The sequence below is a fragment of the Shinella sp. JR1-6 genome (genome assembly GCF_004284735.1).
Taxonomy (GTDB): Bacteria; Pseudomonadota; Alphaproteobacteria; order Rhizobiales; family Rhizobiaceae; genus Shinella.
This window is the reverse complement of the sequence record NZ_SHMI01000001.1, coordinates 339813-450630: the sequence shown is the minus strand read 5'-3', so window position 1 is coordinate 450630 and position 110818 is coordinate 339813. Positions and strand designations below refer to the sequence as shown.

The following is a 110818-nucleotide window of genomic DNA, read 5'->3' as shown; positions in this document are numbered from 1 at the left end:
CACGAGATGTGGCGCTGCGCCGGCCTTTCCGGACGTCCCGCCTTTCGCCACCAGCGTGACGTCCCCCTCGTTGAGGATTTCGCGCAAGCGAAGCTTCGCATCCCCCCCACGCAGGCGCTCCGCATCGCAGCGCGCGCCAGCGATCGCCGGCGTATCGACATCGGCGAGCCGCACCTTGCGGCCGGCATAGAGGATCGTGTTACCATCGAGCACGCAGTAATCCGTCTGCGTCGTGCAGATGAACCATTTGCCCGAAAAGGCCGGCAGTTTCTCCGGCATCGGCAGGGCCTGCTCCACGGCCTTTTCGACCGGCCGCTGCTTCGGGCGCGCCAGCACAGCCTCGCGCTCGACCACCTTTTGCTTGCGCTCGACAGAGGCTGTCTTGATCCCTGTCGCCAGCGTTTCGGGGCCCGGCAGGCGGTTGTCCATATAGAGAATGCCGCCGACCACCGCCGCGCCCAGCAGGTACCAATGCGCCATGCCGCCGCCGCGCCGCGCCGGTGCCGCCCGCTTGGTTCCCGCCCGTTTCTTCCGCCTGCCAGCCGTCTTCGCCATCACCTGTCTCCTGCGCGAGACAGTGCGACGATCTCTTGAAGATATGGTTACCAGACTGCACCGGCCAACGCCTTTCGGCTCGCTGGAGCTTACCGGGTCGTATTGGACGCGGGGGTCGGGAATAGCGGCTGGCAACGAGACGCCGGCATCAGGGAATGGCAAAGATGCTGATCTCGCTGGCAATGCCCCGCAGGGTGACGTTGTGTGCGACGGGGCTCACGCCGCGATCCGACAGCAGGCTGGAGGCGCGGGCGTCCCGCAGCACCGAGCCGGTGGCGAAGATTTCCAGCGAGGTGGCAAGATGCTGGACACGCGAGGCGATGTTGACCGTCTGGCCGAAATAGTCCTGCCGCTCGTTGAGATTGACCGCAATGCATGGCCCTTCGTGAATGCCGATCTTCAGCAGCAGGTCCTCGCTGCCGCGCGCATCGTTCAGGGCACGCATGGCATCGCGGATGCGCATGGCCGCCGCCACCGCCCGGTCCGGCGTCGGAAAGGTCGCCATGACGGCATCGCCGATGGTCTTGACGACCGCACCGGCCTCGGCAGCGACGATCTCGCTGAGAACCTTGAAATGCGTCCTCACGAGATCAAAGGCCGCGAGATCGCCGACCCGCTCATACAGTTCCGTCGAGCCGCGCAGGTCGGTGAACAGAAAGGTGAGACTGGTGATCTTCAGCCGCTGGTCGATGTCCAGCGTATCGGTGCGGTAGAGGTCGCGAAACGTCTGGTTGGAGAGCAGGCGCTTGGCCGTGAGGAAGGGACGGCGCTGGCCGAGCAAGGTATGCAGCGCCTCATTGGCGACGCAGACAGACGGCAGTGTGCGCACATCGACATGGTTCTCCATCTGGATGCGCAAGGGCCCCGGTTGCAGCACCAGTGTCTCGTTGTGGCGATGTGTGCGATCGAAGACCAGGGTCAGGTTGCGCCGCTCCCGCGTCGGCTCCCCGCGGACGTCGAGGAATTGCGCCGCATGCGTCACGGGCTCGAAGACGATGACGAACTCCGCCGGCAGCTGCAGCGAGATGACCGCCTTCTCGCCGGGCGGCAATTCCAACGCCTCAAGTACGAATTCATCGACCTTCTCGTCGTAGCCCTCGTCCGGCAGGTCGAGCCCCGAGCCCCAATAGACCTGCCGAAAATATTCCCCCGGTGGCAGTTCATGCGGATTGTGGGCGGCGATATGGCGCACGCGAGGACTGATCGTGAACGTCACCTCGACCATCTCGTCGAGCGTCGGTTCGTAGCCGGCGGCGCAGAGCGCACAGGTGTATTCCGTGCTCTGCACGCTCTTCAGCGACGTACCGGCATCGAGTACCCCGCCGCATCCCGGGCACAGGACATTCCAGAAAAGATCGAAGATACCGAGCCGGGTGGCCTGCATGAAACCCGCAATCACATCTTCCTCGCCAAGCCCCTCGGCTGAGGCAAAGGCGAGTGCATTGACACGGCAAAGCTTGCGATCCGGCGCATCCCGAACGAGCCGTTCGAGTGCATCGACAACCCCAGGCGTCACCGACTGGCGCAGAACCTCGAATAAAGTCCGGGCTTCACTCATGCCCTATTCTACACCCATATCGTCACGAGAGACAGGTGTCGCAAAGCAAAGGCCATGGCGTTTGTCGCCATGTGGACTACAGGAAGTTTTTCTGGAAAACCGGCTGGTAGCGGAGGAGGGATTCGAACCCCCGACACAAGGATTATGATTCCTCTGCTCTAACCTACTGAGCTACTCCGCCGCCCGAAAAGAGGAACAGAACGATGTCTGTTTCCGTCCGGTGCGCGGCTTATAAGGCGCTGTTCCCGCGGGTGTCAAGCGACGTTCGCACAAAAATCACTTTGTTCACGAAGGCCTTGGCAAATGCGGGGGTTCAGGCCGCGGCCGGGGTGGACAGAATGCGCCGGAGTGCGTCTTCGGCCGCCGGCTCCCGCTCGGAGCGCAGGATGAAACCGCCGCCGTGGATACGGGCATCCTCGCCTTCGCCGGAATAGAGCGCGCAGGCCTGGCCGGGCGCCACGCCCGGTTCCCCTTCGGCAAGCTCCACATAAAGGCCACCGGGGCCAGACAGAAGGCGGGCAGGACGCGGCGGGCGCGTCGAGCGCACCTTGGCATAACAATCGAAGCCGGCAGCCGCCACGGCTTCCACGTCGCTGTCGCCGATCCAGTTGATGTCGCGCAGATAAAGCCGGCGCGTTTCCAGCGCTTCCTTGGGCCCCACGATGACACGGCGCGAGCGCGCGTCGAGATAGACGACATAGAGCGGCTCGCCCGTCGCAATGCCGATGCCGCGCCGCTGGCCGATCGTATAGTGCAGGATGCCGTCGTGACGGCCGAGCACGCGGCCGTCGATATGCACGATGTCGCCGGCAAGCGCCGCATTGGGCTTCAGCTTGTTGACGATGTCCGAATACTTGCCCTGCGGCACGAAACAGATGTCCTGACTGTCGGCCTTCTTGGCGACGACGAGGCCCATCTCCTCGGCAAGCGCCCGCGTTTCGGCCTTCGAGAGATGGCCAAGCGGAAAGCGCAGATAGTCGATCTGCTCCTGAGTCGTGGCAAACAGGAAGTAGCTCTGGTCGCGCTCGGCGTCGACCGGGCGATAGAGCGCACGGCGCTGCGGCGCGTCAGGCGTCGGGTTCGGCCGGGAGCGGATGTAATGGCCGGTCGCGAGCGCATCCGCGCCAAGCTCCTTGGCGGTGATGAGGAGATCGGCGAACTTGACGGTCTGGTTGCAGGCGACGCAGGGGATCGGCGTTTCACCGGCAATATAGCTTTCAGCGAACGGATTGATCACCGTCTCGCGGAAGCGCTTTTCATAATCGAGCACATAGTGCGGAATGCCGAGCGTTTCGCAGACACGGCGCGCATCGTCGATGTCCTGACCCGCGCAGCAGGAGCCCGCGCGGTGCACGGCGGCACCGTGATCGTAGAGCTGCAGCGTGATGCCGAGCACGTCATAGCCTTCACGTTTCAGGATGCCGGCCACGACGGAGCTGTCCACGCCGCCCGACATGGCGACGACGACACGGGTATCTTCCGGCTTGCGATCGAAATCGAGACTGTTCACGCGAGGTCCGTTCCGGTACTGCAGCGCCAGGAGGCTTGCCGCAGGTCACCTTTCACTGGGGTTTGCTTGACGCAAGGGCGACGCCCCGCGACCGGCGCGGCGTCTTTCGGGCGACATATAGAAACTTGCCGCACCGAGGGCAAGAGAAGGCCGGAAACCTCGTCGTCCCGGCCGCACACCGGCCCTGCCTTTCCGGCCCGCCGGCAGACGCGTGTGCGCAGGATATCAGATGAGGCGCAGGCGCAGGGCGATGGCGATCGCCTGCATGCGGTTGACCGCCTTGAGCTTGCGCGTCGCGCTCTTGAAGTAGCTGCTCACCGTATAGGCCGAGATGCCGAGGATGATCGCAATCTCGTCGCTGCTCTTGCCGGCGGCCGCCCAGCGCAGGCACTCGACCTCGCGGCTCGACAGCTTCTCCCGACTCGCCGTTGCCGCCACGAAGGTCTTTTCAAGGCACTCGAAAAGCTGGAGGGCGGCGAAATGCAGGTCCGTCAGCGCCCGGCGGGCGAGCGGGACCTGCGTGCCCGAAAAGGCCATCAGATAGGGGTCGGATGTCGTGGAATGCAGGAGAAAGGCTGTCGAGGCGGCAAGACCGTGGCTTTCGGCCAGCGCGATCGCCTCACCCACCTGGCCGTTCTCCCAGTCCGATGGGGCGAGCAGCGAGCTGTCGCCCTGCACGGGCAACTTCGTCATGCCCGTCTCGATCGCCAGCCGGCTCAGATGGAAGAGGTTCATCGCATCGTATTTGCGCACGAGATCGGCCGGCCAGTTGCTGACAAGCAGCCGTTCGGCAAAGCGCTGCTGCTCGTTGGCAGGAAAGCGCGACACCAGGAAATGACTGAAGCCGAAATGGTTGGCGCACTGGCGCATGAGGTGCAGCACCTCATATTCGGTCTGCACGGATTCGAGATTGGCCGTGGACAAGAATTCAGGCGACCAGCCCTGCTGCAGGAGCATGTTGTCTGGGTCTTTCATTTTCCGTTTCCAACAGCCGGCGCGAACGCCGGGAGCGTGTGCATTCTCGGTTCGGAAAACTTCAGGCGCACCCCTTCAGAAAAGCGGCGACGAAAAACGCCGCGGAAGCCATATCCCGGGGGGAACAGCTTGCGGAGGGAATTCATGATGATGCAGCCTAGGGCTTCCGGTGGCATCCATCGACGCCGCCCTTAAATTTGGGGGCGTATTAGCAGTGTTTGAATAAAAGGGAAATGAAATATTTGCATGGCTCCCATGCGGATGCCGCGCAGGCCCGGCTCGGTGAACGTAAGGGAAGTCAGTACTTACGGCCCGGAATACAACAGGCGAAGCCGCTCAAAAGATTAGAAAATTGTTAGCATGCGCTTAGGCAAATCTTAAATGTGGCGGGCTACAGTCCCGGCATATGGTCTTGAGTTTATGTAGAGAGTCCAATGACCGATCTGATACGACCCCGCGTTAAATACGTCATCGGCCCCGATGGCAGCCCCCTGACGATCGCCGATCTGCCGCCGGCCAATACGCGGCGCTGGGTGATTCGCCGGAAGGCAGAAGTCGTCGCCGCCGTACGTGGCGGGCTTTTGAGCCTCGAAGAAGCCTGTGAGCGCTATACGCTGACCGTCGAAGAATTCCTTTCCTGGCAGTCCTCCATCAACGATCACGGCCTGGCCGGCCTGCGCACCACGCGCATCCAGCAGTACCGCCACTAGACCGTTTCATTTTCGATCAAGACCCTCTACGGCTGCGCCCTGCGCGGCCGTAGTTTCGTTTCCGGTCAGGGCCGCGCTCCATGCGGCCGCAGCCTCATCTGCAGCAGGCCGGTCATGATCGCCGAGGCGGCGTAGAACCAGAGACCCGGCTGAGTGAAGGCCGAGGCCATGCCGCTCGTCTTCGCCGCGACGATGACCAGCGCGACCAGCATCACATCCATCATCGACCATTTGCCGAGGATCGGCAGCAGCCGGGCAAGCCAGCTCGCCTTGCCCGTGGCCGGCGCCGGCGCGGTCGCCTCCAGCGCGATCGCAAAAAGTTTGACCACCGGGAAAACAATGGAGAAAAGCGCGACGAGCACCGCAAGGCCTCCGCTCTCCTGCGCCCAGAGCGAGACGACGATATCGATCAGCGAGGGGGTCTCGTCAAAGAAGTAGAGTTTCTCAAAACGCACGAGCGGCAGGACGAGACCGAAGGCGAGGAACAGCGCAGAGAGCACGAGAAGGACGGGAACGACGAGGATCATGGCAGGCCAACGCTGGTTTCGATGCCCCTGCATAGCACCGCGGCGGCGCGGACGCAGCACGGTCTGTTCACATCCCGTGCGCTTGCGGGAGGGCGCCAGACAGGAAAGGATGGCACCAGACAACAAGAGCGAGGAGCACCATGGATATCAGGAACGCGGAAACCGGCTCGAAAGGCCGCTACTCGACCACCGTCGAGGGCCATGAGGCGGAGGTGACCTATTCACGCGCCTCGCCGCAGCTCGTCATCGTTGACCACACCGGCGTACCGGATGCGCTGCGCGGCAAGGGGGTCGGTCAGGCCCTGGCGGCCCATGCCGTGGAAGAGGCGCGCAAGGGCGGTTGGAAGATCATGCCGCTCTGCCCCTTCTTCCGCGCCCAGGCCATGCGCCACAAGGAATGGCACGACGTCGTCAATCTGTGACGGAACCTTAAACAACGCGAAGAGCCCTCGTGAGCGGTCTTGCGGCCGCTCGCGAGGGTTCTTCAAAACCGGACCGGGTCAGGCGCGCAGCCGGACCGCGTTGTCGCGCTCTTCGAGCGCCGAAGCCTTGGCGAACTCCGCCTCCGCCTCTTCCAGCGCCAGTTCGGCCGCATCCTGCTGCACCTTCAGTTCCCGGATCGAGACCTGGAGGTTGTCGGAACGCTGGCGCGCCGCCTTGGCGAAGGTGGGGTAAGCGAAGTGGTTGGGATCGTTGATCCCGGATTTCTTTTCTTCGATGGCGATCTGGCTTTCCAGTTCCTTCGACATCCGTTCGAATTCGGACATCATCAACTGAAGCTGGGCCAGTTGCCGTCTCTTCTCTTTCACCTGAAATTCCTTCAGGCGAACTAGGCTCTCACGCGACTTCATACGCAATACTCCCGTGGATAGCGAGACCCCGGCATTGGAGCGAACGGCCGCCAAAACGCGACACCCGTTCACCCGGCATTCCAAATCAGTGCCCGAAGCACGGCTTTTAACCGCACGCCGGAGACCGGCACTCCGCCCGAAACCCGGAAAAACGCACCGGGTCTTAAAAAAAATTCAGCGATATTAATAAAACCCTACCGCTGGTAACCTTTCGTTTACGGGCATCGTTAATCATAGGTCCGATGATTTAAGGCTCAGTAAATGCGGTTCGCTAAAAAACGGGTTCGCCACATTGATGAGTCGAAAGAGTCGGTTAACCGTGGTTCTTAAAGAGACAGTTTAAGAGACACATTTCTGATTCATCCATGAAATCAGGGAGCTGCCTAAAATAATTAACAGATCGATACACCTTGCCAAAGGGAATCAGGATTTGTTAACCAATTCGTGGCAGCCTCCAAATCAGGCAACGACTGGATCCGTATCGCGTAGGGGGCCAGGTACCTTGAGCGGCGGAAAAGGGGACAGATATGCGGGTTCTACTCATTGAGGACGACAGCGCGACGGCGCAGAGCATCGAGCTGATGCTGAAGTCCGAAAGTTTTAATGTGTATACCACCGACCTCGGCGAGGAAGGTGTCGATCTGGGCAAGTTGTATGATTACGACATCATCCTGCTCGATCTGAACCTGCCCGACATGTCGGGTTACGAGGTTCTGCGCACGCTGCGCCTGTCCAAGGTCAAGACGCCGATCCTCATCCTCTCCGGCATGGCCGGCATCGAGGACAAGGTCCGCGGCCTCGGCTTCGGCGCCGACGACTACATGACGAAGCCGTTCCACAAGGACGAACTCGTCGCCCGTATCCACGCCATCGTGCGTCGTTCCAAGGGCCATGCCCAGTCGGTCATCTCGACCGGCGAGCTTATCGTCAATCTCGACGCCAAGACAGTCGAGGTCGGTGGCCAGCGCGTCCACCTGACGGGCAAGGAATACCAGATGCTCGAGCTGCTCTCGCTGCGCAAGGGCACGACGCTCACCAAGGAAATGTTCCTGAACCACCTCTATGGCGGCATGGACGAGCCGGAGTTGAAGATCATCGACGTCTTCATCTGCAAGCTGCGCAAGAAGCTGGCCAACGCCGCCGGCGGCGCGAACTATATCGAGACGGTCTGGGGCCGCGGCTATGTGCTGCGCGAGCCCGATGGCGACTTCGCCGAAAGCGCCTGATCGGCTCTCCCCTCGCCGCTCGAGATTTCGACCCGCCGCTTGCCGGCGGGTTTTCCTTTTGTGCGAAAGTTTTTACCTTGCAAAGCTCAGACAAAAACGCGGCCGGCTCCTGGCGAGCGGCCGCGTCCACAAAAATCAACCAGATGGTGGGGCGTTTCAGGCGGCGGCCGACAGGCTGCCGAATACCTGCGTCAGGATCTTGCGGTCGAAAGGCTTGAGCAGGAAGTCGTCCGCACCGGCGCGCTTGCCCATCATCATCTTCTTGAGATCGGCCTCGACGACGCAGTAATAGATGCGCACCGACTTGCCCTGCGGCAGGTTGCGGATATTGCCGATGAGTTCGAGAGCCCCGTCCATTGTCGAATCGACAATAAGGATATTGGGCAGTTCCGCCTCGCAGCGCACGAGGGCTTCCAGCGAGCTCGATGCTTCCAGAACGAGGAAATCGAAGCCGGAGAGAATACGCTTGCCGACCTTCCGGACGACGTCGGAACCATCGGCGATCATCAACCGCTGCATTCGCTGCTCCTAGGTCTCCCGCCCGTTGGACGGGAACAATACAGGATGCAACTCTACCGGCGACTGGCAAACAAAGCGTTAGCGGCCATGGTTAACGAACCATGGCCGCCATCGATTATTCCGAGGCCGGAACGACCCGTGCCGAAAAGACGATCTCTTCGGGACTGGCGGCGACGTCGAGCTCCATACCCGCCTCGTCGGCAAGCAGCACCGTGTAATAAGGCTGGATGGAATGGGCATCGACGGCCTCTTCCGGCGTGCCGGAGAGGATTTCCATGAACTTCGGCGGCACGCGCAGCATGCGGCCCCGGGCCGCGAGCTTGAAGGTCGCGTCGAATTCCGGATTGTCGAGCGTCACGTCGATCGAGCCGCCGCGCGGAATGGCACCGTAGGCCACGAGGAACAGATTGAGCAGCAGCTTGACCCGGTTCTTCGCAACGATGGCGCGCGGTCCGGTCCAGGTGATCTCGGTCTTCTTTTCGGCGGCAGCGAAATCACGCGCGGCCTTTTCCGCCTCGCCCGTATCGATGGAGGCGCCGACCGAGCCGGAGGCGCCGAAAGCGAGCCGCGCGAACTTCAGCCGGACCGAGGCATTGAGCGCGCTGGTGCGGATGAGATCCATCGCATCGGCATCGGCGCCGCCCTCGTCGAGCAGTTCCAGCCCGTTGTTGATCGCGCCGACAGGCGAGATGACGTCATGGCAGACACGGCTGCACAGAAGCGCTGCCAGGTCGGGACCGGTCAGCGTAAGGTTCGGATTTTTCGCCATAAATTTCTCCCAGATCCACGCATCACTTCACGCGGACGGCCCTAGCATGGGCACATTCGCGGGCATCCTGCGCGACGCATAGCACGCCGGAATTGCGCGAGGCGTGCCCGATTTGAAGACAGCCATAATGACACCACATTTGGTAAACCGATTGTTAAGACGATCGGATCAAATTGCAGCATGGAACGGGGCCGGTACATGAAGAAAGGCGAACGGGACATGGGTGTTTCAAATCTGGTCAGGATGGCGTGCAGGATCGCAACAGCGACGATCCTGGCGCTTCTCACGGTGCTGCCGGCACAGGCGCAGCAGAACGGCCAATATTCCATGCAGGAAATCGTCGATGCCGGCCACGGCTTCTTCGGCTCGACCTCGGGCGGCCTTGCCAAGGTGGTCGAGCGCGCCTTCGAGGCTCACGGCCTGCCGAACGGCTATATCCTTGGGCAGGAAGGCTCCGGCGCCTTCGTCGCGGGCCTCACCTATGGAGAGGGCACGCTCAACACCAAGAATGCCGGCCAGCATCCGGTCTTCTGGCAGGGTCCCTCGCTCGGCCTCGACTGGGGCGGCCAGGGCAGCCGGACGATGATGCTCGTCTACAATCTGCCCGACGTTAACTCGCTCTACGAGCGCTACGGCGGCGTCTCTGGCTCGGCCTATGTGATCGCTGGCGTCGGCATGCAGGTCAATGTCAACCGAGACGTCGTGCTCGTGCCGATCCGCACCGGCGTCGGCGCCCGCCTCGGCATAAATGCCGGCTATCTCAAGCTGACCCGCGAGCCCACCTGGAATCCCTTCTGAGAATGAAACGGCCCCCTCACCCGTCAGGTTAACCGAGAGTTGATTTCTGAGGGAAAGCCCCTCCCGCAAGGTCGAGCGAGCCGCTATAGTGGGCTCGTTCGAACCCGTTTTGGGCCAGTTTTGAAACGAGTGGACCCGTGATCGAGTATGCCCTTCTCTTCGCGCTCGGCTTTCTCGCCGCCACGCTGACCGGCCTGCTCGTCGCGCCGGCCATCCAGAAGCGCATCGTCAAATTCACCGAGGACCGCATGCGCGCCACCATGCCGCTGAGCCCGCAGGAAGTGCGCGCACAGAAGGATATGGCCCGCGCCGCCTATGCCGCGGAAAACGCCCGTCTGTCGGAAGGGGTGCGCCGCGAGCGCGAAAAGCACACGCTGGAAATGGTGCGCAGCGAGAAGCTACTGGCCCAGGCCGCGGCGATCGGCACGGAAAATGCCGAGCTGCATGCCCAGATCGCCGACATGAACATCGAGGCCGGCGACATGCGCTCGGCGCTGCGGCGCGAGGAAATGAAGACCGAACAGCTGAAGTCGGCGCTCGCGACGGCCGACCGCGAAATCCGCGGCAAGGTCGCCGACATCGAGACGCTGCACAGCCGCATCAACCATCTCGAAGCCGATCTCGACACGATGAAGATCGATCTTGCGACCCGCGACACGACGATGGAGAACCTGAAAAGCCGTATCGGCAATCTCAAGGACGAGCGCGACAAGCTGCGCGAGGATATCAAGACGGCGAGCCAGAGTGCCAAGGCACTGGAAGTGCGCCTGTCGCGCGAGGAAGGCCGCGTGCGCCAGCTCGAAACACGGCTGACGCGCGAGCTTGCCGGCAGCGCCGACAAGGACAATGCGATCGAACGGCGCATCGCGGAAATCAGCCGCCTGCGTGACAAGGTGAAGACGTTGACAACGGAAAACAAGGAAGCCGTGAAGGCCGTGCGTTCCACCGGACTTGCCCGCACTATTGCCGCGAGCCGGCTCGCCCCGCGCCGCGGCGACAAGGTGGCCCCGCCACCAATCGACATAGCGGCACTGGAAGAGGACGTACGCAATCAGGGAACGGCTCTTTCCGAACGGCTGATGGCGGCGAAGACCGGCGAAAACGACGCGGCCCTGCGCGAGGAGATGGCCGACCTTGCCAGCAAGATGATCGTGCTGACGGCCACCCGGGAGGGGGTCGGCTCACCGGTGCACGATCTCATCGCCACGATCGACCCCGCTCTCGACGGCGACGAGCGCAGCCTCGCCCAGCGTGTGCGCGGGCAGATCAACCGCGACGAGGCATAGCACCACTGCGGCGCGGGAGTGTGGAATGAAGATTGCCATCTTGGCCCTGATCATTGGCGTGACCGGCGCGACAGCTCCCTCGCCCAAGCAAGCAGCCGGTATCGACGGACGCTATTGTGGCCGACTTTGGAGCAACGGTGTTCTCGTCGAGGCGGTCACGGTGCTGAAGCTTGCCGGCGACGGTCGGCTGAGCGGCACCTATGAATTCGCCGACGGCGACGGTCGAACCCCGGGAACGCTGGCCGAGAGCCCGCCCGGCAACGGCCTTGCCCGCACGCTCGACTGGCAGGACATGTACGGCAGCGGCACGCTTTCCATCACCTTCCAGCCGGATTTCAGCGGCTTCACCGGCACCTGGCAGGACCAGACCGGCACGCCGAACGAACTGTGGGATGGCGTGCGCTGCTGATAGGTATCGTGCGGAACAAGGGCCGGACCAGGAGCGTCTAGGCGACACGGTCCATGGCAAGGGCGATCTGGTAGAGCGCAATGCCGCTCGCCGTCGCGACATTGAGGCTGTCGAGCCCCGGCCGCTGCGGAATGCGCGCCGTCCGGAAGGAAGAGAGAATGCTGTCAGGCAGCCCCTCGCCTTCCGTGCCGAGTACGAGCGCGATGCGTCGCGCCGCCGGGATGTCCGCCACCGGCACCGCACCACGTGGTGAAAGCCCCCAGATCTCGAACCCTGCTTGCGCAAGGCCGTCAAGCAGGGCTTCGGCCCCGAGGCCACGGGAAAACGGCACGCTCAGCACCGAGCCGACGGAGACACGGATCGCCTTGCGGTAGAGCGGATCGCAGGACGTCTCATCAAGGAACACCGCATCCGCGCCGAAGGCCGCGGCATTGCGGAAGATCGAGCCGACATTGTCGTGGTTCGAGAGGCCGCATCCTGCGAGAACAAGGCTCGTTTCCGGCAGACGGCCCAGAAGCGTGCCCCCCTGTTCCACCGGCGGCTTGCTGCCCAGCGCCAGCACGCCGCGGTGCATGTTGAAGCCGGCGACCGCATCAAAGACCGCGGACGAGGCAATATAAACCGGCACCGTCTCCGGGAAGGAAGCCAGCACATCCGCAACACCCGCGAGGCGGTTTTCGAGCAGCAGGATAGCCTCGGCGGCAAAACCGTTCTCGCGGGCCGTGGGCGCTCCGAGCATGCGCAGCACCACCGTGCCTTCGGCGACGAACAGGCCGTCCCGGCCCGTCAGGTCACGCTCACGGATCGACACGAACCCCGCAATGCGCGGGTCTGCAGGATCGTCGATCTGAACCGGTTGCGCCGCCATGCCGGATCAGTTGCCAGCGACCGCGACCTCGGCGACGATGCGCCCGGCCGCGATGTCGAACAGGAACGCCTTGCGCGCGCCGTCGGCCATCACGCCATAGAACAGAATCTGCCCGCCGGAATTGGAGACTGCAGAGACGGCGAAACCATCGGGCAGCGTCGCGGTCGCCTTGAGCGGCGCATCACTCGGCACGGCGAGGGCCTCACCGGACGAGGCCACAGCTTCCGACTTGCCATCCCGCGTGTTGATCTTATAGACAATGGCCGCAAGCACCGCCATGAACATCAAGAGCATGATGCCGCCCGAGACCAGCTGCAGGCGCATCATCTTGCGACGAACGTTTTCCATGACAGGGTCGAGCGGCTTGTCTTCCTGATCGTTGTTTTCGATGTTGGACATGGCAGGCGCCCTTCCGGCAATGAGTGTAGTGAACGATGACCGACCCCTTTAAAGAAGCCGACGCCACAAGAAAAGTCCTGACGGTACCGGAAGAGGCCGAAGGGCGTATCGACGCCTGGCTCGCCGCAACGCTTGCCGGCGATTTCTCGCGCAGCCGCATCAAGGCGCTGATCGAGGAAGGCGCCGTGCTCGTCAACGGAGCGGCCATCGGGGAACCGAAGCGCAAGATCCATCCCGGCGATCGCGTCGAGATCGCTCTGCCGGAGCCGCGCGATCCCGAGCCGAAGGCCGAGGATATCCCGCTCGACGTGCTCTACGAGGACGACGACCTGATCGTCATCTGCAAACCGGCCGGCCTCGTCGTCCATCCTGGCGCCGGCAACGGGACCGGCACGCTGGTCAATGCGCTCATCCATCACTGTGGAGCGAGCCTTTCCGGCATCGGCGGCGTGCGGCGCCCAGGCATCGTGCACCGGCTCGACAAGGAGACCAGCGGGGTCATGGTCGCCGCCAAGAACGACGCCGCGCACCGCCACCTCTCCGACCAGTTCGCCGACCACGGCCGCACCGGTCCGCTGGAGCGCGCCTACCAGGCCGTCGTCTGGGGCCGCCCCCGCCAGCTCAAGGGCACGATCGACGCCCCGCTCGGCCGCGGCGCCGACCGCACGAAACGCGCGGTGAAGCGCGAGGACGCCGACGATGCCCGCGAGGCGATCACCCACTACGAAGTGGTGGAGCGTTACGGCGAGACTGAGGACGGCACCAGCCTTGCCTCTCTCGTCGAGTGCCATCTCGAAACCGGCCGTACGCACCAGATCCGCGTGCACATGGCCCATATCGGTCATCCCCTGATCGGCGACCCGGAATATGGCGGCGCGTTCAAGACCAAGGCCAATCGGCTGCCGGACGACGCGCGCCAGGTCGTGAACGCCTTCCACCGCCAGGCGCTGCATGCCTTCCTGCTGCGGTTCGAGCATCCCGCAACGGGCGAAACCATGCACTTCGAAGCCCCTCCGCCGGAAGACCTGGAGCTGCTGCTCGAAGCGCTGCGGGCGGTCTGAATGCCTGCCAGGCCTTGATTCTCAGGCGCGGGACCCCATTTTGAGGCTGTGTCGTACAATCTGTCCCGCCCCTCCGCCTTCACGCAGCCGTGAAGCCTGCGGCGCCTTGAACCATTGTTTTGCCATACCTATCTATAGGATCGTGGGATCGCCATGACCCACAGGGAGCATGGTTGCTGACGGGGATCCGGTTTTCAGGATCAAGCTCCATACCAAGGCTTGCCGGAATGGAAGCCGTCTCAGAAAGGGGTGCTGAATGGCCCGCAATACGCTGCCGTCGATCACGGCTGGAGAAGGTGGTCTCAACCGCTATCTCGATGAAATCCGCAAGTTTCCGATGCTTGAGCCGCAGCAGGAATATATGCTCGCCAAGCGTTACCAGGAGCACGGCGACCGTACTGCCGCCCATGAGCTCGTCACGAGCCATCTTCGTCTCGTGGCCAAGATCGCCATGGGTTATCGCGGCTACGGCCTGCCGATCGGCGAAGTCGTCTCGGAGGGCAATGTCGGCCTGATGCAGGCCGTCAAGAAATTCGACCCGGAGCGCGGCTTCCGCCTTGCGACCTATGCCATGTGGTGGATCAAGGCCTCGATTCAGGAGTACATCCTGCGCTCTTGGTCGCTGGTGAAGATGGGCACGACCGCCAACCAGAAGCGTCTCTTCTTCAACCTGCGCCGCATGAAGAGCAAGATCCAGGCGATCGACGACGGCGATCTGAAGCCCGACCAGGTGAAGGAAATCGCCACCAAGCTGAAGGTCTCGGAAGAGGAAGTCGTTTCGATGAACCGTCGCCTCACCGGCGATGCTTCGCTGAACGCGCCGATCAAGGCCGGCGAGGGCGAATCCGGCCAGTGGCAGGATTGGCTCGTCGACGACCACGACAGCCAGGAGCAGACGCTCATCGAGCAGGACGAACTGGATACCCGCCGCGCCATGCTGGCGCGCGCGATGGGCGTCCTCAACGAGCGCGAACGCCGCATCTTCGAGGCTCGCCGCCTCGCCGAGGATCCGGTGACGCTGGAAGAACTCTCCACCGAGTTCGACATTAGCCGCGAGCGCGTCCGCCAGATCGAGGTCCGCGCCTTCGAGAAGGTACAGGAAGCCGTGCAGAAGTATGCGGCCGAGCAGGCCCGCGCAGTCCGCGTAATCGAAGACGCCTGAAGGTAACGCATCCTGGATATTGGAGGGGGCCGGCATCGTTGCCGGCCCCTTTGTCTTTGCGCTATCGCCATCGCCTGCGCCCTCGCATCGGTGGCTACCGTGCCGCGACAACCGCCACCCCGGCCCCCACCATGACACCGCCCGCCGCGCGGTTCATGCGGCGGACAACGGCAGGCGTCCGGAGCAGCTTGCGGGCACGGCCGGCAAGGATCACATGTCCGCCGATCACCACGGCCTCGACCACAAGGATCACCGCCATCAGCACAAGGAGATGGCCGGGGGTCAGCGACGCCCCGACGACATTCGGCAGGAGTGCCACGTAGAACAACGGCATCTTCGGATTGCCCAGGTTGAGCGCAATGCCGGTCGCGAAGATCTTCAGCAGGCCACGCCGTTCGGCCACCGGTTGCAGCTCCGGCACAACGGGCATCGCCGTCCACAGTTTCACCCCCATCCAGACCAGATAGGCCGCTCCGGCGTAGCGCAGGATCGTCATGACGACACTCATCTCGGCAGCAATGACGGAAAGACCGAATGCGGCCAATGTCAGGAAGATGAGAATGCCGGCAACCGTACCGGCCCCATAGGCGATGCCCGAGGCCGCCCCGTGCGAGATCGTGCGGGCGACGATCGTCATGTTGTCAGGTCCCGGGCTCGCGGCGAACACGAAAAAGGCCGCAGCAAAGGCAAGCAAGGTCGAGAAATCCACGGAACCTCCGAAAGTCATGAGTCGCTTCCGGAGGTGTAGAATAGCCCAGTCCCGCCGATGGGAAAGTGGAAATCGTGGCAACGCGCAGGATCGGCAGCGGCGCCCGCCGCGCGGCGCTTTCGGAACGGGTCCCATAACGAAGAAAGGGCCGGCATTGCTGCCGGCCCTTTCTCGATCAGAGGTCCGCGCCCTTACTGGCTGCCCGGCGCACCCAGCGTCGCCCAGGCCTTCATCACCTTGTCAAAGGCTTCCGCGCCCGCAGTGCCCTTGTCGAGCGTAATCAGCGCGCGGCGGCCATTGCGATAGGTGATCGGAATGTCGATCCAGCTGCGGGTCCGCAGGAGGTCGATGTTCTTGGCGATCGCCTCAGGGAAGTCGTTGAGCGCGATCATGTGGAAGTCGTCGGTGATCTTTGCCGGCACGGCGATCAGCGCATCGCCGCGGTCCTGCTCCGTGCGCTTCATCGCCACGCGCTGCACGCTTTCGATGCCGCCGCCTTCGAAGTTCTCCGGCAGCGAAAAGACGAGTTCCACCAGATGGCTCGCCGGCAGCGAACGGTCGCCATTGCGGCGGAAGGTGATCAGTGCCGTCAAACCTTTCGAGGGCACATTGACCTGCGCGCGCACCACAGGTTCGGGCTTGGCATCGCCACCCGGCGACTCTTCCGCGCTCGACCATGCCACCGTGCCTTCGATCGCCGTCGGCGCCGTCTGGCCGAGGCGCTCCTCATAGAGGAACATCTTCTGCGTCACACCGAGCGCCGGCTGCTCACCGGTCGCAGCGGGCGTGCCGCCCTCGGTCGTCGTGGCGCCACCGGTACCGGCAGGGGTCCGCGCCGCGCCGTCGGTGGTGCCCGGGGTCGCTTCACCCGTCGTCGTGCCGCCGGCAGCGGCTGCGCCACCTTCCGTCGTCACGCCAGCCGTTTCCGGCGTCTGGGCGGCAACCGACTTGCCTTCCTCCGACGTCGCACCGTCAAGCGCGGCCGCCGGACCTTCATCTACCTCGGTGCCGTCCGTCAGGAGGCGTTGGGTGAACTTGCCGTTGGCGCTCGGGGTCGCCGCGGCGACCTCGGTGTTCGTCGTCGTGCCGCCGGCTCCGTCCGGCGTCTGGGCAGTCTCGCCCGACGTGGTGCTCGCCGGCAGATTGCGGCCGCCTTCGGCGGTTTCGTTCGTCTTCTGGGTTTCCGCCGGCGTCTCGGTGGAGGGAGCGGTGAACGCTGCAATGCGCTCGTTGACCCAGCCGTTCACCGTTTCGCGGTTGAACCAGTAGGCAGCACCCGCCCCGCCGACAATGGCGACCAGCGCCACCACGGCTGCAAGCGCCGCGACATTGATACGCGACTTGCGCGGCTCGGCGCGGAAGGAACGCTGCGGCGCCCGCGCCGTCTCCACGACGGGCGTGAACGGCGTCGCATCGGCAAACCCGGCCTCCGCCGCGACGGCCGCACCAGCTGCGGCCGCACCAGCCTTCGGGCTGTGGCCGAGAAGCTCGTCAAGATCGCCCCAATCACGGGAAGACGTTGCCTGTCCCTGAACTGCCGCCGGCTGGGCAGCCTTCTCCTCCGGCCAGTCCCAGGCGAGCGGGTCGACAGGGGTCTCGGCCGGCTGAGCACGGTTCTCGGCGCTCACATCGGCAGCGCTCGCCTCGTTCCAGTTCCACTGGGCTTCGGCCGCGGGCATGCGAGCATCCGCCACCGGTTCGGCTTCGGGCGCATGCTCGTCATGCACCGGATAGGTCTGCGCCTGCGGCTCGACGGCCACGGCCGTCTCCTCCGCATCGGTCTTGCGTGCAGATTCCTGCTCCGGCTCCTGCCAGGAGGGAACATAGTCATCAGCCGGTGCAGCCTCGACATGCCAGGACGGCTCGTTGTGCGCCTCGACGGCGGCCGGCTCCGCTTCCTCTTCGGCACGGTCTTCCGCAACGGGCTCGACAGGCTCGGATTCGGCATAGGCAGCCGGCATTTCTTCCGCCGGCGCCTCGGTGGCGGGCTCTTCCTCAGCGGTCTGCTCGTCCTCGTTGGGTTGCCCAACGGGCTCGGCAACAGGTTCTTCGTGATGCTCCGGCTCCCGCTCAGCCTCGGCAACGGCCTCCTCAGGCTCGGCAACGGCGGCGGTTTCTTCCGCCACCGACTCCGGTTGCAACACCTCTTCGACGGGTTCGGGCGCGGCGTCGTCAGCCGGCAACGCCTCGGCGTGGTCCAGCTCGACGCTATCGATCGCCGCCTCAAGCTTGTCGAGCTGGCGTTTCACAAGGTCATCGGAAGGGCGCGGGTTCATGGATTCGAGCTGCCGGCGGACGGCACCGCGAGCCTTCTCGTAAACCTTCTGCCGCATCTCGGCATTGTTGTCCGAGAGGCCATCCACGGCCCTTCGAATGACTGCTACAAAATCCGCCATCAGAACTTTCCGTCGTGTCCGCTCGCTATCTCATTGGAATACGTCACGGAACTGGTGTTGAGCTTGAGATTAGTCCTCAAACGGGTCGGTCACAAGTATGGTGTCATCCCGCTCCGGACTGGTCGAAAGCAGCGCGACCGGGGCGCCGATCAGCTCTTCGACCTGACGTACATATTTGATCGCCTGGGCCGGCAGATCCGCCCAGCTGCGCGCGCCGACCGTCGACTGCTTCCAGCCTTCGAGTGTGATATAGACCGGCTCGACACGGGCCTGTGCTGCCTGGTTGGCCGGCAGATAGTCGATCTCCTGGCCATCGAGCTTGTAGGCGACGCAGATTTTCAGCTCATCGAGGCCATCGAGAACGTCGAGCTTGGTGAGCGCGATGCCGGTGATACCCGAGGTCTTCACGGTCTGGCGGACAAGAACCGAATCGAACCAGCCGCAGCGGCGCGGACGTCCGGTATTGACGCCGACCTCGCGACCGACAGTCGAAAGATGCTTGCCGATCTCGTCATCGAGTTCGCAGGGGAACGGTCCTTCGCCGACACGGGTCGTGTAGGCCTTGGTGATGCCGAGCACGTAGCCGATCGCCGTCGGACCGAGACCGGAACCGGCGGCGGCCTGGCCCGCGACCGTGTTCGACGAGGTCACGAAGGGATAGGTGCCGTGGTCGTTGTCGAGCAGCGCGCCCTGCGCCCCTTCGAAAAGGATGCGGGAACCGGCCTTGCGGTGGTCGTCGAGAATGCGCCAGACCTGATCGACATAGGGCAGCACGCGGTCGGCGACGTCCGTGAGTTCCTTCTCGATCGATTCCACCGAGATTTCCGGCAGGCCGAGACCACGCCGCAGCGCATTGTGATGGGTCAGCAGCCGGTCGATCTTCGCCGGCAGCGCGTCCTTGTCGGCCAGATCAATGGCGCGGATGGCGCGGCGGCCGACCTTGTCCTCATAGGCGGGGCCGATGCCGCGGCGCGTCGTGCCGATCTTCGTGCCGCTGTTGGAGGCGGCATCTTCACGGAAGCCGTCCAGGTCACGGTGCAGGGACAGGATGAGCGGGGCGTTGTCGGCGATGCGCAGGATCTCCGGCGTGATGTTCACGCCCTGGCCGCGCAGCTTCTCGATTTCCGCCACGAAGTGGTGGGGATCGACGACGACGCCGTTGCCGATGACGCTGAGCTTGCCGCGCACGAGGCCGGACGGCAGCAACGCCAGCTTGTAGCTGACACCATCGATAACAAGCGTATGACCTGCATTGTGGCCGCCCTGATAGCGGACGATGACATCCGCGCGTTCGGAAAGCCAGTCGACAATCTTGCCCTTGCCTTCGTCACCCCATTGAGATCCGACCACCACGACGTTCGTCATTTCATCTTTCCCGTTTTCGCGCGCGAGCGCTTTACTGTTACGCACACATGCGCGCGCGCCTGACACAAACCCGCGCATCTATACTGTGTTGTCTTTGGGAATGCGACCCTGTTATGACGGCCACAATCCGCTTTTTGCATGACATCTCGTGCTTTTTCACCTTATGTGAGGCGCCAGCCGGCCCGCCCTGCATGCATCCTTCCACCCACCGGACCCAGTTGCCTTGAACAGCAGAGCCTATTTCTACCTGTGCATCACCTCGCTTTTCTGGGGCGCGAACTCGGTGGCCGGCAAGCTTGCCGTCGGCCATGTCAGTCCGATGGTGCTGACCACCTTCCGCTGGATCGTCGCACTGAGCATCATCCTGATCCTCATGCTGCCGCAGGTGAAACGTGACTGGCCGGCGATCCGCAGGCACTGGCTACAGCTGCTGCTCTACGGTGCCCTGGGCTTCACCGCCTTCAACGCTCTGCTCTATACGGCGCTCGGTTATACCAGCGCCATCAATGCCGTCATCGAGCAGGCCGGCATCCCCATGCTGATCTTCGTCTTCAACTTCGCGCTCTTCCGCATCCAGGCCTCGATCGCGCAGGTCCTCGGCTTCACCGTCACGCTGGTCGGCGTTCTGGTAACAGCCTCTCATGGCGATTTCTCGACTTTGGCGGAACTCGAATTCAACTTCGGCGATGCATTGATGCTCGGTGCCTGCATCGTCTACGCCGCCTATACGGTCTCGCTGCGCTGGAAACCGGAGATGCACTGGCAGAGCTTCATCGCCGCCCCGGCCTTCGGCGCGCTGCTCAGTGCCATTCCACTCTTCTTCTGGGAAGTATCGCGCGGCGCCGCCATCTTCCCGGATACGACCGGCTGGGCCATCGTGCTCTATGCCGGCATCTTTCCTTCCCTGCTCTCGCAGGTGCTCTATGTACGCGGCGTGGAGATGATCGGCGCCAACCGGGCCGGCCTCTTCATCAATGCCATCCCGGTCTTCGGCACGATTCTGTCCGTGGCCCTTGTCGGCGAAACCATGCACATGTTCCATGTCGTCGCACTTCTTCTCGTGCTCGGCGGAATCGCGATAGCCGAATGGGGGCGACCGAAAGAGAAGAAGACCTGACAGATGCTAGAAATGACCTGTAATAACCTGTAATCGCAGGACATTCATCCCTAAAACTGGGGCCGTCACTTAAATCTTGTTTAGATTTTTAATGTTGCACTCACCGTCAACATGGATCTATTCGAGTTTTAAGTCGTGAAAAACATCCGCATTTCCACCCGCATCTATCTGCTCACCGCCATGGCGCTGTTCTTCATGGCTACCGCCATGATCTACAAGACACAGGCCGCCAACGAGGAGGTGAACGACGAGCGCCGCCAGATGCTGCGCAACGTCACGGAATCCGCCATCTCCGTCATCGCCTCCTATGAGAAGCTGGCCAAGGACGGCGCGCTTTCCGAAGAGGAAGCCAAGACGCGCGCCATCGCCGATGTCATGGCCATGCGCTTCGGCGAAGGCGGCTATTTCTTCATCAACTCCTTCGACGGCATGATGGTGGCGCATCCGCTGAACGCCAAGCTGATCGGCACGGATGTGCGCGGGCTGAAGGACACGCAAGGCAAGGCCTTCAACATCGAGTTGATCCAGCTTGCCCAGAACCCCGGCAGCGGCTTCGTCGACTACTATTGGGACAAGCCGGGCCAGAGTGAACCGGTCGAGAAGTTCTCCTATATCCAGGGCTTCAAGCCCTGGGGCTGGGGTATCGGCACCGGCGTCTATGCCGACGACCTTGCCGCCAAGTATTCTGCGTCGCTGACGACGACGATCGCCATCACGTTGCTTGCCGGCGCTGCAACGCTTCTCGCCGCACTCGCCATCGGCCGCTCGATCAGCCGTCCAATCAACCGCCTGAAGGACGTGATGCTCGAAGTCTCGCGCAACCAAACGCACTCCACCGTGCCGGATACCGACCGCAAGGACGAGATCGGCAACATGGCCGATGCACTCGTGCTGCTGCGCAACTCCGTCATCGAGCGCAACGAGCTGGAAATCCGCCAGCGCGAGCAGCAGGGTCTGCTCGACGGTGAGCGCAGTGCCAACGAGGAGCGCCAGGCGGCCGTCGCCCGCAGCCAGTCGCGTGTCGTCGAAACCATCGGCTCCGCACTGGAACGCCTCGCCCAGGGTGATCTCACCGTCGATGTGCCGGACCTTGGCCGCGACTATGAAAAGCTCCGCCGTGACTTCAACGGTGCCACCGATGCCCTGAAATCGACCATCGCGGCCATCGCGGAATCCACAGCCGTGGTAAACGGCAGTGCGGGCGAGATCAGCCGCGCAGCCAACGACCTGTCACAGCGCACCGAACAGCAGGCCGCCTCGCTGGAGGAGACCGCCGCCGCACTCGACGAGATCACCGCCGCCGTGCAGAACTCCACCGCGCGCGCAGAGGAAGCCAAGCGCATGGTTTCCGAAGCCCGCGCCGGCGCCGCAAAGTCGAGCGAAGTCGTGCGCAACGCGATCAACGCGATGGGCCGCATCGAGCACTCCTCTTCCAAGATCGGCGAGATCATCGGGGTCATCGACGACATTGCCTTCCAGACGAACCTGCTCGCGCTCAACGCCGGCGTGGAAGCGGCCCGTGCGGGCGAAGCCGGCAAGGGCTTTGCCGTCGTCGCCCAGGAAGTGCGCGAGCTCGCCCAGCGTTCGGCCAATGCAGCCAAGGAGATCAAGACGCTGATCAACGCCTCCACGACGGAGGTCTCGGCCGGCGTCAACCTCGTCGAGGAAACCGGCAGTTCGCTCGCCGATATCGAACGCCGTGTCAACGATATCAACGAGCGCATCGTCGCCATCGCGACCGCCGCGCAGGAACAGGCCGTCGGCCTTCGGGAAATCAACACCGCCGTCAACCAGATGGATCAGATGACCCAGCAGAACGCTGCGATGGTTGAAGAAACCTCGGCCGCCAGCCAGACGCTGGCGCAGGAAAGCGGCCAGCTCGCCGGCCGCATCGCCCACTTCCAGCTGGCCGGCTCCGGCCGCGGCGAGATGCGCCGCGCTGCCTGACCGCCGCAGCAGCACACCTCAACGAAAAGGCCCGCCGGAGACATCCGGCGGGCCTTTCTGTTCGTCTTGGGAGGACGACGATCAGTCGACGTTGAAGACCAGCGACTTGACCTGGCGGATCGCCGGGTTGGCGCGAAGCTTGTTCATCACGTCTTCGGAAACGGCGGCATCGACATAGAGCAGCGCGATGGCGTCACCGCCCTGCTTGTCACGGCCGAGCTGGAAGTTGGCGATGTTGACCCCACCCTCGCCCAGCGTGGTGCCGATGAAGCCGATCATGCCGGGAACGTCGGTGTTGGTGATGTAGACCATGTGGTTGCCCACATCGGCGTCGAGGTTGATGCCCTTGATCTGAATGAAGCGCGGCTTGCCGTCGGAGAAGACCGTGCCGGCGATCGAGCGGGTCTGGTTGGCCGTCGTCACCGTCAGACGGATGTAACCGTCGAAAACGCCCGACTTGTCGCGCTTGACCTCGGAGAGGATGATGCCCTTTTCCTTGATCATGATCGGCGCGGAGACCATGTTGACGTCGGCGACCTGCGAGCGGATGAGACCGGCAAGCACCGCGCTGGTCAGCGCCTTGGTGTTCATCGAAGCCGTCGCGCCGTCGTAGAGGATCTCGATTTCCTTGATCGCGCTTTCCGTGACCTGGCCAACGAAAGCGCCGAGCACGTCGGCAAGCCGGATGAACGGCTTCAGGATCGGTGCTTCCTCAGCGGTGATCGACGGCATGTTGATGGCGTTGGAGACAGCACCGCGCACCAGGTAATCCGACATCTGCTCGGCGACCTGCAGGGCGACGTTCTCCTGCGCTTCCGTGGTGGAAGCGCCGAGATGCGGCGTGCAGACGACGTTCGGCAGGCCGAAGAGCGGGCTTTCCTTGGCGGGCTCGACCTCGAAGACGTCGAAGCCGGCGCCGGCGACCTTGCCGGACTTTAGCGCTTCGGCAAGATCAGCCTCTACGACGAGGCCGCCGCGGGCGCAGTTCACGATGCGCACGCCATCCTTCATCTTGGCGATCGCCGCCGCGTCGATGATGTTGCGCGTCTTGTCCGTCAACGGCACATGCATGGTGATGAAATCGGCTTCGGCAAAGAGTTCGTCGAGCTCGACCTTCTTCACGCCCATCTCCTCGGCGCGCTCCTTGGAGAGGAACGGGTCATAGGCGATGACGTGCATCTTGAGGCCGATGGCGCGCGAGCAGACGATCGAGCCGATATTGCCGGCACCGATGACGCCGAGCGTCTTGCCGGTGATCTCGACACCCATGAACTTCGACTTCTCCCACTTGCCGGCCTGCGTGGAGGCGTCGGCGGCGGGAAGCTGGCGGGCGACGGCGAACATCAGGGCGATCGCGTGTTCCGCCGTGGTGATCGAATTGCCGAAGGGCGTGTTCATGACGATAATGCCGCGGCGCGAGGCGGCCGGGATATCGACATTGTCGACGCCGATGCCGGCGCGGCCGATGACCTTGAGGTTGGCAGCAGCAGCGATCAGCTTTTCCGTCGCCTTGGTGGCGGAGCGGATGGCGAGGCCGTCATAGTTGCCGATGATTTCGGCAAGCTTGTCCTTGTCCTTGCCGAGCTGCGGCTGAAAATCGACGTCTACGCCGCGATCGCGAAAGATCTGGACGGCGGTTTCCGACAGTTCGTCGGATACGAGTACGCGAGGTGCCATGAGAGGCCTCCTTCAATTGAGTCTAGGGAGATGAGATCAAAGGTGGCTTCGCCCAGGGGACGAAGCCGGTCGCGAAAAAATCAGGCCGCAGCCTTGGCCAGCGTCGCCTTCTGGGTCTCGAATGCCCAGGTCAACCAGGGCATCAGCGCCGCAAGGTCAGCCGTGTCGATGGTCGCACCGGTCCAGATTCGCAGTCCCGACGGAGCGTCGCGGTAGGCGCCGATGTCGTAGGCGACACCTTCCTTGTCGAGCAGGGCGACGAAACCCTTGGCGAAAGCGGCCTGTGCATCAGCGTCGAGCGCCAGCACGTCCTTGTCGGCAATCGTCAGGCAGACCGAGGTGTTGGAGCGCGTCGCCGGTTCCTTGGCGAGGTTGGCGATCCAGTCGTTCTTCTCGACGAAGTCGAAGATGACCTTGGCATTGGCGTCGGCGCGGGCCATCAGGCCCTTGAGGCCGCCGACCTGCTTTGCCCAGAGGAGCGCATCGATATAGTCCTCGACGCAGAGCATGGAGGGCGTGTTGATCGTCTCGCCCTGGAAGATGCCCTCGATGATCTTGCCGCCCTTGGTCATGCGGAAGATCTTGGGCATCGGCCAGGCCGGCGTGTAGCTTTCGAGACGCTCGACAGCGCGGGGCGACAGGATGATGACGCCATGCGCGCCCTCGCCGCCCAGAACCTTCTGCCAGGAGAAGGTGACGACGTCGAGCTTCGCAAAGTCGAGGTTCTGCGCGAAGGCGGCCGAGGTCGCGTCGCAAATGGTGAGGCCCTGGCGATCGGCCGGGATGAAGTCGGCGTTCGGGACGCGGACGCCCGAGGTGGTGCCGTTCCAGGTAAAGACCACGTCACGGTCGAAATCGATCGTGGAAAGGTCGGGAAGCAAGCCGTAGTCGGCCGTAATCTTGCGCGTGTCGGGAAGCTTCAGCTCCTTCGCGACATCCGAGACCCAGCCCGAACCGAAGCTTTCCCAGGCGACCATGTCAACGCCGCGCGGGCCGAGCAGCGACCACAGCGCCATCTCGACGGCGCCGGTATCGGAGGCCGGCACGATGCCGATGCGATAATCATCAGGCACTTCCAGGATTTCACGGGTAAGGTCGATGGCCTGCTTGAGCTTGGTCTTGCCGATCTTGGCGCGGTGCGAACGACCGAGCGGAGCATCGGAAAGCGCGTCGAGCGACCAGTTGGGGCGCTTCGAGCAAGGGCCAGAAGAGAAATGGGTATTGTTCGGACGCACGTCCGGCGGTGTGACGGTCTTCGTCATGATCGCTATCCTTCCAGATAGATAGCCCTTCGTTGGGGAAGGGTGTCCCGCCGCCGTGAATATGGAAGAGCCGCTCTCAAGTCAAGCGGAATATGTCGGAAACGAAAAATGATCCGGCGCAAAGGAAACGGCGCGCCGGTTTCTCGACGCGCCGTTGCACAAGACAGAAGAGGTCGCTTACCAGGTGGAGACGCGGATACCGGCACGGAATTCGTGCTTCTGGAACCCCTCGTCACGTCCCTTGACGCTGACGGTGCCGACACCGGGCACGTCAGCACTGCCGCCGAAGGCCTTGCCGCCCGCCATGTCGGAGAAGCGGTAACCGAGATCCAGCTTGACGCGTTCGGTGAGATCGATGGCGGCGCCCGCCATCAGCGCATAGGTGAAGCGCCAGCTGTCGTCGCCCTTCACGCGGATCTCGTCGAAGGTTGCGCCCGCGCAGGATCCCGTGTCGTTCCGGCAGTTCGCGTTGGTCCGGAAGCTGTCCCATTTCATGTAGGTCACGCCCGCACCCGCGCCGAGATAGGGCGTTATGCCGGCATAGGTTCCGAGATCCACATAGCCGTTGGCGAGGAAGTTGGCCGCGCTGTAATCCGCCTTCTGGCCGAGACGGCAGGTCGTGCCCGCCGGGGCGGTGATGCAGGGCGAATCGAGGCTCGAGCTGCCGCGCAGCGAGCCGTTGAAGAAATCCGTCGTCAGGTCGGCGCGCAGGAAGTTGTTGAACTGGTAACCCATGCCCACGCCATAGGACACGGGCTTCGAGAAGCGGGCATTGTCGAAATCGCCTTCCGCGAAGGCCGCACCGAAGGCGTCGATCCGGTAGTTCGGCTTGTCGTGCTTGACCCAGCCGGAATAACCGAGGTCGCCGCGGATGTACCAGCCCTCGGCCACCGTGCTGCCGGAAACATCGATTTCCGGCGCATTGATGATGTCGAGATCGCTCGCTGCCGCACTCGTCGCGACGAGGCCGGCAAGAACGGCAATACCAAGCGGTGCAATGCGGCGGAACATGGTCTCGATCCCTCAAGGCCGGACAGGCCGGCGGTTGCGTGATGGGCGCACGACCACGCATCCTTAGGAGATCGCTGCCCTACACCGTTGGTTAACCATAAATCTTAAGGCATGAAGAAACGGTTAAGTACCGGGATCCACAGCACGTTCCGAAATGCGAAAGGCCGCCCGGAGGGCGGCCTTGCAGGGCAGTCGAAAGAACGGGTTTACTTGTAAACCGGCTGTTCGATCGGGATTTCGACCGGCGGGATATAGGCCTGCTGGTCGCAACCGTTGAAGGAGTAGCGCAGACCCGCACGCGCTTCGTGGCTGTAGAAGCCCTTGTCGTAGCCCGGGCCGCCGCCGGCATTGAAGCCGAACATGTCGCCCTTGGTGACGTGGCGGAAGCGGTAGCCGACGTCTGCCTTCAGGTTGCAGGTGACATCGACGGAGGCGCCGGCCATCAGCGCGTAGGTGAAGCGCCAGCTCTTCCGGCCACGGTGATCGAAGCTCGGGTCGCAGTTGGTCGGGTCGCCCGTTTCGCACGAGGTGTTCTTGAGGCCCTTCCAGTTCACATAGGTGCCGCCGATACCCGCGCCGACATAGGGCGTCACGATACCGTAGGTGCCGATGTCGACATAGGCGTTGGCGAGGAGGCTGAGGGCCGTCAGCGAGGAGACGTCGGTCGAGGTGCAGTTCACCGCAACGCCGCAACCGCCCGTCGTCGAGCCCTTGAACTTGGACTTGAACATGTAGTCGAGCGTCACGTCCGTGCGGAAGTGGTCGTTGATCTGGTAACCGACACCACCGCCTATGGTAAAGCCGCTCTTCAGGCGCGTGGAATCGAAGCTGCGATAGGTATCGTTCGAGCCCTGATAGAAGTTGGCCCCGCGCATCTTGTTGTACGACCAGCCCATGTCACCGCGCAGATACCAGCCGCCCGTCTCGATGACGGTTTCCTGCACCGGCGCTTCGATGACCTCCGGCTGGTAGATGTCGGCCGCATAACCCGACGTGCCCGTCAGCAGGACGGCAACCACGCCACTCAAAACTTTCCTCATGGCCTTGCTCCAATAGGCTTTGCTTGGGTTGGCCGGCGCGCCGGATTCCAAGTCCCTCGATCAGGCATGGATAATGGCGAGGAAAGGTTAAGGGGCGATTAACTACAAACATTTACCGTATTTGTTAATGGCCGTTCATGAATTCGGTAAACAACAAATAAAAATCGAAGGATTTTCACGACAACCGCCCCCACGACTTACCGATAAAAGAAAAGGCCGAAGCAATGCTTCGACCCTCTCAAGAAATACACCGCAGAGCGGCTCAGGCGGCGTTGCGTACCGCGCCGATCACGTCCACCAGCTCATCGACGATGCGCTCCACCTGCGCCCGGTCGTCACCTTCCGCCATCACGCGGATCAGCGGCTCGGTGCCGGAGGGGCGGATGAGGAGGCGGCCGTTGCGGGCAAGTTCGCATTCTGCGTCGGCGATCGCCTGGCGAACGGTGGCGTCCTCCAGCGGCTGACCGGCCTTGATCCGCACGTTTTTCAACACCTGCGGCACCGGCTCGAAGCGATTGCACACCTCGCTGACCGTCTTGCCGCTGCGCTTGACGCAGGCGAGCACCTGGAGGGCGGCGACGAGGCCGTCGCCAGTCGTACCGAAATCGGACAGCACGATATGGCCGGACTGCTCGCCGCCGACATTGTAGTCGTGCTGGCGCATGTGCTCGACGACATAGCGGTCGCCGACCTTGGTGCGCTGGAGGCTGAGGCCCTGGTCGGTGAGGAAACGTTCGAGACCGAGATTGGACATGACGGTCGCGACAATGCCGCCACCACGCAACATGCCGTCCGCCGCCCAGCTTTCGGCAATAGCGGCCATCAGCTGGTCGCCGTCGATGATCTTGCCGTTCTCGTCGATGACCTGCACGCGGTCGGCATCGCCGTCGAGCGCGATGCCGATATCGGCGCGCACCTCGTGCACCTTGCGCTGCAGGGTTTCGGGATGGGTGGAGCCGCAGTCGAGATTGATGTTGAGGCCGTCGGGCTCATTGCCGATCGTCACGACGTCGGCGCCGAGTTCCCAGAGGGCAGCAGGCGCAACGCGGTAGGCGGCGCCGTTGGCGCAGTCGATCGCAACGCGCAGGCCCTTCAACGTCGTGTCGCGCGGCAGCGTGCGCTTGGCATGCTCGATGTAGCGGTCATGCACACCATCGATACGCTTTGCCCGGCCGATCTCCGCGGATTTGGCGAGTTGTGCCGTGATGTCCTTGTCGAGCAGCTCCTCGATCTCCATCTCGATCTCGTCGGAGAGCTTGTAGCCGTCGGGACCGAAGAGCTTGATGCCGTTGTCGTAGAACGGGTTGTGCGAGGCGGAGATCATCACGCCGATATCGGCGCGCAGCGAGCGCGTGAGCATGGCAACGGCAGGCGTCGGGATCGGGCCGAGGATGAAGGCATCGATACCCGCCGCGGTGAAGCCGGCGACCATGGCGTTTTCCAGCATGTAGCCGGAAAGGCGCGTGTCCTTGCCGATCACCACCCGGTGGCGATGCGCGCCGCGGCGAAAGATCGTGCCGACGGCGATGCCGACCCGCATGGCAAGGTCGGGCGTCATCGGGAAGATGTTGGATTGTCCCCGGATACCGTCCGTGCCGAAATAACGACGTTTCATGTTCACTCCTGAAATCGCCGGCCTGGGCGGCGCTTTGCGCTACGCCCTGCTCTGGCTTTTTGTCTCTACGCAATTCCGGACACAAAACCGCTGCGCACGTTTTCCGGAACGGCTTTCGCATTCAATCTGCCGCACCCGCACACCCATTTCAGGGCAGAAGGTAACGATAAATCCGCGCGGTAATCCAATCCTTAAAACGGCGTAGAGCTATCACCTTTCTTTGCCACAAAAGCCGGCAAAGGACAGCCACCCGAATATCAGAATTCATTACAGTCCGTTACCAAAGGAAAACGGCCGGGATAGACTTCCCGGCCGTTTTCAACTCCGTTGGGCGCTGTCTTTATTGCGGCTGCGGTTCAAGCCCGCCTTCCGCCTCGCCGCCCTTCTTGTGGCCGGCCTTCGGTACGGCGGAGCCACGGTGCGGCGGCGTGTCGTCGCCAAGATCGCGCGCCGGCTTCTCGCCGCGGATAAGCGCTTTGATCTCGTCACCCGTCAGCGTCTCGTATTCGAGCAGGCCTTCAGCCAGCGCCACGAACTCGTGGTTCTGCTCGGTGATGATGCGCTTGGCCTCGGTGTAGGCCTCGTCGATCAGGCGGCGGATCTCGTTGTCGATCTTCTGCGCCGTCGCCTCGGAGACGTTCTTCTGCTGCGCGACCGAATGACCGAGGAAGACCTCCTGCTGGTTCTCGCCATAGGCGACCTGGCCGAGCTGGTCGGAGAAGCCCCACTGGGTGACCATCGCGCGGGCCAGCTTCGTCGCCTGCTCGATATCCGAAGAAGCACCAGAGGTGATGTTATCCTTGCCGAAGGTGATTTCTTCGGCAACCCGGCCGCCCATCATGATGGCAAGGCGCGAGACCATCCACTTGTAGCTCATCGAGTAGCGATCGCCCTCGGGAAGCTGCATGACCATGCCGAGCGCACGGCCGCGCGGAATGATCGTCGCCTTGTGCAGGGGATCGGCGAGCGGCACCTTGAGCGCGACGATGGCATGGCCGGCCTCGTGGTAGGCGGTGAGCTTCTTTTCCGCCTCGGTCATCGCCGAAGAGCGGCGCTCGGCGCCCATCATGATCTTGTCCTTGGCGTCCTCGAACTCCTGCATGGTGACGAGGCGCTTGTTGCGGCGCGCGGCCATCAGGGCAGCTTCGTTGACGAGGTTCATGAGGTCGGCACCGGAGAAGCCGGGCGTACCACGGGCGAGAACCTTGAGATCGACATTCGGGGCGAGCGGCACGTTGCGCACATGCACCTTGAGGATGCGCTCGCGGCCGACGATATCAGGGTTCGGCACGACGACCTGGCGGTCGAAACGGCCGGGACGCAGCAGCGCCGGGTCGAGAACGTCGGGACGGTTGGTCGCGGCGATCAGGATGATGCCTTCATTGGCCTCGAAGCCGTCCATCTCGACCAGGAGCTGGTTCAGCGTCTGCTCGCGTTCGTCATTGCCGCCGCCGAGGCCCGCGCCACGGTGACGACCGACAGCGTCGATTTCGTCGATGAAGATGATGCAGGGCGCGTTCTTCTTGGCCTGCTCGAACATGTCGCGCACGCGGCTTGCGCCGACGCCGACGAACATCTCGACGAAGTCCGAGCCGGAAATGGTGAAGAACGGCACATTGGCCTCACCCGCGACGGAGCGCGCCAGCAGCGTCTTGCCGGTGCCGGGCGGGCCGACGAGCAGCACGCCGCGCGGAATGCGGCCGCCAAGGCGCTGGAACTTCTGCGGATCGCGCAGGAATTCGACGATTTCCTCAAGATCCTGCTTGGCTTCGTCGACGCCGGCGACGTCAGCGAAGGTGACGCGGCCGTGCGCTTCGGTCAGAAGCTTCGCCTTGGACTTGCCGAAACCCATCGCGCCGCGCGAGCCGCCCTGCATCTGGCGCATGAAGAACAGCCAGACGCCGAGGATCAGCAACATGGGCAGCAGCGTGCCGATATAGCTGAGGAACCCGGACGAACCGTCCGTTTCCGGCCGTGCGCTGACGACGACGTTCTTCGCTTCAAGTCGCTGGACGAGCGAATTGTCACCGGTCGGCGCATAGGTCTGGAAGGTCGCGCCGGTCTCGACATAGCTGCCGACGATCTTTTCACCGGTGATGACGACTTCCTTCACCCGGCTCGAGTCCACCTCTTTGAGGAACTGCGAATAGGGGATTTCCCGCGAGCCGGTCTGCGCCGGGCTCGTCTGGAACATGCTGAACAGCGCGATCAGCAAAAGGGCGATAATCGCCCACAGGGCGAAGTTGCGGAAATTGGGATTCATCGAACGTTCCGGGCACTTTCCCGGCCGGAGTTTCCCGGCCGCTTCTCTGTCGCCTAACATAGGGTCGCCTTGCGGCCTTGCCAAGGCAAAGCGCACGGGGTCAGGGCTTTTCTCTCAATATCGTCAACGACGCGCACGGCCCTAAAGCCGGCCGCCATCGACATTGCCTCTATCTTACCACAACGCTTTCGTGCGCGCCTTCATTCGTTCGGCGGAGACGAAAACGGCACAGACCCGAGAATTCCTGCCAATGCATTGGCAAGCGGAAGGTCGAAACGCGGCAGGAAACGGACATGGGGCGCGACCAGCGGCCCCAGAATGGCGAGATCCGCCGGCACGCGCGCTCCGTCCTCGAATTTCAGGCGCGGCGCGGCGCGGCTGGCGCGCAAGGCAGCGCCGGTCAATCCCGCATCATCCTCTCGCCCTGCCCCACTGCCGAAAGCCGACACGGTGATCGCCCGGCTGGCGCGGTTGACGACACGGTATCGCCCATCCCAGACGGCCGTCGCTCCCGCCGGAAGGACAAGGGTCTCGATGCCCCGGCATTCGCGGTAAAGGAAAAGACCATCGCGCCGGCGATCGAAGACAACGCGGCCGGCGGTCAGCCGCGACAGTGTGCCGCTGGCAAGGAAGCTTCGCAGGCGCTCGGCCGATGCCGTTTCAAGAGTATGAACCCGCCCACCCGCCACTGCCGCCAACAGCAGGAGGCCGCGCCAGGCGCCCGCATCGGTGAGGAGCGTGCCGATCGCCGCCGATTCCAGCACAAAAGCGGCGCCTTCCGCCCGGGCGTTTCCGGTGAGGAAGATTGCGGCCTGCCGGGAAAGCAGCGCCCTGTCCTTGCCCGCGTGATCGGGCAGAACGCCGCGCGCCCGGATACGGACGCGCTCGAAACGAGGATTGTCGTTGCTCGGATCGTCACGCCAGCTCTCGCCGCGCGCCGCAAGGAAGGCGCGAACGGCCGCCCGGTCGAGGGCGAGGAACGGCCGCAGCAGCCAGACCGCACCGTTCAACAGAACGGCATCCGCCATCCCGGAAAGGCCGATCCCCTCCGCAGATCGCGCGGCACGCATCGCCACGGTCTCGCTCTGATCGTCGCGCGTGTGCGCCGCAAGGATGGCATCGGCTCCCATGTCCACGGCAGCAGCAGCAAGAAGGTCGTAGCGCTTGGCGCGGGCCGCAGCCTGCAAGCCGGAATGCGGCTTTCCTCCCTCCCAACGGCGAACGCTATGCCCAATACCGTAGCGCGCGCAGAGTGCGCCGACCCAAGCAGCCTCCTCAGCCGAGCCGGGGCGCAGGTCGTGGTCGATCGTGCAGGCGGAAAGGGTGATGCCGGGAAAGCGCCCGGTCGCGCAAAGCGTGGCGAGGGCCACGAGCAATCCGGTTGAATCGCTGCCACCGGATATGGCGACGAGCAGATGCGCAGGGCGTTTGAAACTGTTCAGAAAACGGCCGGCTACCTCGACGACGGGATCGTCCGCGCGGGCCATGGCGTTTCTTCCGTCCGCAGTCAGCAGGACAGGCGGCTCTGTTCGGAGGAGACCTTGGTCTTCACGGCCTTGGAAGCGTCGGGATAACGCTTGTTCACCTCGCGCAGCGTGGCGCAGGCGGTTTCACGGTTGTCGAGCGCGGCAAGCGACATGCCAAGCTTCAGCAGCATTTCCGGCGCCTTCTTCGACTTGCTGAACGTCTGGTGCGCGTTGAGGAAAGTCTTGGCGGCGTCGTTGAAATTGCCTTGCGAATATTGCGCCTCGCCCAGCCAGAAGTTGGCGTCGGCCGCCTTCTCGCCTTTCGGGAAGATGTCGAGATAGTCGCGGAATTCGCGTTCGGCGAGCTGGTAGTCGCCGGAAAGCACATGGCCGTAGGCCACCTGGTAGAGGTCGTCGGGATTGTCGAGCGAGGCGGACGACGACTGCGAGGCCTGCGGCAGGCCGTCCTCGACGCCCGGCAGCGTGTTGTCGTTGCCGATCGAGGCGCTCTGGTTGTTGAGATCCGGATTGGTCTCGGCACCGATCGGGTTGCCGTTCTCGTCGAAACGGATGGACCCCAGTTCCTGCGGCTGCGCACCACCGCCCGTGTTCTGGTTGCCCGCGGTCTGGTTCCGCGTGTCGGTTCCGGCGGGATCATCCGCCGGCACCCTGTTCGAGGCGATCTGCTGGTCGGCCGTGCCGCCATTCACCGGCTTTTCAAGGGCGCCGCTCTTGCCGGAGCCACTCTTGCCGCTTTCGAGATCCTGGAAGCGATATTCGTTGTCTTCCTGCGCCTTGCGAATCTGCTCCTGCATCTGGAGGAGCTGGTAGCTCATTTCCTCGATCCGGCCGTTGAGGCTGCGGATCTGTTCCTCGAGCTGCCCGACGCGCGGATCCATGGCCTGCGCGAGGATAACCTCACCCGTTTCCATCCGTTCGTTCTTTGCCGGCAGAAAACCGTTGGCAAGCGGGAAAAGCGGCGATGCGCTGATCGGCCCGACCATGCCTGCTACCGCTGCCAGACTGAGAACGCCTGCCGCGACAAGTTTCTTCATCTATCTTCGTCCTGTTGGTCCCATTGTACGCCGAAGCGCTGCCGAAGAGTTTTCCAAATACTCCCAAAAAGCAACGGAGTTCGGCCAAAGTGTGTTGAAAAAAGAAAGGCGGCCTCTCGGCCGCCTTTCCCGCATCCTTCCGAAGAAGGAATTACATGCCGGCGCCACCGAGAACGGTCACGGCGCGGCGGTTCTGAGACCAGCAGGAAATATCGTCGCAGACGGCGACCGGCTTTTCCTTGCCGTAGGAGATCGTCTTGATACGGTTTGCCGGGATACCGCGCGACGCGAGGTACTGGCGGGTCGAAGCTGCACGGCGTGCGCCGAGCGCCAGGTTGTATTCACGCGTGCCGCGTTCATCAGCATGGCCTTCGACCGTGATCCCGTAGTTCGGATACTTCTGCAGCCACTGGGCCTGACGGTCGAGCGTCGCTGCGGCGTCGGCACGGATCGAAGTCGAGTCCGTGTCGAAGAAGATGCGGTCGCCGACATTGACGGTGAAGTCCTGCTGCGAGCCCGGCGTCGCGGCGCCAGCGCCGCCATTGAGGCCGAGGTCACCGGCATTGTTCGGCATGTTCTTCTTAGAAGCGCAGCCAGCAAGTGCCAGGCTCATGAACAGGGCGATCATTGCCGGATTGCGGGCGATGGTCTGCATGCGGCCAGCGGCCGGGGAATGAATGCGGCTCATGAGCCGGTCTCCTTGCATCAGTTCTTGCGTCAAGTTCGTTGAAGCGTCGGTTTCAATCAGGGTTGCCAGACTGTAACCGCGGTCAGTTAATCCGCGTTCAACGTTTATGGTTAACGATTGCTTGTAAGACCGTCCCCGGCCCCCGCGCATCAAATGGAGACGGGCCTGCCGCGTCTCGCTGCCGCCTGATTTACAGGACTTTGCGGCAAGAACGCGGCAGGCCCGCCTCATATGTGTTGCTATTCCAGAAGCGGCGACCAGGCCGGGTCGGAAGCAAAGCCCTTGGTCTGCACGGCCTGTTCGTTGTAGCCGGAAAGGTCGATCGAATAGATCTGCGGGCCCCCAGCGCCGGCCGGCTGGCGGAAGAACATCAGCACGCGGCCGTTCGGCGCCCAGGTCGGGCCTTCATTGTGGAAGCCCGATGTCAGGATGCGCTCGCCCGAACCATCCGTCTTCATCACGCCGATCGAGAACTTGCCGCCCGACTGCTTGGTGAAGGCGATAAGATCGCCGCGCGGAGACCAGACCGGCGTGGAGTAGGAACCGTCACCGAACGAAACGCGGCGCTGGTTGGAGCCGTCGGCACCCATCACATAGAGCTGCGGCCTGCCGCCCCGGTCGCTTTCGAACACGATCTGCGTGCCGTCAGGCGAATAGGAGGGTGCGGTATCGATCGCCGCCGTCGAGGTGAGGCGCGTCGTCGTGCGCGAGCGCAGGTCCATCGTGTAGATGTTGGCATTGCCTTCCTGCTGCAGGCTCATGATGACCTTCTGGCCATCCGGCGAGAAGCGCGGCGAGAAGGTCATGCCCGGGAAGTTGCCGACCACTTCGCGCTGTCCCGTCTCCAGCTGGAGCAGGTAGACGCGCGGCTGGTTGCCCTCGAAGGACATGTAGGTGATTTCCTGGCGGCTCGGCGAGAAGCGCGGCGTCAGGACCAACTCGTTGGAATTGGTGAGGGCCCGGGCGTTGAAGCCGTCCTGGTCCATGATGGCGAGCTGGCGCTTGCGGGCGTTCTTCGGGCCGCTTTCGGCGACATAGACGATGCGGGTGTCGAAGTAGCCCTTTTCGCCCGTCAGGCTCTCATAGATCGCATCGGCGATGATATGCGCGACACGGCGCCAGTTTTCCGGCTGGGTATAGAACTGCTGGCCGGTGATCTGCTTGCCGGCGAAGGTGTCCCAGAGACGGAATTCGGCGCGCAGGCGGCCATCGCCTTCCTGCGTCACGCGGCCCGTGACAAGGGCCTGCGCATTGATGACCTTCCAGTCGTCGAAGCGCGGTGCCTGGTCCGGGTTGGCGATCTTCTCGATGAAGGCCTGTTTGTTGACCGGCGCGAAGAGGCCGGACCGCTTCAGGTCCGCCGCGATCACGTCGGTGATGCGCTGGCCGAGATCGCCGCCGGCGATGAAGTCGGTAACGGCGATCGGCAACGGCTCGACATTGCCCTTGTTGATGTTGATTTCCACGAGCGCCCAGGCCTGCGGCAGGGAGGCCGCAAGGCCGGTCAGCACGACCAGCAAACGGAGAAGAGTGCGTCTGAACATAAATCTAGGCCTTCCTAGTTCTTACATCATCTGGCTGGGGTCGAAGTTCACGACGACTTCGCTCCAGGCGTCATATTTTTCTGGCGGCAGGCCCTTGAAGGGCCGCGATTTCATGATGGCGCGGCGGGCACCGCCGGCCAGCGCCCGGCGCGCGGAATCCGAACCGCCCGTCGCCACCACTTCCGGCTCGCCGATGATGTCGCCGTTCTGGTCGAGCTGCATCTTGACCTGGATGCGCACGTCGGCGGAGTCGGCAAGGCCGGGAATGATCGACCAGTTGTTCTGGATCTGGCCGCGCAGGGCGTCCATTTCGCTTAGCGACAGTTTCGTGCCGCTCGTCGTCTTCTCGCCACCGAGTGCGGTCTGCTCCTGCGAGCGTTTCGCGCCGCCGCCGGCCGCTTTTTCCTTGTTGAGAAGCGCAGCGATCTCGTCCGAGTTGAAATCGCTTTCGTTCAGCGAGCTCGCCTTTTCCTGCTTCTTCTTCTGGTCCTTCTTGCGGTCGGGCGTCTTGGCGGTCTCGGCCTTCGCCGTCTCCACCTTCTTCTCGGCCGGCTTTTCCGCGGTCTCGGTCTTCTTCGTCTCGACCTTCGGCTTCATTTCGGGAAGCGGGATCTTGTCCGGCAGCGCCTCGGCGTCCTCGACTTCGGCTGGCTTTTCCTCGGACGGCGTCGCCTCGGGCTTCGGGTCCGGCTTGACCTCCTGCTTGGTCTCGGGAAGCGCAGCGACCTCGGTCGAGGGCTCGCTGGCAGTCTCTTCCTGCTTCACGTCCTCGACGGGCTTGGTGTCCGGCGTCTGCACGACCTTTTCGGCCTTTTCCGGCGCGGCAGCGGTCTCGATATCGCGCGGCTTTTCCTCCGGCGTCGGCAGGTTCTTCAGGTCGACATCATTTTCGCCGGCGTTTTCCGCATTCTCGACCGGCGTCTGCTTCTTGGTCGGAACAGGCGCGGCCTTTTCCTTCAGCTCGGCTTTCTTGTCGCCCTGCTGGATCTGCGTCAGCTCCTCGATCGACACGATATCGACCGGCATCGCCTCGACATTGGCGACGTCGAAACTTTCAGGACTGCCGAGCGAAACCAGCGCCCAGGTGAGAACCAGGGAGTGGATGACGGCGGATGTGGCGAGACTGCCCTTCATGGCGTGCGATCACGTGTCCGGTTTCTGCTCGGTGACGAGGCCGATATTGCTGAATCCGCCCGCCTGGATGCGCGACATCACGTCGGCGATGACGCCGTACGGCGCCGTGCCGTCGCCCCGCACGAAGACGCGCTCGGTATAGCCCGTCGTCGCTACGGCCTGGAGCTTGGCGGCGATCTCGTCGACAGGGATCGGCGTTTCCTGCAGGTAGACCTGGCCGTCCGCCTTGACGGAAACGGTGATCGGCTGCGTATCGGCGTTCAGGGCCTTGGCCTGCGTCTTCGGCAGGTCGAGCGGCACGCCGACAGTCATCAGCGGCGCGGCCACCATGAAGATGATGAGCAGCACGAGCATGACGTCGACGAACGGCGTCACGTTGATCTCGCTCATCGGGGCCTTCTTGCCTCCGCCGCGACGGCGGCGGCCACCGCCCGCATTTTTCGCTCCGACTGACATGCCCATGGGGTCGTCTCCGTCTTTCTAAAGGCCGGTCACTGCGCCGCGGCGCGCGGCTGCAGCTTTTCATCGATCTGGCGCGACAGGATGGCGGAGAACTCGTCCGCGAACCCTTCCATGCGCGCCGTCAGCTTGCCGGCATCGGCAGAGAACTTGTTGTAGGCAATAACCGCCGGAATTGCGGCAAGGAGGCCGATGGCGGTGGCGAGAAGCGCTTCGGCGATGCCGGGTGCCACAACCGCAAGGCTCGTCTGCTTGGATCCGGCAATCGCCTGGAACGAGGTCATGATGCCGACAACCGTACCGAAGAGGCCGACGAAGGGTGCCGCCGAACCGATGGTGGCGAGCGAGCCGAGGCGCGCTTCCAGCGTTTCGGATTCGCGTGACAACGTCACGTCCATGGCCCGGTCGATACGCATCTGCAGGCCGATCGGCGATCGCGCCCCGCGCTCGAAGCTCTTTTTCCATTCGCGCATCGCTGCGACGAAGATGGCGCTCATGCCCGACGTCTGGCGGTCGGAGAGCGTACGATAAAGCTCTTCCAGCGACTGCCCGGACCAGAAGACCTGCTCGAAGCTGTCGAGCTGGCGACGCGCCTTTCCGTAGCTCACCGTCTTGTCGACGACGATGGCCCAGGTCCACACGGACGCGGCGATGAGGCCGAGCATGACCAGCTTCACGACGAACCCGGCCTGCATGAAGAGACCCCACAGGGTCACATTATGCGCCGCTTCCAAACCCACTTGTTCCATAGACCTATGTCCCCGAATCCAAACACCCGGCACGGGCCCTTGCGGCTCGAACCGGGTAACATTCACGCCTTCGCGGTCTCCTGGGAGGTGGATCTCGCATCGGCATTCACAAACAAGACGTTGCCAGGAGGATTAGATCCGCACCCGCTCCGCATGTCCGTCAAGAATGTCCGGTTGATGCCGCCGGCCGCCATGCCGGTCAAACGCTTACAACCTGCCTTCTTCACGGCAATTTTGGTTAAAGGATGACGTGCAGTGCACAAAACCATCCTCATGGAGCGAGTAAGACATCATTATGGTTAAGGGAGTGTTACTGCTGATGTATGCCGGCCACTTCCTGCGCTTTCGCAAGGAACCGCGCCGCAAGCCCCTCCGGCAGGCGCCGCGGCCGGCCCGCGGAATTGATGACCGCGATGATGACGCGGGCGGCGATCAGAAGCTGCTCGCCGCGACGGATCTCCTGGTTGAGGATCATCTTCGCCCCGCCGGCCTTTTCCGTCGAGGTGAGGATGGTCAGGATGTCGTCCATGCGCGCCGGCGCCTTGAAGTCGATCTCCATGCGGTGCACGACAAAGACCAGACCCTCGCGGTCCTCTTCCAGAATGAGGCTGCCCTGTTCGACACCGAGCAGGCGGAGGTAATCCGTACGCCCGCGTTCCAGAAAATGCAGGTAGCGGGCGTGATAGACGACGCCGGAAAAATCCGTGTCCTCATAGTAGACCCGCTGTGCAAGCCGGTGTCCGGCGTGCGTGAGCTCGCCCGAGAGATGGTGATTGTAATCCGTCATGGCGCTTCTCTTCCGCAAAGCGCCCGCAATTGCAAGGTTTTCGCGCTCACCCCAGCTCGACAACCATGATTTCCGGCGGCGAACCGAAACGAACCGGCGCAATCGAGCAGCCAAGTCCGCCGGAAACGCAAAGATGCCGCCCGCCCTCGACGACATGGCCATAGGCGTAGCGGTTGCCGTATTGCGACGGCACCACGGGCGAGTAACCAAGAAGGCGAACCTGCCCGCCATGGGTATGGCCCGACAGCGTCACCGCCACACGATCCGGCACATCCGGAAAAATATCGGGCTCATGCGCCAGAAGGATCACTGGCGCATCATCGGTCACCTGGGCGAGCGTACCGGGCAGATCGTGGACGCCGACGAAGCTTCGCCGCCCGAAAGCCGTGCCCGGCCGAAGCGCCAATTGATCCCCAAGTCCGGCCAGCCAGAACACGTGGCCGTCCTTTTCGAGCCGAACGGCCTGATTGACATAGACAGGAATGCCAACCGCCTTAAGCGCTTTTTCTCCAAATGTCTCAATCACCGGATTCCGCTGAAAGGTAAGGTCCTCCCAGTAGTCGTGATTGCCGAGGATGGCGTGAACCCCGAGCGGCGCAGAGAGGCCGGACATGGCCTCGGCCCACTCGCTTGAATGGACATAGTCCGTCACCAGATTCATACCGCTGGCGTAGTCGCCGAGCAGGACGATCAGGTCGGCGTCTAGTGCATTCGCTCGTTTGCAGATAGCCTTGATTCGGCTAGCCGTCATCCAGGGCTTGCAGGCATGGACATCCGCCAGCGCCGCTATCCTAAGCCTCAAACCCTCAGGCCAGCCGGGCGGCGTCAGCCGATAGGTCGTGGTGCGCAGCCGCAGCATCGGCTCGACGCCGACCGCATAGGCCGAAGAGGCGAAGCCCGCGGCGATGAAGCCTCCAAAAGCCTTCAGCAAACCGCGGCGTGTGATCACTCAATCGTCCTCGGAAAACAGCCTGAACTGCGTCGCCTCCAGATCTTTCGGTGGCGTCAGTCCCATATGTTTCCAGGCATTTACGGTCAAAACACGGCCGCGCGGCGTGCGCTGGATAAAACCCTGCTGGATCATGTAGGGCTCGATGATATCCTCGATCGCATCGCGCGGCTCGGAAAGCCCCGCTGCGATCGTCTCGATGCCGACAGGCCCGCCGCCGAAATTGTGTGCGATCATCGAGAGATAGCGCCGGTCAAGCTGGTCGAGGCCCATATTGTCGACGAGAAGCCGCGTCAGCGCCTCGTCGGCAATCTTTTGCGTCACCGCCTCGGCCCTTGCCACTTCGGCGAAATCGCGCACGCGGCGCAGAAGGCGGCCGGCAATGCGCGGCGTGCCCCGCGCCCGGCGGGCGATTTCGCGCGCACCCTCGTCCGTCATACCGAGGCCCATCAGCCGCGCACCACGGCGCACGATCAGTTCCAGTTCCTCGGCCGTATAAAAGTTGAGCCGTACCGGAATGCCGAAACGGTCGCGCAGCGGCGTCGTCAGCAGGCCGAGGCGCGTGGTGGCGGCGACCAGGGTGAACTTCGACAGGTCGATCTTCACCGAACGCGCCGCCGGGCCTTCGCCGATGATAAGGTCGAGCTGAAAATCCTCCATGGCCGGATAGAGGATTTCCTCCACGGCCGGGTTGAGGCGGTGGATTTCGTCGATGAAGAGGACGTCGCGCTCTTCAAGGTTGGTCAAAAGCGCCGCAAGGTCGCCGGCCTTCGCGATGACGGGGCCGGACGTCGAGCGGAAATTGACGCCGAGCTCCTTGGCCATGATCTGCGCCAGCGTCGTCTTGCCGAGGCCGGGCGGGCCGACGAACAGCACATGGTCGAGCGCCTCGCCGCGGTTCTTCGCCGCTTCGATGAAGATCTTGAGGTTCGCCCGCGCCTCCGCCTGGCCGGTGAAATCGTCCAGCGTCTGCGGCCGCAAGGCCGTATCGATGTCCTCGCCGCGCTTTTCCGGCGAAAGCAGTCTGTTCTCGTCGCTCATCGCGCCCTAATCCCATTGTCCACGGCGGAAGGCAACCGCGTCACCGCGACAATTCCTTGAGGCCGAGGCGGATGAGCTTGGCGCTGTCGGCCCCCTCCCCGCCGTTCTTCAGCGCCGCAGCGACGGCGTTGGCCGCCTGGTCGCGCGAATAGCCGAGATTGGTGAGCGCCGAGACGGCATCGGAAACCGGCGCGGAGGCCACGCCTTCACCCAGCTCCTGCTTGAGCCCGATCGAGGCAGACGCCTCCCCGGCAAAGGCCGGCGCCTTGTTGCGCAGCTCCGTCATGATGCGCACCGCGACCTTCGGTCCGACGCCCGGCGCGCGCGACACCGCCGTCTTGTCCTGAAGCGCGATGGCGTTCGCCAGTTCCCCCGGTGTCAGTGTCGACAGCACGGCCAGCGCCACCTTGGAGCCCACACCCTGCACGCTCTGCAACAGCCGGAACCATTCCCGCTCCAGTGCCGTCAGGAAGCCGAACAGCTTGAGCTGGTCTTCCCGCACATAGGTCTCGATGAACAGCACCGCCGCCTCGCCGCTTGAACCTAGCTTGCCGAGCGTACGTGCCGAACAGAAAGCGACGTAACCGACGCCGTGCACGTCGAGCACCACATATTCCTCGCCGATCTCGTCGATTGTGCCCTTGAGTTTGCCGATCATGAAAGAATCCGTCAGGGATGGGTTTCGGGAGAGATGATGTCGAGCGCGGGAAAATAGCTGCGATAGCGCGCGGCGTCGCGGGTGAGCAGGCGGTGGGAACGCGCCGCAGCATGGGCGCCGACGAGAAAGTCCGGAAGCGTTCGCTCGCGCAGCCCGCCGGCCCGGCGATAGGCATAGTGCGCCTTGCCGGCAGCGAAGGCCGCTTCATAGGATAAAGCCTCGCGCCGCATGCGCAGCCAGCCGAAGGCGAGATTCAGTTCCAGTTCACTCAGCGACGAGGTCGCAAGCTCCGACCATACGACAGGATTGAGAACCAGTTCCCCCTGCTCCAGGCATCGCTTCAGGGCGGCGAAGGACCAGCGCCGCTGCGGCCGGTCCGGCCCCAACATGTCGATAAGGACGTTGGTATCAACGACGGTCGAGGTCATCACGCGGTCCTCGCAGCCATTCGAAATATTCGTCCGGCGTCATGCCATCCAGATTCCACGTTCCCTGAACGCTGGCCGCCCAGGCATCGAAATCATCGAAGTCCGGCTTGCCGTCGCCCACCTTGACGAGCATCACGCCCTCATCGGACACGACGAAATCCACCTCCGAACCGGGCTCAATGGCGAGCCGATCACGGATTGGCTTGGGGATCGTCACCTGGCCTTTTTCCGTCACGCGCATGGTAATACCTCTGCGGTATTACTTATTGGTCAAGCAGGAACAAGTCAAGAACAAATCAGCCGGCGAGCTTGGCGAGGCGGCCGGAGAGGCCCTGGCGGTTGTGGGCGTGGCAGATGGCGATGGCAAGGGCATCAGCAGCGTCGTTGCCGGTGAAGGTCGCTTTCGGCATCAGCACCTTCAGCATCATGTGGATCTGCTGCTTTTCGCCGTGGCCGACGCCGATGACAGCCTTCTTCACCGCATTCGGCGCATATTCGGCAACGCGCAAGCCGGCGCGGGCCGGCACGAGCATGGCGATGCCGCGCGCCTGGCCGAGCTTCAGCGTCGCAGTCGCGTCCTTGTTGACGAAGGTCTGCTCCACGGCGGCCTCGTGCGGCTGATAGCTGTGCACCACCGCGCTAAGACCGTCGTGCAACTGGCAGAGGCGGGAGGCGAGATCCATGTCTCCGTCGGAGGTGACAGTGCCGGACGCGACGAAGCGCAACGAATTGCCAAGCGTCTCGATGACGCCCCAGCCGGTGCGGCGAAGCCCCGGGTCGATGCCGATGATGCGAATCGTTTCCTGCATGACGAAACCCTAATGCCCATGGGCGGACCCTGCCAGCGAAATGTGAACAAAACAAAAACAGAGCGGCAATTCCGCGCGACACTGCGAAAACCCCGAACCCATCGCTTGGATTTCACGAAACTGAACCTACATGGGAGCACAATCAAATCTGCTCACAAAGAGGCCGCGGCCATGGTGCCCTTCTCCATCCTCGATCTTTCCCCGATCATCGAAGGCGGCACCGTCGCCCAGTCGCTCGAAAACTCCCGGCGCCTTGCGCAGGAAGCCGAGGCACTCGGCTACAAGCGCTTCTGGCTCGCCGAACACCACGGCATGCGTGGCATTGCCAGCGCCGCCACCTCGCTCGTCATCCAGCACATCGCGGCGGGCACGGAGAAAATCCGCGTCGGCTCCGGCGGCATCATGCTGCCGAACCATTCACCGCTCGTCATCGCCGAACAGTTCGGCACGCTTGCCGCGCTTTTTCCCGACCGGATCGACCTCGGCCTCGGCCGCGCGCCGGGCACCGACATGCGCACCGCGCAGGCGCTGCGCCGCAATCTCGACAGCGCCGCCAACAATTTCCCGCAGGACGTCGTCGAACTGATGCAGCTGATGGGGCCTGTCAGCCCCGAGCAGAAGGTCATCGCCATTCCCGGTGCGGGAAGCAACGTGCCGGTCTGGCTGCTTGGCTCCAGCCACTACTCGGCGCATCTCGCAGGCATGCTGGGCCTGCCCTTCGCCTTCGCCTCGCATTTCGCACCGGACATGCTGCTGACGGCGCTGGAAATCTATCGCGACCGCTTCGAGCCTTCGCAGTACTTGGACAAACCCCATGCCATGGTGGGCGTGATGGGGGCTGCGGCCGATACGGATGCGGAGGCGGACTATCTCTTCACCTCGATGCAGCAGTCCTTCGTGCGCCTGCGCCGCGGCACGCCCGGCGCCTTCCCGGCACCGGTCGACGACATGGATCCGCACTGGAGCGAGAACGAGCGCATCAATGTCGAGCACACGCTGCAATATGCCGTCGTCGGCGGACCGGAAAAGATCAAGCGCCGCATCGCCGACTTCCTGTCGATCACCAAGGCCGACGAACTGATCGTCTCGATGCCGATCCATGACATGGAGGCCCGGCTGAATTCCGTGCGGCTGTTTGCCCGGGCACAACAGGCGCTGGCGGAAGCGGCATAGCGGAAAAAGCCACCTTGAAGCGCCTCAACCTTCAGGCTGCGGGCAAATCCGCCCCGTCTCTTCCGCATCATGGCTCCTCGGCCCAAAACCGAGAGTGACAAAGGCGGGCGGGCAGGTTTACCGACAAACAAAAAGCCGGGCCCCTGCGGCGCCCGGCCTTTTTCACTGGCGTCGTCGATCAGGCCGAAAGCTTGGCCATCACTTCGTCGGAAACCTCGAAGTTCGAATAAACGTTCTGCACGTCGTCATCGTCTTCCAGCGTGTCGATCAGCTTCATCAGCGACTGCGCCTTTTCCTCATCGACCGGCACGGTGTTCTGGGCCTTCCAGATCGCCTTGACCGTCTCGGCTTCGCCGAGCTTGTCTTCCAGCGCCTTGGAAACGTCGCCGATATCCTCGAAACCGCAGATGATCGTGTGGCCGTCCTCGTCGGTCGTCACATCCTCGGCGCCGGCCTCGATGGCAGCTTCCATGACGGCGTCGGCATCGCCGACCGAGAGCTTGTAGGTGATCTCACCGACGCGGTCGAAAGAGAAGGAGACCGAACCGGTTTCGCCGAGCGCCCCGCCGGCCTTGGAAAAGGTCGAACGGACGGAGGAAGCGGTGCGGTTGCGGTTGTCGGTCAGCGCCTCGACGATGACGGCGACGCCGCCCGGGCCGTAACCCTCGTAGCGGACTTCCTCGTAGTTCTCGCTATCCGCGCCGGAGGCCTTCTTGACGGCGCGCTCGATATTGTCCTTCGGCATGGACTGCGCCTTGGCGTTCTGGATCGCCAGGCGCAGGCGGGCGTTCATCGACGGGTCAGGCAGACCCGTCTTTGCCGCGACCGTGATTTCACGGGCAAGCTTGGAGAACATTTTCGACCGCACGGCATCCTGCCGACCCTTGCGGTGCATGATATTCTTGAACTGTGAATGGCCAGCCATGGCACCCCTGTCTCATCTGTTCGGCGCCCGTTTCTCTGGTCGCCGGCGGTGTGCGGGGCGTGTCGCCGCGGTAAAGCGTCGCCCTGCCGCCCCGATTTTCGGAATGCCGCCTTATAATTTCATTGCTGGCGCACGTCCAGCAGTCCCGCAAACAAAGCGGTGCCCCGCATCAGTCGGCACGCAGACGTGCCCGGCTCAACAGGAAGGAGTGGCCATCCGTGCGCTCGCAGGTCAGCCCCGTGCGCTCCGAATAGCAGGTAAAGGGGCCGGCCGACCATGTTTCACCATAGGCGATGGTCCTGTCGCCGCCGCAACATCCCTGGTCGCCTACATTGGTAAGCACCACCGCCTTGCCACTTCGACCGAGCGTTGCACGCACATATTTCGGCTCCACGCGGTCGCAGGAAAGTTCGGGACCGCCATCGGCCGGCTGATAGGTCTCCGTGCCGCCCTCGGGAATGTAGATGCAGCCGATATTGCCTGAGGGCATGACAAAACTTTCGGCAACGCCGAAAGAGCGCGTCGGAAGCTTTTCAACCGGCGGGGTGACGATCTCCCGCGGCTGGCCGGACTCCGCACCGGGGCCACCCGGCGTCGGCGCGCTGCTTGCGAAGGCAAGAGCGGAAGAAAGCAGGGCGGCGGGCACGGCAAGAAGGAAACGCATGAAAAGCTCCGGGCATCAGACGCCGGAGAGAATATGAATCGTCGGCCGCTTGGGCAAGTTGCGGATCGAAACCGTGATCGTCGCGTCGTCATCGGTCACGGCATCGAAGCCCTCGCCGAACATGGAAAGGAACTGGCTGATCGGCGGCCCACGGCGATGCATCGGCAGGATCAGCGCCGAACGCAGGCGCTGCACGACACGGCTCATGCTCTCGGCCCCCATGGTCAGCCCGCCATCGACTGGCACCATCAGCACGTCGAGCCGGCCGATTTCGGCATATTGTTTCTCGGTCAATTCGTGGTGCAGGTGGCCGAGATGGCCGATGCACAGGCCCGCCACCTCGAAGATGAAGATGGAATTGCCGTTCGGCTCCATCGCCCCGCCCCAGCCGCGGATATCGGTCTGCACATTGCGGATATAGGTATCTCCCGCCACGACGTCGTGATCGGCCCCCTTTTCCGAACCATCGAGCCAGCCGTGCAGTACATATTCGATGCCCGGCTCCGGGGTCAGCGTGTAGTGGCTGGAATGGGCCTTGTTCATCGTGACCACGGTCGGCAGCGCCGGCGGCTTGTACCAGCCGTTGTAGTCCGTCGCGATCTTCACGCCGGCCGGCGTCTCGATGAAGAAGGTCGAGTGGCCGACATAGGTGATGCGCACCTCCTCGTTCGCCTTGGCCTGCACCTTGAGGGCAGCGCCGCCCGAAAAGCTGGCAAAGGTGACGGAGGGCAACGAGCGCGCGATCATCTGGCACTGGCTGACCGGCGCTTCCGCCTGCGCGAGTGAAACCCGCGGAGCGGCAAAAACCGCGGCGGCGACAAGGATCAACGGAATGAGCAGGAGATGCGGCATCGGCGGCTCCGTTCATTGGTCGGCGCGACTATGCGCCCGCGAGGCGGGCGGGTCGAGATTGCGCGGCCGGCCGGCCGATCACAATCCGTTGAGCCATCTCGCGCGGAACCTTGCACGCCGCCTCACGTTCTCCATCCATCAATCCAACGATTGCGAGGAGCAGCCATGTCCAACCTCACCAAGGCACGCGAGAACCCGAAGGAACAGCTTTTCGACGAGATCGACAGGATCCATGCCGGCATGCTGGGCGTCGACGGCAGCCATATGCAGATGCAGCCGATGGCCCCGCAGCTCGACCGCCAGAGCGCGACGATCTGGTTCTTCACCAAGACCGACGCCGAGATCGTCGAGGCCATTTCGCCCGGCACGCGCGCCCATTTCTGCGTCGTCGGCAAGGACCACGACTACCATGCCTGCCTTGCAGGCCGGATTTCCGTACGCAAGGATCCCATCAAGATCGACGAATACTGGAGTTCCGTCGTCGAGGCGTGGTTCGACCACGGCAAGAACGATCCGAAACTCACCCTGCTGGCGCTGGAAATCGAGGACGCGGAAGTCTGGGCCTCGACCGGCAGCAAGCTGAAATTCGGCTGGGAAATCGCCAAGGCCAACTTCAACCCCGACGAGGAACCCGACGTCGGCGTGAAGGCGCATCTCAACTTTTCAAACGGCTCGGCCGATCACCTGCGCCACATGATCTGAGGTTCGGCCGGCGTTCGAGATCAGGCCCAGAAATCCGGCAGCGTTTCGGCAAGGCGCGGGCCGAGGCGAAGCGGGGCGATCTTTTCGGCAAGGCCGGTGCGGTCGGAAATCTCGACCGCCAGGCCGCAGATGGTCGCCGGGCCGGACGCCGCCTCGAAGCGGCCTTTCGGCATTTTGGAGATGAAGCGGTTGAGCGGCTCCTCCTTCTCCATGCCGAGGGAGGAATCGTAGTCGCCGCACATGCCGGCATCCGACATATAGCCGGTGCCGCCATTGAGGATCTGGCAATCGGCGGTCGGCACATGGGTGTGCGTGCCGACGACGACGCTGGCACGACCATCGACGAAGTGGCCAAAGCACTGCTTCTCGCTGGTCGCCTCCGCATGGAAATCGAAGATCACGGCATCGGCCTGCTCGCCGAGCGGGCAGGAGGCGAGGATCGTCTCGCCGGCGGTGAAGGGGTCGTCGAGTTCGGGGTGCATGAAGACCCGGCCCATGATGTTGGCGACCAGCACGCGCGCGCCGTTCCGCGCGATGAAGAGGTTCGCGCCGCGGCCGGGCGTGCCGGCGGGGTAGTTGGCGGGGCGCAGGAACTGGTCGTGCCGGCTGGCGAAGGTCACCGCCTCCTTCTGGTCCCAGACGTGGTTACCGGTCGTCACGACGTCGGCGCCGGCGTTGATCGTCTCAAGGAAGATGTCTTCCGTGATGCCAAAGCCGCCCGCCGCGTTCTCCCCGTTGACGACCACGAAATCCAGCTTGAGATCACTGATCAGCCCCGGCAGGCGCTGCCAGACGGCCGTCCGCCCGGTCTTGCCCACCATGTCGCCGAGAAAGAGAAAACGCATCGAAGAACCTTACGAAACCTGTTGGAACAAACGAAGGCCGCTTTCGGTGAGGATCGCGTCCAGCGCGACGTCATGCGGCTCCGCGGGTACTGATGCCACTTCCTGGCAATCGAAAGCAATGCCGATCAGTCTCGGCACACGGCCTTTTGCCTTGAGGCGATCAATGGCCCGGTCGTAGTGGCCGGCGCCATAGCCGATGCGGTGGCCTGCCCGATCAAAGGCGGAGAGCGGCACGAGAAGGATATCGGGATCCAGTGCCGCCGCCTCCGGGCCCGGCCCGATCGTGCCGAATCCGGTCTTGATGACGGGCGCACCGACGACCAGCTCCCGGAAGATGATCGTCTCCCGGTCGAGCACAACGGGTAGGCAAAGCCGCGCCCCGCGCGTGCGAAGATGCGCCATCAGCGGGCGGATATCGGCCTCCGAGCGGATCGGCCAGAAGCCCGAGATGACCGTGCCGGGTTCAAGTTCGATACGGTCGCCCGCAAGCTCCACCATGGCGAGACTGCCTTCGATACGCGCTTCGGGCGCCATTCCATCGCGCAGCGCCAGTCGCTCGTTGCGGATCGCCGCCTTCTGTTCCTTGGGTGTCACTGTCGTCTCCAGCCGTGCTGCCGTGGCTTATCAGCTAGCAGCGCCGGAAGGCAAATCCTCATCCCGTTACGACGACGGGAGGTCGCAGAATCTGTGCCGCAACGGGACAAAGAGGTAAAAAACCGCCCCGGCCCGTTAAGCATTGGAACAGCTTGTGCTTTCGGCAGCAGGCTTCAGCGGTTAAGCGGGGCGCATGTCCTCGGAAAATGATCTTTCCCCCCTCCCCGAGCTGACCGAGATCGAAAAGCGGTGCCTCGAACTTGCCGCCAACGGCAGGACGCCGGCCGATATCGTGCTCGAAACCGACATCGCCATGGCGCGCGTGACGGACGCCATGCACAGCGCGATCGAAAAGCTCGGCGCCCGCAACATCACGGGCGCGATCACCCGTGCCGCCCGCCTCAGGCTGATCTAGAGCATTTCCGCGTTGTCCGACGCCGAGCCGATCCCGCTTCGGCTGGAAATGCTCTAGGCAGCGGCCGAGGCCTCTGCCAGCCGCAGCATGGCAAGCGCCGCGCCCTCGTCCGTTATCAGCGTGTTGCAGCCGACGCGGCGGATGGTGGCACGGATCGCCGGGGCGCGGTGCGCCCCGCCCGAGACGAGCACGATGTGGCGCGCTTTCTTCACCGTGTCGAGATCGATCGACATGACCCGATGGCGGATCGGATGGTCGATCGTGTGGCCCTCCGCATCGAGGAAATTGCACATCGTATCGCAGACGCAGCCGGCCGCGATCAGCTCTTCCAGCTCGTGCCGGGCAATGAAATCTCGCGAGAGCGAACTGGAACGCGGGCCGATGTCGCCGCAGCTGACGACCGCGATATCCATGTTCTCCGCCAGTTCGAACAACGTCTTCAGGCCGCATTTCTCAATGAGGCTGCGCTTGGTTTCCCGCGAATCGACGAGCAGCGGCGCCAGGAACAGGTAGCATTCCGCCCCGAGCTGGCTGGCAAGCCGCCAGGTATATTCGATCGGGTTGATGTGGTGCGCCTCGACGACGCCGCCGAGCAGCGAGACGACCTTCACCCGCTCCCGCCGCACCGGGCGAAAACTGGCGAGCGAGGCGGTGAGCGTGCGCCCCCAGCCGACGCCGACGGTGCAATCATCCGGAATCGCCTCCGTCAGGAACTGGCCGAGTGCAAGACCGACGCCCTTGGCCGTCGCCTCCGCGCTGTCGGCCGCCGGCACCACCACCGCCTCGTCGAGCCCATAGGCCTTCTCCAGCCGCACGGCGAGCTCGACGCAATCGGCAACACCCTCGTTGATCCAGATCTGCACCTCCGAGCGCTTCAGCGCTTCATCCAGCATGCGGATGACCGTGGTGCGGCTGACGCCGATCTTTTCCGCCACATCCTTCTGGGTGAGGCCCTGGTTGTAATAGAGCCAGGCCGCCCGGAGGCGCAGTGCCGCCGATTCCGAATAGGCCGTGTGTGTGTCGCGCCGGAGCCTTGCCACGTCGCCTCCATCCTTGTCTGCAATGTCTGGGCGCACCATAACACGGGAAACGAAAAATGCGACATATGTTCAGAAGATTGATCAAAAGTGCTTGACTTTTTCCCGAGGAAACGATGATAGTCCGCCTCATATCGGCTGGCGGCACTCCGTCGGCAGATTGGTTGTGCCAGCCCGCGCGGTGACTGAAACAGGAAGCACAGTTGCCGGGCGCGCTTTCACAGGGAACATGGAGGAGGGCCTGGCGTTCGAGCCGAACGCGGCCCAGCAACAACCATTCGGGATATCGGATATGACGTCCAAGCTTGAACAACTCCGCGCGATGACGACCGTCGTGGCAGACACCGGCGACATCGATGCCGTGCGCCGCCTGAAGCCGGTCGATTGCACCACCAACCCCACGATCGTCCTGAAGGCGCTCGGCACGCCCATGTTTGCCGACACCGTAGCGGAGGCCATCCGCTGGGGCCAGTCGCAGGGCGGCAACCGCGAGGGCGTCGTCTCGGCCGTGGCCGATCGTCTCGCCATCTCCGTCGGTGCAGCCCTTGCCGAACTCGTGCCCGGCCGCGTCTCGACGGAAGTCGACGCCGATCTCTCGTTCGACACCGAAGCCTCCATCGCCAAAGGCCGCGAGATCATCAAGGCCTACGAGGCACGCGGCATCGCCCGCGACCGCATCCTCATCAAGCTCGCCTCCACCTGGGAAGGCATCCGCGCCGCGGAAGTCCTCCAGAAGGACGGTATCGACTGCAACCTGACGCTGCTCTTCAACAAGGCCCAGGCCATCGCCTGCGCCGATGCCGACGTCTTCCTCATCTCGCCCTTCGTCGGCCGCATCCTCGACTGGCACGTCAAGGCATCCGGCAAGACCTTCACGGCGGAAGAAGATCCGGGCGTGCTCTCGGTCCGCGCCATCTACGACTACTACAAGTCGAACGGCATCAACACGATCGTCATGGGCGCCTCCTTCCGCAACACCGGCGAGATCGAAGCCCTGGCCGGCTGCGACCGCCTGACGATCAGCCCGGCCCTGCTCGAGGAACTCGATGCGGCCGAAGGCACGCTGGAGCGCAAGCTCTCGCCGGAAAAGGTCGCCAAGGTTTCGCCGGTCAAGCTCGACGAAAAGGCCTTCCGCTGGATGCTGAACGAAGACGCCATGGCCACCGAAAAGCTCTCCGAAGGCATCCGCGCCTTCGCCAAGGATCTCGGGAGCCTCCGCGCCATGATCGACAAGGAACTGAAGGCGGCGGCGTAAGCTGTTCGCTCCAAGACCATGAAAGCCGCCCAGTGGGCGGCTTTCTTTTTTGCGCCTTAACCATAGAGCGACAAACGTCCTGGTCGGGCTCGCGGAGCCGCTGCCACACGCCTAGATTACATCGAGGTGAAACGGCGAAAGGATTTTGGCATGAAGCGTTTTCTGGCGGCGACGGCCCTGTTTTGCATGGCGGGATTTGCCGCGTCGGCGGCTGCGCAAGACGCCTTCGATGGCGAATGGCAGCAGGTCGCCTCGAATGCGGGCGAATGCCCGAGCTGCCGCATCACCATTCGCCAGACCGGCACATCGCTGCAAATCATCGCCAACAACGACTGGACGGCAATCGCGGAGACTAACGGGCGTGACGCTGCGGGAGGCGCCGGCTTCTGGAAACGGGGAACGCGGAAAACCTATTCCGGCAAGACTTTCGACATCCGCATCCGCCGCAATGCCGATGACAACCTTCTCATGAGGATGAAAATCGAGCCGATCCGCGGAGAAAACCGCACGATCAACGGTCTGTTCAAGCGGATCGAACGCTTGAAAATCTAAAAAGTGCGATCCACGACGACCGATGGAGATTTACGATCCTGGGTGCCTACAAACGTAGGTGGGCACCGTGTGACCAAGCCCACGGGCCGGGTCAGGGACAGCTCCCTTTGGATCGAGTATGGCCCCAGGGATTGTGGTTCCTGTCGGGAAGCGCAGATCGCCTCCGCTATATAGGCGCAAAGCGGCCGCTTCGCCAGTGGCAATTGTTTAGGTTCAGTTGACCGGCGGCTTGCCTGAGAGTTTGGCCGCCATGCCCTGGATCTGGCTCGTCAGTTCACCGAGCGCCTGGGCGATGGCGTCTTCGCTGCGCGAGACCTCGCTCATCACGCCTTCTCGCCCCTTGCGCAGGTCCTCCGTCTCCGCTTCCAGCTTGCTCAGCCGGCGCTTGACGTCGTTGAGCTCGTCCATGACCATGATACCGGCCATGACGGTCAGGCGCAGGTCGCCGATCTCGCCGAACTGGCTCTTCAGGTGCCCGACATACTGATCGAAGCCGGAGGCGAGCTCTTCGAGATGCGCCTCCTGGCCCTCTTCGCAGGCCATGCGATAGGCCTTGCCATCGATCTGTACGGTTACCTGTGCCATGCGGGATTTCCTGACTGATTATCGATCGAGCACGGCCCGGATGGTTTCCATGGCCGTGACGAGCCGCCGGGAGACCTCGCGGTTGACCTCCTCCAGGCGGTTTGCACGGAATTCGGACTGGTCGAGCTCCTGGGCGAGCCGCGAGCGATCGGCATTGACACGCCGCACCTCGCCTTCGACCTCACCGTGGTCGCGTTCGCGGTCGAAGCGCATGTCGAGCGCATTGTCGAGGCTGAGTATCGCTCTGCGAAGCTCCTCGATCGCCGCTCTGACTGTTTCCCCGTTCGTCATAAAGCCTTCACCGGCACTCTCAAAAAACACGAATCGCCGCCGCCAGCGCCGGTTCTCTCCCATTGACAGTATTCAACTGCGGGCACGAGCGTCAACAGCACGGCCATCGCGGCGGGAAAGCCGCTGTGGATCAGCATCACGGCGGGTTGCGCAAGGTGCCCGATACAGCCCCGTTGCCGCGGCAAAAAAGCCGCCGGAATCCCCCCGCAAAGGCCGGAAAAACCGCCGAATTCGTTGACTCCGACGGCTTACCTGCTATGTGTCACCCGCTTCCTAACCGATGCCCGAAACGGCACCGGCCCTGACACCCCGAAGAATACGGAACAGTCATGATCTCTCGCGAAAAACACGACCGGATGGCGAACGCAATTCGCTTCCTTTCCATGGATGCCGTGGAAAAGGCGAACTCGGGTCACCCCGGCCTGCCTATGGGCGCAGCAGACATCGCAACGGTTCTTTTCACCCGCTTTCTCTCCTTCGATCCGAAGACCCCGTCCTGGCCGAACCGCGACCGTTTCGTGCTGTCGGCCGGCCACGGCTCGATGCTCCTCTACTCGCTGCTTTATTTGACGGGCTACGAGGACATCACGATCGACGAGATCAAGAATTTCCGCCAGCTCGGCGCCAAGACGGCCGGCCACCCGGAATACGGCCATGCCGCCGGCATCGAGACGACCACCGGTCCGCTCGGCCAGGGCATCGCCAATGCCGTCGGCATGGCGCTTGCCGAGCGCAAGCTGCGCGACGAGTTCGGCTCCGACCTCATCGAACACTATACCTACGTTCTCGCAGGTGACGGCTGCCTCATGGAGGGGATCAGCCAGGAAGCAATCTCGCTCGCCGGCCACCTGAAGCTGAACAAGCTGATCGTGTTCTGGGACGACAACAACATCTCCATCGACGGCCCGATCTCGATCGCCGACTCGACCGACCAGCACGCCCGCTTCCGCGCCAGCGGCTGGAACACGATCGCTGTCGACGGTCATGATCCGGATGCGATCGCCGCGGCGATCGAAGTGGCTCAGAAATCCGACAAGCCGACCATGCTCGCCTGCAAGACGACGATCGGCTTCGGCGCCCCGAACAAGGCCGGTACGCACAAGGTGCACGGTTCGCCGCTCGGCGCGGACGAAATCGCCGCCGCCCGCAAGGCACTGAACTGGGAATCGGAAGCCTTCGTCGTTCCTTCCGACGTGCTTGACGCCTGGCGCCTTGCCGGCCTTCGCTCTGCCAAGACCCACAAGGAATGGGACGCGCGCCTCGAAAAGACGGACGCCGAGAAGAAGGCGCAGTTCGTCCGCCGCTTTGCCGGCGATCTCGAGAGCAGCCTGGATTCGGCCATCTCCGCCTACAAGAAGAAACTTGCCGAAACCAAGCCGAACCCGGCGACCCGAAAGGCTTCGGAAGACGCGCTCGAGGTCATCAACGGCGTTCTCAACGAAACGATCGGCGGCTCGGCCGACCTCACCGGCTCGAACAACACCAAGACGAGCCAGACCAAGTCGATCACCCCGACAGACTTCTCCGGCCGCTACATCCACTACGGTGTGCGCGAGCACGGCATGGCGGCAGCCATGAACGGCATGGCGCTGCATGGCGGCCTCATCCCGTATTCCGGCGGCTTCCTGATCTTCTCGGACTACTGCCGTCCCTCGATCCGCCTTGCCGCCCTGATGGGCATCCGCGTCATCCACGTCCTGACGCACGATTCCATCGGCCTTGGCGAAGACGGCCCGACGCACCAGCCGGTCGAGCACATGGCGGCCCTGCGCGCCATCCCGAACCTGCTCGTCTTCCGCCCGGCCGATGCCACGGAAACGGCCGAGTGCTGGCAGCTTGCCCTCGAAAGCCACAACCGCCCGTCCGCCATCGCGCTGACCCGCCAGAACCTGATGCCGGTCCGTCTGGAGTACGAGGAAGAAAACCTCTGCGCCCGCGGCGCCTATGATCTCGTCTCGGCCAGCGATGCCCAGGTGACGCTCTTTGCCTCCGGTTCGGAAATCGAGATCGCGGTCAAGGCGCAGCAGGCGCTGTCGGCCAAGGGCGTTTCGACCCGCGTCGTCTCGGTTCCCTGCTTCGAGCTCTTCGCCGAGCAGCCGGAAGCCTACCAGCAGGCGGTCATCGGCAATTCGCCGGTCAAGATCGCCATCGAGGCCGGCATCCGCCAGGGCTGGGATCACTTCATCGGTTCGGACGGCCTCTTCGTCGGCATGTCCTCCTTCGGCGCATCCGGTCCCTACAAGGACCTTTACAAGCACTTCGGCATCACGCCGGAGGCCGTTGTCGCCGCCGCGGAAGCCAAGCTCGCCTGAGTGCGTAGGGCGCGACCTGTCGCGCCCTCCCCCGCCAAACGTTTATTGATAGGGAGAGACCCCACATGACTGTGAAAGTTGCCATCAACGGCTTTGGCCGCATCGGCCGTAACGTTCTGCGCGCAATCGTCGAATCCGGCCGCACCGACATCGAAGTCGTTGCCGTCAACGACCTCGGCCCGGTCGAGACCAACGCGCATCTCGTTCGTTACGATTCCGTGCACGGCAAGTTCCCGGGCACCGTTACCGTTTCCGGCGACACCATCGACGTCGGCCGCGGCCCGATCCGCGTTACCGCGATCCGTGATCCGAAGGAACTGCCCTGGGGCGACGTCGATATCGCGCTGGAATGCACCGGCCTGTTCACGACGAAGGAAAAGGCTGGCGCGCATCTCGCCAACGGCTCCAAGCGCGTCATCGTCTCCGCACCGTGCGACAATGCCGACAAGACGATCGTCTACGGCGTCAACCACAACACGCTGACGAAAGACGACCTCGTCATCTCGAACGCGTCCTGCACGACGAACTGCCTGGCGCCCGTCGCCTATATTCTCGACAAGGCCTTCGGCATCGAGAAGGGCTACATGACGACGATCCACTCCTACACGGGTGACCAGCCGACGCTCGACACCATGCACAAGGACCTGTACCGCGCCCGCGCCGCAGCCCTGTCCATGATCCCGACCTCGACGGGTGCCGCCAAGGCCGTCGGCCTCGTTCTGCCGCAGCTCGCCGGCAAGCTCGACGGCTCGGCGATCCGCGTACCGACCCCGAACGTCTCGGTCGTCGACCTGAAGTTCGTGCCGTCGCGCAACGTCACGGCTGACGAAGTCAACGCCGCCATTAAGGCCGCCGCCGAAGGCGAACTGAAGGGCATCCTCGACTACGTCACCGGCCCGCTCGTCTCGATCGACTTCAACCACGACAGCCATTCCTCGAACTTCGCTGCCGACCAGACCAAGGTCCTCGACGGCAACCTCGTGCGTATCCTGTCCTGGTACGACAACGAGTGGGGCTTCTCGAACCGCATGTCCGACACGGCCGTTGCCCTCGGCAAGCTGATCTAAGCAGAAACGCAAAACACCCGGGTAGCGATGCCCGGGTGTTTTTTCACGACCAGACACCAGACTTCCGGAGCGGCCGCATGACCTTCAAGACCCTCGACAACCTCACCGATATCGCCGGCAAGCGCGTGCTCGTCCGCGTCGATCTCAACGTGCCCGTCAAGGACGGCAAGGTCACCGATGCAACCCGCATCGAACGCGTCGCCCCGACCATCCGCGAACTCTCGGAAAAGGGCGCGAAGGTCATCCTGCTCGCCCATTTCGGCCGCCCGAAGGGTGAGGTCGTCGCCGACATGTCGCTTGAGCAGATCCTGCCCGCCGTCAACGACGTTCTCGGCAGAAAGGTCGGCTTTGCCGCCGATTGCATCGGCGAGCCGGCCGCCACCGCCATCGCCGCCCTGGCGAACGGCGATATCCTGCTTCTCGAAAACACCCGTTTCCACAAGGGTGAGGAGAAGAACAGCCCGGACTTCACCGCGGCTCTGGCTGCCAGTGGCGACATCTACGTCAACGACGCCTTCTCCGCCGCCCATCGCGCCCATTCCTCAACCGAGGGCCTTGCGCATCTGCTGCCCGCCTATGCCGGCCGCACCATGCAGGCCGAGCTGGAAGCGCTGGAAAAGGGCCTCGGCAATCCGGCCCGCCCTGTCGTCGCCATCGTCGGCGGCGCCAAGGTCTCCACCAAGATCGACCTCCTCATGAACCTTGTGAAGAAGGTCGATGCACTGGTCATCGGCGGTGGTATGGCGAACACATTCCTCGCCGCCCGGGGCACCAATGTCGGCAAGTCGCTCTGCGAGCATGACCTTGCCGATACCGCCAAGCAGATCATGATCGAGGCTGCGACCGCAACCTGCGCCATCGTTCTGCCGGAAGACGGTGTCGTCGCCCGCGAGTTCAAGGCCAATGCCGAGAACGAAGTGGTCGATGTCAGCGCCATTCCGGCCGACGCCATGATGCTCGATGTCGGTCCGAAGACGATCGAGGCAGTCAACGCCTGGATCTCGCGCGCTTCGACGCTCGTCTGGAACGGCCCGCTCGGCGCCTTCGAAATCGCGCCCTTCGACACCGCGACGGTGGCTGCCGCCAAACATGCCGCCGCACGCACAAAGGAAGGCGCACTCGTCTCTGTCGCTGGTGGTGGTGATACAGTCGCGGCCCTCAACCATGCCGGCGTTGCCGACGATTTCACCTATGTCTCGACCGCCGGCGGCGCCTTCCTCGAATGGATGGAAGGCAAGCCGCTGCCGGGCGTCGATATCCTGCGCCAACAGAAATAATGCCAAAGCCCTTGCGCTTGGCGCTGGATCGCCTACATTCCTGACATCGTCAACGTTCAGAAAGGAAGGTGATCCAATGTCTAATGAGATTTCGGTCTTGGCTTCGGGCATGGGAATTGTGGTGAACGCAACGAGGCAGCCCTCGTTCTGATCACGCCTTCCTTCGGGTCCAAAGACCCGGGTCCACGCCGGACCAAACCTCATGGGGGCCACCTTCAGGTGGCCCTTTTGCGTTTCCGAGACGGCGCTGCCGCGCTGAACCGCAACAAAGGAGTGGTTTGCGGTCCTTTGATCTCGATCCGCCGGGCCTTTCTGGCAACAGCCTTGTCTTACGGACGGACCAGCACGGTCAGCATCATCAGGGCGATGGCGACGACGGCGATCTTCCAGAAATCCGCACGGCGTTTCAGCCCCGGCAGGCCGAGAGGCCGGATGAGATGCAGCAGCATGACGGCAAGCAGCAGGGCGGGAAGGATTTTCGACATGACGGCCTTTCTCCCCCCTTCCTGTCACACCTCAGACACTTTTCCAAGCGATCAGCACGAGACCTGAAATTCGTACGCCCACGTGCTTTGCATCTGGCAATCGCGGACAGGTGCGCTATTCCTTACCCATTGGCGAAACTCACGAAAACCTCATGCGAAAAAACCTCATATCCGTCTTCGCGCTTTTCATGGGCACGCTGTTCCTCTTTCTCGGGAACGGCCTGCACGGCCTGCTTCTGCCGATGCGCGGCGCCTTCGAAGGGTATGAGACGACGATGCTCGGCCTGCTGGGTACGTCCTGGGCCTCGGGTTTCGTTCTTGGCTGCCTTCTCGCCCCGACCGTCGTCAAGCGCATCGGCCATGTCCGTGCCTTTTCCGGTTTCGCCTCGCTGATCGCCATCATCGCGCTTCTGACGGGCATGCTGGTCGATCCGTTCTGGTGGATCGCGCTGCGCGCCGTCACCGGCTTCTCGATCGCCGGCACCTCGATGATCATCGAAAGCTGGCTGAACGAGCGCGCAACCAATGAAAGTCGCGGCCTGATCTTCTCGCTCTACATCGCCATCACCCTCGTCGGCACCGTCGGCGGCCAGATGACCGTGGCGCTGGGCGACGTGACGACGCCCCTGCTCTTCATGTTCGCCGGTATCCTCTATTGCCTTGCCATGCTGCCGACGACGCTCTCCACAGCCGCCTCGCCGCAGCCGCTGAAGCAGGTCAGGCTCGACATCCCCGCGCTCTACCGCACCTCGCCGGTCGCCAGCGTCGGCATCGTGCTGATCGGCATCGCCAACGGCGCCTTCGGCACGCTCGGCGCGGTCTTCGGCGCCAATGCCGGCCTCTCGCCCAGCACGATCGCCATCATGATGAGTGTCGCCATCTTCGCCGGCGCCGTGATGCAGCTGCCCGCCGGCCGCCTGTCCGACCGCGTCGACCGGCGCATCGTGCTCGCGGCGCTGTCCGCCATCGCCGCTGCTGCGGGTCTGTCGCTCTTCGTCTTCCAGCCCGCCTCGGTCACCATGCTTCTGGTGCTGACGGCGCTCTATGGCGCCATGGCGAACGCGCTCTACCCGATCGCCGTCTCGCACGCCAACGACTTTGCCAGCCCGGAAGACTTCGTCAAGGTCTCCGGCGGCCTTCTGCTGCTCTATGGCGTCGGCACGATCATCGGCCCGACGATCGGCGGCCCGATCATGTCGGCGGTCGGCCCCTATGCGCTCTTCATGGTCACCTGCTGGGCGCATATCCTGATCACCGCCTACGCCATCTTCCGCAGCCGGCGCCGCGCCGCAAAGCCGGCCGAGATGCGCGAGAACTACACAACCCTCAATCCCGGCACGCTCACCACGCCGGAAAGCCTTCAGCTTTCGCCGCGCGCCCTCGCCCAGCCGCAGGCCGCCGACGAGCAACAGGAGGAGCGACCCGCATGAGCTTTTTCGAAGACGACCGCCCGGCAAGGAAGATCGCTCACGAGATCGGCAGCGACCTCGCGCTGCTGTCCGTCGACGAGCTTTCCGCCCGCATCGACCTGCTGCGCGCGGAAATCGAACGGCTGGAGGCCGAAAAGCTGAAGAAGGGCGCCAGCCGATCGGCCGCGGAAAACCTGTTCCGGTAGGCGCGTCGGACCGCCGCAGCCTTGCCGAAAAGGCACAGACACAAGCAAACCGGCAATAGAGTTAACCGGCCATTAAGCCTTCCCTGTTATTACTTGAACATCCGGTCCTTCCGGGTTCAGACATTTTCACCCTTCGGGGTTCGGTCTGATTTTTCTCCCTGTTTTACCTTGAGAGCCGCTTTCCGCGGCTCTTTTTTTGTCTGCCGCGCCCACAAAAGGAACCTGTCCCGAAAGAATTGTGGAGATTAACCCTTTCTTAAGAATACCCTTGCGCGAATTAGGTTATGGGATCATCCTCACGACATAGACCGGCCGATTGGAACACCACGGGCCGACCTTCCGTTACCTGCATGTGATGCGTTCAACAGGGATGAAACCATGTCCGAAAGAGGATTGAATACCGTCAGCTTCGCTGGCCACGTTGCGTCGTCGGCGCAATTCAAGTCCCTGTACGCCGAAGGCATGGGTCTGGTCGAGGAGACCGCGAGCTATCTCGACGGCGTCGGCCGCCAGGCTTCCAAGGTGCTGCCCCGCATGGCCTCCGTGCTTTATGCGGCAGAGTCGATGCGCCTCACCACCCGCCTGATGCAGATGGCCTCCTGGCTGCTCCTGCAGCGCGCCGTCAACAATGGCGAGATGAGCCGCGACCAGGTGCTTTCGGAAAAGAACAAGGTCCGCCTCGACAGCTTCAACGTCGACAAGACCGCACCCGGCTGGAACGACCTGCCGGAAGCCTTCCGCGACCTCATCGAGCGCTCGCTGCGCCTGCAGAACCGCATCGCCCTGCTCGACCGCGAGATCTATCGCCCGCAGGAGGTCCAGACCTTCGCACCCGACAACCAGAACAGCGTGCAGGCCCAGATCAACCTGCTGCAGACGGCCTTCGGCAACAACTGAGCGACAGGCCAGACGTGACGATGGAGACCCGGCTCAGGCCGGGTTTTTTGTTGCACGGACCGCCCTCGCCTGCCCGCCGGGATCATCTCCTCCCAAAACGCAAAAAACCCGGCCGAAGCCGGGTTTTTCAAATTCGTCCGAAGCAGGCGGATTAGAGGCCGAGGCCTTCGAAGCGCTTCTTGAACTTGGAGACGCGGCCGCCGCGGTCCATGAGCTGCTGGTTGCCGCCGGTCCAGGCCGGGTGCGACTTCGGGTCGATTTCGAGGTTCATCGTTGCGCCTTCCGAACCCCAGGTCGAGCGGGTTTCGTACTCGGTGCCGTCGGTCATCACAACCTTGATGGTGTGGTATGCGGGATGGATATCAGCCTTCATGACAACTTTCCTGCCTGTTCCGGGGGCCAATTGTCGCAACGGATTGCGACAGCGGGGCCAAAGACGTAAATGAAGCCGCGGTCGGTCGGACCTACGGCTTCCCAATTCGATGGCGAGCCTATACAGGAAGGCCGTCTGGATAACAAGAGCCGAAAGACAATTCGTGCCGGAAGGCGCTGGAAACGGGGGTATGGTGTCCACAGACAAAGAGCAGGGCGCACAGGAAAAATCGGCGCGCCGCAACATTCGTCCGCTGGGCAGGCTTGCTCCCTATATCGGCCGTTATCGCGGCCTCGTCGCCGGGGCGCTGGTGGCCCTCGTAATGGCCGCCGTCACCACGCTCATCCTGCCGCTCGCCGTCCGCCGTATGATCGACCACGGCTTCTCCGGCGCCGATGCCGGCTTCATCAACACCTATTTCATGATGCTCTTCGCGCTGGCCGGCCTGCTCGCGCTGGCGAGCGCCATGCGCTATTACTTCGTCATCACGCTCGGCGAACGCATCGTGGCGGACCTGCGCCGCGACGTCTTTTCCCATGTGACGAGGCTTTCGCCCGCCTTCTTCGACGTCAACCAGTCCGGCGAGATCGTCTCGCGACTGACCGCCGACACGACACAGATCAAATCCGCCGTCGGCGCCACCGCTTCCGTCGCGCTGCGCAACCTCATCCTCTGTTTCGGCGCCATCGCCATGATGGTCTATACCAGCCCGAAACTCTCCAGCCTCGTCATCGCCGCCATTCCGGTGATCGTCTTCCCGCTCGTCGCCTTCGGCCGCTCGGTGCGCCGCCGCTCGCGCGAGGCGCAGGACACGCTGGCCGCGGCCTCCGCCTATGCCGGCGAGGCGATCGGCGCCACCCGCACGCTCCAGGCCTTCAACGCGGAAGACGCCGCCCGCGCCCGCTTCTTCGGTGCTGTCGAGCAGGCCTATGGCGCCGCACGCTCCGCCATCCGCGCCCGCTCGCTGCTGACCGGCTTTGCCATCGCCATGATCTTTGGCTCTGTCGTTGCCGTGCTCTGGTTCGGCGCCCGCGACGTGCTGGCGGGCACGCTTTCGGCCGGCACGCTCGGCCAGTTCCTGCTCTATGCGGTCTTTGCCGCCGGCAGCCTCGGCGCACTGTCGGAAGTCTGGGGCGAGCTTTCGCAGGCTGCCGGCGCTGCCGAGCGTCTCACCGAACTTCTGGCCGAGCCGCCCGCCATCACCGCGCCCGCGAACCCCGTGGCCCTGCCGCTGCCCGCCCGCGGCGAGCTCACCTTCCGCGATGTGCATTTCTCCTATCCCGCCCGCCCCGGCTATCGCAGCATCAACGGCTTGGACTTTGCAGTAAGGCAGGGCGAGACCGTGGCCATCGTCGGCCCCTCCGGCGCCGGCAAGAGCACGATCCTCTCGCTGGTGCTGCGCTTCTACGATCCCGATACCGGCACCGTGCTTCTCGACGGCGTCGACCTTCGCGCCGCCGATCCGGAAGAGCTGCGGCGCCGTATCGCGCTGGTGCCGCAGGACGTCACCATTTTTGCTGCGACGATCCGCGACAACATCGCCTTCGGCATGACCGGCGTGAGCGACGAGGCCGTGCAGGCCGCAGCAAGGGCCGCACAGGCGGAAGAATTCATCGCACGGCTCGACAAGGGCTATGACACCATGGTGGGCGAGCGCGGCGTGACGCTGTCCGGCGGCCAACGCCAGCGCATCGCCATCGCCCGGGCCATCCTCAAGGACGCCCCGCTGCTGCTGCTCGACGAGGCGACCTCCGCGCTCGACGCGGAAAGCGAAACGCTCGTCCAGAAGGCCCTCGACGGCCAGATGGGCAAGCGCACGACGATCGTCATTGCTCATCGTCTCGCGACCGTTCTGAAGGCCGACCGCATCCTCGTCATGGAGGCCGGCCGTATCGTCGAGGAAGGCACCCACCAGTCACTCATAAGGCAGGACGGCCTCTACGCCCGCCTCGCCCGCCTGCAGTTCGATCACGGTGGTCAGGCGTTCCTTGGAGAAGACCGCGCAACCGGCTGAATGCGGCCCCTTGCCTGACGGGCTGGGCGCCCTATCCTGAGGTGGCGGACTTCACGTCACCTCGGGAGGAAACCACGTGACATTTTCGACGCTCACCCGCCGGACCCTCATGGCCCTCGGCACCACCGTGCTTGCATCGCTGGCACTCGGCCAGCCCGCCAGCGCCCAGCAGTTTCCCGACAGGACCGTCACGCTTGTCGTGCCCTTCGCCGCCGGCGGCTCGACGGATGTCGTCGCGCGCATCATCGCGCAGAAGATGGGCGACATCCTCGGCCAGCAGATCATCGTGGAAAATGTCGGCGGCGCGGGCGGCAGCCTGGGGGCCGACCGTGTGGCGCGCGCCGAACCCGATGGCTACACGATCCTGATGGCGACCGTCGCCACCCATGCACTGAACCCGCTGATCCTCAAGACCAAGCCCTACGATGCGGAAAAGGACTTCGCGCCGGTCTCCTTGCTGGTCATCGTGCCGAATGTCCTGGTGGTGAATCCGGAGCTGCCGGCCAAGAATGTCGAGGAACTGCTGGCCCTGCTGAAGGCCGATCCGGAAGGGTACAGCTATGCCTCCTCCGGCAATGGCACGCCGCTGCACCTTTCTGGAGAGCTCTTCAAATCGATGGCCGGCGTCAGCATGCAGCATGTGCCCTACAAGGGCTCCGGCCCGGCACTGAACGACGTGATCGGCAACCAGATCCCGATCATGTTCGACAACCTGCCGTCTTCCTCCGGCCACATCAAGGCTGGTACGCTGCGGGCGCTCGCCGTCACCACGAAGGAGCGCGCCGCTTCGTTCCCCGACGTGCCGACGATCGCCGAAGCGGGCATTCCCGGCTACGAGACCTATACCTGGAACGCGCTCTTCGCCCCGGCCGGCACGCCAAACGAGGTCGTCACCAAGCTCAACGAGGCCGCCAACGCGGCGCTGAAGGATCCGGCCGTCGCCGAGCGCATGAAGGAGTTCAGCGCCACCATCGTCGGTTCGACGCCGGAAGAACTCGGCAAGCACGTCACCGCCGAGCTTGCCAAGTGGAAGCCGGTTGTCGAGGGCGCCAACATCCAGATGGACTGACGCTGCCTGTCCAAAGCAATTCCGCTTCGGCGGGATTGCTTCAGCGTTCGGTGAGTTTCAGTTCGATGCGACGGTTGGTTGCCCGCGCCGCATCATCGCTGCCTTCGGCGATCGGCTGGAACTCGCCGAAACCGGCCGCAACAAGCCGGTTGGCCGGAACGCCCCTGGAGATCAGGAACTTGACAACCGACGTCGCGCGGGCGGAAGAAAGCTCCCAGTTGTCGCGGTAGCGGCCCGTGCCCGACAGCGGCACATTGTCCGTGTGCCCGTCGACGCGCAGCACCCAGTTGATCTCCGAGGGGATCTCGCGAGCAAGATCGAGCAGCGCGGTGGCAAGCTTGCTCATTTCCGCCTGCCCCGCCTCGTTGAGGTCGTTGCCGCCAGAGGGGAACAGCACTTCCGACTGGAAGACGAAGCGGTCGCCGACGATGCGGATGTTTTCCCGGTCGGAAAGGATTTCACGCAGGCGCCCGAAGAAATCGGAACGGTAGCGGTTGAGCTCCTGCACGCGCTGCGCCAGCGCGACATTCAGGCGGCGGCCGAGATCGGCGATCTTCGTCTGCGACGACTTGTCCTTGGCTTCGGAGGCCTGCAGCGCCTCCTCGACGGCGGCAATCTGGCTGCGCAGCGCCGCGATCTGCTGGTTGAGCAGCTCGATCTGGCTCATGGCCCGGGCGCTCACCTGCTTTTCCGAATCGAGTTCGCCCTCCAGCGTCGTGACCCGCGCATTGGCGGCATCCGAAACCCCGGCGCCACTGTCGAGCAGTTGCTGCAGGCGGGTACGGTCACTCTCCGACTGGGCAAGCGAGGCCTGGAGATTGGCTAGCGCATCCTCGAGGTCCTGCTTGCCGCTCTTTTCCAACGCCAGAAGCTGGGTCAGCTCGTTGATCTGGCTGGTCAGCCGGTTGAGCACGTCGTCCTTGCCGGAGATTTCGCGGCTGAGGAAGAACTGCGCCAGCACGAAGACCGTGAGCAGGAACATGATGGCGAGCAGCAGCGTCGACAGCGCGTCAACGAAGCCCGGCCAGTAATCGACCGTGCGCTGGCTGCGCCGATTGCGGGCGAGCGCCATCCTTATTCGCCCCCGGCCTTATGCACCTTTTCCGTCGTGCGCTCCGGCAGGCGCTCGACGGTCTTCTCGCCGCTGCGTGCGGCAAGCCGGTCGAGCGTGCGGCGCAGCGCTTTCGCTTCCTCCTGCTGTGCCTCGATCCAGTCGCGCAACATCTGCTGCTCGCTGCGCATGTTCTTGACGAGGCCCTGGATACCTTCGGCAAGGCTGGCCATGGCAGCGGTCGAACGCCCGGGCCCGCCCTCCTGCGCCAGCTTGAGGATCTGCTGGGCCAGCGCCTGCACGTCGGTGGAGGAGTTGGCCGCCATGTCGACCACCGGCTGCAGCTCCGAGCCGACATCGGTGACGGACGAAAGCCAGTTTTCGAGCTCCGTATAAAAGCGGTTCTGTGCGCGGCCGGCCTGAAGGTCGAGGAAGCCGAGAATCAGCGAGCCGGAGAGGCCGAAAAGCGAGGTGGAGAAAGCCGTTCCCATGCCTTCGAGCGGCGCGGAAAGGCCTTCCTTCAGCGCATTGAGAATGTCGTTCGCCGTACCGGCACCGGCATCGAGTGACTGGATGACGGCGCTGATCGAGCCGATCGTTCCGAGCAATCCCCAGAAGGTGCCGAGCAGGCCGAGGAAGACGAGAAGGCCGATCAGGTAGCGGGAGGTGTCGCGCGATTCGTCGAGGCGCGTGGCGATGGAATCAAGGATCGACCGCAACGCCGTGGTCGAGAGCGCCACCGAATGACGCCGACCGATCAAAGCACGCATCGGCGCAAGCAGGACGGGATCGCGCCCGACCTTCTCGGCGCTGCCGGCCGCGCGGAACGAATTGAACCAGCGCACCTCCGGCCGCAGCGCCAGCACATGGTTGAAGACCAACAGGATGCCGATCAGCAGAACGCCGAGAATAAGGCCGTTCAGGCCGGGGTTGCTGAGGAAGGCCGATTGCGCCTGGCGGAAGAGGATGGCGGCCACGAAGCCGACGATGATGAGGAAGATCACCATCGTCCAGAAGAAGGCCATGGGGCTTGAGAGTTTGTGGGGATAATCTTCCCCGGTCTCGGGCGACCCTCCCCAACCCGACAGCCCAAGCTTCGCCATGTCGTCGTCTCTCCGCTTCCTTGTCGGGCGGGAGACTAGAGGAAGATTGCGCCGAATTGAAGGGCTTAGCGGCAACAGCGGCGCGGAATGCGCCGCCCAATTGCGGGTCTTAGCGGGTCGGCACCGGGCGATGCACGACTTCGCTCAGCGCCTTGTGGATATATTCGTTGCCCGCGATGATCGTACCCGTGTCGAGCATGGCGCTGCCGCCCGTCAGATCGGTTGCATAGCCGCCGGCTTCGCGAATCAGGAGAATACCAGCCGCCAGATCCCACGGCGCCAGATCGCGTTCCCAGAAGCCGTCGAAACGGCCCGCGGCGACATAGGCAAGGTCGAGCGCGGCAGAGCCGAGACGACGCATGCCGGCGACTTCACCCATCACGTGGCGCAGCTCGATAAGGAACTTGCCATGGTTGCCGCGGCCGAGATGCGGCACGCCGCAGCCGATGACCGCATCCGACAGGTTCTTACGGGCCGCAACGCGCAGGCGCCGATCGTTGAGGAAGGCGCCGCCGCCACGCTCGGCGGTGAAGAGTTCATCCGTCGCCGGGTTCAGCACCACGGCAGCAACGATCTCGCCGTTGCGCTCGAGCGCGATCGAAATGGCGAAGGCGGGAATGCCGTGCAGGAAGTTGGTCGTGCCGTCGAGCGGATCGACGATCCAGCGATGTGCCCCGTCGGTGCCGGCGATCTCTTCCGATTCCTCGCCAAGGAAACTGTAGGTCGGACGGGCCTTCATCAGGTCTTCACGGATCAGCTTCTCCGCCTTTCGGTCGGCCTGCGAGACATAGTCGCCCGGGCCCTTGAGCGAGACCTGCAGGTTCTGCACCTCGCCGAAGTCGCGCGCGAGCGACTTGCCGGCCTTGAAGGCGGCCTGAACCATGACGTTGAGAAGAGCTGAACGAGCCATGTAGAAATAATCCTTCGGGAATGTCCGGCGCTTCGAAACGGCAGAGCCGCGGCGCGAAAGCACGCCGTGACCGGAATATGTGGCCTCAAAACCACAAATCCCCCGAAGTTTCAAGCCTTCGCCCCCTGCAACGGCTGCAATGCAGGGGGCCTGATGCTGCAAAGGGTAAACGGGACGGCCTCAGGAGCCGGACCGGTACTTGTTTGCCGCGTCGACTGCGGCCTTCTGTTGTGTGTCGCTGAGGCCGAGATAGAAGTCCTCGAGCGAGGGATCGTTGAGCCCGGCGCGGCGCGCCAGAACGAACCACTTGCCTGCCTCGACCGGATCGGCCTTCGTGCCGATGGCATGGATATAGAGCTGGGCGAGCTTGCTCTGGGCCACGGCATTGCCGCCGCCGGCCGCCCGCTTCAGCCACTTGAAGCCGGCCTCGTAGTCACGCTCGCCGCCCGTGCCGTTAACCAGCCACATGCCAAGATCGAGCTGGGCCGTATCGAAGCCGGCGCGCGCCGCGCGCAGCAGCCACTCACGGGCACGCCTGGTCTTCTCCTCCGGCAGATCCTTCAGGCCGATATAAATCTGCGAAACGGCATATTGCGCATCGGCAATGCCCTGCTCGGCGGATTTTTCATAGTAGGGCAACGCGGCGCGCAGGCCCTTTTCTCCCGGAGAATCGGCCACCAGCACCTGTGCATAGTTGAACTGGGCGGAGGCATTGCCAAGCTCGGCCGATTTCTTCATCAGCTCGTCCGCCCTGGTGCGGTCTTCCCTCGAGCCCGAGCGCTCCATCAAGAGGATGGCATATTTGAACATGCCGGTCGGATCGCCGCCGCCTGCCGCCTGCTCATACCAGAACATGGCCTGTTCGCGGTTGCGCTTGACGCCGAGGCCGCGATCGAGGACCTCGGCCACCAGCGTCTGGGCTGCCGGATCGCCGAGCTGCGCGCGCGGCAGGGCCAGCTCCATCGCCGTCAGGTAGCGGCCGCGCTGGAAAGCGCCATACGCCTCGTCGATCTTCCCGGTAAAGGGTTTTTCCGCCGGCAACGCCGGCAGGTCCGCCCCCATGCGGTCGAGCACCGAGAGGCCGGTCGAAGGGCCATCGGCCGGCTTTTCCGTCTGCTTGTCCGTCTTCGCAGCAGACGCGTCATCGACAGATACCGGCTCAACGTCGGTCGCCGGATCCTTGGCGACCTCAGCACTGCCGGCCGTGACGGACGGTCCCTTCTTCGCCGTTTCCGCAAGGGCGGGAATGGCCACGACGACACCCGCGGCGAGAAACGCCACCGGCGCGATACGGCAAGCTTGGATGAGAACGGCCCTGATCATGCGCGCCTACTATTGCTCAAACCGTGGCGCTTTTTCGTCAAGAAGCGCATTGACGGCGGCAACCACATGCGGCGCCTGCGCCGGATCGGCGAAAACCGCCCGGTCGAGCGCCACAAATTCCGCACCCGTCTCGGCCGCAGCAAGCGCGGACTGCGGATCCGTACCGCCGAGCACGATGCAGGGAATCTCCACCATCGAGGCCCACCATTCGGCAAGCGCAAGGTTCTTCGGGTGCGCCTCCGGCTTGATGTCGCCGCCGATCTTGCCGAAGAAGATGTAGTCGGGCTGCACCTCGCCGATCTCCAGTGCCTTGTGCCGATCGGTCGCGTTGCCGCCGCCGACGATAAGTTTCGGCGTGAACTTCTCGACGGCCTCGCCGAGCGCCTCGAGCCCGCCGGTGATGTGAATGCCGTCGGCTTTCGCGCGGCCAGCAACGCGGGTATCGCCGGCAACGAGCGCTGCAGCGCCTGCCTGCTGGATGATTGGAACCAGGGTTTCGGCATGTTTCTGGAACTGGCCGTCGTCCAGCCCGTATTGCGGCAGGATCACCGAGGCGACGTCGCCGCCCTTCAGTGCGCCCTCCAGCATCGCGGCGCGGGCGGCAAGGTCCTCGCCCTCGGGGAGGATCAGCACCAGACGGCAGCGGGGTTCGGCATCGGACATGGATGAACTTCCTTAGAATACGGCACTCAGGCTCGTCATAACAGATCAAAGCGGATAGACGGAAGGACGAACAGGATCAATCGCCCTCCATGTCCATCGACCCCACCATCTACTACGCCGCCATTCCCGCAGTTCTCCTGGTCGGTTTGACGAAGGGCGGCATGGGCGAGGCATTGGCCCTGATGGGCGTGCCGTTGCTTGCCATGGCCGTTCCGCCGGTGCAAGCCGCCGCCATCCTGCTGCCCATCCTCGTGGTCATGGACTGCGTCTCGCTCTGGATCTGGCGCCAGCACAACGATCGCACGCTGCTCAAAATGCTGCTGCCCGGCGCCCTCGTCGGCATCGCGATCGGCTGGGCGACATCGGCCTATGTGCCACGCGACGCATTGCGCCTCATCATCGGCCTCATCACCGTGCTCTTCGTCGCCCGCTACTTTTACAACAGCTGGCGCGCACGACGCGGCTATGTCGTCCCGGCGAAGCCGCACCGGCTGCTACCTGCCGCCTTCTTCGGCACGCTGTCCGGTTATGGCAGCTTCGTCGCCCATGCCGGCGGTGCGCCCTTCCAGGTTTACGGCCTGCCGCTGAAGCTGCCCCCGCGCGACTATACCGGTGCAGGCGTGCGCTTCTTCGCAATCCTCAACGCGATCAAGCTCGGCCCCTATTTCGCCCTCGGCCAGCTCGACACGACCAACCTGACGATTTCCGCCACGCTGGTGCCGCTCGCCATCGTAGCAACCGCTATCGGTGGTTTCCTCGTCAAGCGCATGAAGCCCGAGGTCTTCTACCCCTTCATGTATGCCATGGCCCTCATCGCCGGCCTGAAGCTCTCCTGGGACGGGGTTCTGGCCTTCCTCTAAGCCCGGAAATCCAGGGCCTTCGCAGCGCACAAAACGCTTGCCGCAAATGCTGCTTTGCCATAGCTTCCCGCCATGGCGCACCCGGACCCCTTTACGGCGATTGCCGACCCCAACCGCAGGTTCCTGCTGGAGGAGCTGCGCCGCGCGCCGCGCACGGTGAACGAGCTTTCCGAAGGTCTGCCGATCAGCCGCCCGGCTGTCTCGCAGCATCTGAAGGCCCTGCTCGACTGCAATCTCGTCAGCGTCAAATCCGAAGGCACGAAGCGCATCTACGCCATCAACGCGAAGGGCTTCGACCGGCTCAATCTCTGGCTCGACCAGTTCTGGGCGTAACGCCTTCGTCCCATCCTGAAACAGAACGCCCCGGCGCGTCATCATGGCGGCCAGGGCGTCTCGACATCTAATGTTTTCGTGTACCGGGAGCGGTTTCGCGAAATGGGCTCCTACCCTGGTCCTCCCATACAGACCAACTGTTCCGCGACCCTCACCCCTTCCGTAATTTTGGAAAAATCCCTGTCCTTTCAGTGAGACGAACCGCGAATGCGCTCGATCTCATCCTTGATGCGCAGCTTGCGACGCTTGATGTCTGCAATCGTCTGGTCCTCAGAGGAGGGCTGGTTCATTGCAGCGTGCAGCTCTGCTTCCAGAGCGAAGTGCTTCTTTTCGAGCGTGGCCAGATGAGCCTCAATCGTCATGTGACAGTTCCTTCCTTTTGCTTGCACCCGGTCATTTGCATGCCGGGTGATCCAGGTTGCAACAGAACTAGTGTGCCATGTCATTTTTCATTTGTCGAAGGCGAAAACGTGGCAAGGGATAACTTCCCGTTACCAGGGGTTTCGTGGTAGGAGCAGCCTTCATACAAGCTGGGGACCGCGGTTCTGCCGCGCCGCCGACGACGGGGAAAGAATAGCATGGCAGACCAGGAACAGGCTGAATTGCGGCTTGCCGCCGCACGGCTTCGCCAGGAGCACGAAGACTACGATGCCGCTATCAATGCAATGATCCAGGTCGGCTGCGAAGCCCTCAGAATCCAGCGCATGAAGAAGAAGAAACTGGTCCTCAAGGACAAGATTTCCAAGCTGGAAGACCAGATCATCCCCGACATCATCGCCTAACCGGACGAGACGCCTTGGACACCACAGAAACGCCCCCCGTCGCCATCATCATGGGAAGCCAGTCCGACTGGGAGACGATGAAAAACGCCGCCGATACGCTCGATGCGCTCGGCGTCGATTACGAGGCCCGCATCATTTCGGCGCACCGCACGCCAGACCGGCTCTACAGCTTCGCCCGCGGCGCGAGGGCGGAAGGCTTCAAGATCATCATCGCCGGCGCCGGCGGCGCCGCCCACCTGCCCGGTATGGCCGCGGCGATGACGCCGCTGCCGGTCTTCGGCGTTCCGGTCCAGTCCAAGGCGCTCTCCGGCCAGGACAGCCTGCTCTCCATCGTGCAGATGCCTGCCGGCATCCCGGTCGGCACGCTCGCCATCGGCAAGGCCGGCGCCGTCAATGCCGCCCTGCTCGCCGCTGCCGTTCTGGCGCTGAGCGACCCCGAGCTCGCCCACCGCCTCGATGAATGGCGGGAGAACCAGTCGAACGCCATCGCCGAGTACCCCGTGGACGGCCCGCTATGAGCACACGCACGATCGGCATTATCGGTGGCGGCCAGCTTGGCCGCATGCTGGCCATGGCGGCTGCCCGGTTGAACCTGCGGACCGTGATCCTGGAACCGCAGGCCGATTGTCCGGCCGCGCAGGTCGCCAACGCCCAGATCGTCGCAGCCTATGACGATCCGGATGCGCTTGCAGAGCTTGCCCGCGTCTCGGACGTCGTGACCTACGAATTCGAGAACGTGCCGGTCTCCGCCGCCGAGGCGCTTGCCGCCGCCGTAGCGGTCTATCCGCCGTCGCGCGCGCTGGAGGTCTCGCAGGACCGGCTCGTCGAGAAGCGCTTCATCCGCGATTGCGGCATCCTCACCGCCGACTTCGCCGCCGTGGACAGCCAGGCCGAGCTTGAAGACGCGCTCGACCGCTTCGGCGGCGTCGGCGTGCTGAAGACGCGCCGCCTCGGTTACGACGGCAAGGGCCAGCGGCTGTTTCGTTCACCCGCCGAAGAGCGCGACGGCGCCTTCGAGGCACTTGGGGGCGTACCGCTGATCCTCGAGAGCCTTGTGCCCTTCGAGCGGGAAGTGTCGATCATTGCCGCACGCGACCGCGACGGCACGATCGCCTGCTACGACCCGGCGGAAAACGTCCACCAGAACGGCATCCTGCACACCTCGACCCTGCCCGCCCGCATCAGCGAGGCGACCGCGGACCAGGCCCGCAAGGCCGCACGCGCCATACTCGACAAGCTCGGCTATGTCGGCGTCATCGGCGTCGAGTTCTTCGTGCTGCCGGATGGCGGGCTCGTGGCCAACGAGATCGCGCCGCGCGTGCACAATTCCGGCCACTGGACGGAGGCGGCCTGCGTCATCTCGCAGTTCGAACAGCATATCCGCGCCGTCGCTGGCCATACGCTCGGCGACCCTCGCCGCCATTCCGATTGCGTGATGCAGAATCTCGTCGGCGACGATATCGAGGACGTTCCCGCATGGCTCGCCAGACCCGGCGTGCTTGTTCATCTCTACGGCAAGACGGAAGCCCGGCCAGGCCGCAAAATGGGGCATGTCACGCAAATTCTGGGCTGATGCGATTCCGGGAAAACTGCGCGCAAAGGCCAAAAAAGCCGTCAGGGACGCTGGAAAACCAGCCTGTGTCGCGGAAAACCCGCCGCAAATGGTTGACAGCACAAAAGTGACAGGGTACATGCCTGCCAACCCGAAAGCGCGCCCGAAACGGCGCGTTTTTGATTGAGGAAATCCGGCGAACTCGAGTCGCCCTGCAATACGCGGATCAGAAAAATGAAGATCAAGAATTCGCTCAAGTCGCTCAAGGCTCGTCATCGCGAGAACCGCCTTGTTCGCCGTAAGGGCCGCATCTACATCATCAACAAGCAGAACCCGCGCTTCAAGGCTCGTCAGGGCTGATTGTCGCCGCGGTCGCCATCCTGCAATGGGATGTGGTGATCGAGAAATATCGATTTGAAGTTGGGCCATGGCGGTTTACAATAACCGCCATGCGCTTTTTTATGCTTTCAGCACTCTGCCTTTCCCTCTCCCTGATCGGCACCGCACCGACTGCCGCGCTTGCGCAGGCCGTAAAGGCATCCGTCGATCCAGCTGCATCCAGCGCCTTCACGACCCCGGCACAACGCCTCGACAAGCTCTTCAGCGAGCTGAAACACGAGGGAAACGCGGATAGCGCCCGCGGCATCGCCGACCAGATTCGCCGGGAATGGCAGGATTCGGGTAGTGCCAGCATCAACCTCCTGATCCAGTGGGCCGACAAGGCAATATCCGAAGAAAAGAACGCCGCGGCGCTCGATTTTCTCGATGAGGCGATTCGCCTGAAGCCCGACTATGTCGAAGGCTGGAACCGACGGGCCACCCTGCACTTCAAGATGGGCAACTATCGCAAATCGATGTCCGACATCAACCAGGTGCTGGCCATCGAACCGCGCCACTTCGGCGCACTCGCCGGCATGGCCGCGATCCTCGCGCAGTCGGGCCGGGACGAGATGGCGTTGAGAGCCTGGGAGCGCTTCCTCGACATCTATCCAACCGAGCGGCAGGCGCAGAAGGAAATGGGGGACCTTGCCGAAAAGCTGACCGGCCAGCGGACATAACCTTCGGCAGTGAACCGGCACGGCGCGGTTTTCGTAGATCGGTTATTTCCACCGCCTGAAACCGGACCCTGCCTTGCCCTCCGCCCTCCGCACCATGCTGACAGCCCTGCTCGCCCTCCCTTTCGCCCTTGCTCTTGCTGGCTACGCCTTCACGGCGTGGAAGGCACGAGCGATCGAGGCGGCATTCCCCAATATCGGTGAGCTGGTCGATGTCGGCGGCTTTCGCATGAACAGCGTGCTGGTGACCGCAGGCGCAGATGCCGATCTGCCTCCCATCGTCTTCATCCACGGCGCCAGCGGCAACCTGCGCGACCAGATGCATGCCTTCCGGACACAGCTGGAGGGCCGGGCGACCATGCTTTTCCTTGATCGGCCCGGCCATGGTTATTCAGAGCGCGGCGGGCCGGAAAACGCCTGGCCGGACGGGCAGGCCCACGCCATCGCACGCCTGATGGAGATACGGGGCATCGAGAGGGCGATCATCGTCGGCCACTCCTTCGGCGGCGCCATCGCCGCAAGCTTCGCATTGGAACATCCCGAGAAGACGGCCGGCCTGCTCTTCCTCGCCCCGGCCACCCACCCCTGGCCCGGCGGCATCGACTGGTACTACGACGTCGCAAAAATGCCCGTTCTCGGCTGGCTCTTCACCCGCATCGTCGCGCTTCCTGCCGGCCTGTCCCGCATCGACAGCGGCACACACTTCGTCTTCGCACCCAACAGGCGCCCCGACGGCTATATAACCGAGACGGCCCCCGCCCTTGTTCTGCGCCCCGACGCCTTCCGCAACAACGCCACCGATGTCGCCAATCTCCTGGACTATGTCCGCCGCATCCAGCCACGCTACAGCGCGATCCATACACCGACGGTGATCATAACCGGCGACACGGACGGTGTCGTCTACGAGGAGATCCACTCACGGGGGCTGGCGCATGACATAGCGGGATCGGAACTGGTCTGGATCCGCAATCTCGGCCACAAGCCGGACTATATCGTCACCGGTCTTGCAATCGAGGCACTGGAAAAGATCGCCGGCAAGCCGCGCGACCTCCAGGAATCAGCAAGGCGGGCCGAGGCCCGCCTTGCGAAAGATCACGAGGAATGACGGCTCAGACGCCGCTGACGCCGTCCGCCCCGATATAGGCGATACGCAGCATGTTGGTCGCGCCGGGCGTGCGCAGCGGCACACCGGCCGAGATGATGATGCGGTCGCCCGGCTTGCCGAACTCTTCGGCGACGACGATGCGGCAGGCGCGGTTCACCATATCGTCGAGGTCCTCCGCATCGCCCGTGACGACGCAGTGCAGGCCCCAGACGACCGAGAGACGGCGCGCCGTCTCGATGACCGGCGACAGCGCCAGGACCGGCACATCCGGCCGCTCGCGCGCGGCGCGCAGGCCCGTCGTGCCCGAAGACGTGTAACAGACGATGGCCGACAGCTTCAGCGTCTCGGCGATCTGGCGGGCAGCCAGCGAGATGGCATCGGCGCCCGTTGCTTCCGGCGTCGAGCGCTGGGCATAGATGATGCCCGGATAGTGCGGGTCGCGCTCGACCTTGCTGGCGATCGAAGCCATGGTCGAGACGGCTTCGACCGGATAGTCGCCCGAGGCGGATTCGGCCGACAGCATCACGGCATCGGCACCCTCGAAGACGGCGGTCGCGACGTCGGAGACTTCGGCGCGGGTCGGCACCGGTGCGGAGATCATCGATTCCAGCATCTGCGTGGCGACGACGACCGGCTTGCCGGCGCGGCGGCAGGCGCGGATAAGCTGCTTCTGCAGGCCCGGAACGGCTTCCAGCGGCATTTCCACGCCGAGGTCGCCACGCGCCACCATGAGCGCGTCGGACAGTTCGATGATCTCGTCGATACGCTCGATCGCCTGCGGCTTTTCAATCTTCGACATCAGGCCTACGCGGCCGCGGGCCACCTTGCGCACTTCGGCAAGATCCTCCGGGCGCTGGATGAAGGAAAGCGCCACCCAGTCGACACTGCCGGTAGCCAGAACCGCATCGAGGTCGACACGGTCCTTCTCGGTCAGCGCGCCGACACCGAGCAGCGTGTCGGGCAGGCTGACGCCCTTGCGGTCGGAGATCTTGGTACCGGAGACGACCGTGCAGACGATGGACTTGCCATCGGAGGTTTCGGCGCGCAGATGCAGCTTGCCGTCGTCGATCAGCAGGCGATGGCCGGGCTTGACGGCTTCGAGGATTTCCGGGTGCGGCAGGTAGACGCGTGTGTTGTCGCCGGGCACATCCTTGTTGTCGAGCGTGAAGGTCTGGCCGGGCTTCAGCTCTTCCGAGCCGTTGGCGAACTTGCCGACGCGCAACTTAGGCCCCTGGAGATCGGCAAGAATGCCGATCGGGCGACCACAGCGGGCTTCCACCGCGCGAATGCGGCTGATCAGCGTGCGCATCACGTCGTGGCTGGCGTGGCTCATATTGATGCGGAACAGATCGGCCCCGGCCTCATGCAGCTTCTGGATCATCTGCTCATCGGACGATGCGGGTCCGAGCGTGGCGAGGATTTTAACTTTTCTGTTCCGTCTCATCAGTTCTGGCTTTCCTGGGTCCCTGGCGTATCTGAGAGCTGCACCATCCAGCTCCCCTGTCGGCCCGTGTCATATTCCTTGAAGCCCATGCGCTGGAAACCGCGTGCGAAACAGTCCTGCACGCCGGTGATCTTGAACTCGTTCTCGGCGACGCACATGTTGACGTCACCGGTCCAGCGGCCGCCGCGAGCGGCGTCTTCGGCATAGAGATAGTAGTAGCGCGATTGCAGCTCACCCTCGATCAGCGTGGCGCAGGTGGTCGCGGGAACCTGCCACCAGCCTTCGGTCATCCAGCCTTCCTTGGCACGGTAGCCGATAGCGACGCCGACAAGGTTCTGTGTGCCGTTGCACACGCGGAAATCGGCTTTCGCCGTATCCGGCACGGACAGCGCGGCAAAGCCGGCAAAGGCGAAAAGGCCGGCCTGGAAGAGGCCGCGGGCTTTCGGGAAAAACGGGCGATGGCTCTTGGCTCTCACGGCTTCCGATGCAACTCCGTTGATTTGAATAAGCGCTTTCTTGCGACGGCAGGGCATGAATGTCAACGCAACACTAATCGATTACAATTTCACGACAGGAGAAGGAATCTTTCCTGAAAGGCGAGAGGCTGCGCTTGCGGCTCCCATCGCCCCATGCGATCAGTCGGCATGAGCGGCGCAATTCGGCAAAAGGCATGCAGGATCACTCCCCCTTCGAAATCATTGACGGCGACCTCGGCCTCGGGCTCGTCATCCTGGCGGACCACGCCACCCATCATCTCCCCCAACGCTATGGCCGCCTCGGCCTGCCGGACAGCGCCTTCGAGCGCCATATCGCCTACGATATCGGCGTCGAGGGCGTGGTGCGCGGCCTCAATGCCCGGCTGAATGCGCCGGTCGTCATGAGCCGCTTTTCCCGTCTCCTGATCGACCCCAATCGCGGCGAGGACGATCCGACACTCATCATGCGCATTTCCGACGGCGCGATCATTCCAGGCAATCACCCAATCACATCAGAAGAATGGCAATACAGGCTGGAAACCTTCCATCGCCCCTATCACGATGCCGTGTCCCGTACGATCGGCGCCGTTGCCGACAAGACCGGCAAGGCGCCGCTCGTCCTCTCCATGCATTCCTTCACGCCGGCCTGGAAGGGTGCCGCCCGCCCCTGGCAGGTCACCGTGCTCTGGGACAGCGATCCCCGCGCCGTGCACGCGCTGCTGGCGGCGCTTGAAGCGCCCGGCGACGTCGTGGTGGGCGACAACGAGCCCTATGACGGGGCGCTGCGCGGCGACACGATGTTCCGCCACTGCATGAAGCCCGGCATTCCGCATGCCCTCATCGAAATCCGCCAGGACGAGATCGGCGATGCGGCAGGCATTGCCCGCTGGGTGGAGCGCCTCGCTCCGGTCTTCGCCCGGTTGAATGCGGACGAGACGCTGCACACCTATACCGTATTCCCCTCCCGCACGGGACCCTATTGAGGCCAAGACGATGACCGAGCTCAGCAAGGAACAGCAGACCGAGTTCGAGGCCGCCGCCTTCCGGCGCCTCCTCAAGCATCTCGGCGAGCGCAGCGACGTGCAGAACATCGATTTGATGAACCTCGCCGGCTTCTGCCGCAACTGTCTGTCGAACTGGTACCGCGAGGCGGCGAACGAAGCGGGCGTGCCGCTCGACAAGGAGGCGTCCCGCGAGATCGTCTACGGCATGCCTTACGAAGAATGGCGCGCGCGCCACCAGCGCGAGGCGAGCGAGGCACAGGAGGCCGCCTTCGAGGTGAACCGCCCGAAGGAATGAGCCTTACCCCCGTGAAAATCGGCGGGAGGCCTTGATCTTGCCGGAAGTTCGCGGCAAGTCACGGCCTTCGAATTTTATCCCACCCAAGGAGAAGACCATGTCGGATGCCCACGGCGTCGCCCGCGACCAGCTTCGCGCGTTCATCGAGCGCATCGAGCGCCTCGAGGAAGAAAAGAAAACCATCGCCGACGACATCAAGGACGTCTATGGCGAAGCCAAGGGAACCGGCTTCGATGCCAAGATCCTGCGCAAGGTCATCCAGATCCGCAAGCAGGACAAGGACGAGCGCATGGAGCAGGAAGCCATCCTCGACACCTACCTGCAGGCCCTCGGCATGATCGAACTTCCACCGGAAGCGTGAGCCGTCTCCCTCTTTTTTGGCCATGCTCGGGTCAATCTCGAGGATGGCGGCTGAGAAGAGGCAAGGTCAGACCACAAAAAACCCGCCGGATCGCTCCGGCGGGTTTTTTATTGGAATGATCGGCGAACCTTAGTTCTCGGCGTTCTGGAACTTGCGCACTTCCATGAAGTTGACGGCGGTTCCGCTGAAGCGACCGGCATCGATCGACTTGCCTTCCGACTGGAAGCCGGCCATGTAGACCGTCGTCGGCGCGGCACGCAGTGTGCGGCTGACGAAGCGCGGCGCCTTGACGGGCTTCGAGAGCGTCGCGACACGGCCCTGGGTCAGCGCCCATTGCGAGATGATCTTCTGCGTCAGCTTCGGCTCGGTGCGGATGGCACCGCGGCTTGCCGCATCGGCATCCTTCTTCTTCGGACGGCCGCCCTTGGACATCGTCTCTTCCGCCGGCTTGCCGTCGAAGGCGTCGAGCCCGGCCAGCGAACGCGTGCCTCCGGCATTGGTGGAGACGAGCGCCGCCATTTCGACCGGACCGCCGGCAGTGCCATCCGTCGTCGGATCGGCAAGCGCGGCAAGCCCGGAGCGGTCGGCAGCGGTCGGCAGCGCGACATCGGCTTCCGCAGCCGCCATCAGCGCGGTCTGCGTCTGGTCAAGCGAGACCTCGGGACGCAGGCCCGGCACTGGAACCATGGCCAACTCCTCCGCATCCTCGACGGCCGCTTCGGCGGTCATGACCGCACCAGGCTCGGCATCGCCGGGCTCGGTGCGCGCACCGAGCATGACGGGAAGCGGGATCTTGTAGGTCGCAAGGTCCTCGAATTCAGGCTTCTGCTCTTCGGTCGTCGCCGCTTCGAGGGCCGCAACGGCGCCGCTCGTCGTCGGAGCGACAAGGGCAAGCTCGCTCGTCGTCTCGGCAGCCTTGAAAGCAGGGCGGCTGCCCGGCACCGGCGCGTTGAAGGCAAGCTCCGTCTCGGCTTCCGCCACGACCGGCTTCTTTTCTTCGACGACCTTCGCCTTCGCGCCCGCACTCTCGCCGCCTTCATCGAAGCTGTCGGCAATGGTGGCGCTGCTGGCGATCATCTCGGGTTCTTCATCCTCGTCGCCGCCGCCGCCGAAGAGAGCGGCAAGGAAACCGCCCTTGCGCTTGGACGCGGTCGGGCTCGAGCCGCCGCCGGCCACCTGGATCGAGTCCGCGCCGACGCGGCGCTTGTAGTCGGCCACCGCCTGCTGGTAGCCAGGCAGCGGCTTGCCGTCCGTCGGCACATGCATGGTCTTGCCGTCGGGGAAGAGGCGGGCAAGCTCCTGGCGGCTCATGCGCGGCCAGGCGCGCACGCTGCCGACATCAAGATGCACGAAGGGCGAACCGGAGGTCGGGTAATAGCCGACGCCGCCGACCTGGAACTTCATGGCGGCGGCGCGCAGGTTTGCGAGCTTCACGCCGGGAATATAGAAGTCCATCGCCTTGCCGAGCATGTGCTGGCTCTTCTTCGCCACACCCTTGGAGCGCGAACGCAGCATGCCGTTGGTTGCCGGCGAGCGATAGGCCGAGACGACGTTGATGTAACCCTTGCCGCCCACCTTCTGGTAGACTTCCCACACAAGGTCGAGGAGCCGCGGATCCATCTTCGTCGGCTCGTTGCGGCGCCAGTCGCGCAGGAACTGGTTGATCTGCTTCAGGCCGCGCGCATCGTAACGCCCGTTGCGCTTGAAGGTGATCTCGGCCTTTTCCTTGGTATGGATGAAATAGAGCTTGAGCGTGCGGTTGCCGCTCTCGGCCTGGACCGTCGCGGGAATGGCCGTGGGCAGGATGAGGGCAGCAGACAGCACAGCCGTGGACAATGCCTTAGGCAGCTTTTGCAACACTGTCTTGCAGAGGCTGCCCAGGGAGGCCCCGGGGCGCTTCATCGATGCGAACAAATTTGCCAACTCTTTCCCCGTCCGAAGGACAACGAACGTCCGTTATCCCAGATGACTGCCAATTGCGGTGAGAGCATGGCAAATACGCCACACTCGTCGTTGCGCACCCGTTATAGTGAACAATCCACTAACAGGGAATAAACGGCAATCGAGAAATCGCAAGTGGCCGGGATTCAAGGGGTTTTTACGCAGCTTCTTTCAACGGATCGTCCGGGTCGATGCCATAATCCTTCAGTTTGCGATAAAGAGTCGAGCGGCCGATGCCCAATTTGCGGGCAACCTGGCTCATCTGGCCATGATAAAACTTCAGGGCAAAGCGGATCAATTCCTCCTCCACATCGGCCAGCTTGCGCACGTGGCCACCCTTGTCGACGCTGGCAATGGCGTTGTCCGGCCCGGTTTCGACGCTTGCCGAATCGTTCGGGCGAAAGTCCGGATAGACGCTGGGCAGGCGCGTTTCGGCGGCCGGCTCGGGCAGACGCTGGCTCGCCGATTCCCAGGTGACGACGCCGTCTTCGGCAAGGCCGTAGCCCGGAACCTGTGCGGCGATCTGCGGAAAATCAGCGGCGGTGAGTTCTGCGCCTTCCGAAAGCACGACAGCACGGAAGATGGCGTTTTCGAGCTGGCGAATGTTGCCCGGCCAGTCATAGGCGGTCAACAGCGCCATGGCGGCAGCGGAGACGCCAAGCGGGCGGGCGAGCTTCTGTTCGCCGGCAAAGCGCTGCACGAATGCACGCACCAGAACCGGGATGTCCTCCTTGCGCTTGCGCAGCGCCGGGATCGTCACCGGGAAGACATTGAGGCGATAGTAGAGGTCCTCGCGAAAGCGACCCTCGCGCACCTCGTTGATGAGGTCGCGGTTGGTCGCAGAGATGAGGCGGACGTTGACCTTCTGCGGGAAGCGGGCGCCGATCGTCTCGATCTCGCCCTGCTGCACCGCACGCAGAAGCTTCACCTGCACTTCAAGCGGCAGGTCGCCGATCTCGTCAAGGAACAGCGTGCCGCCGTCGGCTTCCATGAACTTGCCGGTATGGCGCTCCGTCGCACCGGTGAAGGCGCCCTTCTCGTGGCCGAACAGGATGCTTTCGACGAGATTGTGCGGGATCGCACCGCAATTGACGGTAACGAAGGGCTTTTGCGCCCGGTCGCTGGCCGCCTGGATGGCACGCGCGACCATTTCCTTGCCGACGCCCGATTCGCCTTCCAGCACGACAGGGATGTTCGACTGGGCGGCGCGGCGGCCAAGCTCGATGACGCGCAGCATTTCGGGGCTGGCCGAAACGATATCGTCGAAATGTACGGCCTCGCTGCGACCCCGACGCCCGCCGCGGCCGCGGCCTTCGCGCTGGTCCATCTTCAGCGCATTGCCGACGGCAACGTTCAGCCGCTCCGGTGAGACCGGCTTCACCACGAAATCGAAGGCGCCGGCGCGCATGGCCATCACGACCGTCTCGATACCGCCCTGCCCCGTCTGCACGATGACGGGGATGGTGTTCTCCCGCTCGGCAAGCGCATCGAGGAAGGCCGAGCCGTTCATTTCCGGCATCATCAGGTCGAGCAGGATCACATTGATCAGACCGCCCTTGCGATCGAGCAGATCGAGCCCCGCACGGCCGTTTTCCGCCATATGGGCGACATGGCCGGAGCGCTCGATCATGTTCTTCAACAGCCTGCGCTGGACAGGATCATCGTCGATGACAAGAATATGGGCCGTCACTGGAACCTCCTTGCCTGAAGCGTGCGTCATGCACGCCCAAGGGAACTCAACACCAGGGGACCATGGCAGAAAGGGTTGAACATGCCGTTTTGAGAAAAGCTTGCATTTTAACCAACGCCGACGCAAGCAAGGGGCCGATCCGCCCACCTGCCCGCCCACCTGGAAGAGAGACAGACGATGACCCGATTTTTCCAATCCCCCCGCATCGACTTCGCGCCGGCGGACGCTGCCGCCAGCGCCGAACTGGGCGATCTTCCCGGCTGGAATCTTGCCGATCTCTATCCCTCGCAGACCTCCCCCGAATTCCAAGGCGACATGAAGAAGGCAGAAGCCGGCTCGCTCGCCTTCGAGACAAAATGGAAGGGCAAGCTGAACGCCGCGACGGAAAAAACCGGCGACGACGGCATCGGCGCGGCCGTAAGCGAATTCGAGGCGCTGGAAGACGTGATGGGCCGCCTCATCTCGTTCGCCGGCCTTACCTATTTCACCAATACGACCGATCCGGCCAACGGCAAATTCTACGGCGACATCCAGTCCAAGCTGACCGATCTCGGCGCGCATCTTCTGTTTTTCTCGCTTGAACTCAACAGGATAGCGGACGAGCGCATCGAAGCGGCGCTGGCGAAGGACGCGCTTGCCGCGCACTACCGCCCCTGGATCGAGGATCTGCGCAAGGACAAGCCCTACCAGCTCGACGACAAAACGGAACAGCTTTTCCTCGAAAAATCCATGACGGGCGCGGCGGCCTGGAACCGCCTCTTCGACGAGACCATGGCTTCGCTGCGCTACACGATCGACGGTGAGGACGTGCCGCTGGAAATCGCCCTCAACCAGCTCCAGTCGCCCAACCCGGACGACCGGCGCAAGGCCGCCGAAGCGCTGGCAAGAACCTTCAAGGATAATATCCGCACCTTCACGCTGATCACCAACACGCTCGCCAAGGACAAGGAAATCGCCGACCGCTGGCGCGGCTTTTCCGACATCGCCGACAGCCGGCATCTCGCCAACCGCGTCGAACCCGAGGTCGTTGCGGCCCTCGCCGCTGCCGTGCGGGACGCGTATCCGCGCCTCTCGCACCGCTACTATGCGATGAAGGCAAAATGGCTCGGAATGGAGCAGATGGAATTCTGGGATCGCAATGCGCCCCTTCCCGAGACACCCGACGCAATCATTCCGTGGAGCGAGGCGCGCGATACCGTGCTGTCAGCCTACAGCGCCTTCGCGCCCGAGATGGCCGATATCGCCCGAGAATTCTTCGACAAGGGCTGGATCGACGCGCCGGTGCGCCCCGGCAAAGCGCCGGGCGCTTTCGCGCATCCGACGGTACCCTCCGCGCACCCCTATGTGCTCGTCAACTACATGGGCAAGCCGCGCGACGTGATGACGCTCGCCCACGAACTCGGCCATGGCGTGCACCAGGTGCTGGCCGGCGGCCAGGGCGCGCTGATGGCCTCGACGCCGCTGACGCTTGCCGAGACCGCCTCGGTCTTCGGCGAAATGCTGACCTTCCGCAGTCTGCTCGACAAGACCAAGGACAAGCGCGAGCGCAAGGCGATGCTCGCCCAGAAGGTCGAGGACATGATCAATACGGTCGTGCGCCAGATCGCCTTTTACGAATTCGAGCGCAAGGTGCATACCGCCCGCAAAGAGGGTGAACTCACCTCCGACCAGATCGGTGAACTCTGGCTCTCCGTGCAGGAGGAAAGCCTCGGCCCGGCGATCCGGATTTCCGAGGGTTACGAGACCTATTGGGCCTACATCCCCCACTTCATCCACTCGCCCTTCTACGTTTACGCCTATGCTTTCGGCGATTGCCTCGTGAACTCGCTCTATGCCGTCTACAGCCAAGCCGAAGCCGGCTTCCAGCAAAAATACTTCGACCTGCTCAAGGCCGGCGGCACCAAGCACCACACCGAGCTGCTGAAACCGTTCGGCCTCGATGCGAGCGATCCGTCGTTCTGGAGCAAGGGATTGTCGATGATCGAAGGGCTGATCGACGAATTGGAAGCGCTTGATAAGGCCTGATCTCGAAAGAAGAAGCCGCGCATGACCGACCGCGAACGCTTTGTGCTCCTCAGGGACGACCGCGAGGACCGGACGGTGGTTTTCGCCGAGCCGCTTGGCCTCGTCACCGTGCGCGATCGCGCCGGCTTCGAACCCGCCTTCGCGGCCTTGCAGGCGGCGCATGACAACGGCCACTGGATCGCCGGCTTCATGAGCTATGAGGCCGGCCATCTCTTCGAGGAGAAGCTGGCGCCCTTCGCGCCGGAGAACCGCCCGACGCCGCTGATGAGCTTCGGCATCTTCGAAAAGCCGGCGGACGACCATCCGCTGGCAAGACCGCGCCAGCGCACGGAAAACGAACCCTTCCTCACCGAGCCGAAAGCCGGCTGGGATTTCGAGACCTACCGCAGCCGCTTCGGCCGCCTGCACCGGCATCTGAGGGAGGGCGACTGTTACCAGGCGAACCTCACCATGCCGATCCGTGCCCGCTGGACCGGCGATCCGCTCGCCGCCTTCTGGTCGCTGATCGAACGCCAGCCCGTGCGCTACGGCGCCTTCGTCTCGCTCGACGGGCCGCTTCTCCTCTCCCGCTCGCCGGAACTTTTTTTCGATATCGACAAGGACGGCTGGATCGAGACGCATCCGATGAAGGGCACTGCGCCGCGCGGCGCCAATGCGGCGGAGGACGCAGACATCATCGCCGCCATGCAGGCCGATCCGAAATCGCAGGCGGAAAACCGCATGATCGTCGACCTCCTGCGCAACGACATCTCGCGCATATCAGAGGTCGGCACGCTCACCGTGCCCAAACTCTTCGCCGTCGAGACCTATCCGACCGTGCACCAGATGGTCAGCCATGTGCGGGCGAAACTGCTGCCCAACATCTCGATCCGCGACATCTTTGCCGCCCTCTTCCCCTGCGGCTCGATCACCGGCGCGCCGAAGATGAGCGCCATGAAAATCCTGCACGACCTGGAGGATGGTCCGCGCGACGCCTATTGCGGCGCGATCGGCGTGATCGCGCCCGACAGCACCATGCGCTTCAACGTGGCGATCCGCACCGTCTCGATCTTCGAAGAAGGCGAAGCGGTCTTCAATGTCGGCGGCGGCATCGTCTTCGATTCGACCGCCGAAGCGGAATATGAGGAGTGCCTGCTGAAGGCGCGCTTTGCGGTGGGGGATCAATGGATCTCTCGCTGATCGAGACCCTGCGCTGGGAACCCGGCACCGGTTTCCTGCGGCTGGAACGGCATCTGACGCGGCTCGCACATTCGGCGAGTGTGTTTGGACTGAACGGCGCAGAGGAGGCGCGGCAGGCCCTATTAACGGCGCTCGCCGCTCCTGCTCTGCCGGGTATCTCGCCTCTGCGCATCCGTCTCGAACTTTTTGCCGACGGCCGGATCGACGTGCAGACGGCTCCGTTCACGCCGCTCGCGCCCGACGCGATCTGGCGCCTGAAAATCGCCAGAACCCGCCTTTCGTCCGTGGATCCACTGTTGCGCCACAAGACCTCACGCCGCGCCGCCTATGCCGCGGCCCGCGCCGAATTCCCCACCGAAACGGCAGACGAAGTCCTCCTTCTCAACGAACACGATATGCTTTGCGAGGGCACCATCACCTCGCTCTTCCTGGATGACGGCACGGGTATCCTCAAGACACCGCCGCTCGCCTGTGGCCTGCTGGCCGGCGTGCTGCGGCAGGAACTGCTGGAAAGCGGCAAGGCAGCTGAGCAGATCCTGCGACCGGAAGACTTCGGCGAGGGCACGGTCTTCGTCGGCAATTCCTTGCGCGGGCTCATCCGGGCAACGCTTTCATGAAAACACCCGCCTACACGCCCTATGATGGCTCTGCCCGCCTCTTCACCATCGGCCTCGGTCCGCTCGACCCTGCACGCTGGATCGAACCGGATGGCGATCTCGAGCGCTACCTTCTCGAAAAGGACCGGCTGATCGCCGACCAGCGTGATGTCGTCTTCGTGGAGGAGGTCGGCACGCGTGCCGCACAACAGGAGGTTCTCGACCTTCTCGCGGACCATGTGGCGACGCAGCATCCCGCATTCTATCGCCGCGAAGGCTCGGCGATCGCCACCGATGCGCGTACCATTTCCCTCGACGCCGACGATGCGCCGCTTGTCACCGCTGGTGCGCTTGTGCAGGAGGACCTCGTGCTGATGCGGCGCGACGAAACAGGCTGGCGCCTTGTCGCCGGTTACGTCGCCTTCCCCTCCTCGTGGTCCCTGCCGGAGAAATTCGGCCGGCGGATGGAGGATATCCATGCGCCCGTACCGGATTTCGGCGAGGGTACGCGCAATGCCCTTCTGATCAACCGCATGTTCGACAATCTGAAGGTCGAGCAACCGGTCTTCCGCTTCAACTGGTCGATCAATCCGGATGCCGACCTGCACTACCCTGCGTCCAAGGCCCATGGCGCCCTGCCGGACGGGCACGCACTGTCGCTCGAGACCACCTTCGCCCGCGTCGAACGCCAAACGCTGCGCAAGCTGCCGGTCTCCGGCGACATCCTCTTCACCATCCGCATCTATACCGATCCGCTTGCCGCGCTGCGCACCTTGTCCGATGCGCGGAAGATTGCGCTCGTCTTTGCCGACCAGCTGGAAGCGCTGAACCTGCCGCAAGCGACCTACAAGGGGCTCGCCACGAAAAGGGCGGCGCTGGTGGCGGAATTGCGGGCGGTTGCGGCCGGTTAAGAATATCACGACGGAAAACCACGGCCGCCCTTTATTGTGACAGAAAACTGTGCTCTAGCGCTGCCATATTATGCTATGGGGCCCGTCGAGACCCTGATTTTACAGCAAAAGCGGCCGTCCGCAGGAGAACCAAATGGCAGACAGCACCTATCCGGTTTATGGCGAGATCACCGGCCCGATCGTGATGATCGGCTTCGGCTCCATCGGGCGCGGCACGCTGCCGCTGATCGAGCGCCACTTCAAATATGACCGGAACCGGCTGATCGTCATCGAGCCGCGCGAAGACGCCGCCGACGCGGAAATCTACGCCCGCCACGGCGTGCGCCATGTCAAGGCCCATGTCACCAAGGAGAACTACAAGGACCTCCTGAAGCCGCTCCTCACGGAAGGCGGCGGCCAGGGCTTCTGCGTCAACCTCTCGGTCGATACCGGCTCGGTGGACCTGATCAAGCTCTGCCGCAAGCTCGACGTGCTCTATGTCGATACGGTCATCGAACCCTGGCTCGGCTTCTACTTCGACAAGGGCATGAAGAACGCCGACCGCACCAACTATGCGCTGCGCGAAACGCTGCGCAAGGAAAAGGAAAAGAACCCCGGCGGCACGACCGCGGTCTCCACCTGCGGCGCCAATCCGGGCATGGTCTCCTGGTTCGTCAAGCAGGCGCTTGTGAACCTTGCCAGGGATCTCGACATCAAGTTCGATGAGCCGACGCAGGACGACCGCGAAGGCTGGGCCAAGCTGATGAAGAAGGTCGGCGTCAAGGGCGTGCACATCGCCGAGCGCGATACCCAGCGCACCAAGAACCCGAAGCCGTTCAACACCTTCTGGAACACCTGGTCGGTCGAGGGCTTCATCTCGGAAGGTCTGCAGCCGGCCGAACTCGGCTGGGGCACCCATGAGAACTGGATGCCGAAGAACGCCAAGAAGCACAAGAAGGGCTGCAAGGCAGCGATCTACCTGGAACAGCCCGGCGCCAACACGCGCGTGCGCTCCTGGTGCCCGACGCCCGGCCCGCAATACGGCTTCCTCGTCACCCACAACGAGTCGATCTCGATCGCCGACTTCTTCACCGTGCGCGACAAGGACGGACACGTCACCTACCGCCCGACCTGCCACTACGCCTACCATCCGGCCAACGACGCCGTGATCTCGCTGCACGAGATGTTCGGCAATGGCGGCAACCAGCAGCCCGTCCTGCACGTTCTCGACGAGAACGAACTGGTCGATGGCGTCGACGAGCTCGGCGTGCTGCTCTACGGCCACGACAAGAACGCCTACTGGTACGGTTCGCGCCTGTCGCTGGAAGAGACCCGCCGCATCGCCCCCTATCAGAACGCGACCGGCCTGCAGGTGACCTCCGCCGTGCTCGCCGGCATGGTCTGGGCGCTGGAAAACCCGAAGGCCGGCATCGTGGAAGCCGACGAGGTCGACTACAAGCGCTGCCTCGAAGTGCAGACGCCCTATCTCGGCCCGGTCGAAGGCCACTATACCGACTGGACCCCGCTCGACGGCCGCCCGGGCCTCTTCCCGGAAGACCTCGACACGAAGGATCCGTGGCAGTTCAGGAACATTCTGGTTCGCTGAACCGGCCTTCATTTCGCAACAGGACGCCCGCGGCAAAACCGCGGGCGTCTTCGCTTTCAATGGGATAATGCCCGTCGCCCCGGCGGCGCGTCTTGCTTTCGACGTCTCTTCGCGGCATGGTTTGCCGAATTGGACGGGTGGTTCGCGCCGCCGTGACCCTGGGAGACCCATATGAAGCCGATCACAGTCCTCAGCCTGCTGACCGCCGCCGTCGCGCTTGCCTCGTGCCAGTCCGAGCGCGCACCGCGCGACCTGCCGGTGACCCAGCGCCCCGTGGCGCAGGGCGTGGAGGGGGCCTGGGTAGACCCGAACGGCATCGTCTCCACCTTCCAGGCCGGCACGTTCACGACGCGCACGACCGACACGAACCAGCTTCTCGCCTCCGGTACCTACATCAACACCTCGCCGACGCTGGTCGAGATCAACATGACCTCGCTGGTGCGCAACACCCAGTCCAAGGTCAATTGCGCGCTGGTCAGCCAGAGCCAGCTGAACTGCACGACGGCGGAAGGCGCACAGTTCTCGCTTGCCCGCCGGGCTTGAGCGACCGGCATATGAACGGAAAGGGCCGCAAGGCCCTTTTTTCGTTTTACCTCATAAACATGCGCGGCCTGTGGCCCCTCACCTTTTCTCTTGAACTCCTCCGCGACCGGTGAAAACATCCGCCGGCTGGCTGTCATGTTTCCGGTTTATCGAGAAACGGATCGCCCCTCCCGCGGCATCGCGGGCAAACAAGGAGAAGAGGACCATGACGTTTTTCCGATCCGGCCTTCTGGCCGCCTCCATCATCGCGCTCTCCAGCGGCTCGGCGCTTGCCGATTACGAGCTGAACATCCTGCACATCAACGACCTGCATTCGCGCATCGAGGCGATCAACAAGTTCGATTCGACCTGCTCTGCCGAGGAGGAAGGCAAGGGTGAGTGCTTCGGCGGCGTCGCCCGCCTCAAGACCGCGATCGACACCCAGCGCCAGGCACTGACGGGCAAGAACGTGCTGCTGCTCAATGCAGGCGACAACTTCCAGGGTTCGCTCTTCTACACCACCTACAAGGGCGCGGTGGAGGCCGAGTTCCTCAATCTCATGAAGTTCGACGCCATGACCGTCGGCAACCATGAATTCGACGACAGCGAGGATGGCCTCGCGACCTTCCTTGACAAGGTGCAGTTCCCCGTCGTCACCGCGAACGTCGCGGCCAGCGCCTCCTCGAAGATCGGCGACCGCATCAAGCCGTTCATCGTGCTCGACCAGGGTGGCCAGAAGATCGGCATCGTCGGCGCGGTGGCGAACGACACAGCGGAACTCTCCTCGCCCGGCCCGAATGTCCTGATCGGCGACGACGTCGCCGACATTACCGCCGCCATCGGCGAATTGAAGAAGCAGGGCGTCAACAAGATCATTGCGCTGACCCATGTCGGCTATCCGCGCGACCTTGCGGCCATCGCCAAGATCCCCGACGTCGACGTGGTGGTCGGCGGCCACACCAACACGTTCCTCTCCAACACCTCGGACAAGGCGGAAGGCCCTTACCCGACGCTGGTCGACAATCCCGGCGGCTACAAGGTGCCCGTCGTGCAGGCCGCGGCCTACTCCAAGTATCTCGGCAATCTCAAGGTCGTTTTCGACGATGCGGGCGTCGTGAAGGAATCCTCCGGTGAACCGGTGCTGATCGACGGCTCCATCAAGCCCGACGAGGCCGTGCTCGCCCGCATCAAGGAGCTGGGCGGCCCGATCGAGGAGCTGAAGAACAAGATCGTCGCCGAGAGCGCCGCGCCGATCGACGGCTCGCGCGAAGTGTGCCGCGCCGCCGAATGCGCGATGGGCAATCTGGTGGCTGACGCCATCCTCGACCGCACCAAGAGCCAGGGCATGACCATCGCCATCACCAATGGCGGGGGCCTGCGCGCCTCCATCGACGGCGGCCCGGTCTCCATGGGCGAAGTGCTGTCGGTGCTGCCGTTCCAGAACACGGTCGCGACCTTCCAGCTCAAGGGCTCGGACCTCGTCGCCGCTCTCGAAAACGGCCTTGGCCAGATCGAGGAGGGCGCTGGCCGCTTCCCGCAGGTCTCCGGCATGAAATATTCCTTCGACAAGTCGAAGCCGGCAGGCAGCCGCGTCGTCTCCGTCGAGGTGAAGGAAGGAGAGGCCTTCGTGCCGCTGGATCCGGCCAAGACCTACGGCATCGTCTCGAACAACTACATGCGCGCCGGCGGTGACGGTTACTCGGTCTTCGCCAAGGCGGGCCAGAACGCTTACGATTTCGGCCCGAACCTGGAACTGGTCGTCGCCGACTATCTTGCAGCACATCGCCCCTACCAGCCTTATACGGACGGCCGCATCACGGAAGTCGCCAATGCCACGGTCGTCGAGACCCCGGCAAGCACGGAGACAGCGACCGGAACCGAGGCCAAGCCCGCTGCAGGCGAAACGGCAACCAAGTCGGCCGAAGGCACCGCAACATCCGGCGAAGCCGCATCGGGCACCACGACCACGACGGCAGAAACCGCAACGGTGGCGGCAGGCGGCAAGCATGTCATCGCCCGTGGCGACACGCTTTGGGATCTTGCCAAGGCGGCCTATGGCGACGGCACGCTGTGGCGCAAGATCGCGGAAGCCAACGGCAATCCGCGGCCGCGCGCCCTGCATGTCGGGACGGAACTGTCCATCCCGACCAAATAAGGACAATTTGTCTCCACTATTTCTGCCGGCCCGGGCTTTCCCGGGCCGGCATTTCTTTTTAGAACGATTCTGAGCCGACCGGGCGTCCGCCGCGTTAAGAGCAATCCGGCGCGCATGCCGCGGTCTTGCACCCGCACTTGCAAGAAGAAAAAGCCCAAGAGCAATGAACGACACCCCGCACGCCGAGGACCGCACCATGCAGGACATCGCCGCCAAGCCCGCCGACCACACGCCCGTCAAACACGGTAAGGTCGGTGTGCTGCTGGTCAATCTCGGCACGCCCGATGGTACCGATTACACCTCGATGCGCCGCTACCTGAAGGAATTCCTGACCGACAAGCGCGTCATCGAATGGCCGAGGATCGCTTGGTATCCCATCCTCTTCGGTATCGTCCTCAACACCCGCCCGGGCAAGGTCGGCAAGGCCTACGAGACGATCTGGAACAAGGAGAAGAACGAGAGCTACCTGCGCACCTATACGCGCAGCCAGGCCGAGCTGATGGCAACGGCCCTCTCCGATTGCTCCGACGTCGTCGTCGACTGGGCGATGCGCTACGGCCAGCCTTCCATCGCCTCGCGCATGGACTATCTGCAGAAGGCCGGCTGCGAGCGCATCCTCGTCTTCCCGCTCTACCCACAATATGCGGCCGCAACCACGGCAACCGTCAACGACAAGGCCTTCGAGACTCTTTTGAAGATGCGCTGGCAGCCCGCCCTACGCACCGTGCCGCCCTACCACGACGACCCGGCCTATATCGACGCGCTCGCCATCTCGATCGAGAAGCACTTGGCAACGCTCGACTGGGAACCCGAGCGGGTGCTGACCTCGTTCCATGGTATTCCTCAAAGCTATTTCGACAAGGGCGATCCCTACTACTGCCAGTGCCAGAAGACCGCACGGCTGCTGCGCGAACGGCTCGGCTGGTCGAAGGAGAAGCTCGTCGTCACCTTCCAGTCGCGCTTCGGGCCGGAAGAATGGCTGCAACCCTATACGGACAAGACCGTGGAGAAGCTGGCACAGGAAGGCATCAAGCGCATCGCCGTTCTCAATCCCGGCTTCGTTTCCGACTGCCTGGAAACGCTGGAGGAGATCGCCGAGCAGGCCGCCGAGAGCTTCCTGCACAATGGCGGCGAAAAGTTCGCGCACATTCCCTGTCTCAACGATTCGCCCGAGGGCATGGCCGTCCTCGAAAAGGTCGTGCGACGCGAGCTTTCCGGCTGGATCTGATACCGGATAAATCTTGTCTTCGTCCAAATAGACTGGCGTCGCGGTCCGTATTCCTTAAAGTGGCGCCGCGTCGCATTGTCTGTTGGAGAGAAGAACTATGGATTTAGCCGGACTGGATATCGTCGTCATCGCCCTCGTGGTGCTGGTCATCCTGATTCTTTTTGCCGGGATCAAGACCATTCCGCAGGGATATCAGTACACGGTAGAGCGCTTCGGCCGTTATACGCGTACGCTGGATCCCGGCCTTAACCTGATCATCCCCTTTATCGACCGCATCGGTGCGAAGATGAACGTGATGGAGCAGGTGCTCGACATCCCGACGCAGGAAGTCATCACACGCGACAATGCCAGCGTCGCCTCCGACGCCGTCGCCTTCTACCAGATTCTGAACCCCGCCCAGGCGGCCTACCAGGTCGCCAATCTCGAGCATGCCATCATCAACCTCACCATGACCAACATCCGCTCGGTCATGGGATCGATGGACCTCGACGAGCTGCTCTCCAACCGCGACAAGATCAACGACCAGCTTCTGCGCGTCGTCGATGAGGCCGCCAATCCCTGGGGCGTGAAGATCACCCGCGTCGAGATCAAGGACATCGCGCCGCCGAAGGACCTCGTCGATTCCATGGCGCGGCAGATGAAGGCCGAGCGTGAAAAGCGCGCGCAGGTGCTGGAAGCGGAGGGCTCGCGCAATGCACAGATCCTGCGCGCGGAAGGCGCCAAGCAGTCTGCGATCCTCGAGGCCGAGGGCCAGCGCGAAGCGGCGTTTCGTGATGCCGAGGCGCGTGAACGCCTCGCCGAAGCCGAGGCCAAGGCAACGAAGATGGTCTCCGAGGCCATCGCAGCCGGTGACGTGCAGGCCATCAACTACTTCGTCGCACAGAAGTACACCGAGGCTATGGCCTCGATCGGCAAGGCGCCGAACTCGAAGGTTGTGCTGATGCCGATGGAGGCTTCCTCACTCATCGGTTCGCTCGGCGGTATCGGTGCGATCGCCAGGGAAGTCTTTGGGAGCGGCGGCGCGCAGGTGGCCAGCACGCCGCGCACGCGCCAGTCGACGCCCGCCACGACAACCACCGCCTCGACGCCTGCGTTCCGAAACCCGTTCGATACGCCGCAGGGAAGCTGAAATGATCCAGCGCATCGTCACGGAACTCGGCCCCTGGGCATGGTGGGTACTCGGCATCGTGCTGCTGATCCTCGAAGTGCTGATGCCCGGCGTCTTCCTCGTCTGGATCGGCATCGCGGCAGTTATCACCGGCGCTCTCTCGCTGCTGCTCTGGGAGACGGCCTTCTGGACCTGGCATGTGCAATGGCTGGTCTTTGCCGTTCTGTCGCTTGTCGCCGTTTTGATCGGCCGGCGCATCGTCAGCGCACGCGGCACCGCCTCCGACCAGCCTCATCTCAATCAACGCGGCCAGAGCCTCGTCGGCCGCACCGCGACGCTGGAGCAGCCGATCAGCGAAGGCCGCGGTCGCATTCGCCTCGATGATACGATGTGGAGCGTGCAGGGCCCGGACCTGCCGGTCGGCGCGCGCGTGCGCGTCACGGCCAGCAATGGCCGCGATCTCATGGTCGAGCCTGCCTGAAACAAAAAACCCGCATTTCCGGGAAATGCGGGTTTTGGTACGAGCCGTGGAGGATGCGGATCAGGCAACGCCGATTCGCAGCAGATCGTGGAAATGCACGACGCCGACAGGACGGTAAGTCTCGTCCGTAACGATCAGCGCGGAAATGTTGTACTGGTTGAGCAGACCAAGCGCGGCGGTTGCCAAGGTCGACGGCTTCACCGTCTTGGGGCCGCGCGTCATGATCTCGTCGACGCTGAGTTCGGCAAGATTGCGCGAAAGGTTGCGCGCGATATCACCGTCGGTGACGATGCCGACGAGAATGCCCTCGTCATTGATGACGCCGACGCAGCCGTAACGCTTCTGCGACAGGAGCAGAACCGCATCCGGCATAGACGTGCCGAGAGGAACGAGCGGCATGTTTTCGCCGCTGTGCATGATGTCGCCGACATGGGAAAGACTGGCACCGAGCTTGCCGCCGGGGTGGAAGGTCTTGAAGTCCGTTGCGGTGAAGCCGCGGGCTTCGAGAAGGGCAACCGCAAGCGCGTCACCGAGGGAAAGCTGCATCAGCGTGGAGGTGGTGGGCGCCAGGCCGTGCGGGCAGGCCTCCTGCTCCTTCGGCAGCAGCAGCAGCGTATCCGCCTCGCGGGCAAGAGCCGAGCGCTCGCCTGACGTGATGGCGATCAGCGGGATGGAGAAACGGCGGGAATAGGAAACGATACCCTGCAGTTCGGCCGTTTCGCCGCTCCAGGACATGGCGAGGATGACATCGTCACGCCCGATCATGCCAAGATCGCCGTGATTGGCCTCGACGGGATGCACGAAGAAGGATGGCGTACCGGTGGAGGCAAGCGTCGCGGCGATCTTCGCCCCGATATGCCCCGACTTGCCGATACCCGTCACGATGACGCGGCCGCTGATATCGCCGATGACGCGAACAGCTTCGCAAAATGCGTCGAAGAGCCGCCCTTCAAGGGCCGTCGAAAGGGCGGCAAGGCCAGCCTTTTCGGTTTCGACGGTACGGATTGCCGAGGCAATGGCGCCGGCACTGTCAACTTTTGCCTGTCTTTTGATCATGCGCCTCGTTAGCGCTTTTGCAATCTTCTGTCCATGCACGAAAGAACGCAGATTGTTACGGCGAGTGAGCTGGCGGTCGGCAACCAAGCGTTAACCACAACGATTTAGCCAGTGTTGTTTTACATACACAATGCGCATGCACCAGATTTTAGGGGCGCCATGATGAACTGGCGTCTGAGGTGTGAATGATGGAAATGACAATTCGGCCAAAGGCTTGACGATGACGTTCCGGTGCATGTGCGCGCGGCGAAGGTCGCTATCGAGAAGATTCTCGAGGCGCGGGTCTTGAAGGGCACGACTGGCGCGAAAGACTTGCCGCAAGAATGCACTGTTTTGCTAGACGTGTTCGCCGAGGTGCGGAACTGAGCTGGATGGGATGCACACCATTCCTACCAACGGCGTTGTCGTTGCAAAAATCCGTACTCTGCAACGCCGCGAATGTTATGCGCAGAACTCGAACAATATTCGCAATTTTTGCGACAATCACTCCTGGAGGACTATGTGCGACCGCTAGAACACGCCGACATTTCCACGTTTCGAGATGTGCAGTTCGTCCTGACCGACATGGATGAGACGCTGACCTATCAAGGCCGGCTTGCGGGGCACACCTATTTAGCTCTTGAGAATTTGCAGGCGGCAGGAGTGAAGGTAATTCCGGTAACCGCCGCCCCGGCCGGATGGTGCGATCAGATGGCCCGCATGTGGCCCGTGGATGGCGTAATCGGGGAAAATGGCGGATTCTTCTTCCGCCGTCATGATGCCGGACATGGCATCGAGCGACATTTCTGGCATAGTGATGATGACCGGCCGGCCGTATCCGAACGCCTCGAGGAAATCGGGCGGCAAGTGCAACGCGCCGTTCCTTCCGCCAGCTTTGCCGACGATCAGCCGTTCCGGCTCACCAGCCTTGCCTTTGAACAACCGAAGGATGCGGAAGTGCGCGCCGCGATCCTTAACGCACTTTGCGACGCTTCAGCCGATGCCACAGTTAATAATCTTTGGGTGCTCGGCTGGCTCGGGAAATATGACAAGCTGGCGATGGCGCGGCGGGTGCTTCTAGAACACTATGGCCTCGACATAGACGCTGACCGCTCGGCGGTCCTTTACACCGGAGATTCCACTAACGACGCGCCGATGTTCTCGTTCTTCCAGCATACGGTAGGCGTCAGTACCGTGACTGACTACCTCGACCAGCTCCCCCAATCGCCGCGCTGGATTACGCGCGGGCCGGGAGGTGCAGGCTTCGTTGAAGCAGTAAATGCCGTGATCGTGTCGCGCAAATCCTGACTTTCCGCCGAAATCCTCCAACACTGAGAAATCAGCGATTTTCTTGTCGCGATATTCGGTCGCGAGAAGCTCAGCTTCGCGACCGAACTTTGCAACATCACCTAAACCGGGCTACGACTTCTTCAATGCCAATCCGACACCCTTTCAGGAAAAGCGCGTGTCAAAAGCCTTGGTGTAGTCGGTTTCCTGCTTCAGCAACCCCACCCTGACCAATTCGTCGGTGAGCCATTTGTAGCGCTCAGCGGTCAGGCAACCGATGCCCTTATCCAGCGCATCGCCGCTATCAACGATGCCGTGTTTGTTGATCTTCTCGATGGCATATCCAGTTTGGCCAGAACGGCGACCATCTTCTCGCGGACGCACTGCACCGGATCGGCAGCGGAGCGAACCGGAACTGCGCTGGCGAGCTTGAGGACCTTGAGATGGGACATGCTGCGATCCTTTCCGAAACCGTTGAACATGTTCTCGAGATACAGCCGTCTGCCAAAAGGGCGAGCGAAGCGCTTTCTGAGGTATGCCCGATTTAGCCCTTAGATTGCAGGGCTGATTTGAACATGCCTGAGAAGGGATGGAAAGCGGTCAGCGACTTTCCAATTGGCTGGCAAAAAACAGCCTTCATTCGGCTTCCATGAAGTCGAACGGCTTTGCAGGGGCGAACTGGTCCGATGCCTCGCCGGCAAGGATACGGGCCATGTCAACCCCGAGATCCAGTTTGCGGACATGCGCGCCTTCAGAGAAGTCGAGTTTCTTCAAATCCACCCAGAAAACGTTGGGTGACGTTGCCGATTCACCATAGAAAAGCATGCTCTTCTGGTCCGCCACCACACGCCAGCGGGTCGTGGAAAGGTTCGGTGCCTCTGGAATGCTTACGCCATAGGGTGCCGAAGCGTTGCGGATCACGCTGAAAACGGCGGCGGCGGCAACCCGGGGATCGTCGCTCTGGGTCACCGTGTTGATATAGAAGCCGGCGCGTACGAAACGGTCTTCGGAGCGCCCGCTGCCGGGAAGGAATTTGAGGGAGTCGACCGCACTCCAGTATTTTTGCAAGGCGAGTTGGTCATCATAAGGCGGATCGTTCGTCACCACCTGATACGCGCGGCCATGATGGATGTTCAGCTTTCCATCGATCCACTCAAGAATGGCGCTGTCGCCGGTGGCGTCGGAGAGCGTCAAATGCAGTGGCGCGAGGCTGCCGGGACGGCCGGGCACCTCGCCGCTCACGACCTGCACAGGATGGGCGCGCGTATATTCAACCGCTTCCGAGACCGTTGCGAATTGATCGAGGTAGAATTGCGCCCAGATCGAGAGCGACATGCGCGACGTCGTTCCGTCGTCCTCCGGAAATTTCGTGGCGTTGAGCCATAGCAGGCTGGCGTTGAGGCCGGCTTCGTTCATGCCGTCGACCGTCGAGATATCGTAGCCGGAAACGGCCAGACTGCCGAACTTCGATGTCCATTCCACCGACCGCGGACCGGCGGCCCCGCTGCGCTTCATACCGCGGGGAAAAACCCAGAAGTTGCTGATCATCGGGTCCTTGAAGTCCATGTTGCGACCCGTCAGAATCCGCCCGTCAGGCCCCTGATAGACGACCCGTGTGCAGGCCTGGGCCTCGGCGGTCAGCAGCGCCGCAGCGGCGGTCAAGGTAACGAGGAAGCGTGTGAACCGAGACATGTTGAACATCATTCCATCCATAAGAAGGCTACGCGAAACCGTTGCCGATCAGAACCGATAGGTCAGGCCGAGAACCGGGCCGCTGAGGCGCGTGTCATAGACGTGACCGCCGCGCTTGTAATCAACGTCGAGTACCTTGTAGCCCACGGAGGCGGATAGGCGATCGCTGAAGACATAATTGACGGTTGCCAGCGCCGACCATGTGAGATCGGAGCCGGCGCCGAATCCGCCGATGTCAGCCTGCGCCTGCACCGACAACTTTTCCGTGATAGGAAGGAAGGCGCGTAGACCGACCAGTGGATCGACCCAGCCGAGGCTTTCGTCGTGATTGACAGACCCTCTCAAGCCGCCAATGCTCCCGGTAAGCGTCACATCGTTCGAGATGTACCAAAAGCGAGCGCCGCCAAGGGCATCCAGAGTGAACTGCGATGTATCGACAACCCGGTACCCGCCCATCATCGTGGCAGTGAACTGCCTCGTGTCAACCTTCGCATCGATGTTGCCGCCCGGCGGGATCACGCCGACACCCGGAATCGTCAATGCAGGCAGGGGCCCGACCCCATGGCCATCCGTCGTATCGACATACATGATGTCGCCCGAAAAGACGAAGCGGTCGTGGCGTCCCCAGATGTTGATGAAGCCGCCGAAATTCAGGTCGTCCATGACGTCGGAGAACGACTTTTCTACGCCGATCGTCGGGCCTCGTTGAAACGGAGAAATGCGCCCGTCGAGGCCGGCCGCCCACAAATAGGGCGTGACCTGCAAGGCCCAATTTTGGGTGTCTACCGGGACTTGCCCTTCCGCCAAGTTGAGAGCAGTGTCCGCACCATACGCGGAATGCGCACCGCAAAGGGATAGGGCAAGGACGACGGCATACCAAGGCGACAGAACCTCGCCGATGCCGGCGACGAACGGTCGCTCTTGAGGAGTGTGGTAGGCTTGATTCCGACCGTTGACCAGATCTTGTAATTTTTTGCCGGATCGAAACAGCATGACGCTCCCCTCTCTTTCCATTCACGTCAACTAAATTACTGATATCAATTAATAAATTGCGACATTTGATACTATGCTCCATACAGATCTCACCAAGTTCACGCAACCCACGACAGATTTGATTCAAGAAACTAGCGATCTGCAGGGGACGCTTTAAGCGTCCTCACCTCCTGCCATGAACGGCAGAAATTAAGGTCGGAAGCGGAAATGCCAATCGCGCAGCGACAGAAGCTCCACCATCCAGCATTCCAAGATCGCCGTCAAAATGGGACATCCCGTCATCGTATTGGAGACAACAGGGCATCCCATGCCACGGGGGAAGGCACGAACGGATGACGGTATGTCAGGGAAACTGTAACCCTAGGTCTTCGCTCGAAAGTCCATGCAGCTATCCGGGAATTCATTACGGAAATCGTCTTCGACAGCGGCGACCATTCCGCAATCGTCATCATAGCCAATGGTGTTTCCCATATCGGATTCAGCATGGGCGTTTCAATCGACAGTTCAGAGCACTAGCAGCGTAGTCGCATGGGACGAGAGTTCGCTCCACCGAATTTTCGAAGAGGTCCCTCGCTTGCAGCGATGCACAGCGTGCTTTGCTGAAACACGGTAAGGGGAAAAGAGATCCTTACAGATTTTCACCACCTGTTAACCATAAACTAACCCTTGGCTAATAGAGTGTTACCATGCGCGGAGACGTGGAAAATAACGCCGTTTTCCAAACACTTAAGCGCGAAGCGCCCGTGTAAGCAAAACAGCATTGGACTTTACGTTCGCTTAGGAAATCAAAAAGGGTCGCAGGCCACAGACATGCCAAAGGTAGAAGCAAGAGATCGCGAGGCAAGGATGCCCCGCCTGTCATGGCCTCTGGCCGGTCTTCTGCTTGCCGGCACCATGCTTGCAGCCACCCCGGCGTTCGCCCAGCAGCAGACCGTAAACGAGACACCCACATTCCAGGAGCCGCTCGACCCCCTCGTCCAGGCAACCGGGAGCGAGACGCCGGACACGATGGCGTTGCCGGGTGCCGAGACCACGGCATCGACCGAAGCGCTGAGCGACCCCGCCCTCACGGGCGACCAGGCAGAGGCGCTTTCCGAAGCCGCAAGCGACAACGACGCCATCCGGCGCACCGCCAGCGAGGGTGAGCGGCTGAACCTGCGGGAAGGCAGCGCCGACGCGACGAGAAGCAATTTCGGCGACCCCTATGAGCCGACCGGCATCCGCGTCGGCACGTTCGTGCTGCGTCCATCGATTACCCAGAGCATCGGCCATGAGCGCACGAAGGCCGGCAGCACGACGCGCCGGACCTATTCGCAGACCGGTTTTCGCGGCTCGCTGACCTCCGACTGGTCCCGCCACCAACTGATCATCAATGCCGAGGGCATCTACCAGCGCAACATCAGCGGCACCGGCGAGACGGAGCCGCAGGCGCGCATCGACAGCGACCTGCGCCTCGACCTCAGCGACGACACCATCGCGAACCTCACCGCCGGTTATAGTTTCGAACGCGAGGATTCCGCCGATCCCAACGCCGTCGACGGCGCCAGCGCCCAGTCCGGCGTGCATGGCTTTACCGCCGGTGCGCGCGTCCAGCGCGATTTCGGCGTGATCCGCGGCACGATCGGCGCCGAGATCGATCGCGAGGTCTACGGCTCGGTAAAACTCGCCAATGGCGGGAAGCTCAGCCTTTCCGATCGGAATTTCACGGAAGGCACGCTGACGGGACGCGTCGGCTTCGAACTGTCGCCCGCGCTGATTCCCTATCTCGAGGCTTCGATCGGCCGTTCGATCTATGACGAGAAACGCGATTCACTCGGCTACGAGCGTTCCAGTTCAACGGTGGTCGGTCGTGCCGGCGTGGAAATCGACCTTGGCGAGAAGCTGCGTGGCGATCTCGGTATGGGCTATCGGCGCTCCGCCTTCGACGACAGCCGCCTGAAATCGATTGCTGCCCTCGCGCTTGACGGCACGCTCACCTGGTCGCCGCAGCGTGGCACGGAACTCCGGCTCGGCCTCGCCACGGCGATCGAACCGTCTACCACCGCGGGCGAAAGCGGCTACGTCTCCTATGCCACTACGGCCGAACTGACGCACGAACTGCGCGAAAACCTCGTCGCGCGCCTGAGCGGCGCCTATACGTGGCGGGATTTCCGTTCGTCCGGCAGTGCCGATCAGAATGTCTACCTGGTCGGCACGGGTCTCACCTGGGACCTCAACCGCTGGCTCGCGCTGACCGGCGACATCTCCTACGAGTTGACGAGCCAGTCGCGCGGCAGCGACACCGGCGTCACGCGCGCCGGCATCGGTCTCGTCCTGCGTCGCTGAAGCTTATTTCAGCTTGGCGACGAGTTCCTTCAGCGGGCCTTCGACAGCCGGGCGGATATCCGCACGGGCCAGCGCGAAGGCGATGTTGGCCAGAATGAAGCCGTCCTTGGCGCCACAGTCATAGGTCTCGCCGCGGAAGTGGTAGGCGGCGAACTTCTGGACATCGGCAAGCTTCACCATGGCGTCGGTGAGCTGGATCTCGTTGCCGGCGCCCCGCTCCTGCGTGGAAAGGATCGGGAAGATTTCCGGCTGGAGAATGTAGCGGCCGTTGATGAAGAAATTGGAGGGCGCAGTGCCCTGCGGGGGCTTCTCGACCATCTTGGTGATGGCAAAACCGTCGCCGATCTTTTCGCCGACGCCGACGATACCGTATTTATGGGACTGCTCCGGCGCACATTCCTCGACGGCGATGACGTTGGCCCCGCTGTGCTCGAAAAGCTCGACCATCCCCTTCAGGCAGCCCTTCTCACCCTTCATGATCATGTCGGGCAGGAGCAGCGCAAAGGGTTCGTTGCCGACCAGCTCGCGGGCACACCAGACAGCATGGCCGAGACCCAGCGGCTCCTGCTGGCGGGTGAAGCTCGTCGAGCCGGCGACTGGCAGGATGCTTTCGAGCAGCGTCAGCTCGGCGGTCTTGTTGCGCTGGCGCAGCGTCTGTTCCAGTTCGACCTGGATGTCGAAATAGTCCTCGATGACCGCCTTGGAACGCCCCGTCACGAAGATCAGGTGCTCGATGCCGGCGTCCAGCGCCTCGTCCACCACATACTGGATGACGGGCTTGTCCACGACGGTCAGCATTTCCTTCGGAACGGCCTTGGTGGCCGGGAGGAAGCGGGTGCCGAGACCGGCCACTGGGAAGACTGCTTTGCGAACCTTGCGTGCCTGCGACATATTCACCTCGTTGCGCCCGTCGCCATCATGGCCGGGACGTATTTGTGCCGAAATAGAAGCCAATTGCTATTTTTTTGCAAAGGAAGACTTTTTTGCGAAGGAAGACGGGGCAAATTTTTGATGGTAAAGAATTTGTTGACTTCGTTTTTATAAGTTTTGCGTTCAGCCGGTGGTTCCACGCCATCGTACCGAAATTTGAGAAACGGACACGACAGCTGATGACACAGAATCTGAAAACCGTTCTGCGCCGATCCGCGCTCACTCTCCTCCTGTCGGCCGGGCTTTTCGCCCAGGCCACCGCGGCCCGCGCGGACGCCCGCTTCCAGAAGTGGATCGCCGACTTCTACGCGACAGCATCGGAAGCCGGTATCAGCAAATCGACCTACCAGAAGGCGTTTTCCGGCGTCAAGACACCCGACCCGGCCGTCCTCGAAAAGGCCGCCTACCAGCCGGAATTCAAGCACAAGATCTGGGACTACCTTGATTCGCGCGTCAACCCGTACACGGTGCGCATCGGCCAGGAAATGGCGGCAAAACACGGCCGCACGCTCGCCGCCCTCGAGCGCCATTTCGGCGTCGACCGCAACATCCTGCTGGCCATCTGGTCGATGGAATCGAACTACGGCGCGGTGCTCGAAAAGGACGACCGGCTGCACTACGTACCGCGAGCGCTCGCAACACTCGCCTATGCCGACAAGAAGCGTGCGAAGTTTGCACGCACGCAGCTGATTGCCGCCTTGAAGATCATCCAGCGCGGCGACATTGCGGCCTCCGACATGACCGGCTCCTGGGCCGGCGCCATGGGCCATACCCAGTTCATCCCGACGAGCTATCTGATCTATGCCGTCGACGCTGACGGCAACGGTCACCGCGACATCTGGAATTCGGTGCCGGACGCACTGGCGACCGCCGCAAACCTGCTTGCCAAGAACGGCTGGCAGGCCGGCAAGACCTGGGGTTACGAGATCATCGTACCGACCGGCGGGAGCAAATATTCCGGCCAGACGAAGACGCTTGCCCAATGGGCGAAGCTCGGCTTCACGCGCCCGAACGGCTCCGGTTTCAAGAACGGTGCGGACCGCGCCGAGCTGAAGCTGCCGGCAAACGGCGGGCCGGGCTTCCTGATGACCAAGAACTTCTTCGTCATCAAGCGCTACAACGCATCGGATTCCTACGCGATGGGCGTCGGCATGCTGGCCGACCAGCTCGCCGGCTATAGCGGCGTCAAGCAGCGCTGGCCGCGTCCGGAGGGCACACTCGACATCACGGAAAAATTCGAGCTGCAGACCCGTCTCAAGGAACTTGGCTACTACGACGGCGAAGTGGACGGCAATTTCGGCTCCGGCTCCAAGGCCGCGATCCAAGCCTTCCAGAACCGCATGGGCCTCTCGGCGGATGGCGAGCCGAGCCTGCAAGTGCTGAAGGCCCTGCGCCGCTAGGGCCTGTCGCAGTGAGGCGAAGGCGCCCCGGCCCCGACATGCGATAGTGCTCGAATCCCATAGAGACGAACAGGGGCGCTCCGGCGCCCCTTCTTGTTCGGGCTTTCGCTTGGCCCGCGCATTTGCCATCATGCCGCCACCGGGATCCGGCAGGGTAGCGGTCGAGACGGGAGCCTTCGCGATGAGCACGACAACGACCATGCGGATTGTGCGCCTCGGACTGGCCTTTGTGGCTGGGGCGAGCATCGTGGTGACCGCTCTTCCGGCCGAAGCCCAGCAGCGCAAGGAGCGCAAGACCATCCTGGAACTGCTCTTCGGCAAACCGAAGCGCGAGGAGGCCGCACCGGAGCGACAAATCAAGAAGCCGCGCACCGTCAACCGCAAGAAGAAGCAGACGACGACCATCGCGACGAAACCGGAGCCTGCGGCGATCGAGAAGCTGCCGGACGCCAAGGTCGTGCTTGTCGTCGGCGACTTCATTGCCGGAAGCCTCGGCGAAGGCCTCGTCGCCGCCTTCGAATCGACACCCGGCATCATCGTCGAGCGGCGCACCAACGGTTCTTCCGGCATCGTACGCGAGGACTACTACAACTGGCCGGCCTCCCTGCCCGGCCTGATCGCGGAAACGAAGCCCGCCCTCGTCGTGCTCAGCATGGGCGCCAACGACCGGCAGCAGATGGCGGTGGCCGGCGAGAAGGAAAAGTTCCGTTCCGAGGCCTGGACAAAGGAATATGAAGCACGGGTGGAGCGCCTTGCCATGCTCGCCCGCCAGGGCGGCAAGCCGATGATGTGGATCGGCATGCCGGCCTTCCAGTCTTCGGCCATGACGGCCGACATGACGACGCTGAACACCATCTATCGTGCTGGTGTCGAGAAGGCCGGTGGCGAATTCGTCGACATCTGGGACGGCTTCGTCGACGAAAACGGCAAGTTCGTCATTTCCGGCTCCGACATCAACGGTCAGCAGGTGCGCTTGCGCGGCTCCGACGGCATCAACTTCACCAAGGCCGGCAAGCGTAAGCTCGCCTTTTATGTGGAGAAGGAAATCCGCCGCGTGCTGGGCGACGCCGCTGCCGACGGCCCCGGACTGCAGGGCGACCTCAAGGATCTGGTGGTGACCGCACCGGCCGAGGACACCGAAATCACCAAGACCCTGCCGATCAGCCTCTCCGACCCGGCACTGGATGGCGGCACCGCGCTGCTCGGGGGCACGGCGATCAAAGGCAACGGCAAGAGCCTGCGCGAAAAGCTGGTGGAGAAGGGCGAGATCGCCGACGCCCCGCTCGGCCGGGTCGACGATTTCCGCTTGAATAAAATTGCAACGCCTTGATCATAGACGGGTGCTTTGACGGCGCCCTGCCTTCGAGGCTGTTGTGCGCCTTTCGCTGCTCGGCAGTCGAATCAGGCCACGATCCGGGGCAACATGATTCGGGCACAGAGACCGGGCTTGCGGTTTTCCAGCACGAAGCTGCCATTCGCCTCCTCGACGAAGCTCTCCGCAATGGCCAGTCCCAATCCCGCGCCTTCGCTCGTCGTGTCGAGACGGCCGCCGCGCTTCAGCACGAACTCGATCTCCTCCTCGGGGATGCCCGGCCCGTCATCGACGACTTCGATGACCGCGGCCGCCCCCTCCGCCCGGGCAAAAATACCGACAGTGGTCTTGGCGTAACGCGCAGCATTTTCCGCAAGGCTGCCGAGGATTTCGGCGAGGTCCTCGGCATCGATGCGCAGAATGAGGCCCGGTTCGATTTCCTGCTGCCAGTCGAGGTCACGCCCGGCCGGCGTGCGCGAGACCACGCTGACGACCTGCGAGGCGACGCGGCCGAGATCGCTGCGTGCCGTGTGCCCGCGCTCGGCCTGGCGGGCACGAGCCATCTCGTGATCGACATGGCGCCGCATGCGCAGGATGATCGCCTCGATATCGCGAGCGACGCTCTCCTCGCCCCGCTCGCGCAGGCGCAGCACGTCGCCGGAGAGGATCTGCAACGGTGTCTTGAAACCATGGGCAAGGTCGGCTGCCCGCTCGCGCGCCTTGCGCAACTGGTTCTCCCGTGATTGCAAGAGGGCATCCACCTCGCCGGTGAGCGGCAGGACCTCGTCCGGGAAATCGGTCCCGAGCCGTTCCGCCTTGCCGGCGCGAATGGCCGAAAGGCGCTCCGTCAGCGTCGCCAGCGGACGAAGGCCGACGAAGATCTGCACGAAGCTCGCAGCCAGGAGAAGGACGGCGAGCACCTGCACATAGGGCAGAAGATCTCCCTCGAATTCATCCGTGGCGCGCGAAATATCGGTTCGATCGATGGCGACGGCGACACGCAGGGGCAGCGCCCCGGCCCGCTCGCTGGTCACAACCTCACGCTCGACGAGCAGCAGCGACGCATCCCCCGGCCCCTTGATGGTCGCCGTATGCACACCGCCGGCCGGGATATCCGGCAGGGCCAGCACATCGTCCCAGAGCGAACGGGAGCGCAGCCGCTTCCCGTCCCCCTCGATCTGCCAGTAGAGCCCCGAAAGCGGCCGCTCGAACCGCGGATCGACCGGCGGCTTGACGAGGTGGAGCGTGGCGCCCGGCTGTTCGGCAAGACCGGCGATCACCTGGTTGAGATGCAGCATCAACTCGGCGGCGATACGCCGCTCCACATGCCGCTCGAACAGTGTCGACAGAACGAAGAACGCCGCCACGAGGGCGGCGATGATGGATGCGGCGCCGGCAAGCGCCAGGCGGAGACGCAGCGAACGGCGCGTCACGGAGCGGTCTCGCCCATATAGTAGCCGAAGCCGCGCCGCGTGCCGATGGCAACCGCGCCAAGCTTCTTGCGAAGGCGTGCGACAAGTGCTTCCAGTGCATTGGCATCGCGGGAGAAATCATCGCCGTAGAGATGTTCCTGCAGCTCGGTCGGCGGCACGATGCGGTCGCGGTGATGGCCGAGATAGCTGACGAGGCGATACTCAAGCGGTGTCAGCGATTGCGGCACGCCGTTGACGCTGACGCGCATCGCCCGTGTGTCGATGGTGACGGTTCCGATGGCGATCGTCGCCGCGCCGTGCCCGACGGACCGGCGGATGAGCGCACGGGCACGGGCCAGCAGCTCCTCGAACTGGAAAGGTTTCGGCAGATAGTCGTCGGCGCCGGCATCAATGCCCTCGACACGCTCGGCCCAGCTTCCGCGGGCTGTCAGCACCAGCACCGGCATGTGGCGGCCGTTGGCGCGCCAGCGCTTCAGGAGAGACATGCCATCCATGCTGGGCAGGCCGAGATCGAGGATGATGAGGTCATAATCCTCCGTATCTCCCAGGAACCAGGCGTCCTTGCCGTCCGAGGCGGTCTCGACGGTATAGCCGGCCCCCGTCAGCACGGCGGAAACATCGGCCGCAATGCGGGCATCGTCCTCGACGAGAAGCAGGCGCATCAGTCGTCGTCGTCCTCTACGATCGCCATCGTCTTGGCATCGAGCTGCAACTCGATGATCTGGCCGGACGGCTGGATGAACTCCAGCTCATATATATAGCGATCGCCTTCACGCTCAAGCTCGACTTCGATGAGATCGCCCTCGACATGCTTGCGGGCTTCCACGATGATCTGCTCGAGCGGACGCACGAGGCCCTGTTCGAGGGCGCGGCGCGCTTCTTCATGCTCTACCGCATCGTCGTCATCGTCCGCCTGCGCGCCCATCGGCGGCACCACGGAAAGGGCGATGAACAGGGCCAGCGCCAGCGGAAAAGGGGTCAATATCTTCTTGATCATGGGCCTACCTATACGCGCATCAAGCTGACAAATCGCTGACAGCGCCTGTCAGGCAAGCAACAGGCGGGCTGTGCGAAACCTCTCCTCACAACGACAGGAAAGGACTTCGCAAATGCGCCCCATCACGACCGGCCTTCTCGCCGCCAGCCTGCTTGCCCTTAGCGTGCCGGCCCTTGCAGAAACCACCACTGCACCCGTTCGCAAGACGCTGGAACAGGTCGCCACGGAACTTTCGGCCAAGGGCTACGTTATCCGCGAGCTCGAAATGGACGACGGCCACTTCGAGGCAAAGATCGTGGATGCAAAGAACGTGATCAGCGAAGCCAGGATCGACAGCTACACCGGTGAGATCCTTCGCCTCGAGCGCGAAGACTGATCCCCGCCCTCTCCCCATTCCATTGACCTCCCAAAAGAACAAGGACACTCCTCATGGTTAAGATTATCGGCACCTCCTCCAACAACACGCTCAAGGGCCAGTCGACGGGCGACGACCTCTACGGCAAGGGCGGCAACGACAAGCTCTTCGGCTATGGCGGCAATGACGACCTGGAAGGCGGCACCGGCAACGACTGGCTGCAGGGCGGCACCGGCAATGACGAGCTGACCGGCGGCTCGGGCCGTGACACCTTCGTCTTCTCCGCCGGCCGCGACGAGATCGACGATTTCTCCACGAGCGCCGACAAGATCATCATCGACAGCGCCCTCGGCGTGAAGAGCTTTGCCGAGCTGAAGGCGATCGCCAAGTCCGTCGACGGCGGCGAAGACGTGCGCTTCGACTTCGGCAACGGCAATACGCTGACGCTCGAGGACACCAAGCTGTCGAGCCTCAAGGAAAGCCACTTCTCCTTCAAGGCAGTTGACACCGACGAGCCGAAGGACCCGCGTTCGGGCGATGACGTGCTGAACGGCAACAGCAAGGCCAACACCATCTCCGGCGGCGACGGCAACGACCGCATCTCCGGCCACGGCGGCAACGACAAGCTTTCGGGCGACGCCGGCAACGACAAGATCTGGGGCGGCTCCGGCCATGACGACCTGGAAGGCGGCTCGGGCAACGACCAGCTCTTCGGCGGTTCGGGCAATGACGATCTCGAAGGCGGGTCCGGCAACGATCGCCTGGACGGCGGCACCGGCAACAACGAGCTTGAAGGCGGCGCCGGCCGCGACACCTTCGTCTTCAAGACCGGCAAGACCGAGATCGAGGACTTCCAGGCGAACTTCGACACGATCGAGATTTCCAAGAGCCTCGGCGTCTCCAGCTTCGCCGACCTCACCGACATCGCCCGCACGGCCGATGGCGGCAAGGACGTGGTGTTCGATTTCGGTCAGAGCGAACTGCGCCTCGACGACATCAAGCTCGCCAACCTCTCGGCGTCGGACTTCCTCTTCGTCTGAGGCAGGCGCGGCCCCTCATCCCGCTGCCGCGACCTTCTCCCCGCAAGCGGGGAGAAGGGATTTTGCGGCAAGGCCACGCCCAAAACACTGGAAAGCGATGCGGCATACGCCTTCTCCCCGCTTGTGGGGAGAAGGTGCCGGCAGGCGGATGAGGGGCACTTCACCAACAGCAAAGGGCGCGCCGGTTTCCCGGCGCGCCCTTTCGTCGTTGTCAAAAACCTCAGCGCGGCAGTGTGGTGGAGCCCATCAGCGCCTCGTCGATCGCGCGGGCAGCCTGGCGGCCTTCGCGGATCGCCCAGACGACCAGCGACTGGCCGCGGCGCACGTCGCCGGCGGTCCAGAGCTTTTCCACCGACGTCTTGTAATCGCGGTCGTTGGCGATGACGTTCGAGGAGCCGCGCTTGTCGGTGTTGATCGCGAGCTTGTCGCCGAGATCCTTCAGCACGCTGTTCGTGAAGGGCCCGCGAAAACCGATGGCGATGAAGGCGAGGTCCGCCTTGATGATGAACTCCGTGCCGGGTATCGGCTTGCGGCGATCGTCCACCTGGCAGCACTTGACGCCCGTCAGCACGCCGTCCTCGTCGCCGACGAATTCGAGCGTACCAACCTGGAATTCGCGCACGGCGCCCTCGGCCTGCGAGGAGGAGGTGCGCATCTTCGTCGCCCAGAACGGCCAGACGGCAAGCTTGTCTTCCTTTTCCGGCGGCTGCGGGCGGATGTCGAGCTGCGTGACCTTCACCGCGCCCTGGCGGAAGGCGGTGCCGACGCAATCCGACGCGGTATCGCCGCCGCCGACGACGACGATGTGCTTGCCGCCGGCGAGGATCGGATCGGACGGCCAACCGACGCTGTCGATGTTCTCGCGGCCGACGCGGCGGTTCTGCTGCACGAGATAGGGCATGGCATCGTGCACGCCGGTGAACTCGACGCCCGGGATGCCGGCATCGCGCGGGGTTTCCGAGCCGCCGCAATAGAGCACGGCGTCATGCTCGGCGAGCATCTCGTCCATCGGCTTGTCGACGCCGACATTGACGCCGTAGTGGAACGTGACGCCCTCGCCGCGCATCTGGTCGACGCGGCGGTCGATAAAATTCTTCTCCATCTTGAAGTCCGGAATGCCGTAGCGCAGCAAGCCGCCGGCCTTGGATTCGCGCTCGTAGAGATGGACCTCGTGGCCGGCGCGGGCGAGCTGCTGGGCGGCCGCCATGCCGGCCGGGCCGGAGCCGATGACCGCAACCTTCTTGCCGGTCTTCACCGTCGCCGGCTGCGGCACGATATAGCCCATCTCATAGGCCTTGTCGGCGATGGCCTGCTCGACGGTCTTGATGGAGACCGGCGCGTCCTCCAGGTTCAGCGTACAGGCTTCCTCGCAGGGCGCGGGGCAGACGCGGCCGGTGAATTCCGGAAAGTTGTTGGTCGAATGCAGGTTGCGGATCGCCTCTTCCCAGTTGCCGTTGTAGACGAGGTCGTTCCAGTCCGGGATCTGGTTGTGGACGGGACAGCCCGTCGGGCCGTGGCAATAGGGAATGCCGCAGTCCATGCAGCGCGCGGCCTGCTTCTGGACCTCGGGGTCCGACATCGGGATGGTGAACTCGCGGAAATGGCGGATGCGGTCGGAGGCCGGCTGATACTTCGCCACCTGCCGGTCGATTTCCATGAAACCAGTAACCTTGCCCACGTAAAAAATCCTCACTCAAAGACGGGCGCCGCTCGGGGCCCGATGCCGGAAGGCCGGCCAAGATGAATTCGATGCTGATGGCGTCTTCGCGCCATCAGCGTGTGAAGGGTGGTGAACCGCTGCCTTATTCGGCAGCGATGCCCATCCTCATGCGCTCCATCTCTTCGAGCGCGCGGCGGTATTCGACCGGCATGACCTTGCGGAATTTCGGACGATACTCGGCCCAATTGTCGAGGATCTCCTTGGCCCGCG

General features: G+C 63.2%; 113 protein-coding genes, 1 tRNA gene and 1 other RNA gene (2 of these 115 only partly in view). 50 read left to right on the top strand and 65 right to left on the bottom strand.

Annotated elements, in window-relative coordinates; all coding sequences use genetic code 11:
- The 5 genes from EXZ48_RS02090 to EXZ48_RS02070 form a co-directional block, all read right to left on the bottom strand.
- A protein-coding gene (locus EXZ48_RS02090) for a thermonuclease family protein (RefSeq protein WP_050744057.1) crosses the window boundary here: on the bottom strand, positions 1 to 555 show its 5' portion. The gene continues 90 nt to the left of window position 1, outside the view; the window shows 555 of its 645 coding nt (coding positions 1-555); its start codon is at positions 553 to 555; its stop codon lies off the left edge, out of view.
- Between the two features lie 148 nt (positions 556 to 703).
- On the bottom strand, positions 704 to 2113 hold the full coding sequence (locus EXZ48_RS02085) for an adenylate/guanylate cyclase domain-containing protein (RefSeq protein WP_130514144.1): 1410 nt from the start codon (positions 2111 to 2113) through the stop codon (positions 704 to 706).
- 104 nt (positions 2114 to 2217) lie between these two features.
- Positions 2218 to 2294, bottom strand: a tRNA-Met gene (locus EXZ48_RS02080).
- A gap of 132 nt (positions 2295 to 2426) precedes the next feature.
- A complete protein-coding gene (gene mnmA, locus EXZ48_RS02075) occupies positions 2427 to 3623 on the bottom strand; it encodes a tRNA 2-thiouridine(34) synthase MnmA (protein ID WP_023514316.1) in 1197 nt (398 codons plus the stop codon).
- Positions 3624 to 3848: 225 nt separating this feature from the next.
- On the bottom strand, positions 3849 to 4598 hold the full coding sequence (locus tag EXZ48_RS02070) for a LuxR family transcriptional regulator (RefSeq protein ID WP_024270825.1): 750 nt from the start codon (positions 4596 to 4598) through the stop codon (positions 3849 to 3851).
- A gap of 434 nt (positions 4599 to 5032) precedes the next feature.
- On the opposite strand from EXZ48_RS02070, the gene EXZ48_RS02065 reads away from it, so the two are divergent.
- Entirely contained in the window at positions 5033 to 5308 is a 276-nt protein-coding gene (locus EXZ48_RS02065) for a DUF1153 domain-containing protein (RefSeq protein ID WP_023515011.1), read from the top strand.
- A gap of 65 nt (positions 5309 to 5373) precedes the next feature.
- On the opposite strand, the gene EXZ48_RS02060 is transcribed toward EXZ48_RS02065, so the two are convergent.
- Complete coding sequence (locus EXZ48_RS02060; protein ID WP_371687635.1) at positions 5374 to 5868, bottom strand: paraquat-inducible protein A; 495 nt, start codon at positions 5866 to 5868, stop codon at positions 5374 to 5376.
- Between the two features lie 107 nt (positions 5869 to 5975).
- On the opposite strand from EXZ48_RS02060, the gene EXZ48_RS02055 reads away from it, so the two are divergent.
- Positions 5976 to 6257: a GNAT family N-acetyltransferase gene (locus tag EXZ48_RS02055; protein WP_023515013.1), complete on the top strand. Its 282-nt coding sequence runs from the start codon at positions 5976 to 5978 to the stop codon at positions 6255 to 6257.
- Positions 6258 to 6335: 78 nt separating this feature from the next.
- On the opposite strand, the gene EXZ48_RS02050 is transcribed toward EXZ48_RS02055, so the two are convergent.
- On the bottom strand, positions 6336 to 6686 hold the full coding sequence (locus EXZ48_RS02050) for a hypothetical protein (protein ID WP_024270823.1): 351 nt from the start codon (positions 6684 to 6686) through the stop codon (positions 6336 to 6338).
- 527 nt (positions 6687 to 7213) lie between these two features.
- Between EXZ48_RS02050 and ctrA the strand changes: the two genes are divergently transcribed.
- Positions 7214 to 7912 (top strand): response regulator transcription factor CtrA, encoded by a 699-nt coding sequence (gene ctrA, locus EXZ48_RS02045; protein ID WP_024270822.1) that lies wholly within the window; start codon positions 7214 to 7216, stop codon positions 7910 to 7912.
- Between the two features lie 156 nt (positions 7913 to 8068).
- On the opposite strand, the gene EXZ48_RS02040 is transcribed toward ctrA, so the two are convergent.
- Entirely contained in the window at positions 8069 to 8431 is a 363-nt protein-coding gene (locus EXZ48_RS02040; protein ID WP_024270821.1) for a PleD family two-component system response regulator, read from the bottom strand.
- Between the two features lie 115 nt (positions 8432 to 8546).
- A complete protein-coding gene (gene chpT, locus EXZ48_RS02035) occupies positions 8547 to 9200 on the bottom strand; it encodes a histidine phosphotransferase ChpT (protein ID WP_130514142.1) in 654 nt (217 codons plus the stop codon).
- A 243-nt stretch (positions 9201 to 9443) separates the two neighbouring features.
- Here chpT and EXZ48_RS02030 point away from each other — a divergent pair, with 243 nt between their 5' ends.
- The 3 genes from EXZ48_RS02030 to EXZ48_RS02020 all read left to right on the top strand — a co-directional run bounded on the left by EXZ48_RS02030 (position 9444) and on the right by EXZ48_RS02020 (position 11693).
- Positions 9444 to 9998: a DUF1134 domain-containing protein gene (locus EXZ48_RS02030; RefSeq protein ID WP_037407931.1), complete on the top strand. Its 555-nt coding sequence runs from the start codon at positions 9444 to 9446 to the stop codon at positions 9996 to 9998.
- 137 nt (positions 9999 to 10135) lie between these two features.
- Positions 10136 to 11284, top strand: a complete 1149-nt coding sequence (locus EXZ48_RS02025) for a hypothetical protein (RefSeq protein ID WP_130514140.1) — start codon at positions 10136 to 10138, stop codon at positions 11282 to 11284.
- Between the two features lie 25 nt (positions 11285 to 11309).
- On the top strand, positions 11310 to 11693 hold the full coding sequence (locus EXZ48_RS02020; RefSeq protein ID WP_130514139.1) for a hypothetical protein: 384 nt from the start codon (positions 11310 to 11312) through the stop codon (positions 11691 to 11693).
- A gap of 37 nt (positions 11694 to 11730) precedes the next feature.
- Here EXZ48_RS02020 and EXZ48_RS02015 read toward each other — a convergent pair whose 3' ends face one another.
- Both EXZ48_RS02015 and EXZ48_RS02010 read right to left on the bottom strand, forming a co-directional pair.
- The gene (locus EXZ48_RS02015) at positions 11731 to 12561 is read right to left on the bottom strand and encodes an RNA methyltransferase (protein ID WP_130514138.1); all 831 of its coding nucleotides are present in this window, start codon (positions 12559 to 12561) and stop codon (positions 11731 to 11733) included.
- 6 nt (positions 12562 to 12567) lie between these two features.
- On the bottom strand, positions 12568 to 12960 hold the full coding sequence (locus EXZ48_RS02010) for a hypothetical protein (RefSeq protein WP_130514137.1): 393 nt from the start codon (positions 12958 to 12960) through the stop codon (positions 12568 to 12570).
- 35 nt (positions 12961 to 12995) lie between these two features.
- Between EXZ48_RS02010 and EXZ48_RS02005 the strand changes: the two genes are divergently transcribed.
- Positions 12996 to 14021 (top strand): RluA family pseudouridine synthase, encoded by a 1026-nt coding sequence (locus EXZ48_RS02005; protein WP_130514136.1) that lies wholly within the window; start codon positions 12996 to 12998, stop codon positions 14019 to 14021.
- A 256-nt stretch (positions 14022 to 14277) separates the two neighbouring features.
- The gene (gene rpoH / locus EXZ48_RS02000; RefSeq protein WP_024270820.1) at positions 14278 to 15183 is read left to right on the top strand and encodes an RNA polymerase sigma factor RpoH; all 906 of its coding nucleotides are present in this window, start codon (positions 14278 to 14280) and stop codon (positions 15181 to 15183) included.
- A gap of 94 nt (positions 15184 to 15277) precedes the next feature.
- Here rpoH and EXZ48_RS01995 read toward each other — a convergent pair whose 3' ends face one another.
- The 3 genes from EXZ48_RS01995 to EXZ48_RS01985 form a co-directional block, all read right to left on the bottom strand.
- Positions 15278 to 15892 (bottom strand): LysE family translocator, encoded by a 615-nt coding sequence (locus EXZ48_RS01995; RefSeq protein WP_023515083.1) that lies wholly within the window; start codon positions 15890 to 15892, stop codon positions 15278 to 15280.
- A gap of 191 nt (positions 15893 to 16083) precedes the next feature.
- Positions 16084 to 18288 carry a hypothetical protein gene (locus EXZ48_RS01990; protein ID WP_130514135.1) on the bottom strand — a complete coding sequence of 735 codons (2205 nt, stop codon included), beginning with the start codon at positions 18286 to 18288 and terminating at the stop codon, positions 16084 to 16086.
- 69 nt (positions 18289 to 18357) lie between these two features.
- Positions 18358 to 19653 (bottom strand): adenylosuccinate synthase, encoded by a 1296-nt coding sequence (locus EXZ48_RS01985; protein WP_023517014.1) that lies wholly within the window; start codon positions 19651 to 19653, stop codon positions 18358 to 18360.
- A 223-nt stretch (positions 19654 to 19876) separates the two neighbouring features.
- Here EXZ48_RS01985 and EXZ48_RS01980 point away from each other — a divergent pair, with 223 nt between their 5' ends.
- Both EXZ48_RS01980 and EXZ48_RS01975 read left to right on the top strand, forming a co-directional pair.
- Entirely contained in the window at positions 19877 to 20770 is an 894-nt protein-coding gene (locus tag EXZ48_RS01980; RefSeq protein WP_050746139.1) for a DMT family transporter, read from the top strand.
- A gap of 135 nt (positions 20771 to 20905) precedes the next feature.
- Positions 20906 to 22717 carry a methyl-accepting chemotaxis protein gene (locus EXZ48_RS01975; RefSeq protein WP_130514134.1) on the top strand — a complete coding sequence of 604 codons (1812 nt, stop codon included), beginning with the start codon at positions 20906 to 20908 and terminating at the stop codon, positions 22715 to 22717.
- Positions 22718 to 22798: 81 nt separating this feature from the next.
- On the opposite strand, the gene serA is transcribed toward EXZ48_RS01975, so the two are convergent.
- The 20 genes from serA to ruvC form a co-directional block, all read right to left on the bottom strand.
- Complete coding sequence (serA, locus tag EXZ48_RS01970) at positions 22799 to 24394, bottom strand: phosphoglycerate dehydrogenase (protein ID WP_050746141.1); 1596 nt, start codon at positions 24392 to 24394, stop codon at positions 22799 to 22801.
- A gap of 80 nt (positions 24395 to 24474) precedes the next feature.
- A complete protein-coding gene (locus EXZ48_RS01965; protein WP_050746142.1) occupies positions 24475 to 25656 on the bottom strand; it encodes a phosphoserine transaminase in 1182 nt (393 codons plus the stop codon).
- A 177-nt stretch (positions 25657 to 25833) separates the two neighbouring features.
- Entirely contained in the window at positions 25834 to 26667 is an 834-nt protein-coding gene (locus EXZ48_RS01960; protein WP_130514133.1) for an outer membrane protein, read from the bottom strand.
- A gap of 206 nt (positions 26668 to 26873) precedes the next feature.
- Entirely contained in the window at positions 26874 to 27707 is an 834-nt protein-coding gene (locus tag EXZ48_RS01955; RefSeq protein WP_023513693.1) for an outer membrane protein, read from the bottom strand.
- 262 nt (positions 27708 to 27969) lie between these two features.
- On the bottom strand, positions 27970 to 29322 hold the full coding sequence (gene glmM / locus EXZ48_RS01950) for a phosphoglucosamine mutase (protein ID WP_130514132.1): 1353 nt from the start codon (positions 29320 to 29322) through the stop codon (positions 27970 to 27972).
- A gap of 340 nt (positions 29323 to 29662) precedes the next feature.
- On the bottom strand, positions 29663 to 31585 hold the full coding sequence (gene ftsH / locus EXZ48_RS01945; RefSeq protein ID WP_023516766.1) for an ATP-dependent zinc metalloprotease FtsH: 1923 nt from the start codon (positions 31583 to 31585) through the stop codon (positions 29663 to 29665).
- A 200-nt stretch (positions 31586 to 31785) separates the two neighbouring features.
- On the bottom strand, positions 31786 to 33072 hold the full coding sequence (gene tilS / locus EXZ48_RS01940; protein ID WP_130514131.1) for a tRNA lysidine(34) synthetase TilS: 1287 nt from the start codon (positions 33070 to 33072) through the stop codon (positions 31786 to 31788).
- Positions 33073 to 33092: 20 nt separating this feature from the next.
- Positions 33093 to 34106 carry a tol-pal system protein YbgF gene (gene ybgF / locus EXZ48_RS01935; protein WP_130514130.1) on the bottom strand — a complete coding sequence of 338 codons (1014 nt, stop codon included), beginning with the start codon at positions 34104 to 34106 and terminating at the stop codon, positions 33093 to 33095.
- 151 nt (positions 34107 to 34257) lie between these two features.
- Positions 34258 to 34794 carry a peptidoglycan-associated lipoprotein Pal gene (gene pal, locus EXZ48_RS01930; protein WP_023515469.1) on the bottom strand — a complete coding sequence of 179 codons (537 nt, stop codon included), beginning with the start codon at positions 34792 to 34794 and terminating at the stop codon, positions 34258 to 34260.
- 239 nt (positions 34795 to 35033) lie between these two features.
- A complete protein-coding gene (tolB, locus tag EXZ48_RS01925) occupies positions 35034 to 36338 on the bottom strand; it encodes a Tol-Pal system beta propeller repeat protein TolB (protein WP_023514590.1) in 1305 nt (434 codons plus the stop codon).
- Positions 36339 to 36359: 21 nt separating this feature from the next.
- Positions 36360 to 37472 carry a cell envelope integrity protein TolA gene (locus tag EXZ48_RS01920; protein ID WP_130514129.1) on the bottom strand — a complete coding sequence of 371 codons (1113 nt, stop codon included), beginning with the start codon at positions 37470 to 37472 and terminating at the stop codon, positions 36360 to 36362.
- A gap of 9 nt (positions 37473 to 37481) precedes the next feature.
- Entirely contained in the window at positions 37482 to 37934 is a 453-nt protein-coding gene (tolR, locus tag EXZ48_RS01915; RefSeq protein WP_130514128.1) for a protein TolR, read from the bottom strand.
- Positions 37935 to 37963: 29 nt separating this feature from the next.
- Complete coding sequence (gene tolQ, locus EXZ48_RS01910) at positions 37964 to 38680, bottom strand: protein TolQ (protein ID WP_023514593.1); 717 nt, start codon at positions 38678 to 38680, stop codon at positions 37964 to 37966.
- A 310-nt stretch (positions 38681 to 38990) separates the two neighbouring features.
- Positions 38991 to 39467 (bottom strand): tol-pal system-associated acyl-CoA thioesterase, encoded by a 477-nt coding sequence (ybgC, locus tag EXZ48_RS01905; protein WP_130514127.1) that lies wholly within the window; start codon positions 39465 to 39467, stop codon positions 38991 to 38993.
- A gap of 46 nt (positions 39468 to 39513) precedes the next feature.
- Positions 39514 to 40416: a metallophosphoesterase gene (locus tag EXZ48_RS01900; protein WP_130514126.1), complete on the bottom strand. Its 903-nt coding sequence runs from the start codon at positions 40414 to 40416 to the stop codon at positions 39514 to 39516.
- Entirely contained in the window at positions 40417 to 41457 is a 1041-nt protein-coding gene (gene ruvB / locus EXZ48_RS01895) for a Holliday junction branch migration DNA helicase RuvB (protein ID WP_023512182.1), read from the bottom strand.
- A gap of 40 nt (positions 41458 to 41497) precedes the next feature.
- Complete coding sequence (ruvA, locus tag EXZ48_RS01890; RefSeq protein WP_130514125.1) at positions 41498 to 42115, bottom strand: Holliday junction branch migration protein RuvA; 618 nt, start codon at positions 42113 to 42115, stop codon at positions 41498 to 41500.
- A gap of 11 nt (positions 42116 to 42126) precedes the next feature.
- A complete protein-coding gene (locus EXZ48_RS01885; protein ID WP_050746148.1) occupies positions 42127 to 42543 on the bottom strand; it encodes a type II toxin-antitoxin system VapC family toxin in 417 nt (138 codons plus the stop codon).
- Complete coding sequence (locus EXZ48_RS01880; protein ID WP_023512185.1) at positions 42524 to 42784, bottom strand: AbrB/MazE/SpoVT family DNA-binding domain-containing protein; 261 nt, start codon at positions 42782 to 42784, stop codon at positions 42524 to 42526. Before EXZ48_RS01880 ends, EXZ48_RS01885 begins: the two co-directional genes overlap by 20 nt.
- Positions 42785 to 42839: 55 nt before the next feature.
- The gene (ruvC, locus tag EXZ48_RS01875) at positions 42840 to 43352 is read right to left on the bottom strand and encodes a crossover junction endodeoxyribonuclease RuvC (RefSeq protein ID WP_023512186.1); all 513 of its coding nucleotides are present in this window, start codon (positions 43350 to 43352) and stop codon (positions 42840 to 42842) included.
- A 171-nt stretch (positions 43353 to 43523) separates the two neighbouring features.
- Here ruvC and EXZ48_RS01870 point away from each other — a divergent pair, with 171 nt between their 5' ends.
- On the top strand, positions 43524 to 44525 hold the full coding sequence (locus EXZ48_RS01870; RefSeq protein ID WP_130514124.1) for an LLM class flavin-dependent oxidoreductase: 1002 nt from the start codon (positions 43524 to 43526) through the stop codon (positions 44523 to 44525).
- Positions 44526 to 44703: 178 nt separating this feature from the next.
- Here the strand turns inward: EXZ48_RS01870 and EXZ48_RS01865 are convergent, their stop codons facing one another.
- From EXZ48_RS01865 to EXZ48_RS01855, 3 genes are all read right to left on the bottom strand, one after another.
- Positions 44704 to 45450, bottom strand: coding sequence for a YebC/PmpR family DNA-binding transcriptional regulator (locus EXZ48_RS01865; RefSeq protein ID WP_023512188.1), 747 nt, complete (start codon positions 45448 to 45450; stop codon positions 44704 to 44706).
- A 169-nt stretch (positions 45451 to 45619) separates the two neighbouring features.
- Positions 45620 to 46114, bottom strand: coding sequence for a hypothetical protein (locus EXZ48_RS01860; RefSeq protein ID WP_130514123.1), 495 nt, complete (start codon positions 46112 to 46114; stop codon positions 45620 to 45622).
- Between the two features lie 15 nt (positions 46115 to 46129).
- On the bottom strand, positions 46130 to 46966 hold the full coding sequence (locus EXZ48_RS01855) for an MBL fold metallo-hydrolase (protein WP_130514122.1): 837 nt from the start codon (positions 46964 to 46966) through the stop codon (positions 46130 to 46132).
- A gap of 165 nt (positions 46967 to 47131) precedes the next feature.
- Between EXZ48_RS01855 and EXZ48_RS01850 the strand changes: the two genes are divergently transcribed.
- Complete coding sequence (locus EXZ48_RS01850; RefSeq protein WP_130514121.1) at positions 47132 to 47668, top strand: pyridoxamine 5'-phosphate oxidase family protein; 537 nt, start codon at positions 47132 to 47134, stop codon at positions 47666 to 47668.
- A gap of 20 nt (positions 47669 to 47688) precedes the next feature.
- Here the strand turns inward: EXZ48_RS01850 and EXZ48_RS01845 are convergent, their stop codons facing one another.
- Positions 47689 to 48513 (bottom strand): YmdB family metallophosphoesterase, encoded by an 825-nt coding sequence (locus EXZ48_RS01845; RefSeq protein ID WP_023512192.1) that lies wholly within the window; start codon positions 48511 to 48513, stop codon positions 47689 to 47691.
- 9 nt (positions 48514 to 48522) lie between these two features.
- Positions 48523 to 49107 carry a 5-formyltetrahydrofolate cyclo-ligase gene (locus EXZ48_RS01840; RefSeq protein ID WP_130514120.1) on the bottom strand — a complete coding sequence of 195 codons (585 nt, stop codon included), beginning with the start codon at positions 49105 to 49107 and terminating at the stop codon, positions 48523 to 48525.
- Positions 49108 to 49300: 193 nt separating this feature from the next.
- Between EXZ48_RS01840 and EXZ48_RS01835 the strand changes: the two genes are divergently transcribed.
- Positions 49301 to 49522, top strand: a complete 222-nt coding sequence (locus EXZ48_RS01835; protein ID WP_023512194.1) for an ATP-dependent transcriptional regulator — start codon at positions 49301 to 49303, stop codon at positions 49520 to 49522.
- A 53-nt stretch (positions 49523 to 49575) separates the two neighbouring features.
- Here the strand turns inward: EXZ48_RS01835 and EXZ48_RS01830 are convergent, their stop codons facing one another.
- On the bottom strand, positions 49576 to 50562 hold the full coding sequence (locus EXZ48_RS01830; protein ID WP_023512195.1) for a sugar-binding transcriptional regulator: 987 nt from the start codon (positions 50560 to 50562) through the stop codon (positions 49576 to 49578).
- A 289-nt stretch (positions 50563 to 50851) separates the two neighbouring features.
- On the opposite strand from EXZ48_RS01830, the gene tal reads away from it, so the two are divergent.
- Entirely contained in the window at positions 50852 to 51814 is a 963-nt protein-coding gene (gene tal / locus EXZ48_RS01825) for a transaldolase (protein WP_130514119.1), read from the top strand.
- A 150-nt stretch (positions 51815 to 51964) separates the two neighbouring features.
- On the top strand, positions 51965 to 52366 hold the full coding sequence (locus EXZ48_RS01820) for a hypothetical protein (protein WP_130514118.1): 402 nt from the start codon (positions 51965 to 51967) through the stop codon (positions 52364 to 52366).
- 3 nt (positions 52367 to 52369) lie between these two features.
- On the opposite strand, the gene ssrS is transcribed toward EXZ48_RS01820, so the two are convergent.
- From ssrS to EXZ48_RS01805, 3 genes are all read right to left on the bottom strand, one after another.
- Positions 52370 to 52528, bottom strand: a non-coding RNA gene (gene ssrS, locus EXZ48_RS01815) — 6S RNA.
- Positions 52529 to 52579: 51 nt separating this feature from the next.
- A complete protein-coding gene (locus EXZ48_RS01810) occupies positions 52580 to 52951 on the bottom strand; it encodes a cell division protein ZapA (RefSeq protein ID WP_023514645.1) in 372 nt (123 codons plus the stop codon).
- A gap of 18 nt (positions 52952 to 52969) precedes the next feature.
- Positions 52970 to 53242, bottom strand: coding sequence for a DUF4164 domain-containing protein (locus EXZ48_RS01805; protein ID WP_037408596.1), 273 nt, complete (start codon positions 53240 to 53242; stop codon positions 52970 to 52972).
- Between the two features lie 329 nt (positions 53243 to 53571).
- Between EXZ48_RS01805 and tkt the strand changes: the two genes are divergently transcribed.
- The 3 genes from tkt (at position 53572) to pgk (ending at position 57898) form a co-directional block, all read left to right on the top strand.
- The gene (gene tkt, locus EXZ48_RS01800; protein ID WP_023514643.1) at positions 53572 to 55554 is read left to right on the top strand and encodes a transketolase; all 1983 of its coding nucleotides are present in this window, start codon (positions 53572 to 53574) and stop codon (positions 55552 to 55554) included.
- Between the two features lie 65 nt (positions 55555 to 55619).
- Positions 55620 to 56621, top strand: a complete 1002-nt coding sequence (gene gap, locus EXZ48_RS01795) for a type I glyceraldehyde-3-phosphate dehydrogenase (protein WP_023514642.1) — start codon at positions 55620 to 55622, stop codon at positions 56619 to 56621.
- A gap of 77 nt (positions 56622 to 56698) precedes the next feature.
- On the top strand, positions 56699 to 57898 hold the full coding sequence (gene pgk, locus EXZ48_RS01790; protein ID WP_130514117.1) for a phosphoglycerate kinase: 1200 nt from the start codon (positions 56699 to 56701) through the stop codon (positions 57896 to 57898).
- Between the two features lie 329 nt (positions 57899 to 58227).
- On the opposite strand, the gene EXZ48_RS34735 is transcribed toward pgk, so the two are convergent.
- Positions 58228 to 58383 (bottom strand): hypothetical protein, encoded by a 156-nt coding sequence (locus EXZ48_RS34735; protein ID WP_024271176.1) that lies wholly within the window; start codon positions 58381 to 58383, stop codon positions 58228 to 58230.
- Positions 58384 to 58535: 152 nt separating this feature from the next.
- Here EXZ48_RS34735 and EXZ48_RS01785 point away from each other — a divergent pair, with 152 nt between their 5' ends.
- The 3 genes from EXZ48_RS01785 to EXZ48_RS01775 all read left to right on the top strand — a co-directional run bounded on the left by EXZ48_RS01785 (position 58536) and on the right by EXZ48_RS01775 (position 60895).
- Complete coding sequence (locus EXZ48_RS01785) at positions 58536 to 59813, top strand: MFS transporter (RefSeq protein WP_130514116.1); 1278 nt, start codon at positions 58536 to 58538, stop codon at positions 59811 to 59813.
- Positions 59810 to 59998, top strand: a complete 189-nt coding sequence (locus tag EXZ48_RS01780; protein ID WP_050746156.1) for a DUF1192 domain-containing protein — start codon at positions 59810 to 59812, stop codon at positions 59996 to 59998. The genes EXZ48_RS01785 and EXZ48_RS01780 overlap by 4 nt, the downstream gene beginning before the upstream one ends.
- 378 nt (positions 59999 to 60376) lie before the next feature.
- Positions 60377 to 60895, top strand: a complete 519-nt coding sequence (locus EXZ48_RS01775) for a DUF1465 family protein (protein ID WP_023516321.1) — start codon at positions 60377 to 60379, stop codon at positions 60893 to 60895.
- A gap of 151 nt (positions 60896 to 61046) precedes the next feature.
- Here the strand turns inward: EXZ48_RS01775 and rpmE are convergent, their stop codons facing one another.
- The gene (gene rpmE / locus EXZ48_RS01770) at positions 61047 to 61268 is read right to left on the bottom strand and encodes a 50S ribosomal protein L31 (RefSeq protein ID WP_023516320.1); all 222 of its coding nucleotides are present in this window, start codon (positions 61266 to 61268) and stop codon (positions 61047 to 61049) included.
- Between the two features lie 190 nt (positions 61269 to 61458).
- Between rpmE and EXZ48_RS01765 the strand changes: the two genes are divergently transcribed.
- Positions 61459 to 63282 (top strand): ABC transporter transmembrane domain-containing protein, encoded by a 1824-nt coding sequence (locus tag EXZ48_RS01765; RefSeq protein ID WP_024271179.1) that lies wholly within the window; start codon positions 61459 to 61461, stop codon positions 63280 to 63282.
- 109 nt (positions 63283 to 63391) lie between these two features.
- Positions 63392 to 64351 (top strand): Bug family tripartite tricarboxylate transporter substrate binding protein, encoded by a 960-nt coding sequence (locus EXZ48_RS01760; RefSeq protein WP_371687634.1) that lies wholly within the window; start codon positions 63392 to 63394, stop codon positions 64349 to 64351.
- Positions 64352 to 64391: 40 nt separating this feature from the next.
- Here EXZ48_RS01760 and EXZ48_RS01755 read toward each other — a convergent pair whose 3' ends face one another.
- The 5 genes from EXZ48_RS01755 to EXZ48_RS01735 form a co-directional block, all read right to left on the bottom strand.
- Complete coding sequence (locus EXZ48_RS01755) at positions 64392 to 65423, bottom strand: peptidoglycan -binding protein (RefSeq protein ID WP_023514879.1); 1032 nt, start codon at positions 65421 to 65423, stop codon at positions 64392 to 64394.
- A 2-nt stretch (positions 65424 to 65425) separates the two neighbouring features.
- Positions 65426 to 66505: a MotA/TolQ/ExbB proton channel family protein gene (locus EXZ48_RS01750; RefSeq protein ID WP_050746158.1), complete on the bottom strand. Its 1080-nt coding sequence runs from the start codon at positions 66503 to 66505 to the stop codon at positions 65426 to 65428.
- Positions 66506 to 66614: 109 nt separating this feature from the next.
- Positions 66615 to 67415, bottom strand: coding sequence for an inositol monophosphatase family protein (locus EXZ48_RS01745; protein WP_130514114.1), 801 nt, complete (start codon positions 67413 to 67415; stop codon positions 66615 to 66617).
- 180 nt (positions 67416 to 67595) lie between these two features.
- A complete protein-coding gene (locus tag EXZ48_RS01740) occupies positions 67596 to 68738 on the bottom strand; it encodes a tetratricopeptide repeat protein (RefSeq protein ID WP_130514113.1) in 1143 nt (380 codons plus the stop codon).
- Positions 68739 to 68747: 9 nt separating this feature from the next.
- Positions 68748 to 69401, bottom strand: coding sequence for a thiamine phosphate synthase (locus EXZ48_RS01735; RefSeq protein ID WP_023514875.1), 654 nt, complete (start codon positions 69399 to 69401; stop codon positions 68748 to 68750).
- Positions 69402 to 69490: 89 nt separating this feature from the next.
- Here EXZ48_RS01735 and EXZ48_RS01730 point away from each other — a divergent pair, with 89 nt between their 5' ends.
- Together EXZ48_RS01730 and EXZ48_RS01725 are read left to right on the top strand one after the other, a co-directional pair.
- Positions 69491 to 70261, top strand: coding sequence for a sulfite exporter TauE/SafE family protein (locus tag EXZ48_RS01730; protein ID WP_023514874.1), 771 nt, complete (start codon positions 69491 to 69493; stop codon positions 70259 to 70261).
- 72 nt (positions 70262 to 70333) lie between these two features.
- Positions 70334 to 70594 carry a helix-turn-helix transcriptional regulator gene (locus tag EXZ48_RS01725; RefSeq protein ID WP_023514873.1) on the top strand — a complete coding sequence of 87 codons (261 nt, stop codon included), beginning with the start codon at positions 70334 to 70336 and terminating at the stop codon, positions 70592 to 70594.
- A gap of 188 nt (positions 70595 to 70782) precedes the next feature.
- Here EXZ48_RS01725 and EXZ48_RS01720 read toward each other — a convergent pair whose 3' ends face one another.
- Positions 70783 to 70956, bottom strand: coding sequence for a YdcH family protein (locus EXZ48_RS01720; RefSeq protein WP_024271180.1), 174 nt, complete (start codon positions 70954 to 70956; stop codon positions 70783 to 70785).
- Between the two features lie 216 nt (positions 70957 to 71172).
- On the opposite strand from EXZ48_RS01720, the gene EXZ48_RS01715 reads away from it, so the two are divergent.
- The 6 genes from EXZ48_RS01715 (at position 71173) to EXZ48_RS01690 (ending at position 75088) form a co-directional block, all read left to right on the top strand.
- A complete protein-coding gene (locus tag EXZ48_RS01715; protein ID WP_024271181.1) occupies positions 71173 to 71376 on the top strand; it encodes a YdcH family protein in 204 nt (67 codons plus the stop codon).
- Between the two features lie 50 nt (positions 71377 to 71426).
- Complete coding sequence (purE, locus tag EXZ48_RS01710; protein WP_037408602.1) at positions 71427 to 71894, top strand: 5-(carboxyamino)imidazole ribonucleotide mutase; 468 nt, start codon at positions 71427 to 71429, stop codon at positions 71892 to 71894.
- Complete coding sequence (locus tag EXZ48_RS01705; protein ID WP_130514112.1) at positions 71891 to 72949, top strand: 5-(carboxyamino)imidazole ribonucleotide synthase; 1059 nt, start codon at positions 71891 to 71893, stop codon at positions 72947 to 72949. Before purE ends, EXZ48_RS01705 begins: the two co-directional genes overlap by 4 nt.
- A gap of 213 nt (positions 72950 to 73162) precedes the next feature.
- The gene (gene ykgO / locus EXZ48_RS01700) at positions 73163 to 73288 is read left to right on the top strand and encodes a type B 50S ribosomal protein L36 (protein WP_024271182.1); all 126 of its coding nucleotides are present in this window, start codon (positions 73163 to 73165) and stop codon (positions 73286 to 73288) included.
- A gap of 80 nt (positions 73289 to 73368) precedes the next feature.
- Entirely contained in the window at positions 73369 to 73986 is a 618-nt protein-coding gene (locus tag EXZ48_RS01695) for a hypothetical protein (RefSeq protein ID WP_050746176.1), read from the top strand.
- Between the two features lie 94 nt (positions 73987 to 74080).
- Positions 74081 to 75088, top strand: a complete 1008-nt coding sequence (locus tag EXZ48_RS01690; protein WP_130514227.1) for an alpha/beta fold hydrolase — start codon at positions 74081 to 74083, stop codon at positions 75086 to 75088.
- Between the two features lie 4 nt (positions 75089 to 75092).
- Here EXZ48_RS01690 and pyk read toward each other — a convergent pair whose 3' ends face one another.
- Entirely contained in the window at positions 75093 to 76532 is a 1440-nt protein-coding gene (gene pyk / locus EXZ48_RS01685; protein WP_024271184.1) for a pyruvate kinase, read from the bottom strand.
- Complete coding sequence (locus EXZ48_RS01680) at positions 76532 to 76921, bottom strand: DUF1036 domain-containing protein (RefSeq protein ID WP_306414950.1); 390 nt, start codon at positions 76919 to 76921, stop codon at positions 76532 to 76534. Before EXZ48_RS01680 ends, pyk begins: the two co-directional genes overlap by 1 nt.
- Before the next feature lie 281 nt (positions 76922 to 77202).
- Here EXZ48_RS01680 and EXZ48_RS01675 point away from each other — a divergent pair, with 281 nt between their 5' ends.
- The 3 genes from EXZ48_RS01675 to EXZ48_RS01665 all read left to right on the top strand — a co-directional run bounded on the left by EXZ48_RS01675 (position 77203) and on the right by EXZ48_RS01665 (position 78668).
- A complete protein-coding gene (locus EXZ48_RS01675) occupies positions 77203 to 77991 on the top strand; it encodes an N-formylglutamate amidohydrolase (protein WP_130514111.1) in 789 nt (262 codons plus the stop codon).
- Positions 77992 to 78001: 10 nt separating this feature from the next.
- Complete coding sequence (locus EXZ48_RS01670; RefSeq protein ID WP_130514110.1) at positions 78002 to 78307, top strand: DUF1244 domain-containing protein; 306 nt, start codon at positions 78002 to 78004, stop codon at positions 78305 to 78307.
- Positions 78308 to 78404: 97 nt separating this feature from the next.
- Positions 78405 to 78668, top strand: a complete 264-nt coding sequence (locus EXZ48_RS01665) for a DUF2312 domain-containing protein (protein WP_023516225.1) — start codon at positions 78405 to 78407, stop codon at positions 78666 to 78668.
- 129 nt (positions 78669 to 78797) lie between these two features.
- Here the strand turns inward: EXZ48_RS01665 and EXZ48_RS01660 are convergent, their stop codons facing one another.
- On the bottom strand, positions 78798 to 80591 hold the full coding sequence (locus tag EXZ48_RS01660; protein ID WP_371687632.1) for a DUF882 domain-containing protein: 1794 nt from the start codon (positions 80589 to 80591) through the stop codon (positions 78798 to 78800).
- A gap of 175 nt (positions 80592 to 80766) precedes the next feature.
- On the bottom strand, positions 80767 to 82299 hold the full coding sequence (locus EXZ48_RS01655) for a sigma-54 dependent transcriptional regulator (RefSeq protein WP_050746163.1): 1533 nt from the start codon (positions 82297 to 82299) through the stop codon (positions 80767 to 80769).
- Between the two features lie 177 nt (positions 82300 to 82476).
- Between EXZ48_RS01655 and EXZ48_RS01650 the strand changes: the two genes are divergently transcribed.
- The 10 genes from EXZ48_RS01650 (at position 82477) to EXZ48_RS01605 (ending at position 94089) form a co-directional block, all read left to right on the top strand.
- Positions 82477 to 84324 carry a M3 family oligoendopeptidase gene (locus EXZ48_RS01650; protein ID WP_130514109.1) on the top strand — a complete coding sequence of 616 codons (1848 nt, stop codon included), beginning with the start codon at positions 82477 to 82479 and terminating at the stop codon, positions 84322 to 84324.
- Positions 84325 to 84345: 21 nt separating this feature from the next.
- Complete coding sequence (locus tag EXZ48_RS01645) at positions 84346 to 85503, top strand: aminodeoxychorismate synthase component I (RefSeq protein ID WP_050746165.1); 1158 nt, start codon at positions 84346 to 84348, stop codon at positions 85501 to 85503.
- Positions 85488 to 86120, top strand: a complete 633-nt coding sequence (locus tag EXZ48_RS01640; protein ID WP_130514108.1) for an aminotransferase class IV family protein — start codon at positions 85488 to 85490, stop codon at positions 86118 to 86120. Before EXZ48_RS01645 ends, EXZ48_RS01640 begins: the two co-directional genes overlap by 16 nt.
- Positions 86117 to 87010: a DUF3445 domain-containing protein gene (locus tag EXZ48_RS01635; RefSeq protein WP_130514107.1), complete on the top strand. Its 894-nt coding sequence runs from the start codon at positions 86117 to 86119 to the stop codon at positions 87008 to 87010. The genes EXZ48_RS01640 and EXZ48_RS01635 overlap by 4 nt, the downstream gene beginning before the upstream one ends.
- Positions 87011 to 87143: 133 nt before the next feature.
- On the top strand, positions 87144 to 88595 hold the full coding sequence (locus EXZ48_RS01630; RefSeq protein ID WP_050746168.1) for a homospermidine synthase: 1452 nt from the start codon (positions 87144 to 87146) through the stop codon (positions 88593 to 88595).
- A 171-nt stretch (positions 88596 to 88766) separates the two neighbouring features.
- Positions 88767 to 89138: an outer membrane lipoprotein Omp10 gene (gene omp10 / locus EXZ48_RS01625; RefSeq protein WP_023512861.1), complete on the top strand. Its 372-nt coding sequence runs from the start codon at positions 88767 to 88769 to the stop codon at positions 89136 to 89138.
- Positions 89139 to 89343: 205 nt separating this feature from the next.
- Positions 89344 to 91272, top strand: coding sequence for a 5'-nucleotidase C-terminal domain-containing protein (locus EXZ48_RS01620; RefSeq protein ID WP_130514106.1), 1929 nt, complete (start codon positions 89344 to 89346; stop codon positions 91270 to 91272).
- A gap of 196 nt (positions 91273 to 91468) precedes the next feature.
- A complete protein-coding gene (hemH, locus tag EXZ48_RS01615) occupies positions 91469 to 92500 on the top strand; it encodes a ferrochelatase (RefSeq protein WP_130514226.1) in 1032 nt (343 codons plus the stop codon).
- 97 nt (positions 92501 to 92597) lie between these two features.
- Positions 92598 to 93629: an SPFH domain-containing protein gene (locus tag EXZ48_RS01610; protein ID WP_024271655.1), complete on the top strand. Its 1032-nt coding sequence runs from the start codon at positions 92598 to 92600 to the stop codon at positions 93627 to 93629.
- 1 nt (position 93630) lies between these two features.
- Positions 93631 to 94089, top strand: a complete 459-nt coding sequence (locus EXZ48_RS01605) for an NfeD family protein (RefSeq protein ID WP_050746170.1) — start codon at positions 93631 to 93633, stop codon at positions 94087 to 94089.
- A gap of 60 nt (positions 94090 to 94149) precedes the next feature.
- Here EXZ48_RS01605 and EXZ48_RS01600 read toward each other — a convergent pair whose 3' ends face one another.
- The gene (locus tag EXZ48_RS01600; RefSeq protein WP_023516170.1) at positions 94150 to 95145 is read right to left on the bottom strand and encodes an SIS domain-containing protein; all 996 of its coding nucleotides are present in this window, start codon (positions 95143 to 95145) and stop codon (positions 94150 to 94152) included.
- Positions 95146 to 95646: 501 nt separating this feature from the next.
- Here EXZ48_RS01600 and EXZ48_RS01595 point away from each other — a divergent pair.
- The gene (locus tag EXZ48_RS01595; protein ID WP_245461886.1) at positions 95647 to 96432 is read left to right on the top strand and encodes an HAD-IIB family hydrolase; all 786 of its coding nucleotides are present in this window, start codon (positions 95647 to 95649) and stop codon (positions 96430 to 96432) included.
- Between the two features lie 144 nt (positions 96433 to 96576).
- On the opposite strand, the gene EXZ48_RS01590 is transcribed toward EXZ48_RS01595, so the two are convergent.
- The 3 genes from EXZ48_RS01590 to EXZ48_RS01580 all read right to left on the bottom strand — a co-directional run bounded on the left by EXZ48_RS01590 (position 96577) and on the right by EXZ48_RS01580 (position 99096).
- Entirely contained in the window at positions 96577 to 96795 is a 219-nt protein-coding gene (locus EXZ48_RS01590; protein WP_130514104.1) for a hypothetical protein, read from the bottom strand.
- A 252-nt stretch (positions 96796 to 97047) separates the two neighbouring features.
- Positions 97048 to 98115, bottom strand: a complete 1068-nt coding sequence (locus tag EXZ48_RS01585; RefSeq protein WP_037409717.1) for a linear amide C-N hydrolase — start codon at positions 98113 to 98115, stop codon at positions 97048 to 97050.
- A 36-nt stretch (positions 98116 to 98151) separates the two neighbouring features.
- Positions 98152 to 99096, bottom strand: a complete 945-nt coding sequence (locus EXZ48_RS01580; protein ID WP_245461882.1) for a hypothetical protein — start codon at positions 99094 to 99096, stop codon at positions 98152 to 98154.
- An 846-nt stretch (positions 99097 to 99942) separates the two neighbouring features.
- On the opposite strand from EXZ48_RS01580, the gene EXZ48_RS01575 reads away from it, so the two are divergent.
- Positions 99943 to 101421, top strand: a complete 1479-nt coding sequence (locus EXZ48_RS01575) for an outer membrane beta-barrel protein (protein ID WP_245461880.1) — start codon at positions 99943 to 99945, stop codon at positions 101419 to 101421.
- A 3-nt stretch (positions 101422 to 101424) separates the two neighbouring features.
- Here the strand turns inward: EXZ48_RS01575 and galU are convergent, their stop codons facing one another.
- Positions 101425 to 102312, bottom strand: a complete 888-nt coding sequence (gene galU, locus EXZ48_RS01570; protein WP_050743802.1) for a UTP--glucose-1-phosphate uridylyltransferase GalU — start codon at positions 102310 to 102312, stop codon at positions 101425 to 101427.
- 218 nt (positions 102313 to 102530) lie between these two features.
- Between galU and EXZ48_RS01565 the strand changes: the two genes are divergently transcribed.
- Both EXZ48_RS01565 and EXZ48_RS01560 read left to right on the top strand, forming a co-directional pair.
- On the top strand, positions 102531 to 103751 hold the full coding sequence (locus EXZ48_RS01565) for a lytic murein transglycosylase (protein ID WP_050743801.1): 1221 nt from the start codon (positions 102531 to 102533) through the stop codon (positions 103749 to 103751).
- A 181-nt stretch (positions 103752 to 103932) separates the two neighbouring features.
- Positions 103933 to 105081 carry a DUF459 domain-containing protein gene (locus EXZ48_RS01560; protein ID WP_130514101.1) on the top strand — a complete coding sequence of 383 codons (1149 nt, stop codon included), beginning with the start codon at positions 103933 to 103935 and terminating at the stop codon, positions 105079 to 105081.
- A gap of 71 nt (positions 105082 to 105152) precedes the next feature.
- Here EXZ48_RS01560 and EXZ48_RS01555 read toward each other — a convergent pair whose 3' ends face one another.
- Genes EXZ48_RS01555 through EXZ48_RS01545 form a run of 3 tightly spaced genes read right to left on the bottom strand, consistent with a single transcriptional unit; the run spans position 105153 to position 107493 of the window.
- Positions 105153 to 106496 (bottom strand): HAMP domain-containing sensor histidine kinase, encoded by a 1344-nt coding sequence (locus tag EXZ48_RS01555; protein ID WP_130514100.1) that lies wholly within the window; start codon positions 106494 to 106496, stop codon positions 105153 to 105155.
- Complete coding sequence (locus EXZ48_RS01550; protein WP_023515673.1) at positions 106493 to 107158, bottom strand: response regulator transcription factor; 666 nt, start codon at positions 107156 to 107158, stop codon at positions 106493 to 106495. The genes EXZ48_RS01555 and EXZ48_RS01550 overlap by 4 nt, the downstream gene beginning before the upstream one ends.
- Positions 107158 to 107493: a PepSY domain-containing protein gene (locus EXZ48_RS01545; protein WP_130514099.1), complete on the bottom strand. Its 336-nt coding sequence runs from the start codon at positions 107491 to 107493 to the stop codon at positions 107158 to 107160. Before EXZ48_RS01545 ends, EXZ48_RS01550 begins: the two co-directional genes overlap by 1 nt.
- 112 nt (positions 107494 to 107605) lie before the next feature.
- On the opposite strand from EXZ48_RS01545, the gene EXZ48_RS01540 reads away from it, so the two are divergent.
- Both EXZ48_RS01540 and EXZ48_RS01535 read left to right on the top strand, forming a co-directional pair.
- The gene (locus EXZ48_RS01540; RefSeq protein ID WP_050743798.1) at positions 107606 to 107869 is read left to right on the top strand and encodes a PepSY domain-containing protein; all 264 of its coding nucleotides are present in this window, start codon (positions 107606 to 107608) and stop codon (positions 107867 to 107869) included.
- Positions 107870 to 107922: 53 nt separating this feature from the next.
- On the top strand, positions 107923 to 108888 hold the full coding sequence (locus tag EXZ48_RS01535; protein WP_130514098.1) for a calcium-binding protein: 966 nt from the start codon (positions 107923 to 107925) through the stop codon (positions 108886 to 108888).
- A 220-nt stretch (positions 108889 to 109108) separates the two neighbouring features.
- Here the strand turns inward: EXZ48_RS01535 and EXZ48_RS01530 are convergent, their stop codons facing one another.
- Together EXZ48_RS01530 and gltB are read right to left on the bottom strand one after the other, a co-directional pair.
- Entirely contained in the window at positions 109109 to 110566 is a 1458-nt protein-coding gene (locus EXZ48_RS01530; protein WP_130514097.1) for a glutamate synthase subunit beta, read from the bottom strand.
- Between the two features lie 124 nt (positions 110567 to 110690).
- Positions 110691 to 110818, bottom strand: partial view of a glutamate synthase large subunit gene (gene gltB, locus EXZ48_RS01525; protein ID WP_130514096.1) — the end only. 4597 nt of this gene lie beyond the right edge of the window; only the last 128 of its 4725 coding nucleotides appear in the window; its start codon lies off the right edge, out of view; its stop codon occupies positions 110691 to 110693.

Excerpts from the sequence above, each read along its gene's own strand:
- ybgF (WP_130514130.1), bottom strand. The coding sequence starts at position 34,106 with ATGAAGAAACTTGTCGCGGCAGGCGTTCTCAGTCTGGCAGCGGTAGCA.
- EXZ48_RS34735 (WP_024271176.1), bottom strand. The coding sequence starts at position 58,383 with ATGTCGAAAATCCTTCCCGCCCTGCTGCTTGCCGTCATGCTGCTGCAT.
- EXZ48_RS01860 (WP_130514123.1), bottom strand. The coding sequence starts at position 46,114 with ATGCGTTTCCTTCTTGCCGTGCCCGCCGCCCTGCTTTCTTCCGCTCTT.
- rpmE (WP_023516320.1), bottom strand. The coding sequence starts at position 61,268 with ATGAAGGCTGATATCCATCCCGCATACCACACCATCAAGGTTGTGATG.
- EXZ48_RS02015 (WP_130514138.1), bottom strand. The coding sequence starts at position 12,561 with ATGGCGGCGCAACCGGTTCAGATCGACGATCCTGCAGACCCGCGCATT.
- EXZ48_RS02020 (WP_130514139.1), top strand. The coding sequence starts at position 11,310 with ATGAAGATTGCCATCTTGGCCCTGATCATTGGCGTGACCGGCGCGACA.
- EXZ48_RS01535 (WP_130514098.1), top strand. The coding sequence starts at position 107,923 with ATGGTTAAGATTATCGGCACCTCCTCCAACAACACGCTCAAGGGCCAG.
- pyk (WP_024271184.1), bottom strand. The coding sequence starts at position 76,532 with ATGAGACGGAACAGAAAAGTTAAAATCCTCGCCACGCTCGGACCCGCA.
- EXZ48_RS01880 (WP_023512185.1), bottom strand. The coding sequence starts at position 42,784 with ATGCGCGTGACGGAAAAAGGCCAGGTGACGATCCCCAAGCCAATCCGT.
- EXZ48_RS01955 (WP_023513693.1), bottom strand. The coding sequence starts at position 27,707 with ATGAGGAAAGTTTTGAGTGGCGTGGTTGCCGTCCTGCTGACGGGCACG.
- EXZ48_RS01585 (WP_037409717.1), bottom strand. The coding sequence starts at position 98,115 with ATGATGTTCAACATGTCTCGGTTCACACGCTTCCTCGTTACCTTGACC.
- EXZ48_RS01580 (WP_245461882.1), bottom strand. The coding sequence starts at position 99,096 with ATGCTGTTTCGATCCGGCAAAAAATTACAAGATCTGGTCAACGGTCGG.
- EXZ48_RS01740 (WP_130514113.1), bottom strand. The coding sequence starts at position 68,738 with ATGATCAGGGCCGTTCTCATCCAAGCTTGCCGTATCGCGCCGGTGGCG.
- gap (WP_023514642.1), top strand. The coding sequence starts at position 55,620 with ATGACTGTGAAAGTTGCCATCAACGGCTTTGGCCGCATCGGCCGTAAC.
- EXZ48_RS02060 (WP_371687635.1), bottom strand. The coding sequence starts at position 5,868 with ATGCAGGGGCATCGAAACCAGCGTTGGCCTGCCATGATCCTCGTCGTT.
- EXZ48_RS02010 (WP_130514137.1), bottom strand. The coding sequence starts at position 12,960 with ATGTCCAACATCGAAAACAACGATCAGGAAGACAAGCCGCTCGACCCT.
- EXZ48_RS01870 (WP_130514124.1), top strand. The coding sequence starts at position 43,524 with ATGGTGCCCTTCTCCATCCTCGATCTTTCCCCGATCATCGAAGGCGGC.
- ybgC (WP_130514127.1), bottom strand. The coding sequence starts at position 39,467 with ATGACGGATTACAATCACCATCTCTCGGGCGAGCTCACGCACGCCGGA.
- EXZ48_RS01965 (WP_050746142.1), bottom strand. The coding sequence starts at position 25,656 with ATGACGAAGACCGTCACACCGCCGGACGTGCGTCCGAACAATACCCAT.
- EXZ48_RS01670 (WP_130514110.1), top strand. The coding sequence starts at position 78,002 with ATGACCGAGCTCAGCAAGGAACAGCAGACCGAGTTCGAGGCCGCCGCC.
- EXZ48_RS01855 (WP_130514122.1), bottom strand. The coding sequence starts at position 46,966 with ATGCCGCATCTCCTGCTCATTCCGTTGATCCTTGTCGCCGCCGCGGTT.
- tilS (WP_130514131.1), bottom strand. The coding sequence starts at position 33,072 with ATGGCCCGCGCGGACGATCCCGTCGTCGAGGTAGCCGGCCGTTTTCTG.
- EXZ48_RS01690 (WP_130514227.1), top strand. The coding sequence starts at position 74,081 with ATGCTGACAGCCCTGCTCGCCCTCCCTTTCGCCCTTGCTCTTGCTGGC.
- EXZ48_RS01885 (WP_050746148.1), bottom strand. The coding sequence starts at position 42,543 with ATGACCTCGACCGTCGTTGATACCAACGTCCTTATCGACATGTTGGGG.
- EXZ48_RS01630 (WP_050746168.1), top strand. The coding sequence starts at position 87,144 with ATGGCAGACAGCACCTATCCGGTTTATGGCGAGATCACCGGCCCGATC.
- EXZ48_RS01805 (WP_037408596.1), bottom strand. The coding sequence starts at position 53,242 with ATGACGAACGGGGAAACAGTCAGAGCGGCGATCGAGGAGCTTCGCAGA.
- chpT (WP_130514142.1), bottom strand. The coding sequence starts at position 9,200 with ATGGCGAAAAATCCGAACCTTACGCTGACCGGTCCCGACCTGGCAGCG.
- EXZ48_RS01990 (WP_130514135.1), bottom strand. The coding sequence starts at position 18,288 with ATGGCGGATTTTGTAGCAGTCATTCGAAGGGCCGTGGATGGCCTCTCG.
- EXZ48_RS01635 (WP_130514107.1), top strand. The coding sequence starts at position 86,117 with ATGAAAACACCCGCCTACACGCCCTATGATGGCTCTGCCCGCCTCTTC.
- EXZ48_RS01610 (WP_024271655.1), top strand. The coding sequence starts at position 92,598 with ATGGATTTAGCCGGACTGGATATCGTCGTCATCGCCCTCGTGGTGCTG.
- EXZ48_RS01745 (WP_130514114.1), bottom strand. The coding sequence starts at position 67,415 with ATGGCTCGTTCAGCTCTTCTCAACGTCATGGTTCAGGCCGCCTTCAAG.
- EXZ48_RS01760 (WP_371687634.1), top strand. The coding sequence starts at position 63,392 with ATGGCCCTCGGCACCACCGTGCTTGCATCGCTGGCACTCGGCCAGCCC.
- ykgO (WP_024271182.1), top strand. The coding sequence starts at position 73,163 with ATGAAGATCAAGAATTCGCTCAAGTCGCTCAAGGCTCGTCATCGCGAG.
- EXZ48_RS01785 (WP_130514116.1), top strand. The coding sequence starts at position 58,536 with ATGCGAAAAAACCTCATATCCGTCTTCGCGCTTTTCATGGGCACGCTG.
- EXZ48_RS01645 (WP_050746165.1), top strand. The coding sequence starts at position 84,346 with ATGACCGACCGCGAACGCTTTGTGCTCCTCAGGGACGACCGCGAGGAC.
- EXZ48_RS01835 (WP_023512194.1), top strand. The coding sequence starts at position 49,301 with ATGTCCTCGGAAAATGATCTTTCCCCCCTCCCCGAGCTGACCGAGATC.
- rpoH (WP_024270820.1), top strand. The coding sequence starts at position 14,278 with ATGGCCCGCAATACGCTGCCGTCGATCACGGCTGGAGAAGGTGGTCTC.
- tolB (WP_023514590.1), bottom strand. The coding sequence starts at position 36,338 with ATGTTCAGACGCACTCTTCTCCGTTTGCTGGTCGTGCTGACCGGCCTT.
- EXZ48_RS01920 (WP_130514129.1), bottom strand. The coding sequence starts at position 37,472 with ATGAAGGGCAGTCTCGCCACATCCGCCGTCATCCACTCCCTGGTTCTC.
- EXZ48_RS01545 (WP_130514099.1), bottom strand. The coding sequence starts at position 107,493 with ATGATCAAGAAGATATTGACCCCTTTTCCGCTGGCGCTGGCCCTGTTC.
- purE (WP_037408602.1), top strand. The coding sequence starts at position 71,427 with ATGGGAAGCCAGTCCGACTGGGAGACGATGAAAAACGCCGCCGATACG.
- EXZ48_RS01850 (WP_130514121.1), top strand. The coding sequence starts at position 47,132 with ATGTCCAACCTCACCAAGGCACGCGAGAACCCGAAGGAACAGCTTTTC.
- EXZ48_RS01755 (WP_023514879.1), bottom strand. The coding sequence starts at position 65,423 with ATGGCGCTCGCCCGCAATCGGCGCAGCCAGCGCACGGTCGATTACTGG.
- EXZ48_RS01640 (WP_130514108.1), top strand. The coding sequence starts at position 85,488 with ATGGATCTCTCGCTGATCGAGACCCTGCGCTGGGAACCCGGCACCGGT.
- EXZ48_RS01960 (WP_130514133.1), bottom strand. The coding sequence starts at position 26,667 with ATGTTCCGCCGCATTGCACCGCTTGGTATTGCCGTTCTTGCCGGCCTC.
- EXZ48_RS01775 (WP_023516321.1), top strand. The coding sequence starts at position 60,377 with ATGTCCGAAAGAGGATTGAATACCGTCAGCTTCGCTGGCCACGTTGCG.
- EXZ48_RS01705 (WP_130514112.1), top strand. The coding sequence starts at position 71,891 with ATGAGCACACGCACGATCGGCATTATCGGTGGCGGCCAGCTTGGCCGC.
- EXZ48_RS01665 (WP_023516225.1), top strand. The coding sequence starts at position 78,405 with ATGTCGGATGCCCACGGCGTCGCCCGCGACCAGCTTCGCGCGTTCATC.
- EXZ48_RS01985 (WP_023517014.1), bottom strand. The coding sequence starts at position 19,653 with ATGACGAACGTCGTGGTGGTCGGATCTCAATGGGGTGACGAAGGCAAG.
- tal (WP_130514119.1), top strand. The coding sequence starts at position 50,852 with ATGACGTCCAAGCTTGAACAACTCCGCGCGATGACGACCGTCGTGGCA.
- EXZ48_RS01730 (WP_023514874.1), top strand. The coding sequence starts at position 69,491 with ATGTCCATCGACCCCACCATCTACTACGCCGCCATTCCCGCAGTTCTC.
- EXZ48_RS01605 (WP_050746170.1), top strand. The coding sequence starts at position 93,631 with ATGATCCAGCGCATCGTCACGGAACTCGGCCCCTGGGCATGGTGGGTA.
- ctrA (WP_024270822.1), top strand. The coding sequence starts at position 7,214 with ATGCGGGTTCTACTCATTGAGGACGACAGCGCGACGGCGCAGAGCATC.
- serA (WP_050746141.1), bottom strand. The coding sequence starts at position 24,394 with ATGGCACCTCGCGTACTCGTATCCGACGAACTGTCGGAAACCGCCGTC.
- tkt (WP_023514643.1), top strand. The coding sequence starts at position 53,572 with ATGATCTCTCGCGAAAAACACGACCGGATGGCGAACGCAATTCGCTTC.
- EXZ48_RS02065 (WP_023515011.1), top strand. The coding sequence starts at position 5,033 with ATGACCGATCTGATACGACCCCGCGTTAAATACGTCATCGGCCCCGAT.
- EXZ48_RS02040 (WP_024270821.1), bottom strand. The coding sequence starts at position 8,431 with ATGCAGCGGTTGATGATCGCCGATGGTTCCGACGTCGTCCGGAAGGTC.
- EXZ48_RS01540 (WP_050743798.1), top strand. The coding sequence starts at position 107,606 with ATGCGCCCCATCACGACCGGCCTTCTCGCCGCCAGCCTGCTTGCCCTT.
- EXZ48_RS01550 (WP_023515673.1), bottom strand. The coding sequence starts at position 107,158 with ATGCGCCTGCTTCTCGTCGAGGACGATGCCCGCATTGCGGCCGATGTT.
- EXZ48_RS01565 (WP_050743801.1), top strand. The coding sequence starts at position 102,531 with ATGACACAGAATCTGAAAACCGTTCTGCGCCGATCCGCGCTCACTCTC.
- ftsH (WP_023516766.1), bottom strand. The coding sequence starts at position 31,585 with ATGAATCCCAATTTCCGCAACTTCGCCCTGTGGGCGATTATCGCCCTT.
- tolR (WP_130514128.1), bottom strand. The coding sequence starts at position 37,934 with ATGGGCATGTCAGTCGGAGCGAAAAATGCGGGCGGTGGCCGCCGCCGT.
- EXZ48_RS01720 (WP_024271180.1), bottom strand. The coding sequence starts at position 70,956 with ATGACGATTGAGGCTCATCTGGCCACGCTCGAAAAGAAGCACTTCGCT.
- EXZ48_RS01715 (WP_024271181.1), top strand. The coding sequence starts at position 71,173 with ATGGCAGACCAGGAACAGGCTGAATTGCGGCTTGCCGCCGCACGGCTT.
- EXZ48_RS02085 (WP_130514144.1), bottom strand. The coding sequence starts at position 2,113 with ATGAGTGAAGCCCGGACTTTATTCGAGGTTCTGCGCCAGTCGGTGACG.
- EXZ48_RS01600 (WP_023516170.1), bottom strand. The coding sequence starts at position 95,145 with ATGATCAAAAGACAGGCAAAAGTTGACAGTGCCGGCGCCATTGCCTCG.
- EXZ48_RS01845 (WP_023512192.1), bottom strand. The coding sequence starts at position 48,513 with ATGCGTTTTCTCTTTCTCGGCGACATGGTGGGCAAGACCGGGCGGACG.
- ruvB (WP_023512182.1), bottom strand. The coding sequence starts at position 41,457 with ATGAGCGACGAGAACAGACTGCTTTCGCCGGAAAAGCGCGGCGAGGAC.
- EXZ48_RS02070 (WP_024270825.1), bottom strand. The coding sequence starts at position 4,598 with ATGAAAGACCCAGACAACATGCTCCTGCAGCAGGGCTGGTCGCCTGAA.
- omp10 (WP_023512861.1), top strand. The coding sequence starts at position 88,767 with ATGAAGCCGATCACAGTCCTCAGCCTGCTGACCGCCGCCGTCGCGCTT.
- pal (WP_023515469.1), bottom strand. The coding sequence starts at position 34,794 with ATGAGCCGCATTCATTCCCCGGCCGCTGGCCGCATGCAGACCATCGCC.
- EXZ48_RS01560 (WP_130514101.1), top strand. The coding sequence starts at position 103,933 with ATGAGCACGACAACGACCATGCGGATTGTGCGCCTCGGACTGGCCTTT.
- glmM (WP_130514132.1), bottom strand. The coding sequence starts at position 29,322 with ATGAAACGTCGTTATTTCGGCACGGACGGTATCCGGGGACAATCCAAC.
- EXZ48_RS02050 (WP_024270823.1), bottom strand. The coding sequence starts at position 6,686 with ATGAAGTCGCGTGAGAGCCTAGTTCGCCTGAAGGAATTTCAGGTGAAA.
- EXZ48_RS01780 (WP_050746156.1), top strand. The coding sequence starts at position 59,810 with ATGAGCTTTTTCGAAGACGACCGCCCGGCAAGGAAGATCGCTCACGAG.
- hemH (WP_130514226.1), top strand. The coding sequence starts at position 91,469 with ATGCAGGACATCGCCGCCAAGCCCGCCGACCACACGCCCGTCAAACAC.
- EXZ48_RS01575 (WP_245461880.1), top strand. The coding sequence starts at position 99,943 with ATGCCCCGCCTGTCATGGCCTCTGGCCGGTCTTCTGCTTGCCGGCACC.
- ruvC (WP_023512186.1), bottom strand. The coding sequence starts at position 43,352 with ATGCAGGAAACGATTCGCATCATCGGCATCGACCCGGGGCTTCGCCGC.
- pgk (WP_130514117.1), top strand. The coding sequence starts at position 56,699 with ATGACCTTCAAGACCCTCGACAACCTCACCGATATCGCCGGCAAGCGC.
- EXZ48_RS01750 (WP_050746158.1), bottom strand. The coding sequence starts at position 66,505 with ATGGCGAAGCTTGGGCTGTCGGGTTGGGGAGGGTCGCCCGAGACCGGG.
- EXZ48_RS01765 (WP_024271179.1), top strand. The coding sequence starts at position 61,459 with ATGGTGTCCACAGACAAAGAGCAGGGCGCACAGGAAAAATCGGCGCGC.
- EXZ48_RS02055 (WP_023515013.1), top strand. The coding sequence starts at position 5,976 with ATGGATATCAGGAACGCGGAAACCGGCTCGAAAGGCCGCTACTCGACC.
- EXZ48_RS01820 (WP_130514118.1), top strand. The coding sequence starts at position 51,965 with ATGAAGCGTTTTCTGGCGGCGACGGCCCTGTTTTGCATGGCGGGATTT.
- EXZ48_RS01675 (WP_130514111.1), top strand. The coding sequence starts at position 77,203 with ATGCAGGATCACTCCCCCTTCGAAATCATTGACGGCGACCTCGGCCTC.
- ruvA (WP_130514125.1), bottom strand. The coding sequence starts at position 42,115 with ATGATCGGCAAACTCAAGGGCACAATCGACGAGATCGGCGAGGAATAT.
- EXZ48_RS01735 (WP_023514875.1), bottom strand. The coding sequence starts at position 69,401 with ATGTCCGATGCCGAACCCCGCTGCCGTCTGGTGCTGATCCTCCCCGAG.
- EXZ48_RS01650 (WP_130514109.1), top strand. The coding sequence starts at position 82,477 with ATGACCCGATTTTTCCAATCCCCCCGCATCGACTTCGCGCCGGCGGAC.
- galU (WP_050743802.1), bottom strand. The coding sequence starts at position 102,312 with ATGTCGCAGGCACGCAAGGTTCGCAAAGCAGTCTTCCCAGTGGCCGGT.
- EXZ48_RS01810 (WP_023514645.1), bottom strand. The coding sequence starts at position 52,951 with ATGGCACAGGTAACCGTACAGATCGATGGCAAGGCCTATCGCATGGCC.
- EXZ48_RS01620 (WP_130514106.1), top strand. The coding sequence starts at position 89,344 with ATGACGTTTTTCCGATCCGGCCTTCTGGCCGCCTCCATCATCGCGCTC.
- tolQ (WP_023514593.1), bottom strand. The coding sequence starts at position 38,680 with ATGGAACAAGTGGGTTTGGAAGCGGCGCATAATGTGACCCTGTGGGGT.
- EXZ48_RS01725 (WP_023514873.1), top strand. The coding sequence starts at position 70,334 with ATGGCGCACCCGGACCCCTTTACGGCGATTGCCGACCCCAACCGCAGG.
- EXZ48_RS01865 (WP_023512188.1), bottom strand. The coding sequence starts at position 45,450 with ATGGCTGGCCATTCACAGTTCAAGAATATCATGCACCGCAAGGGTCGG.
- EXZ48_RS02005 (WP_130514136.1), top strand. The coding sequence starts at position 12,996 with ATGACCGACCCCTTTAAAGAAGCCGACGCCACAAGAAAAGTCCTGACG.
- EXZ48_RS02030 (WP_037407931.1), top strand. The coding sequence starts at position 9,444 with ATGGCGTGCAGGATCGCAACAGCGACGATCCTGGCGCTTCTCACGGTG.